This window comes from Alkaliphilus hydrothermalis (genome assembly GCF_016908555.1).
Taxonomy (GTDB): domain Bacteria; phylum Bacillota; class Clostridia; order Peptostreptococcales; family Natronincolaceae; genus Alkaliphilus; species Alkaliphilus hydrothermalis.
In genome coordinates, this window is record NZ_JAFBEE010000008.1 from 1 (window position 1) to 115343 (window position 115343).

The following is a 115343-nucleotide window of genomic DNA, read 5'->3' on the forward strand; positions in this document are numbered from 1 at the left end:
GTTATGTAAATGGTGAAGTGAAGAGCCGGATGCCTTAATAGGGCAAGTCCGGTTCTGTGAGGGGTTGGAATTGCAAGGTTCCAGCCTACTCGATCTTGTGACTCCTTTGTGACTCTTAAAAGGCAAGATTTGAACCAATAGTACATTTATAAAAATGAGGGACAAGTGGAACAGGGTAATTACTCTGAGATTACTGTATAATATTGGGAGTAAAAACCTGTACACTTGCCCTTTCAAGAATAGATTTAAATACATAGTTACAGATTCTCCATCCAGTTGTTATAACTATCAAAAGTACTCCACTTATCTTTTTAATGCTTTTATTCTATCCATGATTGGAGCAGGCTCTGTTCCATCTGTAATAACTTCAACTAAACATGGCCCATTAACATCTTTAATAAAATCTGGAATAAACTTCATATCTTCTATTTTAGATATTTCTATTGCAGGAATGTTCATAGCTTTTGTTATGTCCTTAATAGAAACTCGTTGTTGTTTAAATTCCTGCCTACTTCTTTTATATAAGTATTCATGACCTCTATCTACATATCCAAGCTTCGCATTATTTACAACAAAATAAACAATTGGCAGATTATATTCCTTAGCCGATAAAATCTCCATCCCATTCATGAAGTAAGATCCATCACCTACTATTACAGCAGTTCTTTTATTTGGGGAAGCTAAATGTGCACCAACTGCTCCTCCAACACTGGAACCCATGCTGGCATAATTAATATTTATTTCGAAGTCAGATTCCTTCGTTAGGTGTAGATACTTAAATACAAAATTCATAGTTTCTCCTAGGTCACACACATAGTATGTATTTTTAGGCATGAGACCAGTAATTTTTTCAACAAAGAGTCTAAAGGATAATCCAGTATGATTTAATACATATGGCTGGTTAAAGTTTTCTGGTCTTGTGAATTGGTTAGCCTTCGCAGCAGTATTATCTAGAAGATAATTAATACATTCACAAACATCACCTACAACACCAACATCAGCAGTAAAAACTCTATCTAATTCTTTTTTATCAGAATCTATATGAATAACACGTTTATCTTTAACTAATGTATTATTAAAATTCCTTGTAGATGCCTCTCCAAGGCCACAACCAAGAACTAGCAAGCAAGTATAATCGGCTTTATCAACAAAATCATTAGCACTATCTGTACCTGAAAAGCCATAGTTTCCTAAATTCATTTCAAATTCTTCAGGAACAACACCCTTTCCTCCCGATGAGGTTATTATAGGCCACCTTAAATGAAGACTTAATTTTTTAATTTCCTCTGTTAAACCTCTAGCATACTTACCAACTAAAATAAGCCCCTTTTCTTCCTTTTCAATTATATTCTTAGCTCTGTCTAATGCTTTCAAATCTATAGGTGTCTTACTAACTTTAACTGGATCCGGCATATCACCATTTAATGCTTCCATCTGAATATCTAAGGGGATGGATAGATGAACTGGTCCAAAGGGTGGGGTAAGTGCTAACCTGATGGCTTCTTGTAACTCATTTAAAACTTCATTCTCGTCAAATATAGTTTTACTATATTTAGTGATTGGCTTTAACATATGCTGTGTATCCAACTCTTGAATAGCACCTTTTCCAATGTTTTCTCTTTTAATATATCCTGAAATTATTAGAACTGGAGCTTTATCAATCATAGCATCTGCAATCCCATTTATTCCATTATTAATACCTACGCCACCGGCTAAAATGCATACTCCTAACTTTTTCGATATATTAGCATATCTAGCGGCACAGTATGTAGATCCAGCTTCATTCTTAGATACAATTAATTTGATGTCAACATCATTTAATGAATCATAAAGGGGACTTACATTACCAGCTGGTATTCCGAATATATACTCTACTCCATTATTTTTTAAGTATCTTAATATCGCCTCTGATAATCTCATTATAATCACATCCTTAAAGTGTATTTATAAAATTATTAACTAATAAAGCGCATTTTTCAACTTGATCTTTGGAAAAAATATGTTTTTTACCGATAGATGCAAGCACAATAATTCCTATAGTAACATTACTATTAACAATTGGAAAAACTAATATACTATCTATTCCAAATAGAGAAAATGCATTCGATGCATTGGAATCATTTTTCACATCAGACATTATTAGAACTTTTTTATCATATACAATACTTGGTAATACTGAGTCACTATCAACATATACCTTGTTTTCGCTATGTAGTTTTTTCCACTTATCAATACTTAAATGGGGTGTTCCAGTTTTGTATATAGGATTTAGACTGTTACCCTTAATTTCATGATAAGCTATATCATGGATACCTGTTATATCATGTAATTTTTCAAATAATATATCTAATTTCTCTATCATTTTTTACCTCCTAAAGAATATAGTCTAATATTAAAATGAAATACTTAATATGCTCTAAGCTAAACCACGAAAACTTTTTCACACACAAAAAACTCTCCTTTGGTAACTGGCTGCCATACGCTTAGGTCCTATAGCTTTGCGCCCCTACCTTTAGATAGGTTTGGCATTATCGGTAGAAGTTGACAAATGCTTTTGCTTAACATTAAAAATCGAATAATTTAACAATATGTATATTTAAGTAGAAGTTACCTCAAAGTAAAGGAAAAAAACCTCCTAAGAATCAAAGAATAAATAGATTTTGAGTATCAGCTTTGATAAATTAGGAGATTTATACAATATAGGTCGTTATAAAACACAAATGTATTCAGTTAAGAAAATTCAATTAAACTTTTAAAAACCTACAGATTTTAACCATGTATCTGCTTCATTTAGACTTGTAAATGCCTGTGGAGCAGTGGGAGTATCCTTAACAGCCCTGTTCATTTGCATTTTAACTGTAGCACTACTTACAATCATTGCAGTCTTAGCAACACCGTTCTCAACTTTCCATTTAACAAATTCATTAAGCTTTTCTGTAATGCTGGATGTCTTATATGCCGTTAAATCTGCACATACAGCCCAAGGCTGACTATTCCCTAAAGCAGGAATAACTTTTGATTTGTAGTCCTTAACCCATCTATTATAGTCATCTTCATTCCAAAGGCCCATTGGCTTCTCATATACTACACGTCTTACCTTGTCTACCTTAATCTCATATTTTTCCATAGCATCTTTAATTATCATTTACATCCTCCTCTAAATTTTTGTAATAAAAAAAGCACACTATGATACCATAGGAGCCTTAGCCGATTTGATAGGAACTTTTACATAAAATTAGAGCTCTTTATTATATGTAAGTTTCGGCAACCAGGCGATCATAGGATTTGTCCCTTAGATCCATAGCTTTGCGTCCTTATCTTTCGATAAGTTTGCTATTTTCGACTTTATTTATCAAGTAAATAATACTAAATTTATCATGATCTGTCATTACTATTAACAAATTATTAACAAAAGTTAATATAAATTAATAAAACTACTTAGATGATTATATCGTCAAATTACTGTAATAATCTTCTTCTTTGATTGCTATTATAGCGGGTATATTATAGATAGAAGCATTTTCTCTATTTTTTTGTAATCTAAATGACACAATAATGAAATATTACAGAAATTGACTTTATATACTTTTATTGCTATTGTAAGAAATAGCAGGATTGTATTACGGCATAGCAATTAATTGTATCTAAATTGGAGGTCATAATTTGAAAAAAACTAAAAGAACTACTATAATTATCTGCATAATGATGTTGATAATTATAGTAAACACCAACAGTGGTTTTGCAGCAGGAAATTTGCAAAAGACGGAGGCACAAAATTATACAGACCATATTACTTTTGTTCTGGAGAGTAAGGAAGTCTATCATAATAAAGAGCTCTTCTTGTCTAATAATCCAAATACTGTTCGCGATGGAGTAACCTATATTTCTCTAAGAACCTTCTCGGAACGGTTAGGCTTATCTGTTCAGTATGATAGCAAAACTAAAGAATCACAGATTAGTAATGGATATATTAAGTTACAGTTTAAGGTTAACGATGCACAATATAGGGTGAACCAAAAATTAGTCACCTCTACCCACGGAGTTCCATTTATAGAAAATGGAACAACAATGATACCTTTAAGGGTATTCGCTACTCACTTTGACATGAAGGTAGTTCCAGAGTTAGAGAAGAAGTCGATACACCTGTATTGGGGTCAAAAGGCAGTGGCAAAATTCGAGGTTGTTCCCAAAAGAATCTATGCTGGTCAAACTAAAGTTACTTATATTGATCAATATCAACACCCACTTAATTTAGACATTAAAAGGGAGCTTTGGCGATGGAATAAGGAAGTCTTCCCCAAGGCTGGAGTATATAGAGTTAGAAGAATAGTAATGGATGAAAATGGAGATTGGAGTCAACCCTATGAGGTTGTGGTTAATGTTTTACCGCCTAATCAAGCGCCAGTTGCTAAATTTAACACCACAAAAGATAGATACAGCATTGGGGAGCCTATTACGTATATAGACCAAAGTACTGATGATGAAAATGCCATTGTTAAAAAAACGTGGACAAATAAAGAAACTGCCTTTTTCAGTGCTGGAGAGAGGGAGATTACCCTAGAAGTAGAAGATCAAAATGGACTAACGAGCACATATACAAAGCAAATATATATTGAAAATGATATATTATATGCAAAAGAAGAGTTTGATCCTTGGTTTACACCTATTGGGGAGAAATATTTCTACTTTGGTAAGAACATTATCTCAAATCCCGTTATAAAGTACGATATTGAGAATCAAAACCATACACTGTATCGTAGTAATAGTCCTGAATCCATAAGGGAAGAAGGAATCTATTATAGGGATAATATAGAAGGTAAAGTACGGGTGATGGTGCATCAGCAGAACCATCGGAGCAATCCAGTAAATCTTTATCTTGTTGCCACCAACATGAATGAAGAACCAGTAGAAATAAAGATGCCCCATGTAGGAATGGGTGGACCCTATGAATTGGTGACGACTACCGGGAAATTGGGTCTGGCACGATACTTACAGTCACTAACAAAGCCTAGCCAAACAAGTATGATTTTGAAACCTGGAGAAAGTAAAGTCATCCTTACGGAACTTAGTGATAAGAAAATATTAAAAGAACAAACCCTATCTGCCTATGCTGATTTAGAGGTTTCATTACCGATTCAACTTCAAACAGTAATCATTGACAGTGGAAAGGATGTTATGCAGCAGTTACCAACACTAGCAGAGCTAGCTAAAGATAATGTCCACACGAGAGGTACCTTTTCATTTGGAAACCGTACCATAACCATTAAAGAGTTAGTGGGGGAAGATACGAAAAGGATTGTTTTTGGGGATGCAACAGAAGACACACGAGTATCTGGTGTAGATGGAATGACAGGAGAAGCAGTCTTAAATCAAGGTAATTTTGGAGTACTCTATAATGTAAAGTTAGAAAGGGTTGCTCCAAGAAGTGTAATTGTGCTAAATGCAAGAGGTGGACATTATAGTGGGGCCTTCTTAGTCAATAATCAAGTTGTAAAAGTTACTGAAGAGACTTATTTGAAGGATTCTAAAGAAGTGGCTGTACTATATAGAACTGGGGATGTGGAGGAAGAAGTAGAGATTGTATTTATTCCTGCTTCAGGTAGCAATTTACCAATCAACATTGTCGTTCAACCATTACCAGAAAAAAGACATTAAATATTATAAGATATTTGATGGATAAATCAATTATTTTTTAAAACTAAGATGCTGTCTATAAAGGTGTTAATCAAACCTTTGTAGACAGCATTTAGTATATGGACTGGGATTAATATCCTTTAGTAAAGGCCCTTATATTTTCGAAATTTTATTGCGAGAAAATAGATTGGATTATAGAATTTGTCAGAATGATCTCCACTCATTTTACTCAGTTATTAATGTATAAGAATTCACCAGTACATTTGACAGAAGGAGTTACCATTAAGGCAGGTAAGTTCCGTACATAGAAGATTAGTTTTACTATCAACCAATTAGATAAATCTTATATTGCATGGGAATTTGATTCCCTGAAATCCACTATAGAAACAATCTATGGGTTTGCTGTTACGGATGATAGCACTGAGAATAATGAAAAAAGAGATTATAGTGAAGACCTTGAAATCATGAAAATGATTTGGATTGAGAGACTACAAGAAGACGAGGCAATCGAGTTTTATAAAAAATAGGATGAATGATAATTGTAAGACAAGATGAATATGAGACATTTATACAAACGAGATTAAGGGGTGGGTACTAATATGGGGGGTAAAGTCCAATGTGGGTTTACTGCCCTAAGTTCAACTGGGGAAGTACAATTAGGGAGATTGGATTTAGGGATCATTTTTTATAGTAAGAAATTGCAACATGATATTTTCGAAAAAAGTTATAATAAATGAGACTTTTTATTTTAAAGTACAGTCTAATAGGTAGAAATAAAGATAGCAGTCATAATAAGGGGTTAATGAAAGGAAATCAAAGATGAATATTCTTTTTAAAAGTCGACGAAGGAAAAAAGAACAAGAAGAAAGATTGCTTACTTTAATAGATGACCATCAGCAAAAGCTAGATAAAGATGAAGCATTGAGGAGGCAGGAGGATTTAAAGAACTAGGATATGACTCTATTATACTTGAAGATAGATTTGATGGTCAGACCCCTGAAAGTTATCCTATTAGAATCGAAGAAGGGCATAGTAATGAAGGTATTAGTGGCAATCCATTGGATACGAATAGTGGACAAAGTACAATGGAAAATTCATCTTTATACTCAGTATCTATAGAAGAAGATGAAGAGCATTACTATGGGACTATTGAAATACTTGAACAGGGGATAAAAATTTATAGTGAAGATATGAACTATGGTGATTTTTATTACTTTGAATATCAAGACATTACCCTTACAAAGCTCTATGGAGAAAACTCCTTTAAGTTGAAAATTGAAACAGATCATAAAGAATTAATTGTTAATGGTTTGTTTTCAGATTTTTTTCAACAACTTAAGGAATATACTCAAATACAGGAATAGTGCTTGAAAAATAATTAAATAATTAGGAGGAAGAGTATGAAAACTAAGAAACTGATATGGGCTGCAATTTTAATTGTTTCCTTGGGTACATTTACGACGGGGTGTGGGAAAGAGAATGATAATAAAGAGACAGTTGAACTTCAAATCATAGAGGAGAATCAATTAAGTCAACTACCCATCACCTAAAGGAAATGGGCTTGTAACTGCCCAGTAGTACTAACGGCTAACGCCTCCTACCTTTAACCCCGATAAGCATTAAAGCTTAAAGTGGCGTTACATCATAGGGTGGCTGACAGCACCCTTTACAAAAGAGTTTACTCTGTTGTAACTGCACTAGGTACTTGATTATCAACAAGATAGTTTATTCCCATACGGTGCAGATTCATTGCTCCAATACGGTCATCATTTGACTGATAACCACAGTTTTTGCAAGTAAATAGATGTTTTTTCTTGTTACGATTAGCTTTTTCAATATGTCCACACTTAGGGCAACATTGGCTCGTATAAGAAGGGTCAACCTTTATTACTGCTGATTCGTTTTGCTTTGCCTTGTAGATTAATTTTTGCTCAAGGTCATAAAATGACCATGATACAGAAACATAGCGGTCTTTGGTGCGAATACGTTCTGTAGCAATACGGACACCTGTTAAATCTTCTAACACAAATAAGGTATGCTTTGGATTACGTTCAACGAGTGCCTTTGATACTTGATGATTTATATCTTGCATCCAACGGTTTTCTCGCTGTCCAATAGCTTTAATTCTTCGTCTTGAAGAAGGTGTTTTTCGTATTTGTAGTTCTTTACGTAGTTTTGAATAGTTCGCTCGTTTTTGCTTAATGGCTTTCCCACTTACAAAACCTGATTTATGTTTGCTGTCATAGGTGGTAATTAAAAAATTTATACCCCTATCAATACCTACAACATTGCATATTTCTGACAGGTTACTAACAGGAACATCATACGTGACAGGAATATGCAGAAAGTATTTTCCATGCTTATTGACAAGTTTTGCAGTGCCAAATTTATAAATGGTTTGGTCAAAATATTTTTCCATACCTTCGGAATAGTAATCTAACTTAATGCGACCCTCAAGTGTGTTTATTGAGAATACATCTTGTGTCAAGGAATAATCCCTATTCCATACCAAATCATATTGTGGTTTCTTAAATACAGGTTTTATCCATTCCTTTTGATTCTCAAGAATAGTTTTATATCTTGCAATAACTGTTTTGAGAACAGATTGAGCCATCTGTGATTTAAGTCCAAATTTTTCACGAAGGGTAGCGTACAAAAATTTATTCAGAGAAAATTGTTTTAGGTCGTGAGTATGGAATATATGATTTGAAACATAGTTACAGGCATTACGATAAATAGACATAGTATTATTAAGCAATACTTTGTCTGCATCCGAAGTTATAATTTGTATTTTTGCTGTAACGGTAATTTGTTCCATAAATACGACCTCACTATTTGTTATTCACTAATTATAGTGTGTAATAATCATTAGAGAATGTCAAGTAAGGGAGTAGCAGTATGGATACGAATGATAACCGTAAAAACAGGCGTAAATACAGCTTAAAGGCACATATTGAATTAGTCACCAAATATAGAAAACAACTACTTAAAGGCATCATATCGGAAGATATTAAACATCAAATACTAGATATTTCTCATACGTATGATTACGAAATAATTGCTATGGAAACGGATAAAGATCATATTCATTTTCTGATCAGCTATGATACCACCGATAGTATATGTGAGATTGTGAAAAGAATAAAACAGGAAACAGCATATAGACTGTGGCAAAAACATTCTTTAACGTTATCTAAGCACTATTGGAAAAGAAAAATATTTTGGTCAGATGGTTATTTTGCCTGTAGTATCGGTGAACCTAAAGGTAATGGGTTTCTGTGCCACAAAAATTTATGAAAAAAGGGACTATTAAAGTCTGTGGAAAAATCAACGGCGTAGACTTTAGAAACAAGCTGATATACCGATAGAGGTGCATCATTTAGATGTGTACTATGATAAGTTAAGTCATTCAAGCGCAGATAGTATCAGAAATACAGGAACTAAAATAATCATTACAAAAGCTGGGCTACGGGGATACCTTAGTAGCATATCTAACAATTCCTCTCGGTTAGATTGTTTTATTGTTAGTAAAGAAAATGATGAGATTGTAGGGGAAGTGGTTATCAACAGTATTGATTGGCAAAATAGAAGTGCAAGTACTAGAATTGCCATATATCAAGAAAAGGACTACAACAAAAAGTATGGAACGGAAGGTCTGCAGATCGCCCTTTCCTATGCTTTTGGTATGTACAATCTACACAGAATTGAGTTACAGGTATATTCATTTAATGAAAGAGCAATTCATGTCTATGAAAAAATAGGATTCAAGAAGGAGGGTGTCTTAAGGGATGCCTTGTATTTTGAAAATAAATATCATGATGCCATTGTTATGAGTATTTTAGTAAAAGAGTTCAAAAAGTAGTAGTGAGAGGTATAACAGTATTTTAAAAGCCTCTAAGGGGGATGTTATAGACTACAAGTAGAAAATAAATAAAAGAAAGGTGTTCAATCCATGAAGGAAGAGCTTGCACTTAAACATAATATTAAAGAAAGAAAAATAGATGAAATAACAAAATACTACCAACCCGAAAAGTTTCTAGGATACTGTAAAGCCTGTCAATACTATGACAAGATTTGGACATGCCCTCCTTATGATTTTAATACATCAGAAGTACTAGAGAACTATCAATATATTTATGTGATTGGGAGCAAGCTGTATATTAAAGATTTAGATGAAGGATTCGACGAATTATTAAATCATGATGATTTAGATTATGTTTCTAATCAAATCTATAGAGCTGCTAGGGGAATAGTGGATGAACAGCTTGTGGAAATAGAAGAGTCAAGTAATAATTTGAGGGTATTGTTAGCAGGAAGGTGTTTAGTATGTACTCCTTGCACTAGAGAAGAAAAAAAGTCATGTCGTTACCCTGAAAAGATGCATTTTTCTTTGGAATCTATTGGATTTGATGTATCCTCCATCTGTGAGGATATATTGTGTGATAAAATATTATGGGCGAAGGACATCCTACCAGAGTATTTTCTTTTAGTGAGTGCTGTTTTGAGTCACGAGAAATTGGATAAAGAAGACTTATATAAGAACTTAATAAAATAATTTACATTTAAATGATCAATTGACCTGATTGGGGTGTGATTTATAATATAGTAGATTTCTTTTTCTCTTTTTGCCAAAATTCTTGAGGATTTTGGTCAGCATGGGGATTAACACATTGACAAAAGGAAATATAACCCACACAATTAAGTATGGGTTATATTTCTATAGTCTTAAAGTCTTTGCATGATTAAATCACTAAAAGTATTTTCCTAAAAAATCACTAAAGGAATTGTTAGGGTTCTTTCTTGATTTCTCATCTACTTCTAGCAATTGCTCTGTTACAGCTGTACTATCTGTTAAATTTGCCCGTAGGTCATATTGCTGTTTTCTTTCTTTGATGTTTTTTCTCCGCATATCTCCTGTTAGTTCTTTTGCTGCTTCAACTTTAAATTGGTCTAATGTTTTTTTTGCTTCTGGAGAAATTTTATACTTATCCATATTATCACCTCCTCATTAGTATTACCTAATCATATAGTTATATGTTTTAGAATTTAGAATAAAAAAAGCGACCAAGTAAATGGTCGCTTGCTTTGCTCTATTCTTAATGTTTATTATCTTTTAAGCGGATGCAATTTAGTTTGTTTTACAGATGATAAATTTGCTACAGGTGCTTTTACTATAAAGGTTAAGGCTACTCCTATGATAGCAAATGCAGCTGCAATTAAGAATGTGGGCTTTAAACCACCAACTTTAGCAACAATCATTGGACCAACTAATGCAGCTACACCATAGGCTTGATATACAACACCATAGTTTGCACCTAGGTTTTTAATACCGAAATATTCTCCTGTGATGGTTGGGAATACAGCTAAAAAACCACCAAAACAGAAGGCGATTCCAGCTAATGCAGCAAAGAATGTAACGAAGTTTAAAGTAAGTACACTCATTGCAACCATAGATACCGCAGTGATGATGAACATCATTGTTACTACTTTAATTCTACCTAACTTATCTGAAAGAGTACCCCAAATTAGTCGTCCTCCAGCATTAAACAAAGCAATCATAGCAACTGCATTTGCTGCCGTAGTCGCATCTAATCCAGCTAATTTAATTCCAATGTCTTTAGCAAGCCCGATTACTAAAAGTCCACTCATGCATCCAAATAAAAACATTACCCATACAAAGTAGAAGGACTTAGTTCTAAGCATTTCTCCAACCTTCATGTCATTCTCTTTTGTTGCTTTAGCATTATTAGCAGATACACCGTAGCCTGCTGGAGGTAAAATTAGGAATTGAGCTCCTATTAAACCTAATACAGCATAAATAGCACCTAGATAAAGGAAAGTAGCAGATACGCCACTGTTAGATACAAAATATTGAATTGCTGATTTGAAAACTAAGCTTCCAAGTCCAAATGCACCAACTGCAATACCTGTGATGAAACCCTTTTTTTCTGGAAACCATTTTACACAAGTAGATAGGGGACAAACGTATGCGAATCCAACCCCGGCTCCAGCTATTACACCATAATAGATATATAATTGCATTAAAGAAGTCGCTGTAGAAGCAAGCATGATTCCACCACCGTAAAGGATGGCACCAATAGTAGCAACTTTTTTAGGACCGATTTTGTCCTGTAGTCTGCCTGAAAAAATAGTCGAGAAAGCAAAAACAAATACTGCAATTGAATAAGTTAGAACTACTTCGCTATTTTCCCAGCCGAACTTATCCATTAAAGGCTGATTAAACAAACTCCATGTATAAATGGCACCTATACACATCTGTAATAATACGGCACCGAATACAACAAACCAACGATTAATTGTTTTGCTATTATTCATTAGTATTTCTCCCTTCATGATTTGATTTTTAAAATTAATAATAAGAAATAAGAATTAAATTCCTTATAATTAAACTACTCGATTAACCTTCCAAGCTTCGTCAACCCATACACCAATAACATCAACCTCTGGGTACCAAGATTTTACGTTAGTTACTGATGCATTAATTTGATCTTTTTGAGTAGCTTCATCAGCTGGGTTTCCACCACAGTCATAATGACCAACGATTGCGATTACTTTGGAATCATGCTTACCAGTAGAAACTTCAACTCTTGTTTTAATAGATTCGATTAAAACAGTGTTAGTGTTTTCAGCTAAAATTTTGTTTGGACCAGGCTCTGTGATCATATCAACATAATCAGCACCATATTCAGTCTTTAAATAGGTGATAATAGGTTCTTGGGTTCTACCGTCCATACAGTTAATAGAAGTAACAAACTTTTTGTTCATGTCCATAATTATACCAATCCTCTGCTGTAGTTTTTATAAATGAAAGGTGGCCAACCTTATTCACACAAGTACTATTATATTCCTACTTTATACATAAAACAAGAGGAATTCGTATAAGAACAATAATATTTCATTGAGATTATTACAAAAGTTATCTTTTGATAAGTCTTATAGAAATTTTAGGAGGGTATTTAAGCTCTGTGATTTGATGTACATGATACTGGCCTGTCGCAAGCAAGACCACAGGAACAACGGTTTTTGCCAAACAATAGGGAATAGGAGGGTGGAAACTCACTATTAACCCTTTGAACTTCTTCAACAAAAGCCTCTTTATCAGCAGGAGCAATGCTTAATGCATCGGCTTTCTCTTGACTATCTATAGATGCACCAGGAGGGACAAATTTATTTTTAGCAACAGTTACACCACCAGTCACAACTGCATTTGCAGAGACATATACTCCTTCTTCAAGAATGGCATCAAAAACAATGGCATTAAAGCCAATAAAGCAATTATTGCCAATAAAACAGGGACCGTGGATGGTACAACCATGGGCACAGGATACCCGATCTCCAACATAAATTGAGTAAAGCCTATCCTTTACTGAAATTCGCTGCCCCTTTAAACCATGAAAAATTACTCCATCCTGAATATTGGTATTCCTCCCAATATAAAAAGGATACCCCTCATCTGCTCGAATAGTTGTACTTGGTGCAATAAAGACATTTTCTCTAATGAATACTGCTCCAATAATACTGGTAAAGGGACCAATATACACAGAAGGGTGAATTTGCGGAAAATAAGAATAGGGAATAAAGGATGTAACAGGATTTGATCCTATAAATACAGCATTAACATTCATCATATACACCTCTTTTAGATCTCTTAAAATAGAGTTTTGATAATATAGTATGACTCCATAAGGCTAAAGGCACCTAAAAACCCCTTTTGTTTTATATTATATCTGCAAAATAATATAGAAAATTTATACAGATAATGTTTTGATGATATTAAGCAATACCCTAAAAATTTTACCCTACCCGTATAATTAAATATAATCGCAATAAAGGGAGGAATAAAATTTATGAAAAGAAAAATTGCTGCCATGACATTAGCAATTTACTTAACTGGAACTTTAGGTACTGCATATGCAAATACAGTGACCACTACAAGTACAAATGGGGTAACAACAGAAACAGTGGCGACAGAAGAAACACTAGTTGTGGAAGAAGTTGTCGTGACCGACGTGACACCAGGTATCGAAAAGGCAGTAGTAGAAGATCAAGAGGATGTAATTATAGTTGAAGATGTAGTAGTAGAAGATTTTGCTGGTGTATTACCTAACTCTATTTTTTATAGCCTTGAGAGGGGAGTAGAAGAGCTACAGCTAATGATAACCCAAAGTCAAGAGAAGTTAGGGGCTTTAAAGGCAGAATTCGCTACAGAAAGAGCGGCAGAAGCTGCTATAATGACAAATGAAGGTGAAGAAGAGTTGGCGAATGAAGCAACAGCTGAATATATGGAGCTATTGGCTTCTGCAACAGAGCATCTTAATAATGCAATCCAGGAGAAGGAAGAAGCTGTACTGACACTTAAAAGTCTAAATAACGCATACTTACAAAGTGAAGAAATCTTGAAGACAATTCTAGAAAAAGCACCAGAAGAGTCAAAGACAGGTATCGAAAATGCCTTAGATGAACAAGATAAAGCGATTGCAGCTGTAAATGGGTTTTATGCAGCAAAGGCAGCCTTCTTTCAAGCAAGAATAGACTTTAAAATAGCTAAAGAAGAGTTAAAGGCAGCAAAGAAAAATCGTGACGCAGAAGCCATCATGCTTGCAGAAGAAAAGGTGGCAGCAGCAGAGGCCTTGAAGAATGAATTAGCAGACTTGAAGGATACTGCAGAGGTAGCGAAGGAAGAGGTAAAAAACCTGGTTAAAGAAGTTGAGAAAACAACTGGACAAGGATTAAGGCAAGTTAAAAAAGCCATCAAGAAAATAGAAAAGGCAGAAGAAAAGAAGGACAAGTTTGAAGACGATAATAAAGAGGACGAAGGCAAGGAAGAAGAAGACTATGAAGACAAAGATTTAAAAAAGGCAGAAGAAAAAGCTAGAAAAGAAGCTAGAGAAGAAACTAGAAAAGAAGCTAGAAAAGAAGCTAGAAAAGAAGCTAAGACAGCAGAAGAAAAAGCAAGTGAACAGTTAAGAGAAGCAGAGAAGAACGCTAGAGAAGGAGCTAAAAAGGCAAAAGAAAAGGCAAGAGAAGAAGCAAAAGAAGTTAGAGAAAAATTAAGAGAAGCTAGGAAAGACAAAGCAGATAAAGACGAAGATGACCATGAAGACGATGAACATGACAAAGATGAAGATTGTGACGATGAGAAAGAAAAAGGTGACAAAAAGAGAAAAGGTAGAGATTAATTAAATACAACTTTCCAATTCCCTGGAGGGGGCTGAGTGTGTCAATGGATACTCACTTAGCTCCTTTTTTTTGATTTTAAAATATTAGTTAGGTCAAGTAGTTTGCAATAAAGTTCGAGATAAAAATGGATCTGAAGGGATTTATGATATAATAAGAAAAGTGACTTAGTGTAGATTCTAAACATGAAGCTAATAGGAACTTGTGTTTATTAGGATAGAACAGATAGATTTAAATCAGATAACATAGAGCTAGGGGGAAACCTATGGATATTTACAAAGATTTGAAGCGTTACTTTGGCTATGATGATTTTAAGAAGGGCCAGAAGGAATTAATCACTGGAATTATAGAAGGAAAAGATGTACTGGGAATAATGCCTACAGGGGGAGGAAAATCGATATGCTTTCAGCTACCAGCCATGATGCTGGAGGGAATAACCATTGTTATATCTCCCCTAATCGCATTGATGAAGGATCAAGTGGATGCATTGAATGAAATGGGACTAAATGCAACCTTTATCAATAGCAGTCTTACCGATGAGGAAATGATTCAACGGGAAGAATTCATCCGCAACGGAGAGTATAAAATTATCTATGTTGCACCAGAACGTTTAAATACCTACAATTTTAAGGACCTGGTGCAACAACTAGCTATTTCATTAGTTGCCATTGATGAAGCCCACTGTATTAGTCAATGGGGGCATGATTTTAGACCTAGCTATGTTGAAATCCCTAAATTTATAAAAGGGTTAAAAACGAGACCAACGGTGGCCGCCTTTACGGCTACTGCAACAAAAGAAGTTGTAGAGGAAATAAAAAAACTCATTCAATTGCAAAACCCTATTACCACCATTACAGGATTTGATAGACCAAATTTATTTTATAAAGTAGTGAAGGCAGGCAACAAATTTAATCACTTAGTTGATTACCTAAACAACAACCATCAGCAGGAGGTAGGGATTATTTACTGTTCCACTAGAAAAACAGTAGAGGCCCTAGTCAAAAAACTAAAGGAAAAGGGAATTGATACTGTTGGATACCACGGAGGAATGTCTGCCGAAGAAAGACAAGAAAACCAAGAAGCTTTTATCTTTAATCAAACTCGAATCATTGTCGCCACCAATGCCTTTGGAATGGGGATCGATAAACCCGATGTACGATTTGTCATCCATTACAATATGCCAAAGAATATGGAGGCATATTATCAGGAGGCAGGTAGAGCTGGGAGAGACGGAGAAGAAAGTATATGTATACTTATGTACTCTCCGTCAGATGTTATTAAACAAAAAACAATTATCCAAAATGAAATGCTCTCACCAGAGCGGGAACTACTATTTTATAAAAATCTCCAGTACCTTATAGACTATTGTCATACAAATGATTGTCTTAGGGGAAGGATATTGACCTATTTTGAAGAGGATGTACCAGAAGTAAACTGTGGTAAATGTAGTAATTGTATAGGAGATGCAGAAATGGTGGACATCACCCTAGAGGCCCAGAAGATTTTATCCTGTATCTTTAGGGCAAAAGAGCGATACGGTGTGGCGGTAATTACCCAGGTTTTAAAGGGTTCAAAAAATAAAAAAATCCTAGAGTTGGGTCTTGATCGGATATCCACCTATGGCATTATGAAGGACTATCATGTAGATGTTATAAGGGAAATCGCAATGACTTTGGTCTCAAAGGGATATATTTATATTACTGCAGATAAATTCCCAGTATTAAAGCTGACGAATCAATGTAGGGGAATCCTCAAAGGAGAAGAAAAAGTTTATCATAAAAAGAGTCTAGTAGAATCGAAGCGGGAAAAAGAAACTAAAAGTAAAAAATCCCCTAAAGACAGTCTTGAAGATTTTGATCAAGCCTTATTTGATGAGTTAAAGGAATTACGCAGTCAATTAAGCAAGGAAAAGAAATTAGCTCCATTTCTGATTTTCCATGACTCAACCCTAAAGGAAATAGCAGCAACTAGTCCTCAAAACCAAGCAGAGCTCTTGGAAGTCAGTGGAGTAGGGCAGAAGAAGTTTGAGAACTACGGTGAAGTATTTTTAACGGTTATTCAAAATTATTGTCTAAAAGAAAAGTAAAAATCCAAAAATCAAATTGTTTTGATTAAGGATTACAAAAGCCAGCACCCTAACGTATTTTATGTATACGCTGTGGTGAGTGGCTTTTGCTTAAATATTTTCAATCTGCCAATCAATAGGATTCTTACCTTTGGAAACCAAAAACTCATTAGTTTTAGAAAATGGTTTACTGCCAAAGAATCCCCTGTGGGCCGATAGGGGGCTAGGGTGGGGAGCTTGAATTATATAATGATGTCTATTATCAATGATTTTTGTTTTAGATTGGGCATTCTTCCCCCATAGGATAAATATCACAGGGTCTTTTCGATTGTTCAATAATCTAATAATCTCATCGGTAAATGTCTCCCATCCAATTTTTTTATGGGAGTTGGCAGCACCAGCCCTTACCGTCAAGACAGTGTTCAGTAGCAAAACCCCTTGATCCGCCCATTTTTTTAGATAACCATTATTGGGTATATAACATTCTAAATCATGATTAAGCTCTTTGTAGATATTCAGTAGAGAAGGGGGCGTTGCAACTCCTGGTTTGACAGAAAAACTCAGACCATGGGCTTGGTGGGGACCATGATAAGGGTCTTGTCCTAGTATGACCACCTTGACATGTTTATAGGAGGTGTAATTTAGTGCATTAAAAAAGTCCTTCATCTCTGGATAGACGATCTGAGTGTGATACTCTTCTTCTAAGATTTCTCTAAGTCTTATAAAATAATCCTTTTTAAACTCTTCCTTCAATAAATCTTTCCAATCGTTTTTTAATGATTCCATATGAGCACCCCCTTCGATTATACCATATCAATTATAATAGATTAAAAAAATTCATGTTTAGTGGTAAAAGAGGCAGGAGGATGGGTAGAAATAGCTAAAAATAGAGAAATCATTTTGGAGTTCGTAAAGATGTGATTGGAGTGTATGGTTCTATGGGATTCAATGAGAATTGTTTGAATTCTAGTTGGATGGGAAAGATAAAGTACTATACTATGAGGGGTGCAAGAATGGAATTTTTAATAACTGAAATAGCAAAGACTGAACTAAAGAAAAGGTACGAAGGTGATTATTTACGAATCTCCCCAAAGACTAAAACATGAGGCGGCATAACCTATCAATTATCTCTGGATGAGGTTAAGGAAGAAGATCGTGTTTTTGATATTAGATATATTAGTTTTATAATAGGGCCAGAAGACGTAAAAGAAGTATCCTATATCGAAATTGATTATATAAGGGACTGGTGGGGAGAGGATTTTGTGATTACGGCAGGATTTTAATTACACTGAAGACTAAAATCAAATCTGTTAAACAATGGCACGGAAAAACAGGTATAGGTGAATCCTTTGTGGTAGAATTGAATTAGCCTTTGAAACAACAATAAAAAAAGGGGGGGGGATTCAGTGGAATATCTTAGCAGATTGAATGCCAGTATAGACTACTTGGAAAAGAATATTGAAGATAAGCTTAACATTGATGAAGTTGCAAAGATGGCACTGACTTCAAAGTTTCACTTTCAGAGGATGTTTCATATGGTCACAGGGGTATCGGTGGCGGAATATGTACGAAGAAGAAGACTGACTTTAGCTGCTCAAAAGTTGGCCACATCTGATGTTAAAGTGATTGATGTAGCCTTAAAGTATGGCTACCAAACACCAGAATCATTTTCCAAAGCCTTTTCCAAGATGCATGGCATCAACCCTTCAGAGGTTCGAGGGCAAGGGATGGATTTAAAGGCGTATCCGAGGTTGTCATTTCATATACAAATAAAGGGGGAAGCGGTTATGAATTATCGTATTGTTGAAAAGGAAGGATTTAAAGTGGTTGGTCAATCAAAATTAGTCACCACAAAGGAAGGAAAGAACTTTGAGATAATCCCAAAGTTCTGGGATGAAGTCAACTCAAATGGGGTGTGTCGAGAGTTAGAAAGTCGCGTTGGTGAAATGGGAATATTGGGAATCTGTATGGATTTCTGCCACGAAAAAGATGAGTTCACCTATGTTGTTGCGGCAGAAAAACTAAATGGCGATGTACCGAATCATATGATAGAAAAGGAAATTCCAGCCTCCACATGGGCAGTGTTTGAGTCTATTGGGCCAATGCCAACAGCTATTCAGGATGTCATTAAAAGAATATACTCTGAATGGTTCCCAGCCACAGGATATGAACACGCAGGGGGACCAGAACTGGAGGTCTATCTTCCTGGAAATCCAAATGACCCCAACTATAAATGCGAAGTATGGGTACCTATTAATAAGAAGTAATGATAAATGAAATAATGAAGAAACTCCCTATTTTTTTATGAAGTAATAGGGAGTTCTTTTATGAAATGTATTGTATATTCTAGTTTTATGATGACTACTTTGAAGGCATGAACATAGGAGGAACCTTGCAGGGTTTCACATCCACCTTACGCCAAACATCTCCAGTGATATAGGGTTCAACCTTCAACCATTGATCTAATTCTTTGCGACTAGGAAATTCCACCATTAGTATAGAGCCAATCATTTTTTCCTCATCATCCAGTAGGGCTGCTGCACAGATAAAGTTGCCTTTGTTTTTCATACTTTCAGCCATTTTCAGGTGCTCATCACGGGCAGCTATACGTCGATCCATTGCCCCTGCATCAGTACCATCATAACCAGTTACGATAAATTGCATAAAAACACTTCCTTTTCTTTTATTTATTATACAGGTTTTACCAAATAGTTTATGTAGCTTTGTATTTGAATAGTTATAAATATTCTACACTAATCTTTGTATCTCCTCTAATCAGTTAAAATATGCCCAATATGATTAAGTTATAGAATAATCCTTTAAAAAAGCGACAGAGAAAAGACCCCAATATGGTTGGAATTCTTTATAGCTTACCATACTGGAAAGGCTATCCTCCTAAAATTACCTCGTATTCTTCTGACTATAGGGTGAAAAATATATAAGAGGTGATAAAATGAAAAAGAAAAATAAAAACAAAGGAACCATGGATCAGAACTTCTTTAATGAAATGAATTATGAGTTAGCTGGGGATATAGCAGCAATAGATCCAGAGGAAATGAATAACAATAAGAAGTTGATGACAACAAAGAAAGGAAATATGAAGACATCCAAGGATAATACAAGGAAGTAAAAATAATAAAGAAGAAAATGATAAAGCCTCCTAAGAATAGGGGGTTTTATTGTGGATCAAAAACCGCTCGGGATTTTTATGTAAAATGAGATATGTCAAAAGAATAGATATCCTTCATTTTTATTACAAGAAATCCCCTAAATATTTTGATATAATAAAACTAATAAAATAAATTGCTGAAATGGTATTACAGTCTTTTCGGGCCAAGCCATCTTCTCCTATAAAGTATCAACCTGTTACCTAAATAAGTCCATCATTTCAGGTAAAGTACCAGTGGTGAAGTTTATGAACTACAGTACGGAGTCGGCCGCCTATAGTCAAGGAAAGGCCTCAATCAGCTTAGTGCTTATCCTCTATTTTTTGTTCAAAGGGACAGGCTAAACCGTGCCATGGGATGAAGCCAAGGTAAAGATGCATTGTTTGTAAGGAGGGACATTATGGAAAGAATAAATAACATACTAAAACATCCCCAGTATATAGAGAATATGAATCGACTGATGAAGGCTGAGAAACAACGGGAGTTCTGTCGCCATACAATACAACACTTTTTGGACGTGGCAAGAATCGCCTATATTAAATCTTTAGAAAAAGGACTGAAACTGGATCAAGAAGTAATCTATGGGGCTGCCCTACTTCATGATATTGGACGATGGAAACAATATGAAGACGGCTCTGATCATGCTTTAGTCAGCTCAAGTCTAGCGAAGGGAATCTTAATAGATTGCGATTTTGGAGAAGACGAAATAACAATGATTCGTCAGGCCATTGAAAAACATCGGAGGGGTACAGACCTCATCACCGAATTAGATGTAGTGATCTATGAAGGGGACAAGGCATCAAGGCTATGTAATGAATGTAAGATGAGAAATGAGTGCAATCGGCTTGAAGATGGGGACGAGTTTTTTCTTCAATATTAGGAGCATTCCATTGGTAGTCCTTAATAGCAGTTCTTAAATAGTGTTTTTAGACAGTAATTTTAAAATATAGCGTAGTACTATAGTAGATCATGGTAAATGACTATTTTGTTTGACGTTCTTCCGTTGTTATAGGTATAATTGTTGTGAATATAGAAAGTAAATTTAAAATCAATTACAAAAGGTATATCTAGAATGAGATATAAATAATAAATCCAACTAAAGAGGTGGACATTGTGATACTAATGATAGATAATTATGACTCATTTACCTACAACTTAATACAATATTTATCCTGTTTAAAGCAAGAGGTGGTTGTTCATAGGAATGACCAAATTACAATAGAAGAGATTGAGGCTTTAAACCCTGATATCATCGTACTATCTCCAGGGCCATGTAGTCCAAACGAAGCAGGGATTAGCATAGAGGTAGTGGAGCAGTTTAAAGGGAAAATACCGATTCTAGGGATTTGTCTAGGACATCAGACTATTGGACAAGTTTTTGGTGGCAAGGTAATCAGGGCATTGGAGCCTGTTCATGGTAAAGTCCATCCCATTATCCACAAAGGAGTAGGTGTTTTTAAGGAGTTAAATAATCCTTTGAAGGTAACTCGATATCACTCCTTAGTATTGGAAAGAGCCTCCCTTCCCCAGTGTTTTGAGATAACAGCCGAAACAACTGATGGAGAAATAATGGGAATAAGGCATAAAGAATATATGATAGAAGGAGTACAGTTCCATCCAGAAGCCATTTTAACAGAGATGGGAATGGATCTTTTAAATAACTTTTTAGTAGCAGCAAAAGAATCAGCAAAGCAGGTGACGGCATGTATATAAAAGAAATCATTACCGCTTTAGATAGCTTTCAACTCTATAGTATTTTTAAGGATCGACCCTATAGTTTCTTCTTAGATAGTGGCAAAAACTATGAACGACTAGGGAAGTTTTCTTTTATAGGTTTCAACCCTCACCTAGTCTTTAAAAGTAAAGACCAACACATTACCATTACGCAAGAAGGAAAAGAGGATAATTTTACGGGGGATCCCTTTGATAGTTTAAGGGAGATTTACAATCAATTTCAAAGAAGTTACGACAGTGAATTCCCCTTTGTGGGAGGTCTAGTTGGGTACTTATCCTATGACATGTGTCACCATATCGAAAAACTCCCCCGTACAGCTGTGGATGATGTGGAGATTCCCGATTGCTTCTTTGGGCTTTATGATGGGATTATCATTGTAGACCATATTCATAATAGAACTTATATCGCTTCCTTGGGCATCAAGGCAGAAGCAAAAGAAGTAGTCGAGGAAATAGCCAAAATGATTGGGGTTGCAGAGGAAAAGGGAGTAGAAATCAATCTTACCAATAAGCAACAAGTGGAGTTGAAGGCTAACTTTACCCGTGAGGATTACATCAAAACTGTCAATAGGGTAAGGGATTATATCAAATCTGGAGATATCTATCAAGCCAACTTGACCCAACGGTTCCAATGCGAAATAGAGGAAACTCCCTTTGAGTTATATGGTAAATTAAGAAGCATCAATCCTGCTCCATTTGCCAGTTTTATTGATTTTGGTGAAGGACATATCGTAAGTAGCTCTCCAGAAAGATTTATTCAGATACGAAATGACATTATAGAAACTAGACCCATCAAGGGAACTAGACCCCGTGGCAAGACCCCTGAGGAGGATCAATTTAATCGAAATGAGCTGCTAAATAGCGAAAAGGATCAAGCAGAGTTATTAATGATCGTTGATCTAGAGAGAAATGATTTGGGTAAGGTATCTAAGAATGGTACAGTGAAGGTGACGGAGTTATTCCATTTGGAAGAATACCCTACTGTATATCATTTAGTATCTACAGTACAGGGAGAAATAAAGGAAGAATATGACGTGATAGATTGCATCAAAGCCACCTTCCCTGGGGGGTCAATTACAGGAGCACCAAAGATACGGGCTATGGAAATCATCGACGAACTGGAGCCTACCCAAAGAAATATCTATACTGGCTCTATCGGATACATTGGACTGAACGGAGATGTAGACTTGAATATCGTCATTAGAACAATTGTATGTAAGGACAATAAGGCCTATTTCCAAGTTGGGGGCGGCATCGTGTGGGATTCCGATGCTGAAATGGAGTATGAAGAAACCCTCCACAAAGGAAGCGCATTGATGAAAGCTCTGAATTCTAAATAAATACTTTAAGAACAATGAAAAGCAATACAAACAATAAGAACAATAAAAACACGTTAAAAGAACATATAAGACTACCATAAAAAATGTTGGAAAAATACAAAGGCCATCTATTAAAATTAGGTAAAAGTGCAATAGATAAGCTTAGATAAGAATAGAGGAATGTTTTATGCTGATCTCGATAAATGGAAGGATTGTAGAGGAAGGAGACGGTGGGATAGCCCCCACCAGTGAAGCCTTCCTCTATGGCTATGGAGCCTTTGAAACCGTCAAGTTTAAAGGGGGGGAGATTCACTATCTTCAAGAACATTTTGTGCGGCTCAAGGGAGCTTGCCAAGTCCTACAGATTCCATTGGAATATGACTACATGCAGATAGAAAAATTCAGTAATGAACTCATAAAGGCCAGTGGAATAAAAGAAGGCGGACTGAAAATACTACAGGGTAAAAATAGTAGATCCATTGGAAATAATGGAAATAGCAACAATCATCAAAAGGGCTACTTGCTTTTATCCGTGTCAGAAAACAAATACAAGGAAGAAAGTTATCGTAAGGGCTTTAAACTAACCTTCACCGATATTAAACGAAATCCTTCTTCTCCCCTGACCTATATCAAGTCCAACAATTATTTAGATAATCTGTTGGCAAGGAAAGAGGCTGTAGGGAGGGGATATGATGAAGTTGTGTTTGAAAACCATCATGGTCACCTCTGCGAAGGAGCCATCAGTAATCTTTTTTTTGTGAAGGATGGAATCATTCATACCCCCCATGAGGACTGTGGTCTGCTGATGGGCATCATGAGGACTCAGGTGATGGAATTAGCTAAAGAGCTGGAGATTCCATTGGAGATGGGTAAATACACGAGAAAAGAACTCCTGGTGGCTGATGAAATATTTATGACTAACTCATTGATGGAGGTTATGCCAGTGGTTCGACTAGAGGTTAGAAGTTTGGATATTAGTAATAGCGAAATCACAAGAAAAGTGATGGAAGCAATTAAGAAGAAATCTAAAGTATAAGGTATAAAGTTCAAAGTAAATTTTAAGAATAGGGTAACTAGAAATTAGATCGCAGAAACAGGTAGAGAATTAGAATGGATAAGGCAAAGATTGAAAGGGCCGAAGCAATGTCCTTGATTAATTTTGGAAGATAAGGTGGGATTAGAGCAATGGAAAACATTCAACTTACATTAGATCGTAATGTATTGATAGATATGGGGAAATATCAATTAGAACTAGGTAAAAAAACATATATCATGGGGATCCTCAACATTACCCCCGATTCTTTTTCTGATGGGGGAAACTATGTAGACCTAGACAAAGCCATCCAACATGCAAAAGAAATGGTGGAAGAAGGAGCAGACATCATTGATGTAGGTGGGGAATCTACTAGACCAGGGGCAGTAGAGGTTTCGGCAGAAGAGGAAATCAGTAGAGTATTACCAGTGGTGAAGAGATTAGTAGCGGAGGTAAAAGTACCTGTGTCGGTGGATACCTACAAGGCAGAGGTGGCAGAAAAGGTACTGGAGGCAGGAGCCCATATGATCAATGATGTGTGGGGGCTACAACGGGACCCTGAGATGGCTTCAGTGATGGCTAAATTTAAGAAACCTGTAGTAATGATGCACAATCAACATGGGACAGAATATGAAGGAGACATCATGGAATCTATTGCGGACTTCTTAAGTAAATCCATCAAAATTGCTCTAGAGGCAGGAATCAAAAACCACAATATTATCCTAGATCCAGGGATTGGCTTTGGTAAAACGTCAGAGCAAAACATGGTGGTGATGGCTAGATTGGGAGAGTTGAACAAATTGGGCTATCCTATCCTATTAGGTACATCTAGAAAATCCATGATCGGTAAGATTTTAGATCTTCCACCAAAGGAAAGGGTAGAGGGAACTTTAGCCACGACTGTTATGGGGATTATTCAAGGCTCAGATATTGTTAGAGTCCATGATATTAAAGAAAACTATCGAACAATCAAAGTAACCGACGCAATTGTAAGGGGGCAGTGGATACATGGATAAAATTATTATGAAAAATCTAGGATTTTATGGGTATCATGGGGTTTTGCCAGAGGAAACAAAGCTAGGACAGAAGTTTTTTATAGATGTGGAGCTATATACAGATTTAAAGACGGCGGGTCTTAGTGACGATGTGGCCGATACCGTCAACTATGCAGATGTATACGATATTATTAAAAACATTACTGAAAATATGAAGTTTAAACTTATAGAAGCATTAGGAGAGAATATCGCCAGTAGTATTTTACAAGGGTTCCCACAGGTAAAGGAAATCGTCATTACCATCAAAAAGCCAGAAGCGCCAGTGAGGGGAATCTATGACCACTTTGGAGTGGAAATAAGGAGAAGAAATGACTAGGGCATACTTGGGGTTAGGCAGTAATATGGGGGACAAGAAGAACTATATAGATCAAGCAATCGGACTTTTAGGGGAGCATGAGGCGATAGAGGTGACAAAGCAATCCTCCTATTACGAAACAGACCCCGTGGGATATGTGAATCAAGATATTTTTCTAAATGTTGTCCTAGAGGTGGAGACTAGCCTACAACCCCTACAATTATTGGAGTATTGTAATAAGATAGAAGCAAAGCTAGATAGAAAGCGAATCATCCGTTGGGGACCAAGGACAATCGATTTAGACATACTAATCTATGAAGGCTATCAATCTCAAGATGAAGAACTAATGATTCCCCACCCAAGGATGACTGAAAGGGCATTTGTGATGGTGCCTTTGTATGAGTTGAATCAAAATTTAGTGATCAATGGGAAGGATATTAGAAGCATAATGGAAGGCCTTCAGCAGGAGGGTATTAGGAGGGCTTCAGTGTAGATTTCAACATATCCATCAAAATATAATAACACCCTCAATTGTAGTAAATATGCTACATTTGAGGGTGTTTATTTAGATTAGGTGTTTATTCAGATTGAAATTAAACATTTACAGCTTATTTCCCATACCAAGGACAAGTCTTCCCATCCTTACCATACTTACACCAAGGAGCACAGTTGTAGCAAATATTAACACCTTCTCCTTTAATGGCTTTGTTAGTCCAGTTAGGGTCCGCCAAAAGCCCTTTTCCTACTGCCACCATATCAATCATTTCATTTTCCAGTAGATATTCAGCTTGTTTTGGTTCTTTAATACCAAATACACAGGCCACTGGAATATCCACCTGCTTAAAGATTTCAGTACCCATATATGTAATAAAAGAATAAGGATAATCCTCTGGTGGAACAAGATTCTTACTGTTGGCACCAATACCAGCAGATACATTTAATATATCTACCCCTAGAGCCTCCAGCTTTTTGGCAAAATATTTGTCCTCTTCAAGGGTAGGGTCGTTCACCCCAAAACGATAACAGATGATGAAGTCATCCCCTGTGGCTTTTCTAACCCCCTCTACAATTTCCAGAGATAGTCTCAGTCGATTATCCAAGCTACCACCGTATTGATCGTTTCTTGCATTCACTTGCTTAGAAGTAAATTGACTTAGAAGATAACCATGGGCACCGTGGATTTCAACACCATCAAGACCAGCTTTTTGAGCCCTAAGGGCAGCTTCAATAAACTCGGCCTTAATTCTTTCTATATGTTCTAACGACAATTCAAGACATTGCTTATTTTCTACCTCAACAGCCGAAGAGGAATAAACAGGGGTACCAACTGCCTTCATACCAGCATGGACAAGTTGTACGATCACAACTGAGTCCTCCTGATGACAGGCATGTGCCATTCTTTCAAATTGAGGAATATGCTCATCCCTCCATAGTCCGATACCAGTATCGGTGATTCGACCCTCTCTAGAAATAGCAGTAGCCTCTACTACCATCAGACCTGTGCCACCCTTAGCCCTTAGAGCATAATGTTCAGCACGATCCACCGTCTCAAATCCTTCCTCATTCCCCCAGTTGAAGCAAACCAAAGGAGGCATAAGAATTCTATTCTTTACCTTCTTCTTATTAATCATAATACTTCGATCAATCACACTTGTCATATTAGTCCCTCCATCCATTTTTACACCTAACAATATATTACCATAAAAAGAATAATATTTCGATTATAGAAAGAAATTTTTAGGATATAGAAAGGATTATAAGCAAACAAATAGAAATTTAAAAATATAGAAAGATAATTGATAGGGTTTTGGGGATGGAGGACATAGACATACGGGGGAATTGATATAAAAAAATGAGAACTAAGAAGGAATAAGGACTAAGAAGAAATGAGGCCGATCAAAAAAGTGGAGAAAATGATTATATGGTTATAATTCTATCAAAATGGCTTAAATTAAATCATTAATCATTATAAATAAATGTAGTAGTTAGGGAAAAGCTAGACAAAAGAAAGGATGAGGAAGATGTCAAAAACCATCAATGTAGGTATTATAGGCGCAGGAATCGTAGGAGAGCGAGTAATCAAAGCATTGCAAAAGCATGAGAGGGGAAATATCCTTGGTGTATTTGATGTAAATGAAGAAAGATCGAAATATATTTGTGGGCAATATCATCTAGAGGCAGTAAAGGACTATAAGGAGCTGCTGAATAACCAAGAAATAGATGTAGTATATTTAGCAGTACCACCAAAATATCATCACTCTATTGCCCTAGAGATCATTAAAGCAAATAAGCATATTATTTGCGAAAAGCCCCTTGCCAACTCCATCAGTGAAGCAAAGGAAATGCTGGAGGCAGCTGAGAAGCAGGGTGTTGTTCATGCAATGAATTTCCCAACCGTCTACACGCCTGCCTTTAAGAGAATGAAGGCATTGCTAGATGAAGGTTTCCTAGGGACAACCAGAAGGATTGAGCTAAAAGCCTACTTCCCTCAATGGCCAAGACCGTGGCAACAGACGGATTGGATTGGCTCAAGGGAACAGGGGGGATTTGTACGGGAGGTATTTACGCACTTCGTACAAATGATTGGAATGGTATTGGGAGAAATTGTTGATATAGATACAAATATTGAGTATCCAGAGGACTCACTAGCCTGTGAGACAGGAATCATTGCTACTGCAGCTCTGAAAAACGGTACACCAATATTATTCAACGGTTTTTCAGATGTAGCAATACAGGAGAGTCTAGCCCTGACCCTTTACGGGACAGAAGGAACCATATCTATGGAAAACTGGAGGGAGTTATGGACATCTAGTAAAGGGGAAGCAAGAAAAAGATTGGAACTAGAGGAAACTGATCACTTACTAGAACTAATTGATGAGGTATTCAAGGCCATTGAAAAAAAAGAAGCATCCATCATCACCTTTGAAGCAGGGTATCACGCTCAGATTGTAATAGAAGAGTTGCTTGCAAGGCAATAATAATCAAAGAAGAATAGAAGATAAGTAGAAATGATAATTAAGAAATAAGAAATAAGAATTAAGAAATAAGGAATATCTAAGATAGTATTAGGAGCAAAGTAAAGGTAAATAGATGGAGGTAATCAAAGTGATTGATGTGGTAGCTGCAATCTTAAAGCAGGGAGACAAAATCCTCATTGCTAGACGAAAAGAAGGTAAAAGTCTAGGGGGTTACTGGGAGTTTCCAGGTGGGAAAATCGAAGAAGGGGAGTCTCCTGAAAAGAGCTTGATTCGAGAACTAAAGGAAGAAATGATGATAGATATTAAGGTGACGGAACCCTTTGGAGAGAATATTCATGACTATGGGGATAAAAAAATTAGACTCATTGCCTTTTGGGGTGAAATTGATTCAGGTGAAATTGTTCTTAAAGATCATGACTGTATTGAGTGGGTTTTCCCTAAAGACCTACATCAATATAACTTTTCTCCTGCCGATGTCTCCTTTGTAGAGCAATTGATGAAATGAGACTAAAGATAGTATTAGAATAACGAATGAAGAATGAAGTAGTATAAAATAAAGTATCAGTTAATGAAGTATTTATAGGAAAAAGGACAAAAAAAAGAGCGTAAAGAATAAAAAAATGAAGGATTAGACGATTATTATCAATTAATCAGCAAAAAAATTAGCACTCTAGTAAAGAGAGTGCTAATTAGGTATTGACTGAAAGTTTAATAAGTTGTAATATAAGGTTGTACAAAGGATAAAGTTTCCTTTATAGCTAAAAAAATAATTAAACTTTCAAGGAGGTTATTTATGAGTAAGGAAAAGGGAAGTTTGTCAATTCACAGCGAAAATATTTTTCCAATTATTAAGAAGTGGTTATATTCAGATCACGACATTTTTATTCGAGAGTTAATATCCAATGCATGCGATGCGATCACGAAGGTAAAGCGATTAAATAGCCTAGGGGAAGCCGATCTAGGGGAAGAAACGGCCTTCCAAGTAAAGGTTGTGCTTAATAAGACTGACAAAACACTTAAATTTATTGATAATGGTATCGGAATGACCGACGAAGAAGTAAAGAAGTATATCAACCAAATTGCATTTTCAGGGGCAGAGGAATTTTTAAAGGCCTACAAAGATAAGGGGGATGTAGAGCAAATTATAGGGCATTTTGGACTAGGTTTTTATTCTGCCTTCATGGTGGCTTCTACAGTTGAGATTGATACCCTATCCTTTAAGCCAGATGCAAACGCTGTAAAATGGCAATGTGATGGTGGCACTGAGTTCGAAATGGAAGAAGGTACTAGAACAACAAGAGGTACAGAGATCACCCTTCATTTAGGAGAAGATGGTAAGGACTTCTTAAGTGAGTACACTTTAAAAACTACTATTGAAAAGTACTGTTCCTTTATGCCATATCCGATTTATTTTGAAGTGGCGGATGCAGAGGCAAAGAAGGATGAAGAAGGAAACATTATTGTAGAAGAACCAAAGGCTTTAAACGAGGTAAGTCCTCTATACCTAAAGCAGCCAAGCTGTTGTACAGATGAAGAATATAAAGAATTCTATAAAAAGACTTTTAGAGATTTCCAAGAGCCATTGTTCTGGATTCATCTAAACATGGATTATCCATTCAACTTAAAAGGGATACTATATTTCCCTAAATTAAAAACAGGCTTTGATACTATGGAGGGTAGCATCAAGCTATACAACAGTCAGGTATTCGTAGCTGATAACATCAAGGAAGTTATTCCAGAGTTCCTATTATTATTAAAGGGTGTCATCGATTGTCCAGACCTGCCTCTAAATGTATCTAGAAGCTTCCTGCAAAATGATGGATTTACGAAGAAGATTTCTGACTACATCACCAAAAAGGTGGCAGATAAATTGAATAGTCTATTCAAAACAGATCGAGAATCCTTCCAGAAGTTTTGGGGAGACATCAACCCCTTCATTAAGTATGGTATTTTAAGGGACGACAAGTTCTATCAAAAGGTGGAAGGAATTGTTCTATACAAGACGATTGATGGGGAATACCTAACAATGGAAGCGTACCTAGAAAAGCATGGAGAAAAGCTGGACAAGCAAATCTACTATGTTTCTGACCTGCAACAACAGGCTCAATATATTAATATGATGAAGGAGCATGGAGTGGAGGCAATAGTTCTAGACCATATGATTGATCCTCCCTTCATTTCCCATATAGAGAGCAAGAAGGATGACATCAAGTTTAAGCGAGTGGATTCTAAGATTGCTGACCTGATGAAGGACCTAGAAGAAAATGCTGATGAAGAAACCTCAAAGAAGCAGACTGAAGCTGTAACAAATGTATTTAAAAAGGCTTTGAAAAAAGAAGACTGTACTATCCAGCTGGAAAACCTAAAGTCTGAAGATGTGGCAGGTATGCTGATTCAATCAGAAGAAAATAGAAGAATGCAGGAAATGATGAAGCAGTACGGGATGGGGGGATTAAACCTTGGATCTATGCCAACGGAGGAAGTACTGGTGCTTAACAAAAAGCATCCTTTGATTAAGTATGTCTTAGACTTCGCAGGCCAAGAGTCTGAGGATCTAAACTTAGTTGCTCAACAGGTATATGATTTAGCTGTCATGACCCACAAGCCATTATCGGCAGAGGCAATGACTAAATTTATTAAGAGAAGCAACGAAATCATGAAGAAGATGATTGCTCAGTAATAGCAGTAATATTGGATACAAAAGAAAAGAATCAAAGAGTCATAGGTTATACTTTTTGACTCTTTTTAGTATAATAAAATCAGCTTGATAAAAATAAGATAAATGGAGGAATTCAAATGAAGAGAATTACTATTTACGGAAGTCATATGTGAGCCGCTTGCCCAGAACTGAAGGAGTATCTTTCAGAAAAAGGTGTAGCATTTGATTACTTTGATATCAGCACAGATTTTATGGCATTAAAGAGCTTTTTAATGATCCGAGACAACAAGCCCCAATATGATGAAATCAAAAAGGCAGGTAGAGTAGGTCTACCAACTGTTATCATTGATAATGAGATCTACATTACTCCTGAGCATGGGGATTTAGATAAACTTTTATAATAAAATTTATTCATAACTTTAATCAAAAACAACTATTGAATTCTAGCATCTAGCCCAAAAAGTTAGATGCTTTTATTGCAATAATCTTAATTAAGCTTATAAGAAAGGAGGGAAACCCAATGACTAGAAATAAAGGTAGCTGTTAATGAGCCCGACCTCCTCCCCACAGGGTTAAGTTGATTTAAAAATACAAATTAAACTTAACCGATTTGGAGGAGAATTTATGGATGCTAAAAAATATGAATCAAATATAAAGAAGATATTCGTTATTATGTTTCTCAACTCCCTCATCTTTGCCTATGTGATAGAGCGAATGTTTGCATTGGAGCGGGGAATCACTGTTCTACAGATGCAATATATCGGCATTATATACGCGGTCATTACCTTGGTACTAGAAGTTCCCTGTGGTGTACTGGCGGATAATTGGAAGCGGAAATATGTCTGGGCTTTGGGAATTGGGTTTTGTTTTTTCGAGTTCTTTATTAGTATCTTTGCCTATGACTTTAAGACTTTTGTACTTGCTTTTGTAGGGGCAGCAATTGGAGGTTCTTTGAAATCAGGTACATGGGATTCCATTCTTTATGAATCCTTAAGTAAACTGAATCGACAAGAAGAATATGAAAAGCTCAGGGGTCAGTTGAAACTCTTAAAATATGTTGCCCATGGGACTGTAGGTATTGCTGGAGGGTATATTGGACACAAATACGGTCTAGTCACCAACTATTGGCTATCCTTGTTGGGGACTCCTCTATCAATCATCATATGTTTAAGAATCTATGAACCTATGAAGCATAGGGTGAATATCAAGAATAACAGTAGGAATAGTAATAACCGTAACAAAATCTACAACAATTACTTTAATGTCCCACAGATACTTAGTCATATCAGAGAATCCCTAAAGGTGATTAAAGAAAATCGTCATTTGATCAATATCATACTATATGGCGGAGTAACAGGAGCTGTATTGTATGGTCAGCTCCATGAGATGAGTTCTCTAATCTATCCAGAAATCGGGATACCTATATATATGTTTGGGTTTGTATCATTTGCCATTACCCTCTTTGGTGGGGCAAGTAGTGTTTTAGCTCCAAAGCTAAAGGGGAAATACAACTATGATACGGTATTTGCAGGTATATTAATAGTATCTACAATAGCTGTGTATATGTTTGGTAATGCTAGGCACGGCTGGGAAGTAGTGTATTTGATTATGGCTATTGCTATAATGGAAATGGCACAACCCCTCACAGTTGGATATCTCCACAACAATATAACAGATGAATATCGGTCCACCATCAGCTCTGTGAATTCCTTTGTATTAAATGGACTGACCATCATTGTTGGGATGATTTTTGGATACTTCGCCGACAGATTGACTATACATGCAGGTTTTTCTGCTATGGCAGGGATATTGTTGATATATAGTGTTGTGTTTGTGGTGGGGGTTATAAGGAAGAGAAGTGGATTAAAAGTAGAAAGATTGCAAGGCAAGGAAATACTTTAGTATTTCCTTGCTTTTATTAAAGTGAAAGGTTCGAAGGAAGATGAATAATATGAAAACATCGAGGGGTTTTATTAGAGGATTTTTTTATGATCGTATTTATAGTAATTGGAATGAGAGTATCGAGATATAATTTTAATTTCTCTATTATTTTTGGAAATGGTTTTTTTGAGGAACTTATAGACGCCAGTTTGATAATTATTTCAATGAAATGCATTGTTTGGGCCTATAAGAGACTATTAACTTAGTTGATAATGACGATTATAATAAAATAATGATATGAATATAAATGAGGATGAAGGAGGGAAATCGTGTAATGAATAATAAAAAGAAAAATAGGTTTATCCTAATCGCTACAGCCCTCATAATACTCCTACTAACAATAAATAGATATAGACCGAGATATCTAACGGACTATATGAAGGAAGAAGACTTTAATAGTCTGTATATTATTAAATATGAAATGAATAATAATCGGTCTCAACAAATCGAGATCCATGATCAGAAGCAAATACAAGATATATATAACTACATAGCAGAACAGAAAGTCAGAAGAAAGGTAAAATGGAGTAGCTTACTTAGAGTCGAAGATGGCATTACTTATAGTGTACACTTTGTAGGTAGTCCTAATAAACCTAACTGTTTTATTAACTTGATAGGGGATGATTACATCATTCTCCAAGACCCATATGATGATAAGTCTACAACATTTGTGTATGTGGATAGTAAAATTGATTTGGAGTACTTTAAGGAATTAATTACTGATTGATAAGAGAATCTACTAAAAGTGTAGATTTTTTTTATAAAATTTTATCGTAATTTATGTAATAATTTCACGTGGTAAACTAGAGGCGTTTACACCACCGAACACCCTATGTATTCATTTAAAAAGTTGAAATAAATTTATCTCCTCACCTCTAAACGATATCAAATAATTGTGGGTTACAAAAACACAAAAAAATATCCATGTGTCTTGAAAATTAACATAACACTTGGTTTCAGTCCTGATAATTTACAAAATTAATTATTGAAAAAGAACAAATTTTAATGTAGTATTAAATAGTAAACACTACTATAATCAATTTAAATTTTGCAAATTATAAAATACACTTGAAAAGTTAACTGACATATAGGAATAGAGTTAGGACGGAAGGGGCTAAGGAATCAATGAAGGAGATTTTAAGTGCTGGGGAAAAAATCAGGAAGCTACGGACAGCCATAGGATTATCACAGGAAGAACTCACCGAAAATGTTGTTTCAAAAAGTCTCATTAGCATGATTGAGCAGGGAAAGAGATCATTAACTTTACAGACGGCAGAAATCATAGCCCAATGCTTAAATAGATACTATCATAAGATGGGACAGGACATTACGGCTGAGTATCTAATGGAGACAGAGGAAGATTCAATACGGGAAGAAATAGCAAAGGATTTAGACCACCTACGGAGGGCGATTAATTCTCGTAGAGCAGACGAGACATTAGTACAAAATACTTTTGAAAAAGTAATGAACTTGACCCAAAAGTGGAAGCTGGAAGAAGAGTATGCAGAGCTAAAGATATTGAGGGGTAACTTCTACTATGATAATTACCAATATCAATACGCCCTGAAGGATTACCTAGATGTAATGGATCACAGTACCAAAGTTCGTGAATATGGGCAGATTGCTAGAGTTTACAATCTTCTTGGGAGTACATATCAAATGCAAATGCTGCTAGAAAATGCAATAGCCCATTATCAAAAAGGCTTTGATACAGCTATGTTTTATTCAACTGATAATCAGGACAAAATTAAAGCTCAAACTATGTTTAATCAGATTGTGTGCTATAAACGGTTAAAACGTTATGATGTTGCTTTAACCCATATAGATCTTTTTAGGAATTTAAAATGGGACGACCCAGAGTTTAAAATTTATATTAAGCAAATCACTCTGATCGAGGCAAATATTTATCGAGATATAGAGAACTGGAGAAAAGCAGAGGAGACCTATAAATCACTATTAGATGAAGCCAAAAGACTGGATGCCGAGACTCTATATCTTTTATATGAAAACTATGGACTTCTACATCGTAACCAAGGTCATAAAACTAAGGCATTGAAATATTTTGAAAAGGCTTTCAAGCTAAAGGATGAAGTGTCGCTTAATTATTTGCCAGAATTGTATCTATACCAATCAACATGTTATAATATAGAAGAGGAATATGAAGAGATGGCTACTCTATTAGAACAAGGTCTAAAGTTAGCGGATATGATATCTGTAAAGCATATGATGATTAAAGTTCGTTTAGCTTATGTGGAAGTATTTATAAAGCTAAAGGACTATAATTCAGCCTTACAACAACTAAATTCAGTTGAAAAACTTGTCTTTCGTGGAGTCGCAAAACCATTACTTTACGACTTGTATAGCTACTATATTGAAGTATACAATGGACTAGGAAGTTATACAGAGGCTACAGAGTATGCTGTTAAAATACGTCAAATAAAACACTTAAGCTATTAGACATATTTCTCAATATATTATTGGGAGGAAGAAGTCTGAAATAAGGAGGTAGAACCACCTAAAAGGCAAATGAGCATGGCAAATAAGCCATCGTGGGATGACTTTTTAAAAGTATGATATTAAAACTTAAGAAGGGATCATGAATGTTGCTTAAACACCCTAAGTTTTTCAGCTTGTTCGGGGGTGATAAACCCATCATTAGCAAGCTCCAGTTCAGGAAGTTTTTTCTTCATAGAGCCATGAATAAGGTGTTGTAGGTCAAAACTGGTATCTAGTGGATTCTCTAAAAGTTTCTCAATAATATTTATAGAGCTTATCCCAAAGGTATCTGAAACAACATTACCAAGCTGAATATTAGATACAGTTAGACAATTTTGAAGACGATTTTTTTCGCTAGACATAAAGTTAGTTAATTTAAAGCGATAGCGCATAAGTTCACGCAATTGTCTAATACAAGGAGGAGGCATGAAACTTCCTGCTACAAGATCATGCTTAAATAAATCAGCAATCCATTTGGCATCCTTCTTATCAGTTTTTTTCCCACGGATTGCTTTGACATATTTAGGATGAGCTAAGGTAATATTGCAGGAATCTTCAAGTATATTGAAGATGGGCATCCAATATTTTATAAATTCCATACAAACATCAGAACAGTTATTTTCATAAAGGCATTGTGACAGCTGATTCAGACCTTTGGTATAGGTAGAAAAGCGATGGCGTTTATAGGTGGTGACACCTTTAATAGTTGAAGCAATACAAGCAACAACAAAAGTTTTGTGGACATCAATACCGCAACAAATTGGGTAAACAATTTTTAAAGCCATAGGGAAAACTCCTTTCAAAGAATTATAGAGATAGACAGCATTGACTGATTGTCTAGCAATAAACGAGTAATGTTATACAAAGATAAGTCTACGTGCTCTAGTGGCACACTTATTTGTGCTTGAAAAGACAATCTACACATATAAAAATACGGTCACTCCAAACAAGTTGAAGCAGCCCACTCGCCTCCACGTGATTTGTAGTTAACTGTATATCCCTATGACTTTAGGATAATAAAAATATAGCTCAAAGCCAATACATTTCATTACGTTTTGTGCCTTGAGCGAAGCGAAAGGAATGGTTATAAATATGAAGAAGGTTAAAAGGCTCTTAGCAATAACATTAGTACTAACTATGCTTGTGGTGAATACTGGGATTGTAGCGGCAAATAGTATCATTGACACAAGCAACTCAAATGATGGAGGATACACTACTTTAGGTGAGCCGATTCCGAAGAGAGATTAAGAAGCATTGCTTTGTACCGAGATGTACAGTATATCATTCAATATTAAATTAGAAGCATACATAAAAACTCCTTGATGAAAAGGGGTTTTCTTTTTTAGAATAAACTTACTCCAACCATTCTTTCAAAACACTAACCATACCACCATAATTTCAAATAGCCGCATCTCAACAGCTCATTAGTCCTCCACCGCTGTTTTTTTTATCAGCACATTCAACCCCGAATAAGGCTTCAAATGATACTCTAGCAACCAAACTTCCCCACAAAATCCTTCGCTACACTTTATATTTTGAAAATTTCATATCATAATTTTCACCTAAAAAACAGAAAATAAAAACACTGTAAATATAAGCAAATCAAAATCACGTAGGGATTGATCGTAACTAATCTTTAAAGACAGTGTTTTTATAAACAATGTTATTCAAAATAATACTTTTAAAACCCGAAACAACAAAGCAAATATTAGGAGGATTAAAATGAAGGACAGAAGTGGAAATGAGGACATTTTAAAAGTAAATCCCCAATCCTATTGGATAGTCTCTACTGACAAGACAGATTATCCAACTTTGAAGGAAGACATGCAGGTGGATGTAGCCATTGTAGGAGGAGGTATGGCGGGTATTACGACTGCTTATTTACTAAAGCAGGAGGGTGTAAGGGTAGCAATTATTGAAGCCGATGGTATTTTACAGGGGACTACAGCCCATACAACTGCCAAGATAACCTCTCAACATGGATTAATTTACGACAAGATAAGGAATAAGATGGGGAAAGAAAAAGCACAAATCCATGCTGATGCTAATGAGTCTGCCATTAGAATGATTCATGGACTGATAGAAGAGAAAAAAATCAACTGTGATTTTCAATGGCAACCAGCCTATGTATATACCCAGTCAGATGAGTATGTTCAAAAGATATATAATGAAGCAAAAACTGCATCCTCTTTAGGGATCCCAGCTGAATACTTAGAAGATATTCCTCTCCCCTTTGATGTTAAAGCTGCTATGAGATTTGATAATCAAGCTCAGTTTCATCCCCGCAAGTATTTGCTAGCCCTTGCAAAGGATATTCCTGGGGATGGCAGCTATATATTTGAAAATACTAGAGCAGTAGATATAGAAGATGAAGACTCTCCCACTGTTATTACTGAAAAGGGTCATAAGGTGAGGGCTAAGAAGGTAATCGTCGCCTCCCACTATCCCTTCTATGACAAACCAGGTCTCTACTTTGCCAGCGTCTATCCAGAGCGGTCCTATATTGTAGCAGTTACCATTAAAGAACAATTCCCTAAAGGAATGTATATCACAGCAGAAGACCCCGGTAGATCCCTACGATCCCAAAGGTATGGGGACAGAGACCTGATACTAGTTGCTGGAGAACACCATAAAACAGGGCATGGAAAGAGTACAATGTTTCATTACAATAATCTAAGGGATTTTGCTTATCAAACCTTCACTGTTGAAGATGTATTGTATAGATGGGCAGCCCATGATTGTGTGACAATGGATGAAGTACCCTATATCGGTCAGCTGTCGGTGACAACCCCCAATGTCTATGTGGCTACAGGCTTTAGAAAATGGGGAATGACCTCCAGCACTGTTGCCGCCATGATGCTAAAGGACATAGTAATAAAGGGAGAACATTCTTGGAGTGAATTATACAATCCATCACGGTTTACGCCTGTAGCTTCCACACCAAAGTTCTTCAAAGAAAATATAGATGTAGCCATCAATTTTGTTGCAGGAAAGGTGATTCCTCCTGAAATTGATGAAGATATCAAACCAAATGAAGGAAAGGTCATCAGTATAGATGGAAAAAGGATTGGAGCCTATCGAGATACAAAGGGTGAGCTTCATCTTGTGGATACGACATGTACCCACTTAGGTTGTGAGTTGACTTGGAACGATGCCGATACCTCATGGGATTGTCCTTGTCATGGTTCTAGATTTACCTATGGGGGAGATATTGTAGAAGGACCTGCAGTAAAGCCTTTAAAAAAATATAAGTAGTAACATTTTTCCAATAACAGCTTACTATATTATTGTAGGTAGAATATAGTAGTGATGAGTTGGAGGTGACAGTTTATGGATCAAGCTTTAGAAAAGCTAAAAATATATTTAAATAAAAATAAAGAAGAGTGCATTACAATTAATCAAGAGGGTATTCAAACCTGCTGAGGCACATATATGACACCATCCGTTGAGATGGGAAAGCCACAAACAGTAGAAAAATTTCTGTTATATGAAAGGGAAGGAGTAAAAATATATATCAATAGAAATTTATTTATAAGCAATGACTTACTTAGTCGTTTGATTAACAATTTTACAAGCGAAAATTAGTTAAGTCAACTATAAAGCTCAGGAGAGGGATAGGAATTTTTATTTAATATCCTTTATTGCCTGAGTTTTTTATTATTGTTTTTCCACAGGGAGGAAAATGACTTGTTTATCAAGAATAACCCCAAATACTATTTATTTGCACTGGTAAAATTGACAATTTAAGATAATAGTGTAAAATTAAAGTAATGAAATTGTGAAATGCATCATAACTCAATGGGAGTTGAAAGTAACTAAAACTAAAAAATGGTAGGAAGTGGGATGGGGATGATCAGAAATACTGCATATTCAATATTAATAGTGGATGATAATCATAACAATTTGTTCTCACTAAGAAACTTAATAGAGGAGTATATTGATGCTACAGTTTTGGAAGCAGACTGTGGACAAGTAGCGCTTCAAAAGCTAATAAGAAATAAAGTAGACTTAATAATATTAGATATTCAAATGGAAGAAATGGACGGATTTGAACTTGCTTCGCTAATCAAGCAAAGAAGAAAAACAAAAGATATTCCTATAGTGTTTTTGACTGCTTCCTATTTAGGAGATGAGTTCAAGAAAAGGGGTTTTGAGGTAGGAGCTGTAGATTACTTAACTAAGCCCATTGATGAGTATCAACTCATCAATCGAGTTAATGTTTATCTTAAGTTGATTGAGAAAGAAAGAGCTATGAATCTTATGTTGGAGGATAAAGTTAATCAGCAGGTGGAGGAGTTAAAAAAGGCTAAGGAGGAGGCAGAGGCAGCCAGTGAGTCTAAATCAACCTTCTTAGCTAATGTATCCCATGAGTTTAGGACGCCATTAAATATAATTATGAGTATTACTCAGATGCTAAAGCTATATTTGCAGGACGATGAAATAGACAGAAGAAAAATTAGTCAAAAGGTTGATAAGCAGGTACAGAACTGTTATCGACTATTGCGGTTAGTAAACAACTTAATTGACATCACAAAAATTGATTCTGGACATTTTGACCTTAGTATTAGTAGGTGTAATATCGTTGGTATTGTAGAGGCGATTACTTTATCAGTGGGGGAATACGTAGAGGACAAGGGAATTAAACTTACCTTTGAGGCTAATGTTCAAGTGGAAATGATTGAGTGTGATTTAGATGCAATGGAAAGAATTATGCTTAATTTGCTGGCGAATGCCATTAAATTTACTCCTAAAGGTGGTAGAATCCATGTCAAGTTAGAACGACTGGAACAGAATATCAGAATATCAGTAAAGGATACTGGTATCGGTATTACTGAAGAGAAAATACCCCTTATATTCCAACGCTTCAAGCAGGTGGACGAGCTATTGACCAGAAAGCATGAGGGAAGTGGAATTGGTCTAAGTCTTGTAAAATCCTTAGTTGAAATGCATAAGGGGAGAATATATGTTCAAAGTCAATATCAGATGGGGACTGAATTTTTTATTGAAATCCCCATTGATTTAAAACATAACGAAGACCTTATAAAAGAAGATCTTGTTTCTTCCTATAGGTCCGAAGAAAGTGTTATACAAAAAATACATGTTGAGTTTTCAGATATATATTTCTTAGATAATATATTTTAGATTATCTACATAGAGGGGGGGAAGTAGTGAAGGCATTTTTAAATCTAAATATTTTTAACAGGCTAGTCTTAGCATTGATTTTATCAATAGGCGTATTTGTAACCTTTGGCATATTCACCATTACTGAAATGAATGAATTATCAGCAGTGACTGAAGATTTGTACAACGACCCATTGAAGGTATCTAATGCGGCTACTGAGATTAGAGTAAATATTATTAAAATCCAAAGAGAAATGCGGGAATTGATTTTACATGAAAATGAGCATGACATTAATCAATCAAAGATAGAAGTTGACATTCTCAATAATGATGTTTTAGATAAACTGGACTTTATAAGTGAACATACAGTGGCTCAGGAAACAAAGGAGAAGGCGGAGGAAGTTAGGCGAGATTTCTTAAGATGGCGAGGGAATCATGATGAGGTGATTCGGCTATCTTTGTTAGATAGAGACCAAGAAGCAACAGATATGACTCAAGGAATTAATACCGATTTTGTAGATTCAATGTTAAAAAAGTTAGTTGCGGTAGAAAATATGTCTCAAGAAAGGGCCCGTGGACTTATTGAGAATGTTTATGAAATAGAACAGGGCCTTAAATCAACTGTTACTATTTTAGTATTAATTTTATCTTTTCTTCTCTCGATTTTCTTTATTTTTATCATCCGTAGCATTTTAGGTCCCATCAACACCCTTGTAGAAGCCATGAATAAGAGCATTGAAAGTAATAATCTACAAAAAGTTCATCTTGATGGAAAAGATGAAATGGCTTCTATCGCTAAATATTATAATATGCTTGTTGACAAGCTCAATACTCAGTTTTGGATTAAGGATGTTCAAAATAAGTTGAATGAAGTTGTTTCAGGAGACCAATTATTAAACGTAATAATTGAGAAGGGATTAAATTGCATTGCAAGGACCATGGGAGCTGGAAAAGGAGCATTTTACCTCTACAATAGAGAATTAAATCTGCTCCAGCTTAAGGGATCCTATGCATTTACAGAAAGGGAGATACTATCCAGCGAATATGAACTAGGAGAAGGGGTAGTAGGACAAGTTGCGATTGAGAGAAAGCCCATCCTTCTACGTAATATTAATCCTATGAAAGAGCGAATTGTAACCGGTGTATATCAAGGAGAGCCTATGAATACGTACACTTTCCCACTGGTGAAGGAGGGTGCTTTGTATGGTGTCATGGAACTTGCTTCTTTTGAAGAGTTTGATGCTCCAAAGTTAGAGTTCTTAAATCAAGCAGCAAGGATTATTACAACAAATTTATATTCCTCTCTGCAAAATCAAGAAATCATGGATTTATTGGTGGTATCGGAAGAAGCCCAAAGGGAAGTAGAAGTGACAGCTCATGAGTTGCAAAAGGCTAATGCTGTATTAGAGGAACAACAGGAACAATTACAAAAACAAACGGCAGAGCTACAGCAGACAAATGCGGAACTAGAAGAACAACAGGAATTACTCCAAAGACAGACGGCAGAGCTACAACAGTCCAATGCTGAGTTAGAAGAACATCAGCAGATATTAGAGCAACAATCGGGTCTGTTGAATATGAAGAATGTAGAACTAGAAAAGTCAAAGGAAGAGTTAGTTAAATACTCTCAGCAACTTGAAATGGGTAATAGATATAAGTCAGAGTTTTTAGCAAACATGTCCCATGAATTAAGAACGCCTTTAAATTCAATTATTTTATTATCTAGATTATTGATGAATAATAAAAATCATCTTGTAAACGAAGACTTGGAAAAGGTAGAGGTCATCAATAATTCAGGAAAAGAACTATTACGCTTGATTAATGACATTCTAGACTTATCCAAGATTGAAGCGGGAAAGGTAGATATCAATAATGTAGAATTCCACTCCAATGAGTTAGTGAAGGAGTTGAGACTGCTATTTGAGAAAATAGCTGAAGAAAAGAAGATTCAATTTAAGGTGACGGATTCTTTAAATACCTTCATAGTGGCAGATCGACATAAAATATCTCAAATCCTTCGGAATTTGATATCGAATGCCATCAAGTTTACTGAAAAGGGTACTGTCAATTTAAGTATTTATCATAGTCCAGAAAAGAAAAATTCAGTTAAATTCTCAGTCACAGATACAGGAATAGGCATTTCACAAGAAAACTTGGCCAGTATATTTGAGGAGTTCCAACAGGGGGATGGTTCGATTTGCCGTTGCTTTGAAGGAACTGGATTAGGCCTGTCTATTTCTAAAAAGTTAGCAGAACTTATACAGGGGTATATTACGGTGGAAAGTACTCCTTATAAGGGGAGTGACTTCACATTACATTTAGATAATGCAATAAACCAACATGCTGAGGAAGCGGATGGTTACACTTCTGGGCTAATGGAATCGGCAGCGACAGTTGATGGAGTTCAAATTCCTGAAGGAGACAAAGTGATTCTGATTATTGAAGATGACCCACATTTTGCAGCGTATATTAAAGAAATTAGCGAAGGGGTAGGGTTTAAAACCCTAGTGGCCAAGGATGGTAGAGAAGGTATCAATCTGCTTCACAATCATCAAGTTGATGGCATTTTATTAGACTTGATATTACCAGATGTTAATGGAATTGATATTTTGAGGGAGATTAAGGAGATTCCAGAATTTATGGGTATACCAGTACATATCATATCCTCTTGTAACAAAAATAATATTCCACAAAAACTGGGAGCGATAGGCTATCAAGAAAAACCAGTAGATAAGGTTGAATTATTAGAGATTATAGGAAAGCTTATGAGCTTTAAAGAAAAATATCCTAAAAAAGTACTATTAATGATAGACAATGTTCTCAAAAGAAAACTTGTGGAGACTCTATTAAAGGACCAAAAGGTTATGATAACAGGTGTTGAAACTGTTCAAAATGCAAAAAAAATGCTGGACAAGGAGAACTACGATGTAATCATTTTAGATTTAGAACTAGAGGATGACAAGGGTATTAGGATTTGTCATTATTTAGAGCAAAAAGAGCTAGAAGTTCCAGTAATTATTTACACTGGTAAAGAATTGACTATAGAGCAGGAAAAAAAAATTAGAGAATATGCAGATAGTATCATTGTAAAAACAGCTAATTCAGATAAGAGGTTAATTGATGAAGTAACTTTATTTCTCCATAATATTAAAAAAAGAGTGTTAAAGTCTCAATATTTAATGTCAAAAACAAATATTGAACATTCTTTGAGAATACAAGAAAAAAGAATATTAATTGTAGATGACGATTCGAGAAATATATTTGTATTAGCGACAGCATTAGAAGAATATGGGGCAGATATACTAGAGGCAGAGAATGGAGAGGTTGCACTATCCCTCCTACAAGAAAATAAAGTAGACCTAGTTCTAATGGATATTATGATGCCAGTTATGAATGGGCTTGAAACAATTAAGGCAATGCGAAAGGATGAGGATCTAAAGGACATTCCTATAATTGCAATCACTGCTAAGACATTAAAGGAAGATAAGGCAAAATGCATTTTAGCGGGGGCCAATGACTATATCTCAAAGCCAGTGGACTATGATGTACTTATAAGATTAGTAAAGGCTTGGATTGACAAAAGGTCTTGAAGGAGAAGATTTGATGGAAATTGATGTACACTATGATGGAAAAGGAAACAAAGAAATAACGATAGGTGGAGAAATAGAAAGTGATACTGATGTTGAAATCCTAAAATACCACCTGCACATAGATAAATTGGAGAATATTAGAATTACTATTTTAGATATCACTATGATTAAGAAAGCAGTAGTGATGGAGTTCCACAAGTTGCAACGGGAGAGGGGCTGTTTCATATATGTTTTAAAGCCTTACCTCTATTCCTACCTATGCAAGTTAGGTCTCCATTGCAAATTGATTCAACAAAAAACTCCCCCCAATCAGAAGGCTACTGTTGAAAAAGAAAGATTAAAAAATAGTCAATTGGATAAAAAAGAGGTAATTGAGTTTTTACAAGAGATTAATCAATGCTACGGATATGACTATACGGACTATCAAATAGATAGTATTATACGGAGAATAAAGATTTCAATGGTACGGCAAGGGGTTATAAGCTTTCATGATTTTAAGCAAAATATATTAAACAATGAAGATTTATTTGAGCAACTATTTATTGATTTATCAGTAAATATCACAGAGTTTTTTAGAGATCCTGAAGTTTTTGTGGTGGTAAAGGAGAAAATTCTTCCTGATCTTGATTCGTTTCCCCATATAAAAATATGGTGTGCAGGTTGTTCAACAGGGCAAGAACCCTATTCTATTGCAATATTATTAAAAGAGCTAGGGATGTTGAATAAAGCACAAATTTATGCAACTGATATCAATCCCTATGTGATACAAGAAGCGATTAATGGACTGTATCCCTTAGCTGGTATAGATAAGAATATTGAGAATTACCGATTAGCAAAGGGAAAGGGAAGCTTTATGGAAAATTTTAAAGTTAAAGGGAGCTACGTTGAGATTGATAAATCTCTGAAGGAAAGGATTTTGTTCTTTCAGCACAGTTTAGTTGGTAGTGGTATTTTAAATGAGTTTCAATTAATCTTTTGTAGGAATGTATTAATTTATTTAGACGTATCCCTACAGAAAAGTATTTTGCAAAATTTCTATCATTCTTTAGATGCCAATGGGTTTCTTGTTCTTGGGAAGAGTGAGGGAGTTTTCAGCAATGAAGGACCTGATAGCTTTTCCAGTTATTTGGAACAGGATAAAAAAATATTCAAACCAAGGGATAAGTGTATCTAATGGCTGGATTAGAAAATAGAAAAAGCAATATGATAAGAATCATATTGCTTTTTAAGTATAAATCTTGCTAACAAAAATTTATTTTTGCATTTGATTTTCTTTTAAATTTTCATAGAAGTTTGCCACTGAATTGTACAGATAAGGCATTAAGAAAAGACTTGCCACTATAGATCCAAGACCTACAATGATCGCAAAAATAATGGCTAGAATAGGTGCATTAATGGAGGAGATTATGAGACTGACTGTAAAAATCAGTACAATAATAGCCAGCATAACGGGTCCAACAATAGTAAAATATAGACAGAACAACTTAAATTTAAAACCCTTCATCATTGCTTTACTGGCACGGATGCAATCCATAGCACTCATTTGGGGATTGTCATGAAGGATAAAAAAGGACATAGAATAGCTAAGGGAAGCAATAATTCCTGGTATAATTAGTAGTAAAGACCATAAAAAGATAAAAATTCCTTGAATGAGATAAACTAAAAAAGCTGGCACGAAATTGTTAAACCCATCGAAGAGTTCTTCAAAATCGAAGTGATTTTTTCTGACTAGACTAAGAAAACACGAGGTAGCTCCCAACATCAAAGGACCCACAAGTACAATACTTATGATGGGACCTAGTAACGGAATTGCTCCTGGTAAACCAGTAATAATACCATATACAAAATATACTAGAATAGCCATTAACCAATTACCTTTTAATTGTGATCTCGCCTCTTTTCTAATCTGGGAATTTTCCTTAATCATTGAGGGATGCATATCCATTGAATTTCCTCCTTAAATTTATAATGTTTACTAAGGTTATTCTACATTTATGTGGAATAACCTCTATATAGGGCATGTAAAATAATTTAAATAAAGTGAAATTATTCTACAAATAACTCAAAACTATTATATTGTCATTTCAGCAAAAAGATGATGATAAAATAGGAAATTCAGCAGACTTTTATAATGGAGGGGCGTATAAAAATATAGAAGGGCATGGTAATATTTAAAAAAACTAGGACGTTTATTGGGGGATGGAATGTTCTGTTGGGGGAATTATGATGAATTTAGACTTTAACAATAAAGAAAGTGTTAGTTTGACCAATGAATATTTGGAGATTTGGTGGGACACAAGGGCTTGTTTTCCAGACTTTAAGAATAGAATTAATCTAATAAACCAGTATAGAAACGAAAGAAAGCTGGAGAGATTTAGGAAAGAGCTAACTAAAAAATTAAAGGAAATGGATACTAACCAAGTAGATAACGGCTGGAGTACCAGTTTACTTTCTATTATAAAGACGATGGAGAGTAACATTGTAGGTTACGAGAATAGTTGTATTGATTTCTTTGCTCAAAAAGGTTATTCACGAGTTACAGAGGGTTTTGTAAATGAAGCAAATGAGTTTGATCCCCAGATGGATATTTATGATGTTTTCCAAGCCATTAGAAATGTCTGGATTATGAATAGTATTCAGATTTTGCTAAATCAAGAGGTAGCCCTTACTCCTTCTGTTTTCGCCTATAGCATGCTATATCCCTATAGCGATAATTATCTAGATAATGCTAATATACAGGTGGAGGATAAGATTGCCTTTAATAATCGATTTAGAAAATGGTTGGTAGGCGAGCCTATTGGGGCTACAAATCAGAACGAAGACAAGGTGTATGAGTTAGTTAAAAAAATTGAGGGTCAATTTCCCCGAGATAAATACAAACAGGTATTTGATGCATTGCTATCCATCCATACTGCTCAAGAAAAAAGTCTAATACAACAACGGCAAGCCAGCCTCCCCAATGAGAAAAACATCATTGGTATTACCTTTGAAAAAGGAGGTGCATCAGTATTGACGGATGGGTATTTAGTAAAGGGACATTTATCAGAACAGGAAGCCTATTTTATGTTCGGGTATGGTGTATTTTTACAGCTAATTGATGACCTGCAGGATGTAGTGGAGGATCATAGAAATGGGCATATGACCCTCTTTTCTCAAATTGCCTTCAAATATCCCCTAGACCGTTTGACCAATAAGCTGTTTTGGTTTATTGATGAAGTTTTAATTAATCGGACGGCATTAGATTCAGCCGATAAACTGAAATTAAGGAATGTAATCTATGAAAGCTGTAGGATTATGATTTTTGAAGCGATTTCTAAAAATCAAAAGCTATATAGTAGAAGGTATATTAAGGAAGTTGAACAATATTCAATGCTGAGATTCGGTTATTATAAGAAGATGAAGAAAAAATTTCAAAATAGTCTTTCCTCCAAAGACCTCCATAGAATTTGTAATGGCCTGGTGCAAAGACCCCTTTTTAGAAGAGAAGAGTCCTAGTCAAGCAATTTGACGGCTGACGGACTTTACGGAGGAATGTAGTCCAAATATTGACCTAAAGCAGAAAAAATTAGGTGGTACCAACGATGTTTAAGAGTAAAAAAAGTCTAATGGGGTATAAAAGATAACATAGAAATTGTTTCATTAGAGGAGGACAATACAGAAAATGGCTAAAACCCTGTGCAAGATTGTAAAAAATGGCGGCGTGAAAGAGAATTTTGAAAAATATATAAAGCTCATCAAGAATCCTGAGTATGTTTGTAAGAGCTGCGGTCGTACTGCTAATGAATCCAAGAGGCTTTGTAGTCCAAAGGAAATATAATTCGAATAAGTCACGCATAAGAACCTGTATTTCATAAATCATACAGGTTTTTATTTTGTCTTCTGTTTTGATAAGATGAATATATAACATATAGGGGAGGATTTATGATGAGAAATATAAATCAATTTTTTGATGAACCGATTACAGAGATTATTAAGAGAAGAACATCTGTGAGGAGCTATAGAGGGGAGAAAGTATTAAAAGAAGAAGAAGAAAAAATAATTGATGAGATTAGTAAATACAAAGCCCCCTTCAACACAAAAGTACGATTTAAAGTAATTCATGACGATTATATTGACAAAGAAAAGGATGGAAAGATAGGTACATATGGAGTTATAAAAGGATCAAAGACTTACCTTTTAGGCATTATGGGGACGGGAGAAAAAGCTTTAGAGGATTTAGGATATACATTTGAAAAAGCACTTTTATATGGAACTTCCCTTGGATTGGCAAGCTGTTGGCTAGGGGGAACATTTAAAAAGAGTAGTTTTGAAAAATTAGCAGGATTAACAGACGAAGAAGCACTCCCCATTGTTTCACCTATAGGATATGAAGCAGACAAGAAAACTTTTGTAGATACTACCATGAGATTTCTCGCTGGATCTAATAAAAGAAAGGATTGGAGCGAATTATTTTTTGATAAGTCCTTTAAACACCCTTTAGACCCAATAGAGGCAGGGGAATATAAGACGGCACTGGAGATGGTACGGTTAGCTCCTTCCGCTTCAAACAAGCAACCTTGGAGAATGGTAAAAAATGGTAATGTATGGAATTTATTTCTTCATCCAACAAAGGGTTATGGAAAGGGATTAGGATTTAATATTCAAAGGATAGATATAGGGATTGCCATGTGTCATTTTGAAATGACTGTAGTGGAGGCTGGTATTAAAGGTGGCTGGAGGGTATTAAAGGATGTAAAACCAGAGGTAAATGAAGGGGCTGAATATGTAGTTAGTTGGATAGAAGAATAAAATTAAGTGCCTATATATTTTGCAATTAAAAACCAACCTAACTAAATAGGTTGGTTTTTAATTATTAAGCAAAAACTTACTTCTTTATGAACATTTGAGTATATACGTAGCCATAACGGGGACTACGACGTACACCTATGCCTATATGAGTAAAATCTGGATGCAGAATGTTTTGTCTGTGACCACTGGAGTTCATTAATGCTGTATGGGCAGCAGATACAGAAGAATTACCAGCTAAGTTTTCTCCTGCTACAATATATTCTACCCCAAAGCTGTCCAACATTTCAAAAGGACTACCATAGGTAGGAGAGTAGTGACTAAAGTAATTTTGGTCAACCATATCTTGAGATTTAATCCCTGCTACTCTGGCAACTTCTTGATCGATTGAAAGGGTAGGCAATCCATTTTTAGCCCTTTCTTGATTAACTAGATCCACCATTTGTAGGGCTTGACTCTGTATGTCGCCAGTGGGACCTTCTGCCCTATCTTGGGGAGTATTATCATCAACATTGGGTGTTGTTTCTCTTTCCTGTGGAGTTGGTCTATATAAGTCTGGCTCATCATCGGGTGTAAGCGTATCTGGTGGAACAAATCGATCAGCGATGTTTCCGTCATTTTCTGGGGGAATAATGTCAGCATCAGGTGTCGTTGGTTCAGGCTTTCTTACAATCGGCTCTTGTTGAGGTGCATCTTCTCTAATCACTGGTTTTGCACTATTTGTATCAATACTACCTATCCGATTGTCCTTCATCTGAACAACGTAACGATCACCAACTTCATCCAATACCTTAACGACATCATTACGTTGCAGCTTTGCAATGGTATTAAAATCAATTCCAATACCATTCTTTACCTCAGCAGAATCAACGACAATTTCACAGTATTGAACAGGCGCCACTCTAAAGATGGATGATTGGTTTGTTTCCATCTGCCCATTGTTATGATCTTCCTCTAGAGGTCGTTGTTGTGGACTTCTACAGGAGATCAAAGAGAGACATAAAATAAGTAACAATAAATATTTTTTTTTCATATTGTAGCCTCCATTTGATATGATATTTTTGAACAAAAAGAATCCTAAATATATTATTAGTAATTTAAGAGAAATATATATTCATAAATAGGTGTTAAATTATGTAAATACAACTTTAACCTGGTTAAAAGCTCTGAGCTGGAATCTCTAGCTTGCTTAAAATCATAATTGTGATAGAAATATGGGTTTTTGATGAAAAGTTTTCATAATATTTACAAAGTAATATTATACATTTTTAAATGAAATTGCACCTTCTGCATATAATATAATAATAAAAAGAGTTTACACTCTTACCAATTCACCAAAGGAACCAATAGACCTGGAGGTGCATTATATGAGAAGCATAACCTATGGAGAATTAACTTTTGAAGAGGCTTGTAGGAAAATTAAGGAGTATACGAAGAAGGACTCAACAGCTGATTATGTAATTTCTGTAGGAACGGATTCACAAAATATTGGTAATATTACTAAAATCGTTTCAGTAATCACCCTTGTACGAAAGACCAAGGGAGGCATTTTTTTTTATGATATAAAGAAAGTTAAAAAAGTTAAAAACCTAAGACAAAAAATACTTATGGAAACACAATCCAGCATAGAGCTGGCAAATGAGCTTGTAAAGTTTTTAAATGACAACGAAATAGATGCTCCACTGGAGGTTCATATTGATATTGGTGAGCATGGGGAAACAAAACATTTAATCAAAGAAATCGTTGGGTGGGTAATGGGATTAGGTTTTAAATGTTGTATGAAACCCGATTCCTATACTTCATCAGGAATAGCCGATAAGATTTCAAAGAGAGGTAGTCGCGTTGGATAAAAAATAAAGTAATAAAACCCCAGTCTTAGGACTTTACTCCATAGAACTGGGGATTTTTTATAACGAATAATTTACTCTAGCAATTATAGTATAGTGTGCTATATTACCCAATTTCCATTTCTAAAGATTGGATAGACAGTACCATCATGGGTCTCGCCATCTACAGACATGTCAGCAGAACCAATCATGAAGTCAACGTGTGTAAGACTTGTGTTAGCACCTTTCGCTTCTAACTCTGCTTTAGATAATTTACCCCCATCTTCAATACAAAGGGGATATGCAGAGCCTATCGCCAAGTGACTGGAGGCGTTTTCATCAAATAAGGTATTGTAGAAAACAACATTAGAATCGGATACTGGAGAGTGGTGGGGTACTAGAGCAACTTCCCCTAAATAAAGAGAACCTTCATCGGTTTCAATTAGTTTCTTTAAGGCTTCATAGCCTCTTTCTGCTGTAATTTCAATAATACGACCTTCTTTAAAAGTCATCGTAAAGTTTTCGATTGTTTGGCCACCATAGTTTAGTGGTTTTGTACTGGTTACATGACCATTTACACCAGTCTTTGTAGGTAAAGTAAATACTTCTTCAGTAGGCATATTCGGTATAAACTCTACACCGTTGTCATTCTTCAGACCTCCACCTACCCAGATATGTCCTTCTGGTAAGTCTACAGTAAGATGAGTACCCTTGCCTGTAAATGTTACGGTTTTGAATTTTTTAGCGTTTAAGAAGCTTAGACCCTTCTTTAAGTTGGTAATGTGGTCTACCCATCCTTGGACAGGGTCTTCCATATCAACTCTAGTCACTTTGAAGATACTCTCCCAAAGCTTATCAACACGTTTCTCTTCCTTTAGGTGTGGGAAAACCTTGTTAGCCCATTCAATAGTTGGAACAGATACAATACCCCAGCTTACTTTACCTGTTTGGGTATATTTTCTGAAGCCTTGCATTGCTTCAGCAGCAGTCTTATTGAAGGTAGCGATTCTTTGAGGCTCGACGTCCTTTAATAGGTCTGGGTTGGTGGCAGAGATAGATAAAAATGCAGCTCCGTCTGCCGCCATTTCTTCAAACCCTTTCGCCTTCCAAATTGGATAATGCTTAAAGCTTTCTTCTGGAGCATTTAAGTATTTAATCAGAGTCATTTCCTCGTCAGTCCATTCAACATGTACGTTTTTAGCTCCTGCTTCGTAGGCCTTTTTAGCCACTAATCTAACAAATTCAGCAGAGCTAATCGGACAAGTAATCACTAAGGTTTGGTCTTTTTGAAGATTAATTCCTACTTTGATCACTAGCTCTGCGTATTTATTAAGGTTTGTTTGAAAATTTTCCAAATGAAAAAACCTCCTTTTATATATAAAATAATCTTTATATTCTAATAATGAGGGTTTTTTAATAAAATGTCAACATAATAAGGCAAGTGAAGGGTAGCATACGTCAAAATAATTCAAGCCTTTATCAACTTATATAAAGACTGAAATAACTAGGGATTACTGGGTTATGCTATATAAGGGATAAGACTGAATATTTAAAAATCTTTTAACCTTTAACATAAATATAACCATTAAACTATATTATTATGATAAGATGGAGTTAGGGAGTTAAGAAAGAGGCATAATGTTTCTCCACTGAAAAGGGAATTCTTAATGGAGGGTTGCATAATGTTAAATGGAGCGAAAATAAGGGAAATCAGAACTATGAAGGGATATACAACTAGGGATGTGGCGAGATCTACAAAGATATCCAAGAGTTATATTGAGGAATTGGAGCGGGGAACTAAAATAAATCCTTCTTTTAATAAGGTTGTGTCGATAGCACAGTTATTAGGAGCAAAGGTAGATGAATTGATTATAACTACAGATTAAAACAAAGATAATAGTGAGAAAACCCTACAATCAATGAAATGCTCAGGGGAGTATATCAAGGTGTAGGGTTTTAAATATTTTTAAATAAACAGTTGCATATCAGAATTTATAGCGTCTTCTAAATACTCCTTGGACGTAATAATCTCAATCTCTGGTAATAGTTCATCAGGTTTGAAGCCCATAATATCAACCGACAACTTACAACCATAGAATTTGACTCCTTTTTTACGGGCACCATTTAAAAAATCTATCAGACGGGGAGCATCATCGTCCTTCATCATTTCCAATAGCATTTCTTTTCCCACTCCTGCAAAATTCATCTTGGATAAAGGCAAGTCTTCTGGTCCTTTAGGTGTCATCATTCCAAACATCTTTTCATAAGTAGTCTTTTCTTCATCGGAAGTTTTATCAGGATCTCTTACCAAGAACAGTCCCCAAAAGCCAAAGAATATGGTAACATCCACATCCATTTCTCTGGCGGTATTAGCTAAAATAAGGGCTGCCATAGCTTTATCATAATCTCCGCTAAACATCAACAAATTCATTTTTTTTGGCAAGATACATTTCCTCCTTTGTTATTTAAGTTTGAGTGAATTCACGTCACTTTAAAAATTTCTATAATGGTTTTTTCATTTTTAGTCTAACCAATGAATAGAAAATTATAAGTTTTTAAAAGAAGTTAGGAGAGTCCTTGTATAAATCAATATAATATTGCTTGTTGGAGGTAATAGTCCATAGTAGTGCAATTAATTTATCTATCTCATGAATCTGGTTATATAAACCAAAGCTAATTCTTACCATGCCAGGTCGTGGAAGCTCAGGGTGTTGAATATGTTCTTGGAGTTTTTCATCGGGGATACCCAGTAGCTTTTGTACATAGGGCTGTGCACAGAAACATCCGTTCCGAACAGCAATGCCACCCTCCATGGATAGGATTTTTGCTGTTAAATCATGGGAAATACCTTTAATATTAAATGGCACAATAGAAACCCGATTTTTCAGGTGTATACAATCACCATACAACTCCACCTCGGGAACCTGTCGCATCCGCATTAATGCATATTCCATCAGTCGATACTCATGGTATTCTATTTTTTTCATGTCTAGTTGAGACAAGGTTTTGATGGCGGCTATTAGGGCCACAACCCCAAATACATTAGGAGTTCCTGCTTCTTCTCTTTGGGGAACATCCGCCCAAAGAATTTGATTATGGGTTACTAAATCTACCGTGCCTCCACCTACTAAATCTGGTGGATTGGTAGAAAAAGAAGTTTGGGGTGCCACCAGTACACCTATTCCAAAGGGAGCGTACATCTTATGACCTGAAAAAACTAAGTAATCGATATGTTGTGGAGAGCTATGGGGCTTCATTTCGACTGGGGAATGGGGGACAAGTTGAGCACCGTCCACTAATATTTTGCAGTTATACTGATGAACAAGGGTAGCAATTTCATAAATAGGATTTTTATGACCAGTAACATTGGATGCACCAGTGACTACCACCAATTTCACCGATCCATTATATTTCTCCAGCTTATATTTAAGGTCTTCAATATTTAGTCTTCCGTCTTCATCAATATCAATATAGCCTACACGATAGTTTCTACGCCAAGGTAAATCGTTGGAGTGGTGCTCCATACAAGTGGACAAAACAACTGGCTGTTCATCGGTTGAAGATAGACTATGGGCCACTTTATTAATGGCTTCTGTCGTATTTTTAACAAATATAACGGTGTCTTTAGATAAATCTGCATTGACAAATTCTCCAACTGTTTTACGGGCATTTTCATAAAAATGGGATGATAGTTGCGACTTGTATCCAGTTCCCCTATGAATCGAGGAGTACCATGGTGAAAAATTCATGATTTCCTGCATTACAGCACAAAAAGGCGGAGTAGTAGCTGCATTATCAAAATTGATGGCAGTTACTAATCTTCCATTCCTCAGGGGGACAGTGGTATCAGCCCCAACAATTAAGTTTTCATAATTGGAAGGATAATAATTATCATACATAAACTGTCACCTACTCATTTATTCTTTCTTATTAGTTTATGAAGAAGCCGATGATATGTGATGATTAGGACAAAAATAAAAGGAACTCATTGTCAGATGAGTTCCTTAGTTTAAAAGCTTATTATAAGTTAATTTTAACTGGAAATTGATTCTTTAATTCTTCAATCTTGTTGTAATAAACTTCTTGTTGCTTCATTGTAACCAATTGTTGAGTTAATTGGGGTTTTACTTCTTCAAGAGGACTAACCTCAGAAGGTTGTTTTTCCATTACCTTGATTAAGTGGAATCCGAATTGTGTTTGAACAGGCTTGCTGATTGCTCCAGCTTCCATAGCAAATGCAGCTTCTTCAAATTCAGGCACCATTCTACCTCTTTGGAAGGAACCTAAATCCCCGCCTTGAGCTTTTGATGGACATTTAGAGTGCTTTTCAGCGGCTTCCTCGAAGGATAATCCGTCATTGATTTCTTCTAAGATTGAGTTGGCAGTTGCTTCATCATCTACTAGGATGTGGGATGCATGGACAGATTCTGGTGAAATGAACTTATCTTTGTTTTCAGTGTAGAATCCTGCTACGTCAGCTTCACTTACTGTAACATCCTTAATTGCTAAGTTGATTGCATATTGCTTAAGTAGATTTTCCTTCATTTTTTCTACTTCATTAACAAAAGCTTCGTCTTTGTCTAAGCCTTTGTTGATAGCATCTAAGTAAAATAACTCTTGGTTTACTAACTCTTCTACTAGTTTTTGTTTACCTTCTGGCGATGCAAATTGCATTGCTCGTTGAGGATCAATGTTTTTTAATACATTCTCCACGTATTCTTGAGTAATCTGCTTCTCGCCGACTCTGGCTACTACTTGATTTTTTTCCATATAATAACGCTCCTTTATAATGGTATCTATGTCATCATATCAAAAATTAGTGTATGTGTCCAATGATGACCTATGTTAGTTATACCTAGATTGTGGATATAATATTAAAAGAAAAGTAATATTTGTAAAATTCTGTGTAGACCAAGCAACTGGCTTGACTAGGGTTGAATAAATAGATATACTGGTACATAATTGAATTGTTATGCAATTTAATTTAAAATATAATATTTCAAGGAGTCGATAACATGAAAATACCACCTTTGCGGATAGGTGAATTGATTGCAAATGTCCCCATCATACAGGGAGGAATGGGGGTAGGAGTTTCTCTTTCGAAATTGGCATCTGCTGTTGCAAATGAGGGAGGAATTGGAATTATTTCTGGAGTGCAAATAGGCTTTAGGGAGCCAGATTTTGAATCCAACTGTGACGAAGCAAACGTGAGAGGACTAATAAAAGAGATTAGAAAAGCTAGAGAGTTGAGTCCTGAAGGCATATTAGGTGTAAATCTCTTAGTAGCAATTAATAACTATAAAGATATGGTGAAGGCAGCAGTAGAGGAGAAGATTGACCTGATTATATCTGGTGCTGGATTACCAACAGATCTTCCTGCATTAATTAAAGGCAGTAAAACTAAAATAGCTCCAGTGGTGTCATCTGGTAAAGCAGCAGCACTGATGGCTAAAATGTGGAAGAAGAGATTTAACTATACACCCGACCTTGTGATTGTAGAGGGGCCAGAGGCTGGTGGACACTTAGGCTTCTCTATGGAACAATTGCAAGATGAGATAAAACCAGATTTAACAAACATAGTAAAAGAAGTAATTGAGGCTCTTAATCCTTTTAAACTTGATAATGGAGAGAGTATTCCGGTAATAGCAGCTGGTGGGATATTTGATGGAGCAGATATTGCTAAGTACATAAAGTTAGGAGCCGCTGGGGTACAGATGTCTACACGGTTTGTAACTACCCATGAATGTGATGCTCATCCTAAATTTAAAGAGGCGTATATACAAGCTACTGAAGCTGATATTCAGTTGGTAAAGAGTCCAGTAGGAATGCCCGGTAGGGCAATTCGAAATGCCTTTATTGAAAAGGTAGAGGCGGGCAATGCAGCCATCAAAAAGTGCTATGACTGTCTAAAACCTTGTGATCCTAGAGTAAGTCCCTATTGCATCTCTACGGCTTTAATTAATTCAGTATTAGGTAATACTGATGATGGATTGATCTTCGTAGGAAGCAATGCCCATAGATTAGATAAAATTGTATCGGTCAAGGAACTGATACAAGCGCTGATAAATGAAACAGAAGTAGCATTAGGATAAATAGAAAAAATAAAAAAACCGCTATTAAAAAATATAGCGGTTTTTTTGATGCAATTATGTTGTGTTGAAGTAGCTATAGGTAAAATAGATCATATACTACTGTAAATAATTACAAATTAATACTAGAAAAAAATAGATACGTAAGAAGGAATTAGAATGTTATACGCGAATAGAGTACTGAAAGAAGGAAGTAATACTACAGAAATGTTACTATTAGGATTTATAAAAAGGAGAGAAGAAAATATGGATCAGATTAAAGATAATCGTCAATGGATGAAGGCAAACTTTGATGAACTAAAGGAGATAGAAACTGATCAAAGAAAGGAGTTGCCCCAGCCACCTTTGCAGAAGGAAGTTTCAGAATCAGATGGTAAAAAGATAAGGCTACCCAAAGTAAACAAAGAAGCATTATCTAATAATGATTTGCTGAAGGTTCTTCAGAAGAGAAGAAGCCATCGGAAATTTGAGAATAAAGCATTAACTTTGGAGGAATTTTCCTTTTTATTGTGGGCCACACAGGGAATAGATGAAATAAAAGGGGATAACTATGCCACGTTAAGGCCTGTACCCTCTGGTGGCGCTAGACATCCCTTTGAAACCTACTTAGCAATCAATCAAGTCGAAGGCTTGCAGAAGGGAATCTATCGTTATTTACCTTTAAGTCATGAGCTTCTTTTCCTATTTGAAATCGAAGACATGGAGGACACTGTTAGCACAGCTTGTCTTGGACAAAAGTTTGTGGGAAATAGTGCTTGTGTATTTATATGGAGTTGTATACCTTATCGAGGCGAATGGAGATATAATGTGGCTGCCCACAAAACAATGCTGCTGGATGCAGGGCATTTATGCCAAAACCTATACTTGGCATGTGAAGCAATAAATTGTGGAACCTGTGCCATTGGAGCATATGATCAAAAAATGATTGATGGTTTATTAAAATTAGATGGGGAAGATGAATTCGTTGTGTACTTATCACCGGTAGGGAAGATATAGGTATACGTTAGAAATATTCTTTACAAAGTAAAGTAACTAATGTAGGAAATATCTCGAATAAGATAAGGAAATTAATGACTAAAAAATTATGATTGATCAATTTCAGAAAGTATGTTAAAAATTTAATAATCCAGAAGGAAATAGTGCTTTCTTTGATGAATAAAATATTGTTATAATAAAAACAGAGGGAAATTAACTAAAAAAGTGGAAGTGTTAAAAAAAAATCCACTATAAATCCTTCTGACTTTTTTATATAATAAAAAGGTATACATGATACATTGCTTCTATCAACGATAGATCAATATAAAAACTAAAAGGAGGAACACAATAATGGCTAGAAAAATGAAAACCATGGATGGTAATGCGGCAGCAGCATATTGTGCATACGCATTTACCGATGTAGCGGCTATTTATCCAATCACTCCATCCTCAAACATGGCTGAAAATGTCGATGAATGGAGTTCATATGGACAGAAGAATCTTTTCGGTCAAACAGTAAAAGTAACGGAAATGCAATCAGAAGCAGGAGCGGCTGGAGCGGTACACGGTTCATTGGCAGCTGGTGCCTTAACCACTACTTTCACAGCTTCTCAAGGATTATTATTAATGATTCCTAATATGTACAAAATTGCAGGGGAATTATTACCAGGAGTTTTCCATGTTAGTGCCCGTGCAATTGCTGGACATGCTCTTTCAATCTTTGGAGATCACTCTGACGTAATGTCAGCTAGACAGACTGGATGTGCTTTGTTAGCAACAGGTAGTGTTCAAGAGGTTATGGACTTAGCTGGTGTTGCTCATTTAGCTTCTATCAAAGGTAGAGTACCATTCATTCATTACTTCGATGGATTCAGAACTTCCCACGAAGTACAAAAAATTGAAGTAATTGAGTATGATGAATTTGCTAAATTATTAGACTGGGATGCTGTAAAAACCTTCAGAAACAATGCTTTAAACCCAGAAAACCCAGTTCTTAGAGGAACTGCACAAAACCCAGACATCTTCTTCCAAGCTAAAGAAGCAGCTAACCGTTTCTACGATGCAATTCCTGATATCGTAAATAACTATATGCAGGAAATCACTAAGTTAACGGGAAGAGAGTATGCTCCTTTCAACTACTATGGTGCTGAAGATGCAGAAAACGTAATCATCGCTATGGGTTCTGTGACAGACACTATTGAAGAAACAATTGATTACCTATTAGAGAAGGGCGAAAAAGTAGGGGTAGTTAAAGTACATTTATACAGACCATTCTCTGAAAAATATTTCTTTGATGTATTACCAGCAACTGTTAAGAAGATTGCTGTATTAGATAGAACAAAAGAGCCAGGTGCATTAGCTGAGCCTTTACACTTAGATATTAAATCTTTATTCTTTGGAAAAGAAAATGCTCCAGTAATCGTTGGAGGAAGATATGGATTAGGTTCAAAAGACACTGTTCCATCTCAAATCTTAGCTGTATACAACAACTTAAAGTTAGATCAACCTAAAGATAGATTTACTCTTGGTATCATTGATGATGTAACTCATACATCTTTACCAATTGATGAGAAAATCAGCACAGCTCCAAAAGGAAACATCAGATGTAAGTTCTGGGGATTAGGTTCTGACGGAACTGTAGGAGCTAACAAGAGTGCTATCAAGATTATCGGAGATAACACTGACATGTATGCTCAAGCATACTTCTCTTATGACTCTAAAAAGTCTGGTGGGGTAACAATCTCTCACTTACGTTTTGGTCATAAGCCAATCAAGTCAACTTACCTAATTGACGAAGCTGACTTTGTTGCCTGTCACAACCAATCCTACGTAAATCAATATGATTTATTAAAGGGATTAAAGAAGGGCGGAACTTTCTTATTAAACTGTATCTGGTCTCCAGAAGAGTTAAACGAAAAGTTACCTGCTTCAATGAAGAAATATATTGCTGAGAAAGATATCAACTTCTACACAATCAATGCTACTGACATCGCTGCTGAAATTGGATTAGGTGGAAGAATTAACATGATCTGTCAATCTGCTTTCTTCAAGTTAGCTCAAGTTATCCCAGTAGAAGATGCCATCAAGTATCTTAAAGAAGCAATCGTGGACTCTTACGGAAACAAAGGTGAAAAGATTGTCAACATGAACTTTGAAGCGGCTGAGCGTGGCGTAAATGCTTTAACTAAGATCGAAGTACCATCTGCTTGGGTAGGAGCATCTGATGAAGCTGCAGCTACTAAAGAAGAGCCAGAATTCATCAAGAACATCCTAAGACCAATGAACGCACAAGAGGGAGATAACTTACCAGTAAGTGCATTCTTAGGTACTGAAGACGGTACGTTCCCATTAGGAACTTCTCAATATGAAAAGCGTTGTATTGCTGTAAATGTACCAGAGTGGATTGCAGAAAACTGTATCCAATGTAATCAATGTTCTTATGTATGTCCTCACGGATGTATCAGACCATTCTTAGCAAATGAAGAAGAACTTTCAAATGCACCAGAAGGCTTTACAACATTAAAGACTATGGGTAAAGAGTTCGAAGGATTACAATACAGAATGCAAGTAAGTCCATTAGACTGTACAGGTTGTGGAAACTGTGCTGATATCTGTCCTTCAAAGAAGAAGGCCCTTGTTATGGAGCCAGTTGAATCTCAATTTACTGAAATACCAAGATGGGATTACGCAATCAGTACAATTACTGACAAGTCTCATTTAACTAACATCGAAACTGTAAAGGGTAGCCAATTTGCTAGACCATTATTCGAGTTTTCAGGAGCTTGTGCTGGTTGTGGGGAAACGCCATACGTTAAGTTAGTTACTCAATTATTCGGTGATAGAATGATGGTAGCAAATGCTACAGGTTGTTCTTCAATCTATGGTGGTAGTGCACCGTCAGTACCATACTGCAAAAATGCAGAAGGTAAAGGTCCAGCTTGGGCAAACTCTTTATTCGAAGACAACGCTGAGTTTGGATACGGTATGTATTTAGCATCTTCTCAAATCAGAGCTAGATTAGCTGACTTAATGGCTGAAGGTTTAGACGCTGACTTCTCAGCTGAATTAAAGGATGCCTTCAAGTTATGGTTAGAAAACAAAGAAGAAGGTAAAGCATCTAAAGAAGCAACCTACAAGTTACTTCCATTACTTGAAGCTAATAAAGGTAATGCAATTGTAGATGAAATCCTTGAAAAGAAGCAATATCTAATCAAGCAATCAGTTTGGATGTTTGGTGGAGATGGTTGGGCTTATGACATCGGGTTCGGTGGATTAGACCATGTAATCGCTTCTGGAGATGACGTAAATATCCTTGTAATGGATACAGAAGTTTACTCCAATACTGGTGGACAGTCTTCTAAGGCATCCCCAACAGCTTCAATCGCTAAGTTCGCTGCTTCTGGTAAGAAAATTAAGAAGAAGGACCTTGGTATGATTGCAATGAGCTACGGTTATGTATATGTTGCACAAGTAGCAATGGGAGCTGACAAGAACCAATTAATCAAGGCGATGAAGGAAGCAGAAGCTTACAAAGGACCTTCTATCGTAATTGCATACTCACCATGTATCGCTCATGGTATCAAAGCTGGTATGGGTAAAACTCAAGAGCAATCAAAGAGAGCGGTAGAAGCTGGATACTGGCATTTATACAGATTCAACCCAGAGCTAAAGGAACAAGGTAAGAATCCATTCATCCTTGATTCTAAAGAGCCTAAGGAATCCTTCAAAGACTTCCTAATGGGAGAAGTTCGTTATGCTTCATTATTGAAGACTTTCCCAGAGCAAGCAGAAGAATTATTTGCTAAGTCTCAAAAAGAAGCTGAAGAAAGATACCAAACTTACAGTAAATTAGCTCAAGCATAATTTATAAATAAAATCTATAGATAAAACAAAAAGACGGAGGGTGCATCCTCCGTCTTTTTATGATATTCAAAAATAGAAGTGACAAATGTGGATAAGATCTATAAGTAACTTTTATATCGATAGAAGATACTCCGAAATAAAGATTAGTTATTGCTTAATAAACCCAGTATAATTAAAAATACTTATGTAGTTTTACAATAACAATAAGATTGTTTGACGCTAGATTAGTTTTAGATAACCTAGTGTCTAAATGACAAAAATTGAGTATAATAGAAGTATGCAATAAAATCATAGATCAGGGGGGATAGGGGTGCTGGGATTAACTTTAGAAGGTGGAGGAGCAAAAGGCTCCTATCAGATAGGGGCTTGGAAGGCATTTAAAGAATTGGGGATAGATTTTGATGGAATATCAGGAACCTCAGTGGGAGCATTAAATGGAGCCATGATGCTCCAAGAGGATTTTGATTTGGCCCACGAACTTTGGTACAATATGACACCCACAACAATAATGGATATAGATGAACGTATATACGAAATGTTTGGGGAGAGTGAAGTAAGTTCAGGGAGTCTTGGTGTTATTTATGAGGAAGTAAAGCGAATTATTAAAGGGCAAGGGATCGACCCTAAACCATTGAGGCATCTAGTAAGACAGTATGTCAATGAAGAAGTCATCAGAAAGTCTCCAAAGCATTTTGGTTTTGTTACCGTATGTTTGACGGACCGAAAGCCCTTAGAGATTTATAAAGAGGATGTACCAGATGGAAAAATGGCGGATTATCTGGTAGCATCATCCTATTTACCTATATTTAAATCTAAAAAATTAGATGGAAAGGTTTTTCTTGATGGGGGATTTTATAACAATTTGCCAATAGAAATGCTATATAAAAAAGGTTGCAAAAAAGTCATTGCAGTTCGCTTACTCAGTAAAGGGCGGGTAAAAAAAGTAGAGTATGAGGATTTAGAGATTACTTATATTTCACCTAATCAACCACTAGGGGGTATAATGGCTTTTACTAAAGATCTGGCAAGACATAATATGACGTTGGGTTATTTTGATACTTTAAGGGTATTTAAAAACCTTAATGGTAGTACTTACTATATACAGGACAGGATACAGGATTCGGTAGCTTTAAAATTTTTTATGGGGCTTGGAGAAGAGTGTATTAATAAGCTGGGAAGTCTATTTAACTTAACCACTACTTTACCTGCTAATCGATTGATGGTGGAGGAGGTTATACCAAAGCTCATTGCTTTAATGGGATTAGATAAGAATGCAACCTATGGTGAGGTGTTGACCAGTATTATTGAAAATATGGCAGCGTATCACAATATAGAGCCCTTCAAAATTTATGATACGGAGACTTTGCTGGAGGAGATCACTTATATAAAAAGCTGTAGCAATGAAGAAAAAGGAGTAGAGATGGGTAATTATATTATTAAAGACCTTCTACTAAGACTAGACAAGGAAAAACTGTTAAAGGAAGCAATTAGGATAATATTAATGAGTAATCAGAAACTAGTCATCTATAACTAAAATATTATTTCATTGTTCCTTATGTAAGGAGGTGATGTGTTTGTCCTTATTAAATGGATTTACTATTTTTTTTACGATTTTGACAATCTCAATTAGTGTAATGATTCTTATGGAGAATCGAAGCCCTTCTAGAACCGTGGCATGGCTATTGGTATTAATTCTTTTACCTGTCATAGGAATTTTTCTGTATCTATATATAGGACAGAACCATAAAAAGAAGAGAACCTTTATCAAAAAATCTCAGCAGGATTATAGGATCCTATCACAGCTGTTGAAGGAGCAAGCTTCCTTTACTAAGAACTCAGATTTCTTTCTCGAGAACATAACAGGGATTAAGAGTAAGGTCATTCCCCTTTTAATGAAAAATACTAACTCTCCGATTACAGTCAATAATGAATCTAAAATACTTCAAAATGGTAAAATAACCTATGAGGCAATGTTGGAGTCCATATCCTTGGCGGAAGACCATATTCATATGGAATACTTTATCATTAAGGATAGTGGGATCGGCAGAAGGATAAGGGATGCCCTAATAGAAGCTGCCAATAGGGGCGTTAAAGTGAGGGTATTGTACGATGCTGTCGGGTCATGGAGATTAAACAATGAGTTTTTGACCCCTCTAAAGGAAGCAGGAGTAAGGATAGAGGCATTTTTACCTGTATCTATCCCTCTTTTTGGGCATCGACTCAATTACAGGAATCATAGAAAAAATTTAATTGTGGATGGCACTACAGGTTTTCTAGGTGGGATAAATATTGGAGATGAATACCTAGGTATGGATAAGAAGTTGGGGTTTTGGAGGGATACCCACCTACAAATAAAGGGAGAAGTCGTATATGTGATGCAAGCCATTTTCTTAATGGATTGGTTTTTTGTAACAGGTGAGGTGATTGATGATCCCATCTATTTTCCAAGGCAGGGCTACTGTGGTACCCAGATGATTCAAGTTGCCTCCAGTGGTCCCGACTCCCAATGGGAAGCCATTCATCAAGCCTATTTCACAGCTATTGCAGCTGCCAAAAATAAGGTTTATATTACAACCCCCTACCTTATTCCTGATGAAAGTATTCTGATAGCTTTGAAGACTGCTGCCCTTAGGGGGGTGGATGTACGAATCATCGTCCCCAGCCATCCAGATCATCGAACGGTGTTTTGGGCATCTAGGTCCCATTTTAGGGAGCTACTACAGGCAGGCGTTAAGATCTATGAATACAAAAAGGGTTTTATTCATGGGAAGGTGATGCTGGTGGATGATGATTTTGTCAGTATTGGGACTGCCAATGTAGACATACGGAGTTTTCATTTAAATTTTGAGATCAATGCTTTTATTTATGACAAAGAAACGTCGGAGAAAATGATGTTTTATTTTATTGATGATTTTAGACATAGTCGTGAAATCACTTTGGAAGAGTATCACCATAGGCCATATATGGAGCGAATCAAAGAATCGGTGGCGAGATTGTTCTCACCTATATTGTAGACATGAAAAATACAGGCAAATTAGCCTGTATTTTTTATTAAAATCAATTCATTATTTGTCCACGGATAAAGGATATTCTCTTGCACTATAGTTGCTAACCTATGATATCCAGCAGGATGTTGTGTTAATCCTAAAATGCTCTTCTTGATTGCAGTGATTATTTTATGATTGTTTTGATTAGAGCTAGTCTTTTAATTAAACGTCCCTTGCTCTGTCTTTGATTTACAGTAACATATAGATGGATACTTAGACCCACAACTAAAGCTGGTACAACCCAACCAAAACCTTGACTAGCCAATGGAAGGGATTTAAGTGTATTGTTAATCATAGGGATTGAAACGTTAAAGTTGCCTAGAGCTTCAAATAAACTGATAACTAGGGTAACTAAGACGGTGCCAGTGTACACAATATTGTTTTTGATGAATCTATCTAATAATGCCAACACCACAAGCACGATGATGATCGGATATACCACCACTAGAAGTGGTACTGCCAAGCTAGTAATCTTATCTACACCTGCATTGGAGATCACCATACTGATTAAAGCAGTTATAATTGAAACTGTCTGGAAGCTCACTCTGCCCTTTGACAAGTTACTGAAGTATTCCCCTGCCGTGGCCGTCAGACCGATGGATGTCGTTAGGCAGGCCATACCTACTGAAATACCCAATAGTATTTTGCCAAATGTACCTAAAAGCCCAGCAGTAATGGTTATGATTAGCTCAGGTCTAGATAAATCCATTGAAAGATTCCCAGCTGTAGCCCCTAGATAAGCCAATCCACCGTAAACAATGGCCAGGCCAGCTGCTGCAACGATACCAGCTTGAACAGTTATTTTTGAAACCTCTTTTGACTCTGTGTAGCCCTTAGCTTTGATGGAGGCAACAATGATGGAACCGATAACCGTGGCTCCTAAAGCATCCATGGTTTGATAACCTTCACCAAATCCGCTGGCAAATGATACTCCTAAGCCTGTGTTAGCAATAGCTCCCTGAGGAGAGAATATACCCTTTGCAATAATTGACAATAGGGTAATCAATAGAACAGGCGTTAAGACTTTACCGATACTATCAATAATTGATGAAGATTTTAGTACAAAGAAAAGTACTATTGAGAAATAGATGGCTGAGAATAAAAGGGAATTCATATTAGGGAAGAATGGTACAATCGCCATTTCGTAGGTAGTGGCACTTGTTCTAGGAATAGCTAGTAGAGGCCCTAGGGACAAAATCACCACAATACTAAGTATAGTAGCAAATTTTTTGTTTGCCTTGGATGCCAACAACTCTAGGTTACCACCAAATTTTGAAACAGCCATAATTCCCATAAGGGGAAGACCTACTCCTGTTAAAAGGAAGCCAAATATAGCACCTATTAAATCAGTACCAGCCTTTTGTCCAAGAGCTGGAGGGAAGATTAGGTTTCCTGCTCCGAAGAACATAGCGAACAATGCGAAGCCAATAATAAAGATATCCTTGGTTTTTTTCTGCATTTTAAAAACCTCCTGTTTGTTAAAAAAATATCTATATATAATTTGAAGTTTCTTTCTTAATTTGATTATACCACAGGTTCAAATGAAATAAATCCCTTTGGATAATAGTCGAAATAGGAGTAATTACAACAATTGTCTAAATTATTAGTCTTGATTGAGATTCATTATCAGGGGTATAAATAGCAATTAAGATGCAAAAAAAGAGTTATTTACGATATAACAATGTTAATATATTAACGAATTATTTTGTAGAATAAGGGAGGTGCTGGGAAGGGGAGAAACATAAAAAACTCCCATCAGTAAGATAGATAGGAGTTTTTTATATTAGATTTAACTATTCAGTTATGTAACCTAAGATTATTCTACTACAATTTCTTTACTATTTTCCCATACGCCATGGATGTTACAATAACTGATGGCATAGATTGTACCAGACTTGCTTAATTTAGCAGAAGTAGCACCTACTGGGTCAGTGAAGTTATCCCCTTCGCCATGGGTTGTGAAATTGAAGTTTGCGATTTCGATTGGGAACTTAGCTCCTTCTGGATGGAAGAACACTTTAAACCAAGCTATGTAATGTTCGAATGAATTTGGATGACGAACTGCATCACCTATGGTAATCTTAATTTCAAATTCTTCACCAGCAGAAACTTTCTCTGGCGCGTGGATTACTGGAACGTGTTTTTCACCCTTCCAATCCCCTGATTGTAGAAATTTGCCAAAACTTTGCATTTATAATCTCCTCCTCTTTTTATCCTCTTTTTTTACAATGTGTCTCTCTGTCATATTTATAACCAAAATATAAAGATTATAACAGAAAATATATTAATTTTATTCTTTTTTTTTCTGATTATCATTTACAGAATTATTTTTAGAAATAAGGGATAATTTTATTCGGTTCCAATCCATTTATATTGTATAATATAGGTATCATTTAATTTAGGGAGACGAAAAAATATGGATACAAAAATATCAACTAATTTAACGGAAATTGAACTGAGGAAGCGAATTTATGCAATGATTATACCTATTACTTTGGAGAGTATATTACAGATGTCTTCTGGAATCATAGCAATGGGCATGATTGGAAGGATAGATACTGTTTCAGTGGCCGCAGTAGGATTAAGCACCAGAATAACTCAAATAATTTGGGCATTATTTAGAGGAGTAACAACAGGGGCAACGGTCTTCGTAGCTCAAGCCTATGGGGCAAATGATTGGGGTAAGCTAAGAAAAATTGTACAGCAGACTTTATTATCCTCTATTTTAGTAGTTTTAGCATTACAACAGTTGGTATTTTGGAAGGCACCAACACTTCTTAGTATCTTTGGGAAGAATAACCCTTTGTTATTGGAAAACAGTGCTCTGTATTTAAGGACAATTTCTTTTGGTCTTCCTTTTCTAGCCATCATGCTGGTGGTGACTGGAGTACTGCAGGGAACAGGAAACGCCAAGACCCCTATGAAAATTGCAGTAATCATGAACATCATAAATATTGCTTTGAACTATGGACTAATTTATGGGGAACTTGGATTGCCTGCCCTTGGGCTTAAGGGTTCTGCAATTGCCACTGCTACTGCACAGTTTGTTGCAGCTATGATAGGGCTATATATTCTGTTCAATAAGCGGGGAGTATTAGGCTTTAGAATAGACTCTAATTTATATAAAATTAACTTTAAGCAGGTATGGGAAATCTATCGAGTAGGAGGGCCAACATCCTTTGAATCAATGTTTTGGCAAGTATCAGCCATCATTCTGACTAAAATCATCCTTTCCTTCGGGGAAACAGCTTTAGCAGCCTATCAGTTGGGCTTTCAGGTGGAATCCATCTCCTTCATGCCAGCAGCAGGCTTTGGGGTTGCGGCTACAGCCTTTATCGGGCAGGCTTTGGGGGCAAAGGACCCACAGCTTAGCAGAAGATATCTGAGGGAGATTGTAAAGGGGTCTATGGTTCTAACCTCCATCAGTACAGCTATACTAATCTTCTTACCAGGAAAAGCAATGGCTCTTTTAACTGATCAACCAGAAGTAATTGCTCTGGGGGCAACCTATTTATTATTTATGGGATTGGTACAGGTGCCTCAAAATCTTGCAGGGGTTTTAAATGGCGCTATGAGGGGCGCAGGATATACGAGAGTGCCAATGATTGTGGCAGGTGCCGGACTATGGGGAATTAGGATTCCCTGTGCTTGGATTTTGACTAAATATTTTGGATGGGGAATAACTACGATTTGGGCAACTATGGCGGTGGACTTGGTGGTGCGATGTATATTAAGTCTTACTTTATTTAAGCGATATAATATTTATGAGGCTGAAGTCATTTATCAGCAGGTGGAGGCTTAAATTCATTGCAACGATGGCTAGATTGTAATATAATCTATACAGAAATAAAAAAATTTTTACAGAGGAGTAGTTGAAATGAGCTTATACGAACAATGGAAAAATATAGCTTTTGAAGAAACGGATCAAGAAAAAGTAAATCAGTTTTGGAATGAATACTGTGAAATTGAAAAAGGATTCTACGAGTCAATCTTAGGTAAAAAACAAGATAAAATAACTGGCACACTAAAGGATCTAGCGAAAGAGTATGGAGTAACTAATGTTTACTTCGTAGGATTCCTAGATGGAATTAATGATAGTTTAGTAGAAGCAATTGAATTAGAAGGGCTAAATGAAGATAGTGAAATCGATATTCAAATAGACTTTGAAAAGCTATACTTCAACATGTTAGCTGTAAAGGCAGACTGGCTGTATACGCTACCTCAGTGGGAGGATATCTATACAGAGGAAAAGAGAAAAGAAATCAAGAAGGAATACAATGCTACTAAAACAGTGGTAAAGGACGATAAGATTGGAAGAAATGATCCATGTACATGTGGTAGTGGCAAGAAATATAAAAAGTGTTGTGGAAAATAAATAATTAAATACTACTCAACAGATTAACCTGCTATGACGAATCATAGCAGGTTTTATCAAAGGTTTTTTCAATTTGATTCTTTTTAGGAGGTTTTATTTTGAATATACAAGAGCTGTTTAATATACAAAAGATATTGGATACGAAAATACTTCAGGAGCATAAGTTGGAGGGGGAAGATCTAGTATCCCGTAAAATCATGGCCTTACAAGTGGAGCTAGGGGAATTGGCTAATGAAACTCGATGCTTCAAGTATTGGAGCAAGAAGAATCCATCGGGAAAGCAGATTATCCTAGAGGAATATGTGGACTGTCTTCACTTTGTGTTAAGTATTGGGCTGGAAATTAATTTTATGGAGGTTTCAGCGGAAATCAAAATGGAAGAGACCACGGAAGTAGATCAGTTCTTGAAGGTATTTGCCAATATTGCTGATTTTCAAAGGGATCTTTCTCATGAAATGTATGTTACCTTATGGGGCAATTTTATCTTATTAGGTGCTATCATCGGCTTTAGTTGGGAGGAAATTAATACCGCTTATCTTAGAAAGAATGAGATTAATCATCAGAGACAGGTGGAGGGGTATTAGAAAAAGCAGCACCTTACGTATTTTAGGTACGTGGGGTGCTGCTTTTTATTGTTCAGCCAATATATTCTTATGAATAACCTTCTCCTGCCAGTTACCCATCAAATAAATCACCAAGCCTACACAGCAGATCAATCCGTTACTCAACACCATAGCGTACCACACTCCGCTAGAACCCCAAGTAGTTAGATTTCCAAATAGAAGGATCAAAGGAATCCTTAGACCCCATAGACGTCCCATATCCATAATCATGGCATATAGGGTATGACCTGAGCCTTGGAAGGTTCCTACGAAGACTTGGAAAAAGCCCATCAGAGGAAGGGAAGCTGAAATTAATCTTAAGTACTCCAAACTCTGGGCAAAAACAACAGGATTATCCTTAATAAAGACCCCAACGATTGTTTCTGCTAAAAAAAACATGATGGTGGAGCCAGTAATCATAAAGAGGGTAGAGAGCTTCATGGCAGATTTGAAGGCTAAGTTTGCCCTATCCTTCTGTTCAGCACCAAGGTTTTGTCCGACAATAGTGGCTAAGGCATTTCCTATTCCCATGACAGGCATTAATACAAGCGAATTAATTCTATTGCCAATCCCGAAGGCAGCCATAGTATCATCTCCGTAGGCTAACACAAAGGCGTTCAGAAAAATAAATCCAAAGGCTGATGCCGATTGTCCGATTGTGGCAGGCAAACCTATGCGGATAATTTTATATAAGACTTCTTTTTCAATTCTGAGATCCTTTACGCTTAAACTAATACCATTCTTATGGGCAAACAAGGTATAACCAGCATACAGAGCGAAAAGTCCTCTAGAAAATACCGTAGCGATGGCAGCCCCTGCCACCCCAAGCTTAAATACAACAATGAAGATTGGACTTAAAATAATATTGAGTATTACACCACTAACATTTAACTTCATTGGCGTAACTGTATCCCCTTGGCCTTGCTTAATTGAATTGTAAACAAAAAACAAAAATATAAAAGGCATTTCCCAAAACATTATACTAAGATATTGACTGGCATATTTATGTACGTCCCCTTCTCCTCCCATAAGCCTAACGATGGTGGGTGTTGCAAAATAGCCAATAATACTTAACACCACAGATAAAATAAGAGAAAAACAAAACATTTGACCAGCTATACGGCTGCTACTCTTCTTATCATCTGATCCAGTATATTGAGAAATTAAAGCTGTTCCCGCAATATTTACTCCCATACCAAGGGAAAGGGTCAAGAAAATAACAGGAAAAACCAACATAATTGAAGCAACCTCTGTAGTCCCCAGTGTCGTACTTACCCAATAGGTATCGGCAAGACTGTAAAGGGTCTGAACAAAATTGTTCAGCATAATGGGAGCTGCCAAGGTTAAGATCACTTTAGGCATAGAGCCGTTTAAAATAAGTTGTCTCTTCTTTCCGTAATCCATAAGTCCTCCTTAGATATATTTAGAATGTCTAAATTTATTATATCAAAAACATTTATAAAACAAAACAAAATATACAGAAAATTTTTAAAAGGACATGCAGATGTACATCCCCAATAGACATATATAATTAATCCTAACCAATAAAAGCACTAAATATAAGAAAAATATAGTGGTGTTTACTATTTAAAATACTTTATTAAACATAAAAAAGGAACACTTCCCTACGGAAATGCTCCCTTTAATGCATATAATTTATGACTATCCTAACATAGCTGCTAAGTCTTCCTTAGAATCTCCAGTAAGTTTTAAGTTGAAGGTATCTACTAATACATTTAACACTCCAGGAGTGATAAACTCTGGTGGCTTTGGTCCAATATAGATGTTTTGGATTCCTAAGCTGAATAGACCTAATAGGATGGCTACTGCCTTTTGTTCGAACCAGGATAATACGATGCTTAACGGTAATTCATTAACTTCACATTCAAAGGCATTAGCTAAAGCAATTGCAATTTTAACTGCTGAACCTGAGTTGTTACATTGGCCAAGGTCGATATATCTTGGGATGTTTGTTCCTGGCACTACTCCATAGTCAACGTCGTTAAATCTGAACTTACCACAAGAAGTAGTTAAGATTACGCAATCTTGAGGTAGTGAAGTAGCCAATTCTCTGTAGTATTCCCCACCTTTACCAGGAGCATCACAACCAGCAATTACAAAAAATCTCTGGATTTTACCTGATTTAACAGCATCAATGATTTCTGGGGCGATACTTAATACTGTTTCGTGGTGGAAACCAGTTGTTAATGTCTTATCTGATTCAACGTTAGCCTTAGGTAATGATAGGGCTTTTTCAATCATTGGTGAGAAATCATCATTTTCAATCTTAGCTACACCTTCAAGGCCTGCCACATCATAAGACCAGAATCGATCTGAATAACTTCCTTTAATCGGCATCAGACAGTTAGTTGTTCCTAAGATACAGCCTGGGAATTCTTCAAATACTTTTCTTTGGTCAAACCATGCTTTACCTACATTACCCTTCAGGTGAGGATATTTCTTTAATTGAGGGTATCCGTGGGCTGGAAGCATTTCAGAGTGGGTATAGATATTGATTCCCTTACCTTCTGTTTGCTTTAATAATTGTTCTAATGCAAATAAGTTATGTCCTGTAACTAAGATACAGTGACCTTCTACCTTATCTGTTGATACGGTTACAGGTGAAGGAATTCCTAATAATGAAGTGTGGGCTCTATCTAATAAGTCCATCACCTTCACTGTTGCTGTACCAACCTTCATTGCCATAGCGATATGTTCTTGTAGATTAAAGTTTGAGTTTGTTAATGTCATGTAAAGGGCTTCTTGAGTAATTTGATCAACCTCTGGATCTCTAAAACCTAATTGAGCTGCATGGGTAGCATAAGCAGCAATTCCTTTTAAACCGAAAATCATGGTGTCCTGTAGGCTGGCAATATTCTCATCCTTACCACATACACCGATTGAACTTTTACATCCTCCCTTTGGAGTTTGCTCACATTGATAACAAAACATATTTATTTCCTCCTTTATATTTGAATAATAAATGATTATTAGTGCTTGCTGTTGTAATGGCGTTGCTTTGTTCTTGACTATAATCATATGATACAGGAAATTTTCTTATGAAACTGTGACCTATATCACCTTTTATTGTGATGATTGTCAAGAAAGGCAAAAGCTACTAAAGAAAAATGACAACGTAAATGATATTGATTTTTAATTAATTGGGTATAATACTTATTAGGGAAAGATCCCATAGAAATGTAAACGATCCAAAAGGGAGGAAAATAATATGGGAGAATTCGAGGAAAGATTGAGCAAAGGTGAAGGAAATGTTGAAATTGCAACGGAGTTAATCGATTCTTTAAGTGAATGGGCTTTAAGGGAAGGATATAGTCAGCCACCAAAAGACTTAGCAGAGTTATTTATTGATCATAAGCAAGATAAAGCATAGTTAGCAATGAAATATTTAAGATATGCTATTGAAAAAATGTGGTTAAACATAAAATATAAAAAAACTGAAAAGAAGTGGGAAAAAGATAAAAAATCTTTGTCCCACTTCTTTTTTCATGCATCCCTTGTTTTATTTATTGTTGTCTAGTTGATAAGTGAAGGGATATACTTGCTCTGAAGTTTTATTTAATTTTGAAGCAAAGCTCTCGGCAACAATCTCTTCGACTGTTCCATGGTCACTATGGAGTTTCATGTTCCAAACCTCATCTCCATTTTCTATTAATAAATCTGCATGATATACGCTACCATCCGCTAGTCTTACTTTTCCTTTTTTCCATGGCATACTGATCACTCCTTTCAATATTAATTTAACCTTTTAATAATGAAATATAAGTCATAGATTATGGGAAAAATAGCAGAGATTAAGGAACTATGAGTTATGAAAATTTAACATCAAAAAATAATAGAGGTGATGAAAATGAATGAACCAAACATTAAAACCTTAAATGAAATTTTAAAGGGAGAACATATGGCAATAGAAGGATACGAGACGGTATTATCCACTATAGAGGATCACCAGTTAAAGACAAGGCTTAATGGGATTTTAGAAGATCACAAGAGACACGCAATGGAGATCACAAATCGCATTTACAAATTAGGAGGAGACCCAAAGGAATCTACGGGCATGGTAGGTGTAATGGCAGATATGAAGCTAAAGTTAGAAGGTATGGTCAGTCGAAATCATGTAATGCTCCACGAATTGTATCAAGGAGAAAAACAAGGAATAGAGGCGGTAAAAAAAACGATTAAAGGAGATCTGGACACAGATAGCCTAAGGTTAGTACAAGAAATGATTGAGACTGATACGAGGCATTTGGGTGAATTAGAGGCAATGATGAAATAAAAACACAAAAATTTTCAAAAGTACCTGATTGACAAAAAAAGTGAAGGGTATATAAGGAAAGTAAACTTTAACAAGAATAAGGGGGAAGTAAAATGGAGAGAAGAAACAATTTCGTTACCATGAAGGGAAATCCAGTGACACTATTAGGGACAGAAATAAAAGTCGGAAGTATTGCTCCAGATTTCACAGCTGTAACGAAGGAACTTCAACCTTTTGCATTAAGCGATCTTAATGGGAAGGTTAAATTGATTAGCATAGTACCTTCCATAGATACCGGGGTATGTGATTTACAGACCATGACCTTTAATGAAGAGGCTGGGAAACTAAAAAATGTAGCTGTCATTACCATAAGTATGGATTTACCCTTTGCATTAGGTAGATATTGTGCTACAAAGGGAATAGAAAATTCAGTAACATTATCAGACCACAGAGATGCATCTTTTGGTAAAGCTTATGGATTTTTAATCGACGAACTTAGATTATTAACTAGAGGAGTACTTGTAATAGACGAAAATAATGTAGTGAAGCACGTGGAGTATGTTAAGGAAATTACAGAGCATCCAGATTATGATAGAGCATTGGATGTTGTTTCAAAATTATAAGCCACCTGCTTCTTGTGGCCGTCATTGAGGAAAGGATGAAATCCATACTCTTTTAGCTAGCGATGTGACACATCATATTGCTGGCTTTTTTTATTGACTTTTAATTACATCTCCTGTAGGCTTTTCATAAGGGGGTGCAGATTTGAGAATATTTAAAATAATAGAAAAAATAAAATGTTTTATACTTGATCGTCCTTATATTCCTGAGGAACTTAAAAGAAAGAAAACAGGACCTCTGCTGCTACACATTAGTGATACACCGGCAGAGATTTTTCCATTTATAGAGAGACTCATAAAAGAAATTAATCCACAATATATTGTGCATACTGGGGATATCGTAGACAATATAAAGTTAGAAACCAATGATAAGCTATTGGAATCATACAAGGTAAACCTTCGAAAAATAGTAAGAATAATCGAAGAAAATAGCAATGCTAAAATATACTATGCTGTAGGAAATCATGACCATGAAGAAACTCTTAAAAGAACGATAAAAACTGGTTATATCCTAGAAAAAGGGATAATAAATATTGAAGGAAATAAAATTTATATGGGTCATTACTTTCAAGAGGTGGAAAGTGGTACGGACTATTGCCTCTATGGTCATAGCTTTGAACCCAGTCATTTTCAACAGGGGAATAGGATTTGCTTAAATGGTGTCCTTAGTGCCAACATCATTGACCTTCATTCTAAAAAAATTTATCAAATAGAGTATCCATTTGCCACCAATCGACTCAGAAGGATGGAAAAGGGCAGAATCACCATATAAAAGGGGGAAGTTATCATGCTGTTTCTAAGGATGGGACCACGATTTTTATTTATTCGTTCTGATGAAATTCAAGAGGTAAAGGCTTTTTTAATCCAACACTTAGAGGGAAAATCAATCCCATTTCATGAAGGGCTTGAACTGGCAACAGAGGACAGCACCCTCTGCTTTTTGACCGAAAAGAATAAGGAAAAGACCTCCATTAAGGATGCAAAAGAAATCGTTTTAGTGAACCAAGTCGCTTCAGTTTGTCTGTCGGAAATGATCAATAGTCATGTTGAAAAAATGGTGTATCGGGTTGATATGGGGCCCGCATCTATGATTATGCGGATTGCAGGGGATGAAAAGAAGATCATGAAGCGTTTTTTAGAGGTGTATCAAGGGGAATTGGTGAATTGGGAGGAGGGTATCTGCAAAGGAGAAAAGGGAGATACAATTTTATCCCTTACCCAAAAGCCCATCAACTCCGTTTTGAAGAAAAATGACATGATCACACCAAATATACTTTTATATCAACCAGTAACTTATCTATATAAAGCCCTCAGAATAGAGGGAACACGATTTATCACTCAAAATCTAGAACAAGGACAGTGGTATGAGCTACGGATTAATATTTATGATTCTGAGGGTAAATACCAAGAAAATTATGAGCGGCTAGTATATGTGTTGTCAAAGCTAGAAATTGGAATGATTTTAGGAGAGACTTGGACGAAAGATCATGCCCTTTCATTGTTTTCAGTATTAGCTTATCAAATAAGATTCTTTACCTACTGTACTCCAGAGGAAATTAAGAAGGTGTTGGTGGGCTTGGAGTATACATTTGAAGGAGAACGACTTGTAGACTACGATTTATATTATCGAAATAAGAAAATTTCATGGATAGATATAGAAAAGAAAAAAGGACGACGGAACAAGATGAATGAAAGTCGTACTTATCGGGAAGAATTATACACAAGGTTATCAAGGGATGATATCAGCTACCTAGAAAAAATAGAAGCTGGACTTGTATAAAACTTAGGTCGGGTGGTTATTCACCTGACCTTCATTATTATATCTAAAAATATATTCAAAAATCAAATGTTTTAGCATGTTGTAATGGGTATATACATATTAAAGTAAATAAGAGGTTGAAAGGGAGGTTAATATGATGAGGTATCGCTGGCTAATCGAAAATAGAATATCTGTAAGGGATTTTAGAGATATTCATGTAGACAAATCAAAGATGATACAGCTGATTAACTATAGCGAAGGAATCAAAGGATTACTAGAGGATATTAAGGTAGATTTCATCTTTGTATCTGATGGGAAGATAAAAAGGAATTTATTAAAAGGAAAAGTAGGCTATAAGGGACATATAGTAGAGGCACCCCACTATATTGTCATGACCAGTGAAGAAAAGCCTCAATACTTACAAAATGCCAGCTATATGATGGAGGAGCTGCTGTTAAAGGCCAATGAGCTAGATTTAGGAACATGTTGGTTGACAGTGGAAGATGAAGAAGGGCTAAGAAAGGATCTAGAACTCACAAACGCAGGTAAAATTGTAGCCATGGCAGCTTTAGGCTATCCAAAGGGAAGAGTGCCCTTTACACCAAAAAGCACTTCTACGCGAATATCCCTCTACGAATTTGTATACCATGAAAAATGGGGAGAAGAACCAAAGGAAAATGAATTAGAGTCTAGGGGATTGATGAACATTCTGTATCATATTAGAATGGCTCCTTCTTGGAAAAATCAACAACCTTGGAGATTAATTATAGATGGTGAAAAACTAATTTTAGTAGTAGGAGGAGAAGAAATTCCACAAAAATCGTTGCTACTGGATTCTGGTATTATGATGCTGTACCTAGAAAGAATCTTTAATGAAGCAGGGATTAGGGTTAGATGGGAACTGTATGACGATGATTTAGAAAATATTTATGAAACATACAATATACCAAAGGATTATAAAGTTGTCGGATGTCTTCGGTTATAGAAGAACCGTTGAAAAACTTTATCCTATATCTTTGTAAAAGAGTAGCCTCGTATATTATATATACTGGGGCTCTTTTTCTGTTTTTCGTTTGCAAATCTGAGAATTTAAATAATATAACCCCCTAAAATATAGGACTAATTCCACCAGTTTTGGGAAAAATAAGGTCAAAAGAAATGGAAGAGGTGAGACCCTTGAAAAAAGCGATTATAATAATATGTTTGTTGGCCTTAGTTGGGGGTGGGGTTGGGTGTAGTCCAAATCAAAGGGTAGTAGAAAGACTTCAAAAAATAGAAGCTATGGAGCCCTATAGGGAATATAGCCCCTTTAGGGTAGAAGAAGGAAGGCTGTATTTTACCACCCTAGAGAATGACGGATTAAATGTCTATCGTATGAATATCAAATCAAAAGAAGTAGATAAAATTTTTAGTAGGATAGAAGAATATGATTCCTTTGTGCCCTTAGTGGAGGATGAGGCTGTCTACGTAGATGCGGAAGGAAATCTTTTTCATAAAAAAAATGGCAAAGAGAAAAAAATAGATACACAAATCAGTGGGTTAAACAGCCCAAATGTCTTGATTGCACCAACCAGAGACGGGGTATTGTATACGAAGGGAACCCATGAGAGCTCAGATTTATATATGCATCTATTTGAAGAAGATGAATCTCGGTTAATTAAGAGAAATATAACAGAGGAAGCCTACAACAACTTTTCTTTTGCTACCCAGTGGTCCAACGAAAGAAATTATTTTGTATTTAATAACAATGAAGTTTATAATAATAAAGGTGAGAAAATTTCCAACATAGAAGCCACCAGTATGAGATGGGCTCCAAAGGATAATTATATTGCATATATTCAAAAGCCAGATAATCGTGAGGGGAATAAGGTTCAGATTGGCCACTGGCAAACTTATATTGGTGAAAAATTCATTTTACATAATGTAGATAATGGGGAAGAAAAGGTGATGTTGAAGACCTCCTATGGTTTAGTTGATCCTATTGATAGTATTCAGTGGAGTAAAAATGGTGAAATGACTGCTGTATTAGAAGGTAAAGTAAATAGAGGAAAAGAGGATGTCCTTGAAAAAATAGATTATAAGGGCGTACAGGTCTATCATATTGCTACTGAAAAACTGACAAAGATGGAGGGGCTAAAGTTCAACTTTTATCAATTACTATTTAATGAATATGTATATGGCAAGAATCTTGGAGAACAAGGGCCCCTTGAAATACGTCCTATAGGAGAAGGTGAAGAAAAAACCTTTAAAGAACCATTAATGCTGAACGACAAAGACTTGTTTATGATTATCAACCAAGATAAAGCGTACCTCATTAATGGAGATGAATTGATTCAGTTGGACGACAAAGGAGAGTCAAATAGTTTAATGAGGTTTCCCTGGACCCCCTATGCCATGTACTACGACGAAAAAAATCAAGGACTAATTATCATCAACGAAGCTAAAGAGATGTTCCTATATTCCCTATAGAAACTTATACAAGAGCTCACAACAGTGGGCTTATTTTTTATCAAGAAGAGGTGAATTAAATGAAGGTGAAGTATGTTATTGTACTTTTATTAGGTGTTCTCATTGCTATGATGATTAATATCAATGGCATCCTTGGGGTCTATACCAATGTATATTTTAGTTCCTTTGCTGTCCATCTAATAGCCACCACTGGAACTCTAGGATTGGTAGCCATCAATAAAGAAATAAATAGGCGTAATGTTCAACTACCCTTTTATTATTATCTCGGAGGGATTATGGGGGGGATGATTATCGTATTAAATAATGTTACCTTTCAAGCTCTAGGGGTATCAATCACAATAGCTTTAGTCCTATTAGGGCAAGTGGTTACCTCGTTGTTGGTGGATAGTTTTGGCCTGTTAAGAATGAAGCAAATTCCCTTTAAAAAAGGTAAGATTCCTGGTTTAATCTTAATGCTAACAGGTATATTTATTATGATGTTTTATTAGGAGGTAGTCCCGATGGTACTTTTTTATGGATTTCTAGCTTTTACAGCAGGATCGATGATTACCTTGTCAGGTATACTAAACGCTCAGCTGGGAACAAAGGTTGGAAAGTATAAGGCAGCATTAGCAAATAATTTCTTAGGAATGATTACCACTCTTGTGGTGGTATTAATGATCTATCGAGGATGGTCCATCGATGTAGCCACTCTATTAAGAATCCCCCTTTGGGTCTATGCAGGTGGGCTGATTACTGTAGCTGTAGTGGTAGGATTTAATATTCTAATACCAAAAATCCCAGTGATTTATACGACAATTTTGGTTTTTACAGGACAATTTCTTACTGCTTTAGTGATTGACTGGTTTAACAAAGTTCCCATTACTTCAGGAAAAATGATTGGGTTTGTTTTAGTTTTTAGTGGGTTACTATATAACATTTATTTCGATATGCAAAATAAATTTGCTAAATAAAGAGGGATTTTATAGTCTAAAGAGTAATTATATAAAATATAATCTTTTAAATTCAAATAAGGTGGGAAGCGTATGACGGAAGAGGTTAAAATACAAAGAATAATAGACATCATCAAAAATGGCGAGAAGGCACCCAATAGACAAGCCATTGGAGCGGAGTTTGAACATATTGTAGTGGATGGCAATAGCTTTGATTCAGTAAATTACTATCAAGAAAAGGGAATAGAATCGATCTTAAAGGAACTACAAAGGAAGGGATATGATCCTATTAAGGAAGGTTCATATCTTGTGGGGTTAGAAAAGCCAGAGGGGGTAATCACCCTAGAGCCCGGTGGGCAATTGGAACTTAGTGTTCCACCATCCTATAGTTTGAGGCAAATAGATGAGGGGTATGTAGGCTTTTTACATGAGGTATTACCGATATTAGAGGATAACAATCAGTTGCTATTGGCCCTTGGATATCATCCAAAGACCAGCATAAAGGACATCCCCTTTAATCCTAAAAAAAGATACGAGTATATGTCCAACTATTTAAAGAACACAGGTACCCATGCCCATAATATGATGAAGGGTACTGCGGCAATCCAAACTGCCATCGACTACACCAGCGAAGAGGATTTTATTAAAAAGTTCAGGGTAGCCAACTTCCTATCACCAGTACTGGCTTTAGTTTCCGACAACTCACCGATATTTGAGGGGGAAGTCTACGAAAATAACAGTATCCGTAGTGTGATCTGGGAAAATACTGATAAACAAAGAAGCGGCACCGTAAAGGGTGTCATGGATCAGACCTTTGGCTATCGAGAATATGCCCAATACATACTGGGGGTGCCACCGATTCTATTTATCAAGGATGGCAAATATTTACCCACTGGTAATATGACCACTTCGCAAGTCATGGGAGAAAATGACTTGACGGAGGATGAGGTAGAACATCTACTAACAATGGTATTCCCAGATGTGCGGGCTAAAAGATATGTGGAAATTCGTATGGGGGATAGTCTTCCTTATCCTTTAAATATTTCCTATATTGCTTTGATTAAGGGAATATTCTATCATCAAGGAAATTTAGATCGTTTATATAATTTATCTTTGGATGTCACCGACGAAAATTTAGCAAAATATAAGGTGGATATGATCCAATTTGGCTTTGAGGCCACCTTCATGGATGAGAAAATTGGTGCCTTCATTCAACAACTGATGGATATGGCGGAAAAGGGACTACCAACAGAAGAGACCCTATATTTAGCTCCCTTAAAGGATCTACTAGCCAAAAGCCAAAACCCAGCAATGGTGTCTAAGGAAATGGTGAAAACAGAAGGGGTAAAGGGGGTCCTATGGACAGCTCAAAACCATATTATAAGGAGGGAACACAGTGCAGGCAAGGAAGTTATTTAAAGCATACGAAGATCATGTAGGTCAAAATAAGCGAGAATATAAGGACAGTTACCAGAAGGTATTTAAAGAAATCGATGATTCCCCTGCAAAATACAAGGGAAAACCTGTGGAATTTTTATACCAACCAATGTTCTATACCGAGGGGGATCTAGAGGGCTTCCAAAATATAACAGAAAATCTGATGAAGATTTTAAATAAAACCATTGAAGAATACATAGCTAATCCAGCGTTTAGAAAATACTTTGGTTTTAGCCCCTTGTTGGAGGAATTGATTTTAAAGGATCCTGGTTATAATATGAATGTGCCTATGGGTAGATTTGATATCTTCTATCACTATGAGGAGGGGAACTTCCAGTTTTGTGAGTTGAATGCCGATGGTTCTTCTGGCATGACGGAACAAAGGGAACTGGAAAGGGTTTTCATGGACTCTTTGGCAATTGAAGAATTCAAAGGTCAGTACGAGGTTACAGGATTTGAGCTTTTCCAAAGTTGGGTGGAGGCTTTATTAAAAAACTATCGAGAGTACAGTAAAGGGGATGCAAAGCCCAATGTAGCCATAGTGGATTTTATGAAGGCAGAGCCCCCTAGTGAGTTTGTTGAGTTTCAAAAGGCATTTGAAGCGAATGGATGCCCAACCATTATTGTAGACCCTAGAAAGCTGGATTATCGGGATGGTGGTCTGTATCATGGAGATTTTAAAATAGATTGTGTCTATCGACGAGCTGTAACATGGGAGATTATAGAACATGCAGAAGAGGTAAGACCCTTCATAGATGCTTACCTTGATGGTAATGTATGCTTTGTTGGCCCCCTTCGATCCCAAGTCATCCACAATAAATCAGTATTTGCAATCCTCCACGATGAATCTATGTCCCCATTCTTGACGGAGGAGGAAAGGGATTTTGTAAAGAAACATATACCCTATACTAGCTTCTTCAATAATCAAGATGAAAAGCTGGTTACCTATACAATAGAAAATAAGGATCAGTTGGTATTAAAGCCTATGGATCGTTATGCTTCAAATGGTGTAAAAATCGGTCAAGACTATTCGGTGGAGGAATGGAAGGAAATCATCGAAAAAGAGGCGGTTGAGGAATACCTATTGCAACAGTTTTGTAGAGTACCAAAGGTTCCGATGGCAAGGTTTGATTTGGATGATGTGCAGTTCATTGACCACAACTATATCATTGGACTATTTGTCTACAATGGTCAACTACAGGGGGTATATACCCGTACAGGTACCCACAATATTATCGGAAGTATCGTAGAATGTTACACTGTACCCAATTTTCTATTGAAGGAAAAAAAATAATTTAAATCTAAAACTAATTATAAGTTTACTCTATTGATAATACTAATAAAAAAACTAGAGGATAGGTGACAGGATTGAAAAGAAATATACGAATGATTATTGAATATGATGGAAGTCGCTATAAGGGTTGGCAGAGACTGAAGGATACCGACCAAACGATCCAAGGGAAAATAGAAGCTGTTATCAGTAAAATGGCTAATACCCCTATTGAGATCATTGGCTCTGGTAGAACTGACGCAGGAGCCCATGCCCATGGACAGGTGGCAAATTTCCACTATGAAGGGGATATGACCCTACAGGAAATGAAGGAATATATCAATCATTACCTGCCACAGGACATTGTGGTAAAGGAAATACACAAGGCATCCGAAAGATTCCATAGTCGCTACAACGGGATTGCAAAGAGATACGTCTATTACGTATGGAATGATCCAGTGCCTTCTGCATTCCAGAGAAAGTATAGTTATCATATCCCCGAAAAGCTAGATATCGCTGCCATGAAAAAAGCAGCAGAGCTTTTCTTGGGGACCCATGATTTTATTGCCTTTTCTTCCGTAAAGAAGACCAACAAGTCTACTGAGAGAACCATCAAGGAAATCAATATTGAGAGAAAAGGACAGCAAATCGAGTTTAGCTTTATCGGTGATGGTTTCCTCCACAATATGGTTCGTATTATGATGGGGACTTTGCTGGAGATTGGTTTAGGCAATGAAAAGCCCGACTATATTGAGAGAATCTTCAAGGAAGGAAAAAGAGAAGTGGCAGGACAGACGGTGCCAGCCCAAGGTCTTTTCTTGGCGGAGGTTTATTATGATTAGGGGATAATTTAAGAGACCTAAGTTCGATTTTAAATTGAGCTTAGGTCTTTAATTTATAGACAACGAATATAAGTTGAGTTCTTTTTGGTATTTAAAGAATGTTATCGTATAGTTGGAGAAGGTTAGTTGTTTTGCATTATACATGGCATGTTGAGTGCGTGGTAGGGAAATTTAAAGATTAGGATGTTTGAGAATACTAGATTGGGAGTGTATAAATTTAAGTCCAAGCATATGGAGAACTGATGGTAGGGTGAATGGGGGATATGTATTAGAGGTATCAATCTTAGGGGGAGGTGCTCTTTTTCTAAAACAAAAGAAAAGGAAGGTTACATTTAATAATCCCCTCGCTCTTACTATATTACCATAAGATTTGCATTGCCTTTAGTATCTTAATAATGTATTTAGGTTATTAATAAAGATTTTTGATTTTCTTTATATGTTCAGTGAATAAAAGTAATATTAAGATAACCAATATTGATAGAACTAGAATCCATGTAATATTTTGAAGTTTAGAAATATCGTTAAAACGGTTAATTTCAGTAGACGTTGATTTTTCATCAATAAATACAAACATTCTATAAAGACGAAAAGTAATTTTTAAGAAAAATGACAACGTGATAGTTATGAAAATATTCAATAGTATTAGTGTGTTTTTTATGTGTTTCATTTCGTACCTCCTCCTAGTGGCTTATTTAATTATTTATTCTATAAGAAAAATAATAATCCTTTATTATTGCTTCCTTTGGCATGAATATAGGAATTTTTGATGGAAGTTTAGTGGGAGTAACAATCTCGATTTACTTTTCTTTAGCATTTTTTAGAGCAGATTTTACTTTTAGGAATTTAAGTAATGAAATGTAGGTACAAATGGTTCAGGTAAAACAACTTTAATAAAGCTTCTTTTGGGACTGTATATGCCAACTGAAGGAAAGATAACTCTTAATGGTAGGAATATTATGGATTATAAATATGAAGACTATTTAGATATTTTTTCAGCAGTATTTCAAGATTTTAGACTGTTATCCCTTACCTTAGGAGAAAATGTGGCAATATCAAGACAATATAATTGTGATGAAGTGGAAAGTGCATTGAAAAGTGTTGGATTATCTAAGTTTTTAGAAAAATATGATTTGAATACTTACCTTTATCGAGAGTTTAGTGAAAATGGAATGGAGATCTCTGGCGGGGAAGCTCAGAAGGTTGCAATGGCAAGGGCTTTATATAAAAAGGGTCATGTCATTATTTTAGATGAACCCACAGCAGCATTAGATCCAATTTCCGAACATGAGATATACTTGAAATTTAATGATATGATAGGAAAAAATACGGCTATATACATATCCCATAGGTTATCATCATGTCGTTTTTGTAGTAATATCTGTGTACTTAATGACGGAGTACTTGTACAGTATGGTACCCACGAAGAACTTCTGTCGGATGTTGAGGGTAAATACTATGAACTTTGGAGTTCTCAGGCTCAGTACTATGAGGTGAGTTAGAAAATAGAAAATATTAATCATATAAAAAGAATCGTATCCGTCAAATACAACCCACATATGAAGGAAGTCCTATCTATGAGATAATTCTCGTAAATAAGACTTTTGCTATTTCTTAGATTTAAAGGGAGTTCTACATTCTTCCGGCAAGGTCTCTGACCAAGGGAGAAGATGATCCAGTGCACCAGGGCTAGTAAGTTTCGTTAGGGGGATTTACAGAAAAGATAGTTTTTACGACCGATTACAAAGGGCTTAATCTGTCTTTCTGCTCCATTGTTGCTCAGTTCGCACTGTCCATCCTTTAGGACATTACTTAAAAGTTCCCAGTTAGATAGACTATAATTAATTGCCTGTCCCGGCTTGCTTTTCTTTACAACCTTAGGCTGAACTTCTTGAAGCCATGACAAATAAGCCTCTAGTACAGGCTTTGATTCAATATTTCTCATATTTTGCCGTTCTTCGGAAGATGAATCTTTCCACTTGGATTCAAGATAGAAAATTTTCTTGAAATATTCCAGGGCCGCGTAAGCGTGGTAGATTCGATTACTGCTTCCTTTGGAAGAATCTTCAAAGCATCCGTATAGTAACGCCTAGCATGAGCATGATTTGAGAAGTAAAATAATGCTCATGCTAGAAGGCGATTAGCAGACGTAGTGAAAACCCAAGGAGAAGAAAAAGCAAAAGACACCTTGGCCTACGAAGCCTTAAAACAGATAGCAGCCATATATAAACTGGACAACGAACTTTCAAAGTGTAATATGGAGGATAGAGTCCGGCAGAGAAAACTCATAGTAAAGCCCCAAGTGGAGGCCTTCTTTGCATGGGTAAAATCACACCAACATGAAGTACCACCAAAATCAGAAACTGGAAAAGGATTTACATACTGCCTAAATCAAGAGCGCTATTTAAAAGTGTTCCTAGAACATGGAGATGTACCTTTAGATAACAATGCAACAGAATCAGCGATGCTTTGTAATTGGGTGGGCTTTAATATAATCATAGGGTGAAGGAAGAGAAGGGGTGGGATGTTAATTAGAATTATGTAATTAGAATCCTAGTGGGAGAAATTACGTACGACATAGATTGAGTTATTTGAGGAGATAAAAAAAAATCTTCTAGTCCAATTTACACTTTTGACGTAGTTCAAAGATTTAGAAGTTAAATATATTACAATTATTTAATATATGGGTATATATAAATAAAAAAATAAGCGTTATAAATTAATTTTAGAACATATATACATTTACGACGTGTAGCACAACATGTACAAAGGAAGACAGTTTTGTTTTTATAATTACCTAATGAATAATTAAAATGGATAATTAGCAATTTATAATTTTTTTCTAAATAACTACATTTTTGACAACAAAATTCGACATAAAATACTAATATACTATGATATAGTTAAGTGGTAAACTTCGAATGGAGTTGCTTCTATTATTTACTACTTTCCCTAGAGTGGATAAATAATAGATACACCTTGTAGGGGAGGTAAAAAATACAAAATTAGTATTGCTAGAAACACAGGAGGCTAAACTATGAAAAAGATTGTTTTTTTATTAACATGTAGTATTATGATAATGTCATCAATGTTTACATCTTTTGCAGTAACAAATGAAGAGAGCGTGGCACAAGATATTAAAACAACGAATCCTATTTTTTATGAATTCTTATCTGAATCAGAAGTTTCCAAAATAGCAGTTATAAACGTTTATGGAGAAATTGTTAATGATAAACATAGTGCGGATGTAAAGAAGAGCTTAGAAAAGGGAAATTACAATGAGGTTATTAGCATGCTTATAGAGTTTGACTTAGCTTTAACACATGATGAGAAAATTAAAAAGAATAAAATTAGTGGAGGAAACGAAATTACACCATACACTATAAGCTCAGAAGTACAGTTTACTAAAGAATTCTACGAGTTAAGGACAGATAGTACAGGTACATTTACTAAAGAATGGATCACAAAATTAAGTGGAAAATATATTGAAAATTCAGACGGAACATTTACTGCAATGGGTAATCCATCAATAACTGTAATAGCTGATTTTGGTTCGTCATTCTCTGTAAATCCTCGTAGCTATTCAACAGGATACTCATATCAAAACAGTAACAGAGCTATTTCATTTTATGGTTCGTACACCATGGATGCAACTGCATCAGTACCTCTAAATATAGGTGGCTTTGAATTTCCAATTGGAAAGACTTTTACTTGGGGTCAGATATATAGAAGTCATACGGTACAATAATGGCTACTCTTATTATAATTAGCATCATAGTTTCTATATTTTCCACATGTTTGTTTTGGAATTGTTTGAAGTTAGTAAATAAAAATAAAAGCAAATTAAATATTTACTTGACAGTAATATTTTTCATTATTTACTTTGTCTTGTTTTATATTGTTCAGACAAGTTCACCTAAAGAAATTAAAAATTGGTATATCATTGACTCTTTAATGAGTAAAATTTCAGGCGTAGGATTCCTAGCGTTATTGTATAATATTTTTCAAAAGCTAAAACATATTTTGAAAAAATAAGAGCAAATCCTTCGATGAACTCTCCACTCTCAAGTTAGACAGTGGAAATAATAAAAACTCTATTAAGCGACTAGACCCCGATACTCCACTGGGTTCTAGTCGTTTAGCTTTTTTGCTTTTAATAATCATACAACAGTATGGCAATAATTTAATAGCGGGTATTATTAAAATCATGTATAATGAAAGTTAAGAATTAAGTTTTAAGAATGACTAATGGAGGGGGAGGTCAATGAAGTTAAATTTAGATAAACAATATTTTAAGTATTCTTTGTATGCCTTTATTTCAGTGGCCATGTCGATTGTTTTCTATCAGTTATTGGATAACATGGGTTTTTACTTGAAGAATTTTAGTTTTGCACTTGTGATTACAAGGAAAATACTCAGTCCCTTCATTATTGGTGCTTTTGTGGCATACCTATTGAGCCCAGGGGTGAGATGGTTCGAAAAAAGTTTCTATATTCACGTAGGATTCATTAAAAGAAGGAAAAAACTTCATAGACTCCTAAGTGTTGTAACGATGTATTTTATTTTAATCAGTGCCATAACCATGTTAATTGTTTATGTTGCACCTCAGATTGGGAATAACATTACTGATATCGTCACCAGTATACCTGAGTATATAAAGGATACAAATAAACTGATAAGTAACTGGGTGGAGGAGCTAGAGCAAATTAGTAGCTTCAATGTATCTGAGCAGATAGATGCTAAAATAGAGCAAGTCTTTGCCAAAGCCCAAGATGCTTTGGAGCATATTGCTGATAATCTAGTAGTGAGTATTTTGACCATCACCTCAGGAGTTCTAAATTTCGTACTAGGATTAATTATTTCCTTCTATGTATTGATGGACAAGGAATCCTTTAAAATGGGATCCCAACGTCTATTGAGATTAGTGTTCAAAGAAGATAATGTAGAAAAGGTAAAAATATTTGGTAGAGAGGTAGATGATCTTTTTGCTAAGTTCATTGTAGGGAAATCCATCGATTCCATTATTATTGGAATCATTTGTATGATTGGTCTAGTATTGATGGATATTCGTTACGCTCTGCTAATAAGTGTGATAGTTACTGTTACCAATATGATTCCGTACTTTGGGCCATTTATTGGTGCTGTGCCAGCCACCATCATTACCTTCTTCGACAGCCCTGTAAAGGCCTTTTGGATTATGGTTTTCATTTTTGCCCTTCAACAATTCGATGGATTAATCCTAGGGCCAAAGATATTAGGAGACAGTGTAGGAGTCAGCCCCTTCTGGATTATCTTCTCTATCGTAGTAGGGGGTAAATTATTTGGCGTGCTGGGGATGTTCCTAGGAGTTCCTGTGATTGGGATATTAAGACTGGTGGTAAATCGCTTCTTGGAGCAACAGTTGGAGCGAAAAAATATAAAGCTAGAAAAGAGTAAGGCTGTAGATTCGTAAAGAGTAAGGATAAATTAGTAATGGTAAACGCTAGAATGCTAAATACACATGATAAAATAATAGAAATATAAAGATATGAAGCCCTAACTATATATTGGTTATTTTTAGGAACCAATTGGAGTTAGGGCTTTGACTATTTTGTTTTATCTTTTTTTATTGGGGGGCTTTTTGTAACTTACGGCTACGATAGTTTAGATATGCTCCAGAAAGAATTAGTAAAATCCCTAAGAAGCTATAAGCATCAGGTAGTTCTCCCCAAATGATGATTCCAATTAGGATAGAGAACATAGTATTACCATAGCTATAAATAGACAAATCACTGGCCTCAGCATAACGATAGGCATAGGTCATCATATATTGAGCTGCTGTTGCAAATGTTCCCACTGCCAGTAGAGCTAGGGCTTGTAATGGAGTAGGCATCACAAATTGTCCCCAAAAGGGAATGGCACTAATGCTGGAGAGGGCAGTAAAGTAAAAAACAATTACCTTAGGATGGTCTGTAAGTCGCAGATGCCTAATGATGGTATAGGCAGATGCAGCAAATATGGAGGAACTTAAGCCCATAAGGGCTGGAATGATTGTTAGGTCAAACTGGGGTTTGACAATGAATATTACACCAGTTAGAGCCACTAAAATTGCCACCACCTGAGACCTACGGATGGATTCTTTTAAAAAAAAGAAGGCCAATAATAGCACGAAAAAGGGATTCATTTGATTCAGTACAACTGCGTCTGCCAGAGGTAGACGATCAAGGGCAAAGAAATAAAAGAAAACCCCCAATAATCCAAACAAAGAACGATAGAATAAATATTTTTTATTGTTACCAGCAAAACTTTGCTTGGACCTAATCATAATACCTGCGGTAACGATCAATCCAAGAAGATTTCTAAAAAAAACCTTTTGCATAGTAGGCAAATCTCCTGAAAGTTTAACAAAAGTAGCCATTAATGCAAAAAATAAAGATGAGAGAATCATCAGCAATATTCCTTTGTTTCTATTATCCATGTTTAAAACCTCCTTGCATGCTACGCATTTTTAAGTATGTGTAATAGATACTTTATTATAACATTTTTATATAAATTTACCGAATTATGTTGGGTTTAAATAGTAATGTAAATTCATAAAATAACTACGTAACTGACTAAATAGATGAATAAAATAGCTTCTTTAAAGGGAGTGAGGATATGGACTTATGGCAACCAGAAAGAGTATATTTTGAACCTACAGCAAAAGACACCATTGTCGGAAGACGAATTCAACAATATTGTGAAGAGCATAATGTTCCTATACTAGAGACCACATCCCACAATCAGGTAAGGGATTTGCCTGGGAAGGATGAAAAGTCAAAATATGCTGCTGCCAAAAAAACTTTAATTGTTGGTACAAAGCGAAGTATGAAATTAGACCCCTGCAGATCCTCAGCAGACTATCAATTTTCCTTGATGACAAATTGCCCCGGTACCTGTGAGTACTGTTATTTGTTCTCCACCCAAGGGAAAAAGCCCTATGTTAGAGTATATGTTAATATGGAGGAACTGTTTCAAACCATTGATAAATATATAGAGAAAAAGCTACCCCATGCCACCGTTTTTGAAGCCGCCAGCACAGGTGATCCATTGGGTGTGGAACATATTACAGGAACCCTAAAGGATACAATCATTCACTTTGGTAAGCTCCAAAAAGGAAAGCTTCGGGTAGTTACCAAATACTCAAATGTAGACGGACTGTTGGATATCCCCCACAACAATCATACCCGATTCAGATTTAGTATAAATTCCAATTATGTTATCAAAAACTTTGAGCATAATGTATCCAATCTATGGGATAGACTCAGGGCGGCAGGAAAGATGGCAGAGGCTGGCTATCCTCTAGGATTTATCATTGCCCCTATTATGCTCCATGAGAATTGGAAACAAGAGTACAAAGAATTACTAGAAGGGCTTCATCGTCAACTGGGTGCAAAAAGCGACAGCTTCATTCCTTTTGAACTGATTCAACATCGCTTTACAATGAATGCCAAAAATATCATTGAAGAGAGATATCCTAATACAAAGCTAGATATGGACCCTGAAAAACGAATAAAAAAGTGGGGTAAGTATGGAAGAACAAAGTATGTGTATCCCAAGGAGGAGGCTCAAGAGGCTAAAGAATATATCTCAAATCTCATCAAAGACATGTTTCCCCATGGACATATTCAATATTTCACTTAAAATCAATAAAATGTAAGCAAATAGAAAGAAGTACAAAAGATACCCTAGTAGGATTCTCCTAAGGGTATTTTTTCTATTGCTAGAACTCTAAGGTTTAGTTAGCACAGCACCTTTCCGTATTTAGTATACGTAATTGTGACTGTGCTTTCTTCTTTTTTTGCTCTCTGGGTCTAATGGCTTCCCAACAGGCAGAGCTTCATTGACTCTTTTAATAAGCTTCCTATCATAGGCCAAAGGTCTTAACTATGATTTTTGGTATAAAGATTAACGCCAATTTAACACTGGCTTAACAAATGCTTAATTGGGAATAAGTACTGACCCTGTATATTTAAAGTAGGAAATAATACTAAAAACCTATATTGGAGGAAAATTAATGAAGGAAAAGTTAGCAAAGGCAAAGCGTCTATTCTATAAGTTTACCTCGAGAGCAAGTCAAATTTTTAAGCTTACCTCAAGTGTAAGACCAAATCCTTTTGTGGGCAAAAAGGCTCATTTGTTTAAAGGGGGTAGAATAAATTTTTCAGTCTTAAATAACTTTAAGATTCGTAACAAGTTATTGCTCATGGTGCTGGCCACAGGTTTAATTCCCATCATTTTATTAAGTGGTTTAAGTATTAATAATGCCAGTAGTGAGATTGAAAAGGAAGTTTTAAAGGGGAATCAAGTTTTTACTACATTGACCCAAGAAAGAATAAATGAGTACTTTTACACACGAGAAGGGGACGGCAAAGTTTTGGCCAGCTCCACAATCGTTCGTGAAGGGGTTAAAAAACTAAATGGCTTTGATATACCTCAATCAGAAAAGGAAGAGATAATTATAGAACTTGAGGGATACTTAAGTACTGTGCTTGAGCAATATCAATATACAGATGTCTTTTTAACTGACAAATATGGAGAGGTAGTTTTTAGTGTTAAGTATGATAAATTAGACATGGCGCCACTGGTTTTTTCAGGTATATTTACTGAAAAGGCAATGAAGGGGGAGCAAAACTGGTCTGATGTATTTAGAAATAGCTTTATTGGGGACAACCTTATGGTTCTTGCAACTCCTGTTTATTCGGAGGTTGGGCAGCAGGATTTACAGCCTATGGGTACTTTAAATATTGTATTAAACCAAGAAAAGTTGAATGGCATTATACATAACGGAATTGAGCGTTTGGGGACAACAGGGGATGCCTACCTTATTGACTCAAAAGGGCTTCTACTTACAAATACAATGAAGGAACAGTACAGTGAGGGAGCAGCATTAAAGGAAACCCTAGAAACAGAAGCAGTAAAAATTTTATCAGAGCCCATTAGGCTTGGGGACTTGGGATTTAATCAAACAAAGAGTTATAAAGGATATATGGGAAAAGGAGTGATTTCAACCCTATCTATAGCCCAGATTGGAGATAGCTATGTTGGCCTTGTGATTGAAGTAGAGGAAAAGGAGGCCTATAAAGGGGTATCCCGTCTTCGAAGTGAGATAATGGGAATGGCATCAATAATCTTCATTACCAGTGCCCTATTGGCGACTTTTTTAGCTCAGACCATTAGCAAACCAATTGTTGAAGTAATTAAGGTGACTGATGAAATCGCAAACTACAATCTTACTGGACAAGCTACCGACAAAGATATTCAAAGAAGAGACGAGATTGGAGACTTAAAAAGGTCTATTATCAAAATAGAAGATAATCTAAAATCGATTATTAAAGAAGTTGAGAGATCTGCTGTCGAAATTGCAGCCTCGTCGGAGGAATTAAAAATGAACTGTCAGCAATCCTCCTATTCGGCAGATGAAGTGGCCAAGTCCATCGGTGCAATAGCTGATAACTCCACTGCCCAAGCCCAAGGAGCTGGTGGTAGTTTCCAAAAGTCTAAAGAATTAAGCCATATTATAGTAGAAGATATTGAAAATTTAAAAGAAATGACTAAGGCTACAAATGAAGTAATCACATTGGTAAATTCTGGTTTGGGCATCGTAGAGGGATTATCAGAAACAACGATTGAAGCTAACAGAGTAAATGTTGAAGTTCAGAATAGTGTAAAGAAAACCAATGAAAGCTCAAGGAAAATTGAAGAAGCCACTAAAATTATTATGACCATTGCCGATAAAACAAATCTATTGGCTTTAAATGCTGCTATTGAGGCGGCGAGGGCCGGTGAAGAAGGACGAGGCTTTGCTGTAGTGGCAGATGAAATTAGAAAGCTAGCGGAACAGTCTAAAGCATCCATCAAAACCATTGACGGCATAGCAAACAATCTATATCAAGATAATTTAGATACAGTAGAAACTATGGAAAACTTGGTGAGGATTTCTAAGAAACAGGTGGCGGGTGTCGTTGAAACAAAAGAAAAGTATTTAGAGATTGCTGAAGCCATTAAGACGACAGAGGATCGATTGGCTGAATTAAATGAATCCAGCCTAAAGATTGATGGTATGCGGGCAGAGGTGGAGGCTGGGATCCAAATGTTGGCGGCAGTAACGGAGGAAAACTCCAATAGTGTAAAGGAAGTCTCTGCCTCTATAGAAGAACAGACGGCTTCTATTGAAGAAATATCCCATGCCAGCAAAGGACTAGCTTCGCTGGCCCAAGGCCTTAGGGAAGTGGTGGGCAAGTTTAGGACTTAAGGAAAAATCCTCAGGACTTTGGTTGCAGGCATAACATGTTCTTAACAATTGATTAACAAATCGATAACAACGGGGGCATGTTTATGCGATATATTAGTAAATGTAGAACACAACAAATAAAAAACAAGAAAATTGATAGGGGGACTTATTAATGTTTAAAAAACTTTTAGTGTTATTATTAATCGCTGCTATGGCCTTCTCAGCAGTAGCATGTAGTACAGAAACAAATGATTCAGCTACAGAGGGAAATGAAAACCAAACTCAAGAAGAGGTTGCAAAGTTAGAAGGTCAAGTAATCGTAGATGGTTCAGGGACTGTTTACCCATTAATGGCTCATATCGCTGAAGAGTATATGACTAACGAACAACCAAATGTAAGTGTTCAAGTTGGACGTGCTGGTTCAAGTGCTGGTTTCAAGAAGTTCATTCCAGGTGAATTAGACCTTTCAAATGCATCTAGAAAAATCAAAGACAAAGAAGTAGCTCAACTTGAAGAAAAAGGTATGAAGGTTGGAGAAGATGTATTAGAGTTCAAAGTAGCTCTTGATGGATTAACAATGGTAATTAACAAAGATAACACATGGGCAACTGAAATGACTAAAGAAGAAATTATCAACATGTATCTTTCAGGCAAATACAATGCAGAGGACAAAGTACTTTGGTCTGATATTAGAGCTGATTGGCCACAAGAAGAAGTTAAATTCTTCGGACCAAATGAGAACCACGGAACATATGAGTTCTTCCATGAAGTAATCCTTGATAAGCAAGATATGGTTAAGACAGCTAACTTACAACAAGAGTACTCTACACTAGTTGACTTAGTAGCTAGCGACAAAAACGCAATCGCATTCTTCGGATTCGGTTACTATGTAAATAACCAAGATAAAATTACAGCTGTAAAGGTTGACTTCGGAAATGGTCCAGTTGAGCCTACTTTAGAAACAATCGGAGAAGACCTACCGTACGCAGGATTCACAAGACCAGTATTCACATACGTGAATGCTAACTACGCTAAAGAAAAGCCACAAGTGCTCGACTTTGCAAAATATGTAGTATCTAAAGAAGGTGCTGAAAGATTAGCAGGTGACAATGGATTTGCTCCATTACCAGCATCAGTATATGCTGAGTATACAAAGCAATTAGAAGCAATTAAGTAAAGAAGCGATTAACTAAATAATATAGATTGTTTAAGGCTTTAAGATGAGAGGACTAAGTTCTTCTCATCTTTAAGCCGTGTATAGAGAAGAAAGTTATTTTTTAACAGTTATCTTAGAAAGGATCGGATTATATGGATAAAACTATTCAGGTGAGAGATCTAATAAAGAAAAATCTTAATAACCCCAAAAATAGGAACATAGATAAGATAATGCCAAATATATTTCTGTTGGCGGCATCTATTTCAGTGATAACAACTATAGGAATTGTCTTAACGCTAATATTTGATGCTTTTAAATTTTTCAAAGAGGTACCCCTAAGGGAGGTATTTAGTACTCATTTAGCACCATTAGCGGTTAATCCCTCTTTTGGTATATTACCTTTAATCAACGGAACGATTATTACATCAATTATTGCAATGATGGTGGCGATTCCTATAGGCTTAGCTTCAGCTATTTATTTGAGCGAATTTGCTTCAGATAAAACCCGTAAAAACCTTAAGCCTATGATGGAAGTATTAGCAGGGATTCCTACTATTGTATATGGTTTTTTTGCTTATTCATTTGTAACGCCTTTATTAATGACAATTATCCCAAGTCTAGGGGCAAAAAATGCCCTCAGCCCTGGCATCGTTATGGGAATCATGATTACGCCCATGGTGGCTTCCTTATCAGAAGATGCCATGAACGCTGTTCCTAATGCCATGAGGGAAGGAGCCTTAGCTTTAGGGGCAACAAAATTAGAGGTAACTTTAAAGGTTGTTGTACCTGCAGCCATCTCTGGAATCATCGCTTCCTTCGTATTAGGGATTTCCAGAGCCATAGGGGAAACAATGATTGTGGTTATTGGAAGTGGTAGTTCAAAGAATTTCTCCTTTGACTTTACTCAATCTATGCAGACAATGACAGCTTATATTGTAGAATTTACCAGTGGAGATGCAGGTAGTGGTACGTTAGGTTATTATAGTTTATATGCAGTTGGACTGATACTATTTGTCTTTACTTTACTAATGAACCTATTTGCACAGTATATCTCCCGTAAGTATAGAGAGGAGTATTAATCATGGGGGTGGAATTTATGCATGAAAGGGAAACGAAAAATTACAGCAATGCACCAATGAATAAAAGCAATATGAATAGACGTATTTTAATAGATAAGGTCGCTAAAATGCTTTTCTTATCTTCGACTTTGTTTGCACTGCTGGTATTGGGGGTATTGCTTTATAGAATAGGTACTCAAAGTATAGGTTGGTTGGATTTAGATTTCTTAACAGGCAAATTATCAATATTCCCAGAGAAGGCGGGGATTTATGGTGTGTTACTGGGATCAGTATGGTTGATGTTGGTGGTAACTCCTATTACTCTAATCATAGGGGTGTCGACTGCCATCTATCTAGAGGAATATGCTACCAAAGGAAGATTACAAACCTTTATTAAAACAAACATTTCAAACTTAGCCGGTGTCCCATCGGTTATATTTGGACTACTAGGTTTGACGGTGTTTGGAAGATTGTTTGGCCTAGGTTCTAGTATATTGGCAGGGGGGCTAACCATGTCTCTATTGATCCTACCGATCGTTGTAGTAGCCAGCCAAGAGGCCATCAGAGCAGTTCCTGGTTTTTTAAGGGATGCATCCTATGCTATGGGGGCAACAAAATGGGTAACAATTAGAACAGTAATCTTACCAGTTGCTATCCCAGGGATTTTAACAGGTTCGATCTTAGCTCTATCTAGAGCAATTGGGGAAACAGCACCTTTAGTTGTATTGGGAGTGCCAACCCTAATCTTAAAAGTACCGACTAGTGTAATGGATGATTTCTCGGCATTACCTATACAAATTTATTACTGGACACTGGATACAGTCCTTACTCCAGAATATGCAAATTTAGCAGCAGCAACAATCGTAGTACTTTTAATGGTACTATTCCTAATGAACTCAACAGCAATTATCATAAGAAACAAATTCCAAAGAAGATATTAAGATGGGAGGACTTACTTTGACAAATCCTATTAATGCAAATAATGATGATAAAAATATCATTTTTGATGTTAAAGATCTAAATTTATGGTATGGTAATGATAAGGCACTAAAGGGCCTTGATTTTCAAATAAAAGAGAATGATGTTACTGCCATCATCGGACCTTCAGGATGTGGTAAATCTACTTTTATAAAAACCCTTAATCGTATGGTTGAACTCATTCCGTCAGTAAAAATTACTGGAGAAATCCTTTATAATGGCACTAATATCTTTGATAAATCCTTAAGGGTAGAAGAGTTAAGAAGTAGAGTTGGTATGGTATTCCAAAAGCCTAATCCATTTCCAAAATCTATATTTGAAAATGTTGTGTATGGACCTAAAATTCATGGAATTAGAGACAAAAGAAAATTAATGGAAATCACTGAAACAAGCCTAAAGAGAGCTGCCCTATGGGATGAAGTGAAGGACCGTTTAAATGATAATGCTTACGGACTGTCGGGGGGGCAACAGCAAAGACTATGTCTTGCTAGAGCATTGGCAATGGAACCAGAGGTACTATTAATGGACGAACCAACCTCTGCATTGGACCCGATTGCAACTGCAAAAATAGAAGAGTTAATAATGGAGCTTAAAAAAGAATATACTATTGTAATCGTTACTCACTCAATGCAACAAGCAGCGAGAATTTCTGACAAAACCGCGTTCTTTTTAATGGGAGAACTAATTGAAGTGGATAAGACTCAGAAAATATTTACGACTCCTAGGGATAAAAGAACAGAAGACTACGTTACTGGTCGTTTTGGTTAAAAAAAGGGGAGGCATATTCAATGAGAAATCAATTTATCAAACAACTTGATGAGCTTAACATTAAGCTATTAAAAATGGGGGCAATGGTACAGGAAGTAATTGAAGTAGCAGTAGAGTCCCTGACTAAACAAGATTTAGAACTGGCAAGAAAGGTATATGAGTTAGACGATGAGATTGACAAAATCGAATTGGAAATTGAGATGGAATGTATGAATCTTATAGCTCTTCAACAGCCTATGGCAAAGGATTTACGTGTAATTGGAACCATATTAAAAATTATTACTGACCTTGAAAGGATGGGGGACCATGCTGTAAACATTGCAAAGGTGACTCTAGAAATTGGAGAAGAACCTTTTGTTAAGCCATTGATAGATATCCCTAAAATGGCTAAGCTAGCTCAGACAATGGTTAAGAAAAGCCTAGATGCCTTCATGAAGACGGATGTAGAGTTGGCAACAGAAGTAGCCAATGATGACGAGGCTGTAGATCAATTATATGAGAAGATTTATACAGAGTTAATCAACAAGATGATTGAACAAAAGAACATTGTAAAGCAAGCAACTAACTTGATCTTTATCGGTAGATTCCTTGAAAGAATTGCTGACCATGCAACGAATATTGGTGAAAGAGTAATTTTTATTGCTACAGGAGAAAATGTTGAAATAAACTAAAAGATACCATGAAATGAAATAAGAAGGACACCCTCTATAGAGATTCTGTAGAGGGGTGTCCTTTATATAGAATTTGGTGATTTTAGATGTTGAAAATGGCAATAGGTAAATTACCCATAAAAAAAGAACCTCTAAGGTTTTAGAGGTTCTTGGGTAGTTAATGATATTCAGAACTACTGAGCTTGACTAAGGGCTTGGTTTACGGCTCTAATTAATGAATCTGTAGTATAGGTAACACCTGAAACAGCATCTACCCCTTCCGTAAGAGTCGTTTGCTGTACCAAGTATTTCTCGATGATCTCATCAAGGTTAGAAGCAGATATTCCTTCATCTGGGTTATCTGTATTAACAGTAATCGATTTGATGGCTTTATTTTCTATAATGACTGTAACATCAATCTTCCCATAGAAACCTTCTTCATCACTACCAGTATATTCACCATCTACAAATTCCATAGGTTCAGCAGGCGGTGCCACTGGTGCAGGGTCAGCTACTACTTCTTCTGTTTCTTCTATACCCAGTGCATTCTTTACAGCTGCAATTAACCCCTCGCTGGAGACTGTAGCACCAGATACGGTATCAACGCTTAAGGTTTGCTGATCAATGATGGATTGTGCCACCTGTTGAGCAGCGTCATCACCTAATCCTGGGGTATCTTTAATTTCTAAAATATCAATAGATCTGATTGCACCTTTAGCTACGACAACTTTAACTTTGATCTCTCCTGCATATCCTTCAGCAAACCCTTCGTGGTTACCATCAGGGAAAACAATATCATTTACAGCCGCTTCCAATGCAGCATTAATAGCATTGATTGTTCCTTGGCTAGAGAAGGTTGCTCCTGAAATAGAATCCACCTCTGTAGACTGTGCAGCGATTACAGCATCAATTGTCTTGTGGATGGCAACGTCTCCTAAATCAGGAGTCTCATCCTGTGAAACCACTTCTATAGAATTAATATTACCGTCTGCAATGGTTACTGCTAGTTTAATATCATCGTAATATCCTTCCCCTACTCCCTCATAGGTACCGTCAACATAAGTAGGTGGCTTTGGTGCATTTAGGTTTGTCCAGTAGGTAGCGCCAGCTAACAATGCAATTGTAAGAATCGGTAAAAGGATAATTGCAATTTTCTGTTGTTTATCCATTAAAAAATACCTCCTTCATATAAAATAAAAAAAATCATTATAATTATAATAACATAAAATACTTGTTAATTAAATCATTTTTAAGTATTAATGCACGATAATGATAGTTAATCTTAACTCGAAAAAGTTCTCTTTTATATTTATTCAATGTAGAACTTTCTTATTCGTTACAAAAAAAGGGTAGAGTCATAGGACTCTACTCTCTTAAATCTAAGACATTACACTTATATTTTATACTATTCTCTGCTCATAAAATCCATTGTTGACTCAGGTTGCACCTCAGAGTCAGACTCCAGTGGGATTATACCGATTCCCAAGTATGCAAATAGGATATTCACAAGGGGCTCTAGGATATTAAAGACAGCATATGGAGCATATACAAATGGATGAACCCCCAGAGTGGTCCACATGAAGGCTCCACAAGTATTCCACGGAATTAAAGCGGAAGTTACTGTACCTCCACCCTCTAAAGTCCTTGAAAGTACGCTTGGGTGAATACCTTTTTCTCTGTAGGCATCCTTGTACATTCTACCCGGGACTACGATAGACAGATATTGCTCACCAGTTAGTAGATTTACTGCGATACAAGTAAGGATGGTGGATAAAACTAAAGAACCAGTGTTATTGGCAAACTTTAGGATTGATTTTCCAACGGCATTTAGCATTCCTGTCTTCTCCATTACGCCACCGAAGGTTAAAGCGATTAAAATTAGAGAAACAGTCCACATCATCCCGTCTAATCCACCACGGTTTAAAAGTTCATCGATTACTGCATTTCCTGACTCGATGGAGAATCCATAATGGGCTGCATTAATAATATCCCCTAAATTTGAGCCTTGGAAAATGGCTGCAAAGATACCTCCTAAGAAAACACCACTAATTAAACCCGGTAACGCTGGAATCTTGTTTACGACTAAAAGGATAACGATTACTGGAGGAATAAGAAGTAATGGTGAAGTATTAAAGTTACCCTTAATAGCTTCTAATATAGCGTCTATTGAAGCTGTATCAACATTACTAGAGCTGGAATAAATAAATCCTAACACTCCGAAGGTTACAAGTGTAAGGGCAAAGGAAACGGTTGTTGTATAGAGCATACTTCTGATGTGGGCAAATAAGTTCGTTCCTGCCATGGCAGGAGCTAAGTTGGTGGTATCTGAAAGAGGGGACATCTTATCTCCAAAATAAGAACCGGATATAATGGCACCGGCTACTAATCCGATTGGAAGTTCAAGGCCAATACCAACTCCTAATAGAGCTATACCAACAGTACCTGCAGTTGTCCAAGAACTACCTGTTGCCACGGATACAATAGCACATATGACCACGGTAGCAACTAAGAAAATACCTGGAGTAAGGATATTAAGACCATAATAAATCATAGTAGGTACTGTACCACTTAATATCCAAGTACCAATTAAACTACCAATAACCATTAGAATTAAAACTGCCTGCATTGCCAGCTTAATTGTATCAATAATTCCTTCTTCTAACTCTGACCAAGAATAACCTAACATGAATACTGCTACACCTGCCGCAATCACCGTGGCAAAAATAAGTGGTATGTGGGGAGCTGCCTCATATACCTGAATGGATACTGCTAGGGTGGCAATCAAAACGACTATTGGGATAAGTGCATGTAGTAGAGTGGCCTCTTTCTTTTCTTTCAATCTCATTAACATTCCTCCTTGATTAGTTTTTTATTTTTTAGGGAAGTTCCCTTTGTAAGGACTGTGTATTTATTCAGTAAAATATAGTAGAAAAATAGTTTATATTGATTAATATGCATGTACAAATAATAATAGCACATAAAATTAGAAAATTCAAATAATTATTAAAATACAAAAAATGCAAATTAAAGGAGCTGATTGCTCAGCTCCCTCTGCTATTTCAATACTTGTTGACCTTCCTCCCAGTTAACTGGGCAAGCGCCCCCTGCTTGGCAGGCAGCTAAAGTTCTTAATATTTCCTTTACATTTCTGCCAACTGCTAAATTATGAACAGATGCGTGTTGAATAACTCCTTCTGGATCAATAATAAATACTCCCCTAAGGGCAATACCACCGGCCTCTTCTGTGAGAACCATATATTTTCTAGATAGTTCCTTGTTGTAATCCGACATTAATGGGAAATTTACTCCTCCAATACTTTTTGCCCACGCTAGGTGGGTAGGTAGACTATCAGTGTTGGCCCCCAACACTACAGAGTTCAATCTTTCAAAATTAGCTACGTTTTGATTCAACTCTGGGATTTCAGTACTTCAGACAGGAGTAAAATCTAATGGATAGAAAAATAGTACTACCCATTTACCCTTTTGATCTTTTAATGAAATCTCTCCTTTCGTACTGGGTAAAGTAAAATCTGGAGCTTGTTCACCAATTTTAAGCAATAGAATACACCTCTCAATCATGAATTTAGTACCACTAAAAGATAGATACACATTATATTATTGACGGAGATGATTGAAAAAATTTATTTAAATTCATTATTTAAAAATTATTCATTATTTAAAAATTTACTAACGCCTAAGATGAATCAGCATATAATAGACTAATACGTATGTATAGAGGAGGCATATAAATGAATATTACCATTAGTAAAACTGCAAAGGAGACGATTGCAACACAGGTGAAGGAGGATCAAAAAATAAGGATTCATATTACAGGGCAAGGATGAGGTGGACCTAGGTTTGGATTGTCTCGGGACGAGGCTCAAGAAAATGACATAGAAAAAGAGGTGGATGGACTTACTTTTATAATTGAAAAGAATTTAGATCAGCAGTATGATGGTGTTGGCATAATGATAGACTACCAACAAGGTTTGTTAAGAAAAGGATTTGCCGTTGGTCTAAAGGATGGCGGTAATACCTGCAAATAAAAAAAGTAAAAGGTAGATTTTTTACAATCTACCTTTTCATATTTCTACTTATTTTTTGTAATGGCTTCTTTTACTTCCTCTACAGTAGGAACTCTACCGCTAAAGATAACTTTACCATTAATCATTAAGGCAGGAGTACTCATTACTCCAAGGCTTAGAATATCAGCGATGTTACTAATGATATCAAAATCATCATTTATGTTTAATTCGTTTAATGCCCTATCAACGATAGGTGCTAATTTACTACCACCTCAACAAATTTGCTCCAAAATCTTAATTTCCATGGTAATTCCTCCTAAATTTTATATTTATATAGCCCTGTAAAGGGTTTTTGATAAGTTGGGACCTTGCTAGTAATAGCTTTCCCAATACCTATCTTTTTACCAGTTTATCAGTCCAAAATTACTTTTAATTTTAATCTGTTTAATCTTAGTGTATAACGTTTGCCAAAAATTATCAAATTAAATAAGTTTATATAGAATGAAACTTATTAATAGGAAGGGGAATATCGGGTGAAATTTTACATTGAAATATTTTAATATACCGATATAGCTATAATACATTACTGATGATCACTTGACAATATAAATTTAGTCATTTTATATCTGTTTGTTCTTGCATAAGCTGGGCATACAGTAAATAAGGAGATGAATAGAATAAATAGAAGGGAGAGATGAGGATGTTAATGAAGAAGGTCTTAATTGCAACGGATTTTTCTACAGCCGCTGATGGGCTTTTAAATTGTGTGGCTGAGCTTAAGCAAATGGGGATGGAGGAGGCGCTACTGGTACATGTAATTGATATTCGGATAGGAGAAGGTTCAATCCTTCATTTGCAGCAGTCGGGGCGAAAAAAGTTAGAAGAAATTGCTAAAGGACTTGAGGGTTATGGGATTAAGACAAAACTCTATACCCCTATTGGATTTGCTGCTACGGAAATTGTTCAGATTGCAAGGGCGGAGGATGCTTCTTTAATTTTAATAGGTTCTAGAGGTAGGGGAGTCATAAAAGAGGTATTTATAGGGAGTACGACCTTTGATGTAATCAGATTATCCAATGTACCTGTATTGGTGGAGAAATACATAAAAAATAAGGATCAAAAATACGTTAATGCCTGTATTGATAAGTTCCAGAAGATTCTTCTACCTATAGATTTTTCTGAGTGTTCAAGGGGAATAGTAAAAGAGGTAAAGGAAATGGCAAACGTCGTGCAAGAGGTAGTGCTATTGTCGGTGGTGGAGCAGGGAGAGTCCTATCAAGAATTAGAAAAAGTTAAAGATCATGTTAGAGCTAAAATAAATGACTTAGTCATGGAATTTGAGGTGTTAGGGATTGCTGCAAAAGGAATAGTGCAGGCAGGAATACCCTCCAAATGTATCGTAGAATTGGCGGGGAAGGAAAAGGTAACATCCATCATGATGGGAACCAGGGGTAAGGGATTGATTAAGTCCCTATTGTTGGGAAGTACCTCCGATGCAGTGGCGAGAACTGCCAAAAGAGCTGTCATCTTAATACCCTGTTCTAAATAGAAAGAAGACCCCTTGCATTGGGGGTCTTAGTTAGTAGCTGCTATCGGACAAGTTGTGCCGTCCTCTAAAATTTTATAGATTTGGAGTTCTTCTTTACGGGATAAGAATATTTCTATAAAGCATATACTACAAAAATACCTAGACTTGCTTAACTTTCCTGTGTGTTCATTACCACATATGGGGCATTTCATAGAATCCCTCCTGCCTTCTTTAGTTATTTATATATAAAAATTTAAATTTTATTTCGCTGTTTCCATTATATATAAAAAAAATACGTTTGACAATATATAATTTGAAAATCGAAATATTTGATATTGAAATACAGATACTAGTAATAATATAATAGGAGAAGATGGAAAGGATGGTTGTGAAGTGACAGATGAAGAATTAGCCTACTTAATTCAAAATTTTTATTTCTCCTTTAGTATCTGGATGAAGTCCCAGTTTAAAAATCAGATTATTAATGGGGGAAATCTTACCTTAACTCAATTTAAGGTGTTGTATATTATAAACAAACTAAAAATCTGTAACATGTCTCAGCTCAGCGAAATGATGGAGGTCAGCAAAGGTACCATGACGACAATGCTCAACAAGCTGGTGGAGGATGGGTACGTAGTGAGAAGCAACTCTAGCAAAGATCGGAGAACGGTGTTTGTTGAGTTATCGGAAATGGGTCAAGACGAAGTGGCGATCTTGCAGGAGAAATTATTGATGTCGGTAATGAATGCCACGGAAAAGCTGGCAGTAAAAGAACAAAGGGAAGCCTATTCTGTTATGGAAAAATTATATGAGATATTTAAGGATAAAACTAAAAAATAGCAATAGGATTGAGAAACCCCCAACTTTCAGAGAAGGTATTGCCCACCTTCTTTTTTTCTTTTTGAAATTTAGCCCTTCCAAAATAATTCCAACTTATCTATATATTCAAATCCCCTGGGATTTATGCACCTAAGACAAGAATAAATCATATTATATATTACGTTATTTAATTAAGTAAAATTGGAATGGAGTGAGATTTTTCTAAAGATTAAAGGAGGTATATATTTTGAAAAATAATGGAGATTTAATCATTAACATATATGATGCTTCCAATCAGTGGATTGCTAAAAAATGCTTAGAGGATTTAATTAAGGAGTTGGTGGCTTATAGTATGCCACTATCTTTTCATATAGAGGCGCTAAAATGCCAGAGTATCGTCATGAGGACTAATGTAATGAAAAAAATTAAGAATTATCTTGAATCAGAAGTAGGAGGGGAAGTAGGGAAGGGTATTTGTCTAGAGGATTTTAGGGAATGGAAGTCATTAGAAGAATACCAAGAAATATGGGGAGAAGATTATAGTAGTTGTGAGGAAAAAATCAATGAGGCTGTTAAAGCAACAGCGGGTGTTATTATAACATTTAATGACAAGCCAATAGATGCAAGATACCATGAGATATGTGGAGGGGCAACGGAGAATAGTGAGAATGTAGATGGGAATGTTGTTCTTTACCTTAGACGAGTTCTTTGTCAATACTGTGAAGGGAGTAATCACTATCATGGTTATAAAGATCTCCCATTAGAAGAAGTGGAGGAAAAGCTTGGGATAAAGTTTCCTAGTATAGCGGCCACAGATAATGTATCTATAGAAAATATGATCGAAAATATCATAAGGGATGAAAATGGAAGAGTAACCAAACTCAAGGTTGCGGGTAAGGAGTTTGAGGGGAAAGAAATACGAAAATTATTGAATTTAGGGTCTACTAGATTTAGTTGGAGACCCCAGTTTATACGATTCTTAACAATAGGAAAGGGTGACGGAGTGGGGTTCTGCCAGCAGGGAGCCAATCGTATGGCAAAGGATGGTTATGCAGCAGAGGAGATTATAAAATACTACTATACAGAGGTAGATTTAAAAAAGTTTTTAAATTCTAGTATAAATCAGCCACTTTTGGGTAAGGTATTAGTGATTGATCCTGCCCATGGAGGAGAAGAAGGCGAAGGTCATATCAGTCAAAGAGGTTTAGAAGAAAAGCAATTGAATTTAGAAATCGCACTCTATCTAGAGAAGATACTATCTCAATTGGGAGCCAAGGTATATTTAACTAGACAAGAGGATCATTATGTTCCCATCACAGAAAGAGCAAAACTCACCAACGAAATAAAGCCAGACTTTTTTTTAACTATCCATCAAAACTATCTAAAGAATCAAAATGTTTCTGGGACTGAAATTTATTATTATCGTGGAGATCAAGAGGCACAGATGTTGGGGTGTTTAATTATGGAGAAGATGAATATAGCATTGGATACCATAAATAGAGGTGTTAGAACAGCAGACTTTTATTTGCTACGGGATATTAAAGTTAGTGGATTGCATATAGAGGTAGCATATCTATCAAACCCGATTGATGAAGCCAAATTGTCGAAGGATAATTTTAGGTACCAAGCAGCATTAGCAATATCTGAAGCCCTCCAGACCTATTTCCATTATACTTTATAAGGGGTAGAAAAAAAGTGTGTATAGTATGGGGTGGTTTTGATGCCTTTAGATCTTTTATTGATGATATTATTGGGTTTTTTGAGTTGTTTCTATTGAGAATAAAGAATTTAGAATAAATATCTGAAAAAACAAAAAAAGATTTGACAAGTGTAGGACTCAAATTATATAATAATTATTTAGGATTTGACAAGTTCTGTCGTGTATGGTATAATTATTTTGTAAACTGTGAAAGAAGGTGATTTTTTGGCAACCAGAACCACCCTAAATGAGATCAGAAGCAACATTGAAGGGTTTGTAGGACAAAAGGTTACGCTGAAGGCAAACAAAGGCAGAAAAAAGACACTAATTCGTGAGGGCATCTTAGAGAACACATATCCAAATATTTTTGTAGTAAGAATTGACGGAGGATATGATTCGGTTCGTAGAGTTTCGTATAGTTATTCCGATATTTTAACTGAGACAGTTGAAATTACCGTATGTAAAGATAATAAGCAAATTAAAGTTAGTTAAAGATAGCCACCCTAGTATTGGGTGGTTGTTTTATTGCATAAAAAAATTATAAAAATTTATAAATTAATAAACTTGAATATATATGTGTATAAAGATAGTGATTATTAACATCTGATAATGCTTTAAAAAGTTGTCAATGGGATAAGACTAGTAGCTACCCATAATCTATTTAACTGGGCAATAAAAAATGGAATAAAATAGAATTAATAAATATACAGATAATGAATAAAAGTTATAGAAACCTGTAAAAATAGCCACTTGATTTATGTATAGAACTCCTATATACTGTTATTAAAATAATTGGAATATTACTAAATTAGTTAAAGGGGGTTGAACAGTGAATCAAGGTGGTTTTTTAAACATAACATCAGAAATCGGAAAGTTAAAAGCTGTGTTACTTCATCGTCCAGGCAGAGAACTGGAAAGATTAACACCACAATATCTTCATGAACTGTTATTTGATGATATTCCATGGTTAAAGCAAATGAAAAAGGAGCATGATTTATTTGCTGAGGCAATGAAAAGCAGAGGAACGACAGTTTACTACTATGAGGAACTACTAGAGGAAGTTCTTGTAAACAGAGAAATACGACAAAGCTTTATTGGAGATATTGTATATAACACTAATATTGCAAATCTTGAGCTAGAGAGATTAATAGAAGAATTTCTATTATCTAAAACACCAAAGGAAGTTGTAGAAATTGCTATTGCAGGACTACATAAGAATGACTTGCCAGAAGTAGAAAGAGAGCTTCACTTAGTAGATTATATTAAGGAGAGACATCCTTTCTATATTAATCCATTACCTAATCTTTATTTTACTAGGGACCCTGGTACAGTAATCGCAAATGGATTATCCATTAATAAAATGAAGACTCCAGCCAGAGATAGAGAGACGATGTTCTTAAAGTATATCTACAAGCATCATCCAACATTTAAAGGTAGTAACACTCCACTGTGGTATGACTACGAAGAATCCCACAGCCTAGAAGGGGGAGATATACTGGTTCTAAGCGACAAAGTAGTGGCTATTGGTTGTAGTGAAAGGACTTCAGCAAGAGGAATCGAAGTGATTTCTCAAAGGATTCTAGAGAATACTAATATCGAAAAGGTATTGGCTATTGAAATACCTTTTACAAGGGCGTATATGCACCTAGATACAGTATTCACAATGGTTGATCGTGATAAATTCACAATTTACCCAGGTGTTGAAAGTCATGTTAGAGCTTATGAGCTGACTAGGGGTAAGTCCACACCTAAGGTTAAACCAATGGATACCCTTGAGGGAGCTTTAAAGAGTGCTTTAAAACTGCCTGCTGTTAAGCTAATTCAAAGTGGTGGTGGCGACGAAATTACTGCTGCTAGAGAGCAATGGAATGATAGTACGAACACATTGGCAATCGCACCAGGTGTTGTTGTTACTTATAATAGAAATGAAGCTTCAAATGAAACCCTAAGAAGAGAAGGGGTAGAGGTAATTGAAATAGAAGGTTCTGAATTAGTTCGGGGAAGAGGCGGCCCGAGATGTATGTCGATGCCTTTGGTAAGGGAAGACTTATAAAGTCTATTCATTATAATTCTATTGAATCTTAAAAACCAAGGAGGATTATTTATGCCAGTAAATTTAAAGGGAAGAAATTTTCTAACACTTAAGGAATTTACACCACAAGAAATCCAATACTTATTAGACTTATCAAAAGACTTAAAAGCTAAAAAGAGAATGGGCATCAAGGGTAAGGCATTAGAAGGAAAGAATATCGTATTATTATTTGAAAAGGCTTCTACTAGAACAAGATGTGCATTCGAAGTAGCGGCTTTAGATGAAGGTGGTCACGTAACTTTCTTAGGTTCAAATGATTCTCAAATGGGTAAAAAAGAGTCTTTAGAAGATACTGCTAAAGTATTAGGTAGATTCTATGACGGTATCGAGTTCAGAGGATTCAAGCAAGAGACAGTAGAAATTCTTGCTAAGCACGCTGGAGTACCAGTATGGAATGGATTAACTGACTTATACCATCCAACTCAAATTTTAGCTGATATGCTTACAATCACTGAGCATGTTGCTAAGCCTTTAAACCAAGTTAAATTCGTTTACGTTGGAGATGCTAGAAACAACATGGGTAACTCTTTAATGATCGGTGCTGCTAAAATGGGTATGGACTTCAGAGCCCTTGCACCAAAGAGCTTATTCCCAGCTGAAGAATTAGTAGCTGAAATGAGGGAGTTAGCTAAGGAAACTGGCGCTAAAATTACATTGACTGAAGATATCGCAGAAGCTGTGAAGGATGCAGATGTAATCTACACAGATGTTTGGGTATCTATGGGTGAAGAAGATCAATTCGAAGAAAGAATCAAGATGTTAAAGCCATACCAAGTAAATATGGATATGATGAATCAGACAGGTAACCCTAATGTAATCTTTATGCACTGCTTACCAGCCTTCCATGATCTTGAAACTAAAGTTGGTAGAGAAATCCATGAAAAGTTCGGCTTAACTGAAATGGAAGTAACTGATGAGGTATTCAGAAGCAAACATTCAGTAGTATTTGATGAAGCAGAAAACAGAATGCATACAATCAAAGCTGTAATGGTGGCTACAATCTAATTTGTTGAATACCCATCAAATTATATAAAGAAGATGATACGGTATAGCTAAAAGATATGGAGAAAGTACACGGGGGAGTAGAAATCACTTCCATATCTTTTTTGCTATACATTTATTTTCACAAAAATTATCGGAATAATAATTATTTTCAATCATATAAGAAAAGAGGTTGAGAGAAATGGTAGAAGGAAAAAGCAGAATCGTATTAGCTTTAGGGGGAAACGCATTACAAGCAAACCCTAAGGATACAAGTGCAGAAGCCCAAATAAAAACAGCAGCTGAAACAGCAAAGTCTATTGTTGATCTTATTGAAGCAGGTCATGAGGTAATCGTAGCCCATGGTAACGGACCTCAGGTAGGACAAATCGTTGGAACTTATGAGGCAGCACACCAAGTAAACAACGGAATGCCAATCATGCCATTCCCAGAGTGTGGAGCTATGAGCCAAGGATATATCGGATATCATTTACAACAGGCTATTAGACAAGAATTAGTAAATAGAAAAATTCAAAAATCAGTTGCCACAATCGTTACTCAAGTATTAGTAGACGAAAATGACCCAGCCTTCAGCAACCCAACAAAGCCAGTAGGTTCTTTCTTCAGTGAAGAAGAGGCTAAAAAGCTTCAAGCTGAAAAGGGATACACCATGAAGGAAGATGCAGGAAGAGGTTGGAGAAGGGTTGTTGCATCTCCTATTCCAGTGGATGTAGTAGAAGCTCCTATTGTAAGTACTTTAGTTGAAGCAGGTCATGTTGTCATCACCGTTGGTGGTGGTGGTGTTCCTGTGATCAATAAAAATGGAGCATTAGAAGGAATCCCTGCTGTTATCGATAAGGATTTTGCATCTGGAAAGATTGCAGAAATCCTGGATGCTGATTTCTTATTCATTTTAACTGCTGTAGAAAAGGTTGCCATCAACTTCAATACACCAGAGCAAAAAGAATTAAGGGAGGTTTCTATCCCAGATCTTGAAAAATACATCGAAGAAGGACATTTTGCACCAGGCTCTATGCTGCCAAAGGTAAAGGCTGCTATGAAGTTCGTTCAGTCTAAGCCAGGTAGAAGAGCCCTAATCACTTCTTTAGACAAGGCTAAAGAGGGGATCATGGGACAAACAGGGACAGTTGTAGTAGAGTAGTCCACAAAGATGATTCACAAGAGCAGATGCGTCTGCTCTTTTTTTGTGTAACTAACTTATTAAATATAAAACAAAGGGGATTTTGATTTATTTGTCGAATTACCAAATATATTGTTTAAAAGGAGGGACACTATGGAAAAAAATACAAAAGTTAGACCTTACTGGCACATAGACTTGAAATGGATTACTGGTATTATTCTTGTTTTTGTATTAAGCTTAACGTTTTTTATTTCTGGACTTATGGTGATAACTAAAGAGGACATGGCTGTGGAGAAAATGAGCATCCTCTTAGCTGCAATGTTTAGTCCAGATGGACTCGATGCTGAGGCCGATTTTGATGAAGTTGAAAAAGAGCTAGAAACTAACTCGAAGGGAGAGTTTAACCCCTTTCCGGGCTTAAAGATATCTTTTACTAGAGAAGATATCGATATGTACCCTCCTAGAGAATTAAGGATAAAAATATTTAAACAGATTGCAGCTCCGGTCTATAGGGAAGGAGCAGAAGGCATACATGCTATAGTTGAGGGAGATGACCCGGAACTACAGCAGAAATTCTCAGATGATATGGGGATTTTGAGTATCATTAACTTAAAAAACCACCTTGTGCTCAAACGTATTCAGTTATATTTATTGATCACCACGATAGTGTTATTGATTCCATTCATTTATTTTAGCTACGGTTTTGGACGTTTGGGCAATCCTGGTTTAGTTGTATCATTGGCTAGTCTACCATCCGCGTTGATTTTTACTATTGCATCTAAAATTATGGAGAATAAAATAGCTTCTATAGCAATAGTAGAAGGAGGGAGCCATAGATTTAAAGAGATTCTGTCTAGTGTGGCATTGCCAGTGGTAAAAAGTTTTCTTTCAATCTACTTAAATGCGCTAAAGATAGGTGTAGGGTTGGTAATTTTGTGTATTGTTACAAAATTAATTTGGAGGATAATTTCAAGAATACAAAAGACAAGAAAAAAAGCGCCCGCGAAATATTGAAAAAAATAAACTTTAGGATGGAATTTTATAATAATTTAAATGTGCTATAATATTAAATATTCAAATAATTTACAATTCCATTACAAAACAGAAATATAAGTCTTATTGTCCAAACCACCACATATAACAGAAGAGTAGAAAACAATAAGGGGTGGTCTAAATGAAGTACAAAAAAGCACTAAGTGGGTTGCTGGTGGCAGGGATGGTATTTTCCAATGCCAGTGCATTTGCAGCCGACGAAATGATGGTAAAAGAAAGTAAAGCTATAGGTGGTAGTCAAATCATCTCGGAAGAAAGTCAACCAAACCTATCCCAAGAAGAAGCAGAAGGAATCTTTAAATCGCATATCAAAGACTTTTACAACATCAACATTGATGAAGGAAAAGAAGGTATGCACATTTCTATTCATTTTAGAGAAGAATTCCATATGAATGGAGCAACTTGGCAGTTAAATCTCCACCACAACGATCAAGATAAATATCTCAACATTTATGCCATGATTAAGGATGAGACAAAAGAGCTATTATCCATCAGAAAACATGAAGGTAGTCATAGGCAGACGGGTCAGATTACAAAATTCACCTTTGAGGAAGCAGAAAATATAGCACTAAAGTTTCTAAAGAAGTATAAAACAGATGCGTTGTCTCAGCTATCCAGTAAAGCACAACAACAACCCATGTATTATTACTATGGGCTAGATCGAGGACCAGGACTACATCCAAGAGAATACTATGTATTCTTTGAAAGAGAAGAAGAGGGAATTTCCTTTATGAATGAGGGAATTACCATTGGAGTCAATAGTGGTACAGGAGAAGTTGTTTCCTACGAATATAGATGGAGTAATGAGGAACTACCAGCAAAAAATGATGTGATTACACCAGAAGCAGCACAAAAAAGCTTTGTAGAAGCGCTAGACTTCAACCTACAGTATGTACCGATTTACAACAAAGGTGGCTATTATGGAGAGCCAATAGAAGAGGTGAAGCTAGTCTATTCTCCAAACTTTGCAGACGGCCACCTAGTGGATGCTACTGATGGTAAAATGATTAATCCGTACCAAAACCAAATGGCAGAAACTAAAACAATAGATGTATCGGATGCAGAGAAGAAAAGCTTTGAAGCCATGACTAAAGAAAAAGTAGAGAGAGAGAAGGAAATCAATAAAGAAGAAGCAGTAAAGATTGCAAAAGAAGTATTAGGGAAATTTTACGAAGATTTTAAGATTCAAAGTACCAACTATTACTCAAACCGTGGACACAACAGTCAAAAGAATTGGCAGATTGAATTCACCACTGGAGAAGACCTATACAATAGGGGGAACATCAGCATCAATGCCATGACAGAAGAGGTTATGGACATCAACAACTACAACTGGGCTAGAAGAGAAATGATGATGATGAATCAAGAGGATTTTACAGCAGTATTAGAGTGGGAAGATGCCTATAAAGAGGCCATCGAAATCATTAAAGAAATTTATCCAGATAGATTGAAGGATGTAGAAACAGAGCAACGATATGCTGAGAGTTATTTTTATATGAATGATGTTAAGATGCCAAACCCTGAGTATCACTTTAGCTTCAACAGAAAGGAAAATGATATAGCATTCCTTCAGAACAATATCCTAGTAAGCTTTGATCGAACTACAGGACAGCTACAAAGTTTGAACTATAGATGGGATGATATTGAATTACCTAAACCGGAAGGACTAATGTCAAAGGAAGAGGCAGTGGATTTATATTTAGAGCAGACAGACATGGAATTGGCATATGTCGTAATACCAGAGAGAAAAATAGAGGAAACAGAATCAGAAACGGTTTTAGTATATAGAAGTACTCCAAAGAGAGATTTTATGTACTACAGCATAGATGCAAAGAATGGCAAATTCCTTGACTATAGAGGAAAAGAAATCAAGGAAGAAAAGCAACAGCTAGACTCGGTAGGAGATTTATTAAAGGGACATTGGGCAGAAAGAGAACTAACCATTATGCACGACAGCGGTATTATTGACCTTCAAAATTACAGCCTAAAGGAATCAGTACCAAAGAAGGAAATTATCAGAATGATTATTAAATCCATTGGCTACTATATGGACTCAAGGGATGTAGAGTTAGAATTAAAGTTCACTGATATCAGTAAAGAGGACCCATACTATGAAGAGATCAAGTTGGCAGTACAACAAGGGATTATCGAAAATGAAGCAGTTGCCTTTAAGGGAGAAGACCCAGTGACTAGAGAAGAGCTGGCTGTCATGTTGGTGAAGATGGCAAAACTAGATAAACTAGCAAAGGTAGAAGAAATATATACTCTACCGGTACAGGATGTAGACTGTATTACTCCAGACTATTTAGGATACACCGCTTTAGCCTATGGATTTGATGTCATCAAAGGGGACGGAGAGAAATATAATCCGAAGGCAGTAGTGACATTAGAGCAGGTGGCAGTGGCAATTTACCGTAACTTTAAAAATCTACTTTATATCATTAGATAGTAAATCGTAGCATAAAAATAGTCGAATAAAAATTAATAGAGACTTCATTTGGTATAGATTCAACTAAAAGTAGATAAAATTTTTTAAACCTAAGAAAAAGAAGTGAAAACATATAAATTTCGCTTCTTTTTCTTGTTTGTACCACATATATATAGATGGAGAAATTCTTTTGGACTAACCAGAGCTTTTTTAAATTTTATATCATAATTTAACAGGAGCTAAATATTATTATAATAAGACTTTTTATTACTGTGGAGGGAGGAAGTAAAATGCCTGTAGAGTTGATCAAAGATGTTTTTTTAGCAGATCAGGTAGTTGGTCAGGATACTGCTCAGGCCATCATTGAAGGAGATATTCTAGTGCCAGATATCAAGCCAGATATCACAAGAGTAATTTCGGTGGATGGTGTCATTCAAGTAACGAAGAAAGAGATTGTAGAGAACAAAATCAATACCGAAGGCGTTATCAAGTTTAAAATTCTTTATGTTTCAGATCGTGGGGAAGAGCCTCTATACAGCATAGACAGCAGTACTAGCTTTAAGCAAGCTATCCCTGTAGAAGGAATTAATTCAAAGATGAAGGCGGATGTTCAAGGGGAAATCGAACATATTGATTTCACCATCAACAATGAACGGAAAATCGGCGTAAAGGCAGTAGTGAACCTAGATGGAATCGCTGTTGAAAGCACTCAACAAGAGTTGACCAAAGAGGTTGGCGGTCTAGGGGATTTACAAGTATTAAAGGAAAACCTACAATTTACTGATATTGTAGGAGAAGGAGTTTCTGAGACATTGGTGAAGGATACCTTTGAAATTGATGAAGACCTTCCAGGGGTTAAGGAAATTCTAAAATGGAATGCTAGGGCCATTGAAAGAGAAACAAAGATTACTGATGGTAAAGTGATTGTTGGTGGAACTATGTTGGTAGAGCTACTTTACATAGGGGAAGATGAGGAGAACACCCTTAACATTCTTAAGAAGGAAGTTCCCTTCACCCATTTTGCAGAATTAAGAGATATTTTTAGTGATATGAAATATAAGCTAAAATTAAATGTTGATGATGTTTTCACTGAAATCAAGGAAAATATCCAAGGTGAAAGAAAAATCATCGAAGTAGAGGCCATAGCAAAGGTAGCCGTTAAAGTAATGGATACTCATAGCAGAGAACTGATTGTTGATGCGTATTCTCCAAGTCAAAAGTTGAAGGTTTTAAAAAATGAAGTTTCCTTCAAAGAAAATGTTGGTATG

Annotated in this window: 105 protein-coding genes, 2 pseudogenes and 2 riboswitches (1 of these 109 running past the window's edge); of the genes and pseudogenes, 77 read left to right on the plus strand and 30 right to left on the minus strand. The window is 36.0% G+C overall.

The window, feature by feature from the left end:
- Nucleotides 1-303 precede the first annotated feature (303 nt).
- The 3 genes from JOC73_RS07270 to JOC73_RS07280 form a co-directional block, all read right to left on the minus strand.
- Nucleotides 304-1920, minus strand: a complete 1617-nt coding sequence (locus JOC73_RS07270; RefSeq protein WP_204401595.1) for a thiamine pyrophosphate-binding protein — start codon at nucleotides 1918-1920, stop codon at nucleotides 304-306.
- Between the two features lie 13 nt (nucleotides 1921-1933).
- On the minus strand, nucleotides 1934-2362 hold the full coding sequence (locus JOC73_RS07275; protein WP_204401597.1) for a GAF domain-containing protein: 429 nt from the start codon (nucleotides 2360-2362) through the stop codon (nucleotides 1934-1936).
- A gap of 98 nt (nucleotides 2363-2460) precedes the next feature.
- Nucleotides 2461-2537, minus strand: a riboswitch (cyclic di-GMP riboswitch).
- 215 nt (nucleotides 2538-2752) lie between these two features.
- Nucleotides 2753-3145 carry a hypothetical protein gene (locus tag JOC73_RS07280; protein ID WP_204401599.1) on the minus strand — a complete coding sequence of 131 codons (393 nt, stop codon included), beginning with the start codon at nucleotides 3143-3145 and terminating at the stop codon, nucleotides 2753-2755.
- A 115-nt stretch (nucleotides 3146-3260) separates the two neighbouring features.
- Nucleotides 3261-3345, minus strand: a riboswitch (cyclic di-GMP riboswitch).
- A gap of 318 nt (nucleotides 3346-3663) precedes the next feature.
- Between JOC73_RS07280 and JOC73_RS07285 the strand changes: the two genes are divergently transcribed.
- The 4 genes from JOC73_RS07285 (at nucleotide 3664) to JOC73_RS07295 (ending at nucleotide 7184) form a co-directional block, all read left to right on the plus strand.
- Nucleotides 3664-5655 carry a copper amine oxidase N-terminal domain-containing protein gene (locus JOC73_RS07285; RefSeq protein WP_204401601.1) on the plus strand — a complete coding sequence of 664 codons (1992 nt, stop codon included), beginning with the start codon at nucleotides 3664-3666 and terminating at the stop codon, nucleotides 5653-5655.
- Nucleotides 5656-6453: 798 nt separating this feature from the next.
- On the plus strand, nucleotides 6454-6585 hold the full coding sequence (locus tag JOC73_RS15280; RefSeq protein ID WP_279381037.1) for a hypothetical protein: 132 nt from the start codon (nucleotides 6454-6456) through the stop codon (nucleotides 6583-6585).
- A gap of 107 nt (nucleotides 6586-6692) precedes the next feature.
- On the plus strand, nucleotides 6693-6998 hold the full coding sequence (locus JOC73_RS07290) for a hypothetical protein (protein ID WP_204401603.1): 306 nt from the start codon (nucleotides 6693-6695) through the stop codon (nucleotides 6996-6998).
- Nucleotides 6999-7034: 36 nt separating this feature from the next.
- Complete coding sequence (locus JOC73_RS07295) at nucleotides 7035-7184, plus strand: hypothetical protein (protein ID WP_204401605.1); 150 nt, start codon at nucleotides 7035-7037, stop codon at nucleotides 7182-7184.
- Between the two features lie 128 nt (nucleotides 7185-7312).
- Here JOC73_RS07295 and JOC73_RS07300 read toward each other — a convergent pair whose 3' ends face one another.
- Nucleotides 7313-8452: an RNA-guided endonuclease TnpB family protein gene (locus JOC73_RS07300; protein WP_204401607.1), complete on the minus strand. Its 1140-nt coding sequence runs from the start codon at nucleotides 8450-8452 to the stop codon at nucleotides 7313-7315.
- An 80-nt stretch (nucleotides 8453-8532) separates the two neighbouring features.
- Between JOC73_RS07300 and tnpA the strand changes: the two genes are divergently transcribed.
- From tnpA to JOC73_RS07315, 3 genes are all read left to right on the plus strand, one after another.
- Nucleotides 8533-8931 (plus strand): IS200/IS605 family transposase, encoded by a 399-nt coding sequence (tnpA, locus tag JOC73_RS07305; protein ID WP_204401609.1) that lies wholly within the window; start codon nucleotides 8533-8535, stop codon nucleotides 8929-8931.
- 88 nt (nucleotides 8932-9019) lie between these two features.
- Nucleotides 9020-9496 (plus strand): GNAT family N-acetyltransferase, encoded by a 477-nt coding sequence (locus JOC73_RS07310; RefSeq protein WP_204401611.1) that lies wholly within the window; start codon nucleotides 9020-9022, stop codon nucleotides 9494-9496.
- Nucleotides 9497-9586: 90 nt separating this feature from the next.
- The gene (locus JOC73_RS07315; protein WP_204401613.1) at nucleotides 9587-10189 is read left to right on the plus strand and encodes a DUF2284 domain-containing protein; all 603 of its coding nucleotides are present in this window, start codon (nucleotides 9587-9589) and stop codon (nucleotides 10187-10189) included.
- Between the two features lie 195 nt (nucleotides 10190-10384).
- Here JOC73_RS07315 and JOC73_RS07320 read toward each other — a convergent pair whose 3' ends face one another.
- From JOC73_RS07320 to JOC73_RS07335, 4 genes are all read right to left on the minus strand, one after another.
- A complete protein-coding gene (locus JOC73_RS07320) occupies nucleotides 10385-10627 on the minus strand; it encodes a small, acid-soluble spore protein, alpha/beta type (RefSeq protein ID WP_204401615.1) in 243 nt (80 codons plus the stop codon).
- A gap of 113 nt (nucleotides 10628-10740) precedes the next feature.
- Entirely contained in the window at nucleotides 10741-11970 is a 1230-nt protein-coding gene (locus JOC73_RS07325) for an L-lactate MFS transporter (protein WP_204401617.1), read from the minus strand.
- Between the two features lie 69 nt (nucleotides 11971-12039).
- Nucleotides 12040-12426 carry a carbonic anhydrase gene (locus JOC73_RS07330; protein ID WP_204401619.1) on the minus strand — a complete coding sequence of 129 codons (387 nt, stop codon included), beginning with the start codon at nucleotides 12424-12426 and terminating at the stop codon, nucleotides 12040-12042.
- 185 nt (nucleotides 12427-12611) lie between these two features.
- Nucleotides 12612-13280: an LbetaH domain-containing protein gene (locus JOC73_RS07335; protein WP_243427882.1), complete on the minus strand. Its 669-nt coding sequence runs from the start codon at nucleotides 13278-13280 to the stop codon at nucleotides 12612-12614.
- A gap of 222 nt (nucleotides 13281-13502) precedes the next feature.
- Here JOC73_RS07335 and JOC73_RS07340 point away from each other — a divergent pair, with 222 nt between their 5' ends.
- Together JOC73_RS07340 and recQ are read left to right on the plus strand one after the other, a co-directional pair.
- Complete coding sequence (locus tag JOC73_RS07340; protein ID WP_204401623.1) at nucleotides 13503-14834, plus strand: DUF5667 domain-containing protein; 1332 nt, start codon at nucleotides 13503-13505, stop codon at nucleotides 14832-14834.
- Nucleotides 14835-15097: 263 nt separating this feature from the next.
- Nucleotides 15098-16918, plus strand: coding sequence for a DNA helicase RecQ (gene recQ, locus JOC73_RS07345; RefSeq protein ID WP_204401625.1), 1821 nt, complete (start codon nucleotides 15098-15100; stop codon nucleotides 16916-16918).
- A 90-nt stretch (nucleotides 16919-17008) separates the two neighbouring features.
- On the opposite strand, the gene JOC73_RS07350 is transcribed toward recQ, so the two are convergent.
- Nucleotides 17009-17683, minus strand: coding sequence for a uracil-DNA glycosylase (locus JOC73_RS07350; protein ID WP_204401627.1), 675 nt, complete (start codon nucleotides 17681-17683; stop codon nucleotides 17009-17011).
- Nucleotides 17684-18303: 620 nt separating this feature from the next.
- On the opposite strand from JOC73_RS07350, the gene JOC73_RS07355 reads away from it, so the two are divergent.
- A complete protein-coding gene (locus JOC73_RS07355) occupies nucleotides 18304-19164 on the plus strand; it encodes an AraC family transcriptional regulator (protein WP_204401629.1) in 861 nt (286 codons plus the stop codon).
- A 94-nt stretch (nucleotides 19165-19258) separates the two neighbouring features.
- On the opposite strand, the gene JOC73_RS07360 is transcribed toward JOC73_RS07355, so the two are convergent.
- Nucleotides 19259-19561 (minus strand): YciI family protein, encoded by a 303-nt coding sequence (locus JOC73_RS07360; RefSeq protein WP_204401631.1) that lies wholly within the window; start codon nucleotides 19559-19561, stop codon nucleotides 19259-19261.
- Between the two features lie 289 nt (nucleotides 19562-19850).
- Between JOC73_RS07360 and JOC73_RS07365 the strand changes: the two genes are divergently transcribed.
- The 8 genes from JOC73_RS07365 (at nucleotide 19851) to folK (ending at nucleotide 25993) form a co-directional block, all read left to right on the plus strand.
- Nucleotides 19851-20027, plus strand: coding sequence for a hypothetical protein (locus JOC73_RS07365; protein WP_204401633.1), 177 nt, complete (start codon nucleotides 19851-19853; stop codon nucleotides 20025-20027).
- 437 nt (nucleotides 20028-20464) lie between these two features.
- Nucleotides 20465-20944, plus strand: a complete 480-nt coding sequence (locus JOC73_RS07370) for an HD domain-containing protein (protein ID WP_204401635.1) — start codon at nucleotides 20465-20467, stop codon at nucleotides 20942-20944.
- A gap of 233 nt (nucleotides 20945-21177) precedes the next feature.
- Nucleotides 21178-21777, plus strand: coding sequence for an anthranilate synthase component II (locus tag JOC73_RS07375; protein WP_204401637.1), 600 nt, complete (start codon nucleotides 21178-21180; stop codon nucleotides 21775-21777).
- The gene (gene pabB / locus JOC73_RS07380; RefSeq protein WP_204401639.1) at nucleotides 21768-23138 is read left to right on the plus strand and encodes an aminodeoxychorismate synthase component I; all 1371 of its coding nucleotides are present in this window, start codon (nucleotides 21768-21770) and stop codon (nucleotides 23136-23138) included. Before JOC73_RS07375 ends, pabB begins: the two co-directional genes overlap by 10 nt.
- Nucleotides 23139-23304: 166 nt before the next feature.
- The gene (locus JOC73_RS07385; RefSeq protein ID WP_204401641.1) at nucleotides 23305-24153 is read left to right on the plus strand and encodes an aminotransferase class IV; all 849 of its coding nucleotides are present in this window, start codon (nucleotides 23305-23307) and stop codon (nucleotides 24151-24153) included.
- Nucleotides 24154-24302: 149 nt separating this feature from the next.
- Nucleotides 24303-25166 carry a dihydropteroate synthase gene (gene folP, locus JOC73_RS07390; RefSeq protein WP_204401643.1) on the plus strand — a complete coding sequence of 288 codons (864 nt, stop codon included), beginning with the start codon at nucleotides 24303-24305 and terminating at the stop codon, nucleotides 25164-25166.
- A complete protein-coding gene (folB, locus tag JOC73_RS07395; protein ID WP_204401645.1) occupies nucleotides 25159-25521 on the plus strand; it encodes a dihydroneopterin aldolase in 363 nt (120 codons plus the stop codon). Before folP ends, folB begins: the two co-directional genes overlap by 8 nt.
- A complete protein-coding gene (folK, locus tag JOC73_RS07400; protein WP_204401648.1) occupies nucleotides 25514-25993 on the plus strand; it encodes a 2-amino-4-hydroxy-6-hydroxymethyldihydropteridine diphosphokinase in 480 nt (159 codons plus the stop codon). The genes folB and folK overlap by 8 nt, the downstream gene beginning before the upstream one ends.
- Nucleotides 25994-26108: 115 nt before the next feature.
- On the opposite strand, the gene JOC73_RS07405 is transcribed toward folK, so the two are convergent.
- On the minus strand, nucleotides 26109-27158 hold the full coding sequence (locus tag JOC73_RS07405) for an NADH:flavin oxidoreductase (protein ID WP_204401650.1): 1050 nt from the start codon (nucleotides 27156-27158) through the stop codon (nucleotides 26109-26111).
- Nucleotides 27159-27512: 354 nt separating this feature from the next.
- Between JOC73_RS07405 and JOC73_RS07410 the strand changes: the two genes are divergently transcribed.
- From JOC73_RS07410 to JOC73_RS07440, 7 genes are all read left to right on the plus strand, one after another.
- The gene (locus JOC73_RS07410) at nucleotides 27513-28478 is read left to right on the plus strand and encodes a Gfo/Idh/MocA family protein (RefSeq protein ID WP_204401652.1); all 966 of its coding nucleotides are present in this window, start codon (nucleotides 27513-27515) and stop codon (nucleotides 28476-28478) included.
- Between the two features lie 127 nt (nucleotides 28479-28605).
- Entirely contained in the window at nucleotides 28606-28983 is a 378-nt protein-coding gene (locus JOC73_RS07415) for a (deoxy)nucleoside triphosphate pyrophosphohydrolase (protein WP_204401654.1), read from the plus strand.
- Between the two features lie 288 nt (nucleotides 28984-29271).
- Entirely contained in the window at nucleotides 29272-31158 is a 1887-nt protein-coding gene (gene htpG / locus JOC73_RS07420; RefSeq protein ID WP_204401656.1) for a molecular chaperone HtpG, read from the plus strand.
- A 230-nt stretch (nucleotides 31159-31388) separates the two neighbouring features.
- Nucleotides 31389-31538, plus strand: a complete 150-nt coding sequence (locus JOC73_RS07425; RefSeq protein WP_204401658.1) for a hypothetical protein — start codon at nucleotides 31389-31391, stop codon at nucleotides 31536-31538.
- 223 nt (nucleotides 31539-31761) lie between these two features.
- Nucleotides 31762-33039, plus strand: a complete 1278-nt coding sequence (locus JOC73_RS07430) for an MFS transporter (protein ID WP_204401660.1) — start codon at nucleotides 31762-31764, stop codon at nucleotides 33037-33039.
- A gap of 313 nt (nucleotides 33040-33352) precedes the next feature.
- Complete coding sequence (locus JOC73_RS07435; protein ID WP_204401663.1) at nucleotides 33353-33805, plus strand: hypothetical protein; 453 nt, start codon at nucleotides 33353-33355, stop codon at nucleotides 33803-33805.
- A 398-nt stretch (nucleotides 33806-34203) separates the two neighbouring features.
- A complete protein-coding gene (locus JOC73_RS07440; protein ID WP_204401664.1) occupies nucleotides 34204-35535 on the plus strand; it encodes a helix-turn-helix domain-containing protein in 1332 nt (443 codons plus the stop codon).
- Nucleotides 35536-35672: 137 nt separating this feature from the next.
- Here the strand turns inward: JOC73_RS07440 and JOC73_RS07445 are convergent, their stop codons facing one another.
- Nucleotides 35673-36359 (minus strand): IS110 family transposase, encoded by a 687-nt coding sequence (locus JOC73_RS07445; protein ID WP_330613137.1) that lies wholly within the window; start codon nucleotides 36357-36359, stop codon nucleotides 35673-35675.
- Nucleotides 36360-36636: 277 nt separating this feature from the next.
- On the opposite strand from JOC73_RS07445, the gene JOC73_RS07450 reads away from it, so the two are divergent.
- The 5 genes from JOC73_RS07450 (at nucleotide 36637) to JOC73_RS07470 (ending at nucleotide 45459) form a co-directional block, all read left to right on the plus strand.
- On the plus strand, nucleotides 36637-36822 hold the full coding sequence (locus tag JOC73_RS07450; RefSeq protein WP_204401666.1) for a hypothetical protein: 186 nt from the start codon (nucleotides 36637-36639) through the stop codon (nucleotides 36820-36822).
- A gap of 474 nt (nucleotides 36823-37296) precedes the next feature.
- Entirely contained in the window at nucleotides 37297-38829 is a 1533-nt protein-coding gene (locus tag JOC73_RS07455; RefSeq protein ID WP_204401668.1) for an FAD-dependent oxidoreductase, read from the plus strand.
- A 594-nt stretch (nucleotides 38830-39423) separates the two neighbouring features.
- A complete protein-coding gene (locus tag JOC73_RS07460) occupies nucleotides 39424-40716 on the plus strand; it encodes a hybrid sensor histidine kinase/response regulator (protein ID WP_207755070.1) in 1293 nt (430 codons plus the stop codon).
- Nucleotides 40717-40742: 26 nt separating this feature from the next.
- Nucleotides 40743-44285, plus strand: coding sequence for a response regulator (locus tag JOC73_RS07465; RefSeq protein ID WP_204401670.1), 3543 nt, complete (start codon nucleotides 40743-40745; stop codon nucleotides 44283-44285).
- A gap of 13 nt (nucleotides 44286-44298) precedes the next feature.
- Nucleotides 44299-45459 (plus strand): CheR family methyltransferase, encoded by a 1161-nt coding sequence (locus JOC73_RS07470; protein WP_204401672.1) that lies wholly within the window; start codon nucleotides 44299-44301, stop codon nucleotides 45457-45459.
- Between the two features lie 78 nt (nucleotides 45460-45537).
- Here the strand turns inward: JOC73_RS07470 and JOC73_RS07475 are convergent, their stop codons facing one another.
- The gene (locus JOC73_RS07475; protein ID WP_204401674.1) at nucleotides 45538-46230 is read right to left on the minus strand and encodes a DUF975 family protein; all 693 of its coding nucleotides are present in this window, start codon (nucleotides 46228-46230) and stop codon (nucleotides 45538-45540) included.
- 281 nt (nucleotides 46231-46511) lie between these two features.
- Between JOC73_RS07475 and JOC73_RS07480 the strand changes: the two genes are divergently transcribed.
- From JOC73_RS07480 to JOC73_RS07490, 3 genes are all read left to right on the plus strand, one after another.
- On the plus strand, nucleotides 46512-47780 hold the full coding sequence (locus tag JOC73_RS07480) for a hypothetical protein (RefSeq protein WP_204401676.1): 1269 nt from the start codon (nucleotides 46512-46514) through the stop codon (nucleotides 47778-47780).
- Between the two features lie 166 nt (nucleotides 47781-47946).
- Nucleotides 47947-48102, plus strand: coding sequence for a hypothetical protein (locus JOC73_RS07485; protein ID WP_204401678.1), 156 nt, complete (start codon nucleotides 47947-47949; stop codon nucleotides 48100-48102).
- Between the two features lie 107 nt (nucleotides 48103-48209).
- A complete protein-coding gene (locus JOC73_RS07490) occupies nucleotides 48210-49073 on the plus strand; it encodes a nitroreductase family protein (RefSeq protein ID WP_204401680.1) in 864 nt (287 codons plus the stop codon).
- 76 nt (nucleotides 49074-49149) lie between these two features.
- On the opposite strand, the gene JOC73_RS07495 is transcribed toward JOC73_RS07490, so the two are convergent.
- Complete coding sequence (locus JOC73_RS07495) at nucleotides 49150-50103, minus strand: CAP domain-containing protein (protein ID WP_204401682.1); 954 nt, start codon at nucleotides 50101-50103, stop codon at nucleotides 49150-49152.
- Between the two features lie 334 nt (nucleotides 50104-50437).
- Between JOC73_RS07495 and JOC73_RS07500 the strand changes: the two genes are divergently transcribed.
- The gene (locus JOC73_RS07500; RefSeq protein ID WP_204401684.1) at nucleotides 50438-50920 is read left to right on the plus strand and encodes a ribonuclease H-like YkuK family protein; all 483 of its coding nucleotides are present in this window, start codon (nucleotides 50438-50440) and stop codon (nucleotides 50918-50920) included.
- Between the two features lie 98 nt (nucleotides 50921-51018).
- Here the strand turns inward: JOC73_RS07500 and JOC73_RS07505 are convergent, their stop codons facing one another.
- Nucleotides 51019-52251 (minus strand): aminopeptidase, encoded by a 1233-nt coding sequence (locus JOC73_RS07505; RefSeq protein ID WP_204401686.1) that lies wholly within the window; start codon nucleotides 52249-52251, stop codon nucleotides 51019-51021.
- Between the two features lie 327 nt (nucleotides 52252-52578).
- Here JOC73_RS07505 and JOC73_RS07510 point away from each other — a divergent pair, with 327 nt between their 5' ends.
- On the plus strand, nucleotides 52579-52782 hold the full coding sequence (locus tag JOC73_RS07510) for a helix-turn-helix domain-containing protein (protein ID WP_243427883.1): 204 nt from the start codon (nucleotides 52579-52581) through the stop codon (nucleotides 52780-52782).
- A gap of 80 nt (nucleotides 52783-52862) precedes the next feature.
- On the opposite strand, the gene JOC73_RS07515 is transcribed toward JOC73_RS07510, so the two are convergent.
- From JOC73_RS07515 to JOC73_RS07525, 3 genes are all read right to left on the minus strand, one after another.
- A complete protein-coding gene (locus JOC73_RS07515) occupies nucleotides 52863-53339 on the minus strand; it encodes a DsrE/DsrF/DrsH-like family protein (RefSeq protein WP_243427884.1) in 477 nt (158 codons plus the stop codon).
- Between the two features lie 112 nt (nucleotides 53340-53451).
- Nucleotides 53452-54795 carry an aminotransferase class V-fold PLP-dependent enzyme gene (locus JOC73_RS07520; RefSeq protein ID WP_204401688.1) on the minus strand — a complete coding sequence of 448 codons (1344 nt, stop codon included), beginning with the start codon at nucleotides 54793-54795 and terminating at the stop codon, nucleotides 53452-53454.
- A 121-nt stretch (nucleotides 54796-54916) separates the two neighbouring features.
- A complete protein-coding gene (locus JOC73_RS07525) occupies nucleotides 54917-55666 on the minus strand; it encodes a peptidylprolyl isomerase (protein ID WP_204401690.1) in 750 nt (249 codons plus the stop codon).
- A 245-nt stretch (nucleotides 55667-55911) separates the two neighbouring features.
- Here JOC73_RS07525 and JOC73_RS07530 point away from each other — a divergent pair, with 245 nt between their 5' ends.
- The 5 genes from JOC73_RS07530 (at nucleotide 55912) to cls (ending at nucleotide 64838) form a co-directional block, all read left to right on the plus strand.
- Nucleotides 55912-56988 (plus strand): NAD(P)H-dependent flavin oxidoreductase, encoded by a 1077-nt coding sequence (locus JOC73_RS07530; RefSeq protein ID WP_204401692.1) that lies wholly within the window; start codon nucleotides 55912-55914, stop codon nucleotides 56986-56988.
- A 156-nt stretch (nucleotides 56989-57144) separates the two neighbouring features.
- Nucleotides 57145-57981, plus strand: coding sequence for a SagB/ThcOx family dehydrogenase (locus JOC73_RS07535; protein WP_330613138.1), 837 nt, complete (start codon nucleotides 57145-57147; stop codon nucleotides 57979-57981).
- Nucleotides 57982-58311: 330 nt separating this feature from the next.
- Nucleotides 58312-61824 carry a pyruvate:ferredoxin (flavodoxin) oxidoreductase gene (nifJ, locus tag JOC73_RS07540; RefSeq protein WP_204401694.1) on the plus strand — a complete coding sequence of 1171 codons (3513 nt, stop codon included), beginning with the start codon at nucleotides 58312-58314 and terminating at the stop codon, nucleotides 61822-61824.
- Nucleotides 61825-62134: 310 nt separating this feature from the next.
- Complete coding sequence (locus JOC73_RS07545; RefSeq protein WP_204401696.1) at nucleotides 62135-63358, plus strand: patatin-like phospholipase family protein; 1224 nt, start codon at nucleotides 62135-62137, stop codon at nucleotides 63356-63358.
- 34 nt (nucleotides 63359-63392) lie between these two features.
- On the plus strand, nucleotides 63393-64838 hold the full coding sequence (gene cls / locus JOC73_RS07550; RefSeq protein ID WP_243427885.1) for a cardiolipin synthase: 1446 nt from the start codon (nucleotides 63393-63395) through the stop codon (nucleotides 64836-64838).
- A 157-nt stretch (nucleotides 64839-64995) separates the two neighbouring features.
- Here cls and brnQ read toward each other — a convergent pair whose 3' ends face one another.
- A complete protein-coding gene (gene brnQ / locus JOC73_RS07555) occupies nucleotides 64996-66330 on the minus strand; it encodes a branched-chain amino acid transport system II carrier protein (protein WP_204401700.1) in 1335 nt (444 codons plus the stop codon).
- Between the two features lie 357 nt (nucleotides 66331-66687).
- Entirely contained in the window at nucleotides 66688-67062 is a 375-nt protein-coding gene (locus JOC73_RS07560) for a class II SORL domain-containing protein (RefSeq protein ID WP_204401702.1), read from the minus strand.
- A 225-nt stretch (nucleotides 67063-67287) separates the two neighbouring features.
- Here JOC73_RS07560 and JOC73_RS07565 point away from each other — a divergent pair, with 225 nt between their 5' ends.
- The 3 genes from JOC73_RS07565 (at nucleotide 67288) to JOC73_RS07575 (ending at nucleotide 69830) form a co-directional block, all read left to right on the plus strand.
- On the plus strand, nucleotides 67288-68673 hold the full coding sequence (locus JOC73_RS07565) for an MATE family efflux transporter (RefSeq protein WP_207755071.1): 1386 nt from the start codon (nucleotides 67288-67290) through the stop codon (nucleotides 68671-68673).
- A 75-nt stretch (nucleotides 68674-68748) separates the two neighbouring features.
- The gene (locus JOC73_RS07570; protein ID WP_204401704.1) at nucleotides 68749-69246 is read left to right on the plus strand and encodes an SEC-C metal-binding domain-containing protein; all 498 of its coding nucleotides are present in this window, start codon (nucleotides 68749-68751) and stop codon (nucleotides 69244-69246) included.
- A 98-nt stretch (nucleotides 69247-69344) separates the two neighbouring features.
- Nucleotides 69345-69830: a dUTP diphosphatase gene (locus tag JOC73_RS07575; RefSeq protein ID WP_204401706.1), complete on the plus strand. Its 486-nt coding sequence runs from the start codon at nucleotides 69345-69347 to the stop codon at nucleotides 69828-69830.
- A 45-nt stretch (nucleotides 69831-69875) separates the two neighbouring features.
- Here JOC73_RS07575 and JOC73_RS07580 read toward each other — a convergent pair whose 3' ends face one another.
- Nucleotides 69876-71252: an MATE family efflux transporter gene (locus tag JOC73_RS07580; RefSeq protein WP_243427886.1), complete on the minus strand. Its 1377-nt coding sequence runs from the start codon at nucleotides 71250-71252 to the stop codon at nucleotides 69876-69878.
- Nucleotides 71253-71510: 258 nt separating this feature from the next.
- The gene (hcp, locus tag JOC73_RS07585; RefSeq protein WP_204401708.1) at nucleotides 71511-72800 is read right to left on the minus strand and encodes a hydroxylamine reductase; all 1290 of its coding nucleotides are present in this window, start codon (nucleotides 72798-72800) and stop codon (nucleotides 71511-71513) included.
- A 277-nt stretch (nucleotides 72801-73077) separates the two neighbouring features.
- Between hcp and JOC73_RS07590 the strand changes: the two genes are divergently transcribed.
- Nucleotides 73078-73239 carry a hypothetical protein gene (locus JOC73_RS07590; protein ID WP_204401710.1) on the plus strand — a complete coding sequence of 54 codons (162 nt, stop codon included), beginning with the start codon at nucleotides 73078-73080 and terminating at the stop codon, nucleotides 73237-73239.
- 129 nt (nucleotides 73240-73368) lie between these two features.
- Here JOC73_RS07590 and JOC73_RS07595 read toward each other — a convergent pair whose 3' ends face one another.
- Complete coding sequence (locus tag JOC73_RS07595; protein WP_204401712.1) at nucleotides 73369-73581, minus strand: hypothetical protein; 213 nt, start codon at nucleotides 73579-73581, stop codon at nucleotides 73369-73371.
- A 135-nt stretch (nucleotides 73582-73716) separates the two neighbouring features.
- Here JOC73_RS07595 and JOC73_RS07600 point away from each other — a divergent pair, with 135 nt between their 5' ends.
- The 12 genes and pseudogenes from JOC73_RS07600 to JOC73_RS07655 form a co-directional block, all read left to right on the plus strand.
- The gene (locus tag JOC73_RS07600) at nucleotides 73717-74142 is read left to right on the plus strand and encodes a DUF2383 domain-containing protein (protein ID WP_204401714.1); all 426 of its coding nucleotides are present in this window, start codon (nucleotides 73717-73719) and stop codon (nucleotides 74140-74142) included.
- Between the two features lie 92 nt (nucleotides 74143-74234).
- On the plus strand, nucleotides 74235-74744 hold the full coding sequence (gene tpx / locus JOC73_RS07605) for a thiol peroxidase (RefSeq protein WP_204401716.1): 510 nt from the start codon (nucleotides 74235-74237) through the stop codon (nucleotides 74742-74744).
- A 142-nt stretch (nucleotides 74745-74886) separates the two neighbouring features.
- Nucleotides 74887-75513 (plus strand): metallophosphoesterase, encoded by a 627-nt coding sequence (locus JOC73_RS07610; protein WP_204401718.1) that lies wholly within the window; start codon nucleotides 74887-74889, stop codon nucleotides 75511-75513.
- Nucleotides 75514-75528: 15 nt separating this feature from the next.
- Nucleotides 75529-76521 (plus strand): hypothetical protein, encoded by a 993-nt coding sequence (locus JOC73_RS07615; protein WP_204401720.1) that lies wholly within the window; start codon nucleotides 75529-75531, stop codon nucleotides 76519-76521.
- Nucleotides 76522-76657: 136 nt separating this feature from the next.
- Nucleotides 76658-77485 (plus strand): nitroreductase family protein, encoded by an 828-nt coding sequence (locus JOC73_RS07620; RefSeq protein ID WP_204401722.1) that lies wholly within the window; start codon nucleotides 76658-76660, stop codon nucleotides 77483-77485.
- A 191-nt stretch (nucleotides 77486-77676) separates the two neighbouring features.
- Nucleotides 77677-78969 (plus strand): hypothetical protein, encoded by a 1293-nt coding sequence (locus tag JOC73_RS07625; RefSeq protein WP_204401723.1) that lies wholly within the window; start codon nucleotides 77677-77679, stop codon nucleotides 78967-78969.
- 59 nt (nucleotides 78970-79028) lie between these two features.
- On the plus strand, nucleotides 79029-79457 hold the full coding sequence (locus JOC73_RS07630; RefSeq protein WP_204401725.1) for a DMT family transporter: 429 nt from the start codon (nucleotides 79029-79031) through the stop codon (nucleotides 79455-79457).
- A gap of 12 nt (nucleotides 79458-79469) precedes the next feature.
- A complete protein-coding gene (locus tag JOC73_RS07635; protein ID WP_204401729.1) occupies nucleotides 79470-79922 on the plus strand; it encodes a DMT family transporter in 453 nt (150 codons plus the stop codon).
- A 72-nt stretch (nucleotides 79923-79994) separates the two neighbouring features.
- Entirely contained in the window at nucleotides 79995-81320 is a 1326-nt protein-coding gene (locus tag JOC73_RS07640; protein WP_204401731.1) for a glutamate--cysteine ligase, read from the plus strand.
- On the plus strand, nucleotides 81298-82632 hold the full coding sequence (locus tag JOC73_RS07645; RefSeq protein ID WP_204401733.1) for a glutathionylspermidine synthase family protein: 1335 nt from the start codon (nucleotides 81298-81300) through the stop codon (nucleotides 82630-82632). The genes JOC73_RS07640 and JOC73_RS07645 overlap by 23 nt, the downstream gene beginning before the upstream one ends.
- Nucleotides 82633-82724: 92 nt before the next feature.
- Nucleotides 82725-83450 (plus strand): tRNA pseudouridine(38-40) synthase TruA, encoded by a 726-nt coding sequence (truA, locus tag JOC73_RS07650; protein ID WP_204401735.1) that lies wholly within the window; start codon nucleotides 82725-82727, stop codon nucleotides 83448-83450.
- A gap of 869 nt (nucleotides 83451-84319) precedes the next feature.
- Nucleotides 84320-84949, plus strand: a pseudogene (locus tag JOC73_RS07655) (ATP-binding cassette domain-containing protein); the annotation flags it as partial.
- A gap of 200 nt (nucleotides 84950-85149) precedes the next feature.
- On the opposite strand, the gene JOC73_RS07660 reads toward JOC73_RS07655, so the two are convergent.
- Entirely contained in the window at nucleotides 85150-85485 is a 336-nt protein-coding gene (locus tag JOC73_RS07660) for an IS66 family transposase (RefSeq protein ID WP_204401803.1), read from the minus strand.
- Nucleotides 85486-85581: 96 nt separating this feature from the next.
- On the opposite strand from JOC73_RS07660, the pseudogene JOC73_RS07665 reads away from it, so the two are divergent.
- From JOC73_RS07665 to JOC73_RS07675, 3 genes and pseudogenes are all read left to right on the plus strand, one after another.
- A pseudogene (locus tag JOC73_RS07665) lies at nucleotides 85582-85953 on the plus strand (IS66 family transposase); the annotation flags it as partial.
- A gap of 531 nt (nucleotides 85954-86484) precedes the next feature.
- Entirely contained in the window at nucleotides 86485-87195 is a 711-nt protein-coding gene (locus JOC73_RS07670; protein ID WP_204401737.1) for a hypothetical protein, read from the plus strand.
- Between the two features lie 516 nt (nucleotides 87196-87711).
- Complete coding sequence (locus tag JOC73_RS07675; RefSeq protein ID WP_204401739.1) at nucleotides 87712-88899, plus strand: AI-2E family transporter; 1188 nt, start codon at nucleotides 87712-87714, stop codon at nucleotides 88897-88899.
- A gap of 153 nt (nucleotides 88900-89052) precedes the next feature.
- On the opposite strand, the gene JOC73_RS07680 is transcribed toward JOC73_RS07675, so the two are convergent.
- The gene (locus JOC73_RS07680; RefSeq protein WP_204401741.1) at nucleotides 89053-89904 is read right to left on the minus strand and encodes a DMT family transporter; all 852 of its coding nucleotides are present in this window, start codon (nucleotides 89902-89904) and stop codon (nucleotides 89053-89055) included.
- A 179-nt stretch (nucleotides 89905-90083) separates the two neighbouring features.
- Here JOC73_RS07680 and splB point away from each other — a divergent pair, with 179 nt between their 5' ends.
- The 7 genes from splB to phoU all read left to right on the plus strand — a co-directional run bounded on the left by splB (nucleotide 90084) and on the right by phoU (nucleotide 98330).
- Complete coding sequence (splB, locus tag JOC73_RS07685; RefSeq protein WP_204401743.1) at nucleotides 90084-91109, plus strand: spore photoproduct lyase; 1026 nt, start codon at nucleotides 90084-90086, stop codon at nucleotides 91107-91109.
- A 373-nt stretch (nucleotides 91110-91482) separates the two neighbouring features.
- Complete coding sequence (locus JOC73_RS07690; RefSeq protein WP_204401745.1) at nucleotides 91483-93720, plus strand: methyl-accepting chemotaxis protein; 2238 nt, start codon at nucleotides 91483-91485, stop codon at nucleotides 93718-93720.
- Nucleotides 93721-93871: 151 nt separating this feature from the next.
- Nucleotides 93872-94876 (plus strand): PstS family phosphate ABC transporter substrate-binding protein, encoded by a 1005-nt coding sequence (locus JOC73_RS07695; RefSeq protein ID WP_204401747.1) that lies wholly within the window; start codon nucleotides 93872-93874, stop codon nucleotides 94874-94876.
- Nucleotides 94877-95007: 131 nt separating this feature from the next.
- Nucleotides 95008-95934 carry a phosphate ABC transporter permease subunit PstC gene (gene pstC / locus JOC73_RS07700; RefSeq protein WP_204401749.1) on the plus strand — a complete coding sequence of 309 codons (927 nt, stop codon included), beginning with the start codon at nucleotides 95008-95010 and terminating at the stop codon, nucleotides 95932-95934.
- 2 nt (nucleotides 95935-95936) lie between these two features.
- On the plus strand, nucleotides 95937-96854 hold the full coding sequence (gene pstA / locus JOC73_RS07705) for a phosphate ABC transporter permease PstA (RefSeq protein ID WP_330613139.1): 918 nt from the start codon (nucleotides 95937-95939) through the stop codon (nucleotides 96852-96854).
- Between the two features lie 16 nt (nucleotides 96855-96870).
- Nucleotides 96871-97659 (plus strand): phosphate ABC transporter ATP-binding protein PstB, encoded by a 789-nt coding sequence (gene pstB, locus JOC73_RS07710; RefSeq protein WP_330613140.1) that lies wholly within the window; start codon nucleotides 96871-96873, stop codon nucleotides 97657-97659.
- 20 nt (nucleotides 97660-97679) lie between these two features.
- Nucleotides 97680-98330, plus strand: a complete 651-nt coding sequence (gene phoU, locus JOC73_RS07715; RefSeq protein WP_204401753.1) for a phosphate signaling complex protein PhoU — start codon at nucleotides 97680-97682, stop codon at nucleotides 98328-98330.
- 173 nt (nucleotides 98331-98503) lie between these two features.
- Here phoU and JOC73_RS07720 read toward each other — a convergent pair whose 3' ends face one another.
- The 3 genes from JOC73_RS07720 to JOC73_RS07730 all read right to left on the minus strand — a co-directional run bounded on the left by JOC73_RS07720 (nucleotide 98504) and on the right by JOC73_RS07730 (nucleotide 101867).
- Entirely contained in the window at nucleotides 98504-99478 is a 975-nt protein-coding gene (locus JOC73_RS07720; protein WP_204401755.1) for an FMN-binding protein, read from the minus strand.
- A 236-nt stretch (nucleotides 99479-99714) separates the two neighbouring features.
- Nucleotides 99715-101154: a Na+/H+ antiporter NhaC gene (gene nhaC, locus JOC73_RS07725; protein WP_330613141.1), complete on the minus strand. Its 1440-nt coding sequence runs from the start codon at nucleotides 101152-101154 to the stop codon at nucleotides 99715-99717.
- A 209-nt stretch (nucleotides 101155-101363) separates the two neighbouring features.
- The gene (locus tag JOC73_RS07730; protein ID WP_204401757.1) at nucleotides 101364-101867 is read right to left on the minus strand and encodes a peroxiredoxin; all 504 of its coding nucleotides are present in this window, start codon (nucleotides 101865-101867) and stop codon (nucleotides 101364-101366) included.
- Between the two features lie 305 nt (nucleotides 101868-102172).
- Here JOC73_RS07730 and JOC73_RS07735 point away from each other — a divergent pair, with 305 nt between their 5' ends.
- The gene (locus tag JOC73_RS07735; protein WP_204401759.1) at nucleotides 102173-102355 is read left to right on the plus strand and encodes a hypothetical protein; all 183 of its coding nucleotides are present in this window, start codon (nucleotides 102173-102175) and stop codon (nucleotides 102353-102355) included.
- A gap of 44 nt (nucleotides 102356-102399) precedes the next feature.
- Here the strand turns inward: JOC73_RS07735 and JOC73_RS07740 are convergent, their stop codons facing one another.
- Entirely contained in the window at nucleotides 102400-102585 is a 186-nt protein-coding gene (locus JOC73_RS07740) for a thioredoxin family protein (protein WP_204401809.1), read from the minus strand.
- Nucleotides 102586-103040: 455 nt separating this feature from the next.
- On the opposite strand from JOC73_RS07740, the gene JOC73_RS07745 reads away from it, so the two are divergent.
- Nucleotides 103041-103883, plus strand: coding sequence for a universal stress protein (locus JOC73_RS07745; RefSeq protein WP_204401761.1), 843 nt, complete (start codon nucleotides 103041-103043; stop codon nucleotides 103881-103883).
- A 26-nt stretch (nucleotides 103884-103909) separates the two neighbouring features.
- Here the strand turns inward: JOC73_RS07745 and JOC73_RS07750 are convergent, their stop codons facing one another.
- Complete coding sequence (locus tag JOC73_RS07750) at nucleotides 103910-104074, minus strand: hypothetical protein (RefSeq protein WP_204401763.1); 165 nt, start codon at nucleotides 104072-104074, stop codon at nucleotides 103910-103912.
- 181 nt (nucleotides 104075-104255) lie between these two features.
- On the opposite strand from JOC73_RS07750, the gene JOC73_RS15110 reads away from it, so the two are divergent.
- The 9 genes from JOC73_RS15110 to JOC73_RS07795 form a co-directional block, all read left to right on the plus strand.
- Nucleotides 104256-104702 (plus strand): MarR family winged helix-turn-helix transcriptional regulator, encoded by a 447-nt coding sequence (locus JOC73_RS15110; RefSeq protein ID WP_204401765.1) that lies wholly within the window; start codon nucleotides 104256-104258, stop codon nucleotides 104700-104702.
- Nucleotides 104703-104928: 226 nt separating this feature from the next.
- Nucleotides 104929-106362 carry an N-acetylmuramoyl-L-alanine amidase gene (locus JOC73_RS07760; RefSeq protein ID WP_204401767.1) on the plus strand — a complete coding sequence of 478 codons (1434 nt, stop codon included), beginning with the start codon at nucleotides 104929-104931 and terminating at the stop codon, nucleotides 106360-106362.
- Nucleotides 106363-106605: 243 nt separating this feature from the next.
- A complete protein-coding gene (locus JOC73_RS07765) occupies nucleotides 106606-106872 on the plus strand; it encodes a Veg family protein (RefSeq protein ID WP_204401769.1) in 267 nt (88 codons plus the stop codon).
- 337 nt (nucleotides 106873-107209) lie between these two features.
- On the plus strand, nucleotides 107210-108433 hold the full coding sequence (gene arcA, locus JOC73_RS07770) for an arginine deiminase (RefSeq protein ID WP_204401771.1): 1224 nt from the start codon (nucleotides 107210-107212) through the stop codon (nucleotides 108431-108433).
- Between the two features lie 51 nt (nucleotides 108434-108484).
- On the plus strand, nucleotides 108485-109477 hold the full coding sequence (gene argF / locus JOC73_RS07775; protein ID WP_204401773.1) for an ornithine carbamoyltransferase: 993 nt from the start codon (nucleotides 108485-108487) through the stop codon (nucleotides 109475-109477).
- Between the two features lie 178 nt (nucleotides 109478-109655).
- Entirely contained in the window at nucleotides 109656-110615 is a 960-nt protein-coding gene (gene arcC, locus JOC73_RS07780; protein ID WP_204401775.1) for a carbamate kinase, read from the plus strand.
- 132 nt (nucleotides 110616-110747) lie between these two features.
- The gene (locus tag JOC73_RS07785) at nucleotides 110748-111608 is read left to right on the plus strand and encodes a hypothetical protein (RefSeq protein WP_204401777.1); all 861 of its coding nucleotides are present in this window, start codon (nucleotides 110748-110750) and stop codon (nucleotides 111606-111608) included.
- 160 nt (nucleotides 111609-111768) lie between these two features.
- On the plus strand, nucleotides 111769-114096 hold the full coding sequence (locus JOC73_RS07790; protein WP_204401779.1) for an S-layer homology domain-containing protein: 2328 nt from the start codon (nucleotides 111769-111771) through the stop codon (nucleotides 114094-114096).
- Nucleotides 114097-114365: 269 nt separating this feature from the next.
- Nucleotides 114366-115343, plus strand: partial view of a DUF3794 and LysM peptidoglycan-binding domain-containing protein gene (locus JOC73_RS07795; protein WP_204401781.1) — the 5' portion only. The gene runs 597 nt beyond the window's last position; the window shows 978 of its 1575 coding nt (coding positions 1-978); its start codon is at nucleotides 114366-114368; its stop codon lies beyond the right edge, outside the window.

What these genes read in the sequence shown, in the direction of transcription:
- JOC73_RS07600 (WP_204401714.1), top strand. Translation starts at nt 73,717, where the DNA reads ATGAATGAACCAAACATTAAAACCTTAAATGAAATTTTAAAGGGAGAA.
- JOC73_RS15280 (WP_279381037.1), top strand. Translation starts at nt 6,454, where the DNA reads ATGAATATTCTTTTTAAAAGTCGACGAAGGAAAAAAGAACAAGAAGAA.
- JOC73_RS07280 (WP_204401599.1), bottom strand. Translation starts at nt 3,145, where the DNA reads ATGATAATTAAAGATGCTATGGAAAAATATGAGATTAAGGTAGACAAG.
- JOC73_RS07520 (WP_204401688.1), bottom strand. Translation starts at nt 54,795, where the DNA reads ATGTATGATAATTATTATCCTTCCAATTATGAAAACTTAATTGTTGGG.
- JOC73_RS07530 (WP_204401692.1), top strand. Translation starts at nt 55,912, where the DNA reads ATGAAAATACCACCTTTGCGGATAGGTGAATTGATTGCAAATGTCCCC.
- JOC73_RS07525 (WP_204401690.1), bottom strand. Translation starts at nt 55,666, where the DNA reads ATGGAAAAAAATCAAGTAGTAGCCAGAGTCGGCGAGAAGCAGATTACT.
- JOC73_RS07560 (WP_204401702.1), bottom strand. Translation starts at nt 67,062, where the DNA reads ATGCAAAGTTTTGGCAAATTTCTACAATCAGGGGATTGGAAGGGTGAA.
- JOC73_RS07385 (WP_204401641.1), top strand. Translation starts at nt 23,305, where the DNA reads ATGCTGATCTCGATAAATGGAAGGATTGTAGAGGAAGGAGACGGTGGG.
- JOC73_RS07500 (WP_204401684.1), top strand. Translation starts at nt 50,438, where the DNA reads ATGAGAAGCATAACCTATGGAGAATTAACTTTTGAAGAGGCTTGTAGG.
- JOC73_RS07640 (WP_204401731.1), top strand. Translation starts at nt 79,995, where the DNA reads ATGACGGAAGAGGTTAAAATACAAAGAATAATAGACATCATCAAAAAT.
- JOC73_RS07565 (WP_207755071.1), top strand. Translation starts at nt 67,288, where the DNA reads ATGGATACAAAAATATCAACTAATTTAACGGAAATTGAACTGAGGAAG.
- JOC73_RS07620 (WP_204401722.1), top strand. Translation starts at nt 76,658, where the DNA reads ATGAGGTATCGCTGGCTAATCGAAAATAGAATATCTGTAAGGGATTTT.
- JOC73_RS07360 (WP_204401631.1), bottom strand. Translation starts at nt 19,561, where the DNA reads ATGCAATTTATCGTAACTGGTTATGATGGTACTGATGCAGGGGCAATG.
- JOC73_RS07300 (WP_204401607.1), bottom strand. Translation starts at nt 8,452, where the DNA reads ATGGAACAAATTACCGTTACAGCAAAAATACAAATTATAACTTCGGAT.
- tnpA (WP_204401609.1), top strand. Translation starts at nt 8,533, where the DNA reads ATGGATACGAATGATAACCGTAAAAACAGGCGTAAATACAGCTTAAAG.
- JOC73_RS07350 (WP_204401627.1), bottom strand. Translation starts at nt 17,683, where the DNA reads ATGGAATCATTAAAAAACGATTGGAAAGATTTATTGAAGGAAGAGTTT.
- JOC73_RS07455 (WP_204401668.1), top strand. Translation starts at nt 37,297, where the DNA reads ATGAAGGACAGAAGTGGAAATGAGGACATTTTAAAAGTAAATCCCCAA.
- JOC73_RS07535 (WP_330613138.1), top strand. Translation starts at nt 57,145, where the DNA reads ATGTTATACGCGAATAGAGTACTGAAAGAAGGAAGTAATACTACAGAA.
- JOC73_RS07270 (WP_204401595.1), bottom strand. Translation starts at nt 1,920, where the DNA reads ATGAGATTATCAGAGGCGATATTAAGATACTTAAAAAATAATGGAGTA.
- JOC73_RS07635 (WP_204401729.1), top strand. Translation starts at nt 79,470, where the DNA reads ATGGTACTTTTTTATGGATTTCTAGCTTTTACAGCAGGATCGATGATT.
- JOC73_RS07750 (WP_204401763.1), bottom strand. Translation starts at nt 104,074, where the DNA reads ATGAAATGCCCCATATGTGGTAATGAACACACAGGAAAGTTAAGCAAG.
- JOC73_RS07460 (WP_207755070.1), top strand. Translation starts at nt 39,424, where the DNA reads ATGATCAGAAATACTGCATATTCAATATTAATAGTGGATGATAATCAT.
- JOC73_RS07335 (WP_243427882.1), bottom strand. Translation starts at nt 13,280, where the DNA reads ATGAATGTTAATGCTGTATTTATAGGATCAAATCCTGTTACATCCTTT.
- phoU (WP_204401753.1), top strand. Translation starts at nt 97,680, where the DNA reads ATGAGAAATCAATTTATCAAACAACTTGATGAGCTTAACATTAAGCTA.
- JOC73_RS07410 (WP_204401652.1), top strand. Translation starts at nt 27,513, where the DNA reads ATGAGGAAGATGTCAAAAACCATCAATGTAGGTATTATAGGCGCAGGA.
- JOC73_RS07365 (WP_204401633.1), top strand. Translation starts at nt 19,851, where the DNA reads ATGAAAAAGAAAAATAAAAACAAAGGAACCATGGATCAGAACTTCTTT.
- JOC73_RS07435 (WP_204401663.1), top strand. Translation starts at nt 33,353, where the DNA reads ATGAATAATAAAAAGAAAAATAGGTTTATCCTAATCGCTACAGCCCTC.
- JOC73_RS07405 (WP_204401650.1), bottom strand. Translation starts at nt 27,158, where the DNA reads ATGACAAGTGTGATTGATCGAAGTATTATGATTAATAAGAAGAAGGTA.
- JOC73_RS07495 (WP_204401682.1), bottom strand. Translation starts at nt 50,103, where the DNA reads ATGAAAAAAAAATATTTATTGTTACTTATTTTATGTCTCTCTTTGATC.
- folP (WP_204401643.1), top strand. Translation starts at nt 24,303, where the DNA reads ATGGAAAACATTCAACTTACATTAGATCGTAATGTATTGATAGATATG.
- JOC73_RS07680 (WP_204401741.1), bottom strand. Translation starts at nt 89,904, where the DNA reads ATGGATAATAGAAACAAAGGAATATTGCTGATGATTCTCTCATCTTTA.
- cls (WP_243427885.1), top strand. Translation starts at nt 63,393, where the DNA reads ATGTGTTTGTCCTTATTAAATGGATTTACTATTTTTTTTACGATTTTG.
- JOC73_RS07340 (WP_204401623.1), top strand. Translation starts at nt 13,503, where the DNA reads ATGAAAAGAAAAATTGCTGCCATGACATTAGCAATTTACTTAACTGGA.
- JOC73_RS07675 (WP_204401739.1), top strand. Translation starts at nt 87,712, where the DNA reads ATGAAGTTAAATTTAGATAAACAATATTTTAAGTATTCTTTGTATGCC.
- folB (WP_204401645.1), top strand. Translation starts at nt 25,159, where the DNA reads ATGGATAAAATTATTATGAAAAATCTAGGATTTTATGGGTATCATGGG.
- tpx (WP_204401716.1), top strand. Translation starts at nt 74,235, where the DNA reads ATGGAGAGAAGAAACAATTTCGTTACCATGAAGGGAAATCCAGTGACA.
- JOC73_RS07745 (WP_204401761.1), top strand. Translation starts at nt 103,041, where the DNA reads ATGAAGAAGGTCTTAATTGCAACGGATTTTTCTACAGCCGCTGATGGG.
- JOC73_RS07785 (WP_204401777.1), top strand. Translation starts at nt 110,748, where the DNA reads ATGGAAAAAAATACAAAAGTTAGACCTTACTGGCACATAGACTTGAAA.
- splB (WP_204401743.1), top strand. Translation starts at nt 90,084, where the DNA reads ATGGACTTATGGCAACCAGAAAGAGTATATTTTGAACCTACAGCAAAA.
- JOC73_RS07480 (WP_204401676.1), top strand. Translation starts at nt 46,512, where the DNA reads ATGAATTTAGACTTTAACAATAAAGAAAGTGTTAGTTTGACCAATGAA.
- JOC73_RS07440 (WP_204401664.1), top strand. Translation starts at nt 34,204, where the DNA reads ATGAAGGAGATTTTAAGTGCTGGGGAAAAAATCAGGAAGCTACGGACA.
- JOC73_RS07630 (WP_204401725.1), top strand. Translation starts at nt 79,029, where the DNA reads ATGAAGGTGAAGTATGTTATTGTACTTTTATTAGGTGTTCTCATTGCT.
- htpG (WP_204401656.1), top strand. Translation starts at nt 29,272, where the DNA reads ATGAGTAAGGAAAAGGGAAGTTTGTCAATTCACAGCGAAAATATTTTT.
- argF (WP_204401773.1), top strand. Translation starts at nt 108,485, where the DNA reads ATGCCAGTAAATTTAAAGGGAAGAAATTTTCTAACACTTAAGGAATTT.
- pstC (WP_204401749.1), top strand. Translation starts at nt 95,008, where the DNA reads ATGGATAAAACTATTCAGGTGAGAGATCTAATAAAGAAAAATCTTAAT.
- JOC73_RS07330 (WP_204401619.1), bottom strand. Translation starts at nt 12,426, where the DNA reads ATGGACATGAACAAAAAGTTTGTTACTTCTATTAACTGTATGGACGGT.
- JOC73_RS07475 (WP_204401674.1), bottom strand. Translation starts at nt 46,230, where the DNA reads ATGGATATGCATCCCTCAATGATTAAGGAAAATTCCCAGATTAGAAAA.
- JOC73_RS07325 (WP_204401617.1), bottom strand. Translation starts at nt 11,970, where the DNA reads ATGAATAATAGCAAAACAATTAATCGTTGGTTTGTTGTATTCGGTGCC.
- JOC73_RS07790 (WP_204401779.1), top strand. Translation starts at nt 111,769, where the DNA reads ATGAAGTACAAAAAAGCACTAAGTGGGTTGCTGGTGGCAGGGATGGTA.
- JOC73_RS07510 (WP_243427883.1), top strand. Translation starts at nt 52,579, where the DNA reads ATGTTAAATGGAGCGAAAATAAGGGAAATCAGAACTATGAAGGGATAT.
- hcp (WP_204401708.1), bottom strand. Translation starts at nt 72,800, where the DNA reads ATGTTTTGTTATCAATGTGAGCAAACTCCAAAGGGAGGATGTAAAAGT.
- JOC73_RS07320 (WP_204401615.1), bottom strand. Translation starts at nt 10,627, where the DNA reads ATGGATAAGTATAAAATTTCTCCAGAAGCAAAAAAAACATTAGACCAA.
- JOC73_RS07580 (WP_243427886.1), bottom strand. Translation starts at nt 71,252, where the DNA reads ATGGATTACGGAAAGAAGAGACAACTTATTTTAAACGGCTCTATGCCT.
- pstA (WP_330613139.1), top strand. Translation starts at nt 95,937, where the DNA reads ATGGGGGTGGAATTTATGCATGAAAGGGAAACGAAAAATTACAGCAAT.
- JOC73_RS07595 (WP_204401712.1), bottom strand. Translation starts at nt 73,581, where the DNA reads ATGCCATGGAAAAAAGGAAAAGTAAGACTAGCGGATGGTAGCGTATAT.
- recQ (WP_204401625.1), top strand. Translation starts at nt 15,098, where the DNA reads ATGGATATTTACAAAGATTTGAAGCGTTACTTTGGCTATGATGATTTT.
- JOC73_RS07315 (WP_204401613.1), top strand. Translation starts at nt 9,587, where the DNA reads ATGAAGGAAGAGCTTGCACTTAAACATAATATTAAAGAAAGAAAAATA.
- JOC73_RS07445 (WP_330613137.1), bottom strand. Translation starts at nt 36,359, where the DNA reads ATGGCTTTAAAAATTGTTTACCCAATTTGTTGCGGTATTGATGTCCAC.
- JOC73_RS07430 (WP_204401660.1), top strand. Translation starts at nt 31,762, where the DNA reads ATGGATGCTAAAAAATATGAATCAAATATAAAGAAGATATTCGTTATT.
- JOC73_RS07490 (WP_204401680.1), top strand. Translation starts at nt 48,210, where the DNA reads ATGAGAAATATAAATCAATTTTTTGATGAACCGATTACAGAGATTATT.
- brnQ (WP_204401700.1), bottom strand. Translation starts at nt 66,330, where the DNA reads ATGCAGAAAAAAACCAAGGATATCTTTATTATTGGCTTCGCATTGTTC.
- JOC73_RS07275 (WP_204401597.1), bottom strand. Translation starts at nt 2,362, where the DNA reads ATGATAGAGAAATTAGATATATTATTTGAAAAATTACATGATATAACA.
- truA (WP_204401735.1), top strand. Translation starts at nt 82,725, where the DNA reads ATGATTATTGAATATGATGGAAGTCGCTATAAGGGTTGGCAGAGACTG.
- JOC73_RS07690 (WP_204401745.1), top strand. Translation starts at nt 91,483, where the DNA reads ATGAAGGAAAAGTTAGCAAAGGCAAAGCGTCTATTCTATAAGTTTACC.
- JOC73_RS07425 (WP_204401658.1), top strand. Translation starts at nt 31,389, where the DNA reads ATGGCATTAAAGAGCTTTTTAATGATCCGAGACAACAAGCCCCAATAT.
- JOC73_RS07370 (WP_204401635.1), top strand. Translation starts at nt 20,465, where the DNA reads ATGGAAAGAATAAATAACATACTAAAACATCCCCAGTATATAGAGAAT.
- JOC73_RS07295 (WP_204401605.1), top strand. Translation starts at nt 7,035, where the DNA reads ATGAAAACTAAGAAACTGATATGGGCTGCAATTTTAATTGTTTCCTTG.
- JOC73_RS07470 (WP_204401672.1), top strand. Translation starts at nt 44,299, where the DNA reads ATGGAAATTGATGTACACTATGATGGAAAAGGAAACAAAGAAATAACG.
- folK (WP_204401648.1), top strand. Translation starts at nt 25,514, where the DNA reads ATGACTAGGGCATACTTGGGGTTAGGCAGTAATATGGGGGACAAGAAG.
- JOC73_RS07570 (WP_204401704.1), top strand. Translation starts at nt 68,749, where the DNA reads ATGAGCTTATACGAACAATGGAAAAATATAGCTTTTGAAGAAACGGAT.
- JOC73_RS07615 (WP_204401720.1), top strand. Translation starts at nt 75,529, where the DNA reads ATGCTGTTTCTAAGGATGGGACCACGATTTTTATTTATTCGTTCTGAT.
- arcC (WP_204401775.1), top strand. Translation starts at nt 109,656, where the DNA reads ATGGTAGAAGGAAAAAGCAGAATCGTATTAGCTTTAGGGGGAAACGCA.
- nhaC (WP_330613141.1), bottom strand. Translation starts at nt 101,154, where the DNA reads ATGAGATTGAAAGAAAAGAAAGAGGCCACTCTACTACATGCACTTATC.
- JOC73_RS07485 (WP_204401678.1), top strand. Translation starts at nt 47,947, where the DNA reads ATGGCTAAAACCCTGTGCAAGATTGTAAAAAATGGCGGCGTGAAAGAG.
- nifJ (WP_204401694.1), top strand. Translation starts at nt 58,312, where the DNA reads ATGGCTAGAAAAATGAAAACCATGGATGGTAATGCGGCAGCAGCATAT.
- JOC73_RS07590 (WP_204401710.1), top strand. Translation starts at nt 73,078, where the DNA reads ATGGGAGAATTCGAGGAAAGATTGAGCAAAGGTGAAGGAAATGTTGAA.
- JOC73_RS07670 (WP_204401737.1), top strand. Translation starts at nt 86,485, where the DNA reads ATGAAAAAGATTGTTTTTTTATTAACATGTAGTATTATGATAATGTCA.
- JOC73_RS07695 (WP_204401747.1), top strand. Translation starts at nt 93,872, where the DNA reads ATGTTTAAAAAACTTTTAGTGTTATTATTAATCGCTGCTATGGCCTTC.
- pabB (WP_204401639.1), top strand. Translation starts at nt 21,768, where the DNA reads ATGTATATAAAAGAAATCATTACCGCTTTAGATAGCTTTCAACTCTAT.
- JOC73_RS07720 (WP_204401755.1), bottom strand. Translation starts at nt 99,478, where the DNA reads ATGGATAAACAACAGAAAATTGCAATTATCCTTTTACCGATTCTTACA.